This is a genomic window from Kitasatospora sp. NBC_00315 (assembly GCF_041435095.1).
Classification (GTDB): domain Bacteria; phylum Actinomycetota; class Actinomycetes; order Streptomycetales; family Streptomycetaceae; genus Kitasatospora.
Map to the genome: position 1 here is coordinate 172,050 of NZ_CP108025.1, position 115,343 is coordinate 287,392.

Sequence of the window (115,343 nt, forward strand, 5' to 3'; positions counted from 1 at the left end):
CGGTCGGGCTCGACCAGGCCGTCGACGTGCATCACGAACTGCATCTGGTACGGGTCGAGTTCGCGGCCGGACAGCATCGCGTGGAACAGCAGACCCGCCTGCATCGGGGTCAGTGACCAGACGTCCGCGACGTTCGGGTGCCGGGCCTCCAGGACGCTGATCTCCAGCTGGGACAGCGGCACCATCGGCAGGTCGGACGGGGTCAGGCCGCCCGCGTCGGGGCCGGCGGCGTGCCGGGCCAGGCCGGTGAGCGCCGCGGTCCAGCGGTCGGCCAGGTCCTGCACCTCGGCGCGGGTGAGCACGCCGGTGGCGAACGCGAACTGCGCGCTCAGCGAAGGGCCCTGATCGGAGTCGGTGACCGCGGCGGTGATGTCCAGGGTGTGCGCCAGCGGCATGTCGGCGTCGAACGGCGCGGCCACGCCCCGCACGGTGGTCACCGGTGTCCAGCCGAGGCCGCGGATCTCCTCCGGCAGCTCGGCGCCGGACAGCCGGCCCAGGTAGTTGAAGCCGATCTGGCCGGTCGGCAGCGCGGCGAGTTCGGCGGACGTCTCGGGGTTGAGGTGGCGCAGCAGGCCGTAGCCGACGCCCTTGTCGGGGACGGCGCGCAACTGTTCCTTGACCACCTTGACGGTGCGGCCGGCCCAGCTGCCGCCGGCGATCGAGCCCTCGACGTCCATGCCGGCGACGGAGATCCGCACCGGGTAGAGGGTGGTGAACCAGCCGAGGGTGCGGGACAGGTCCGCGCCCGGGATCACGTCCTCCTCGCGGCCGTGGCCCTCCATGTTCACCAGCACCGAGGACTGCCGGACGCCGCGGGACCGGCGCCAGGCGGCGACGGCGAGGGCGACGCCGGCGAGCAGGCCGTCGTCGGCGCCGCAGCGGAACACGTTCGGCAGCGTGGTCAGCAGGTGCTCGGTGACCTCGGCGGACAACCGGACCTCGACCCGCTCGACCGTCGAGACGAGGTCGACCGCCGAGTCCAGGGCCCGCGACCCGAGCAGCGGGTCGGGCTCGGACAGCGTCTCGCGCCACAGGTCCAGCTCCGCGACGCGGGCGGGCCTGCGGGCCTCCTCGGCCAGCGCGGCGCTCCAGCGGCGGACGGAGGTGCCGACGCGCGCGACCAGCGGTGGCTTGCCCTCCTGGATCGCGCCCCATGCCTGGATCAGGTCCGGGACGACGATGCGCCAGGACACGCCGTCGACGACCAGGTGGTGCGCGACCAGCAGCAGGCGGCCCGGGCCGGCGCCGGTCTCGAACCAGACGAACTGCAGCATCCGGCCGGCGGCCGGGTCCAGGCGGTCCAGCGCCCGGTCCAGCTCGGTGCTGATCAGCGCGCCCCAGGCCGGCTCGTCGGCCAGGCCGTGGGCCTCGACCCGGTGGACCAGGGCGTCCACGTCCACCGAACCGGGCTCGCCGACCAGCAGGCGCGGACCGCTCCCGCCGGTGACCAGGCGCGAGCGCCACAGGTCGTGCCGGTCGACCACGGCGGTGAGCGTGGCCGCCAGAGCGGCGCGGTCGATGCCAACGGGCAGGCCGAGCACGCTCCACTGCGCGTAGCGGCCGAAACCGCCACCGCGCCGCAGCATCCACTCGGCGACCGGCAGCAGGCCCACCTCGCCGACACCGCCGCCCGGCAGCTCCGCAAGCAGCGCCTCCTGCGCCGAACCGTTCTCCACCGCGACCCGGGCCAGCTCGGCGACGGTACGGGCCTCGAACACGTCACGCGCGCGGATCACCACGCCGACCTGCCGGGCCCGGGTCACCACCTGGATCGAACGGATGCTGTCACCGCCCAGCGCGAAGAAGTCGTCGTCCACACCGACCCGGTCCACACCGAGCACCTCGCCGAAGACCCCCGCCAGCAACTCCTCCTCCGCGGAGGACGGGGCCCGGTAGGCGCCCCCGGAGAACACCGGCGCGGGCAGCGCGGCCTTGTCCACCTTGCCGTTGACGGTCAGCGGCAGCCGCTCCAGGACCACGAACGCGGACGGCACCATGTAGTCGGGCAGCCGCTCCACCGCCCAACCGCGCAGCACACCGATGAGGTCCTCCGGGGTCTGCTCGGTCCGGTCGGGGACGAGGTAGGCGACCAGGCGCTTGCCGGTGTCGGTGACACCCGCCTGCGCGTCACCGTCCGAACGCGCCACCACCACGGCCTGCGCCACCGCCGGGTGCGCGATCAGCACCGACTCGATCTCACCCGGCTCCACCCGGAAACCACGCAACTGGACCTGATCGTCACTGCGGCCCAGATACAGCAACTCGCCCCCGACGGTCCACTTCGCCAGATCCCCCGTGCGATACAACCGACCACCCGACGTGAACGGGTCGGCAACGAAACGCGCCGCGGACAGACCCGCACGACCCCGGTAACCACGAGCCAGACCACTACCACCCACATACATCTCACCGACCACACCCGGCGGAACCGGCGACAGACCCCCGTCCAGGACATACACCCGCGTATTGGCCAACGGCACCCCCACCGGCGAGATCCCGCCCAACCCCTCACCCCGACCCAGCTCCAACCGGGTCACGTGCACCGTGGTCTCGGTGATCCCGTACATGTTGACCACCACCGGCGCGGCACCCCCCGACCACCAACCCTGCATCCGCGCCGGATCCACCGCCTCACCACCGAGGACCACCATCCGCAACGCGCAACGCTCCACCGCACCCTCGGGCCGCGCCTCGACCAACGCGTAGAACGCGGCCGGAGTCTGGCTGAGCACCGTGACACGCCGCTCCAGCAGAACGTCCCACAGGTCGGCGGGCGAACGCACCACCTCCCACGGCACCAACACCGTCGTACCGCCGTACAGCAACGCGCCCCACATCTCCCACACCGAGAAGTCGAACGCCTGCGAATGACACCACCCCCACACGTCCCCGGCACCGAACCCCGCCCACGAGTCCGTCCCCGCGAACAGCGAGAACACACTCCGAAACGACACCGCCACACCCTTCGGCGCACCCGTCGAACCCGACGTGTAGATCACATACGCCAGATGCTCCGACCGCAACCTGCCCAACCGGTCCGCATCCACCGGCGCCTTCGCCACCGGCGCACGCTCGTCGTCCAGATACAGCCGCGGCACGTCCACCGCCGGCAACACCCCGTCCGTCACCCGATCCGTCACGACCACCCGCGGCTTCGCGTCACCGAACACATACTCCATCCGACCGCCCGGATACCGCGGATCCACCGGCAGATACGTCCCACCCGCCTTCGTCACCGCCAGCAACGCCACCACCAGGTCCACCGAACGACCCGTCGCCACCGCCACCACCACATCCGGACCCACACCCCGCGCGATCAGCTCGAACGCCAACGCGTTCGCCCGACCGTCCAGCTCCGCATACGTCAGACTCCGCTCACCCGCCACCACCGCGACCGCATCCGGCCCCTCGGCCACCCGCGCCTCGAACACCTCCGCCAACAACGCGTCCGCGACCTCGACCCCGGCCCCGCTCCACACCCCCGTCACCGCCGACCGCTCCCACCCCGACAACACCTCCACCCGCCGCACCGACACACCCGGCTCCCCCACCAACCGACCCAGAACCGCGACAAACCGCTCCGCCAAACCCTCCACCGACGACCGATCGAACAGATCGAGGTCGTACTCGAGGAATCCCTGGAACTCGCCCTTCGCGCCGGGCGCCATGATCAGGCTCAGGTCGAACTTGGACACCTGGTTGACGGTCGGCTCCACCGACCACTCCAGGCCGGGCATCTCGACGGCCCGGTGCGCCGACACGAGGGTGCTCTGCCAGACGAACGCGGCCTGGAACAAAGGCTGGTAGGAGGTGGAGCGCTCCGGGTTCAGCAGCTCCACCAGCCGCTCGAACGGCAGGTCCTGGTGGTCGTAGGCGGCCAGCGCCTTGTCCCGGACCTGCGCGACCACCTCCTCGAAGGACCGGTCCCCGGACAGGTCGACCCGCAGCACCCAGTTGTTGATGAAGAACCCGATCAGGTCGTGCAGGTCCTCGTCGGTGCGGCCGGCGATCGGCGAGCCGGTGACGACGTCGTCACCGGCGCCGAGCCGGGACAGCAGCACCGAGTACGCGGCCTGCAGCACCATCGGCACGGTCGCGTTGTGCTTGCGGGCCAGCTCGTCGACGGCCGCGGCGACCTCGGGCGCGACGGTGAAGTCCACCGTCGCGCCGTGGTAGGCCCGGTGCGGCGGGCGCGGCCGGTCGGTCGGCAGGGTCAACGGCTGCGGGGCGCCGTCCAGTTCGCGGCGCCAGTAGTCAACCTGCTTGGCGGCGAGGCTGCCCGGGTCGTCCAGCTCGCCGAGCAGCTCCTGCTGCCACAGCGTGTAGTCCGCGTACTGGACCGGCAGCGGCTCCCAGTCCGGCGCGGAGCCCTCGGCGCGGCACACGTAGGCGGTGGTGAGGTCGCGGGCCAGCGGGGCCATCGAGGCGGCGTCGCCGGCGATGTGGTGCATCAGCACGACCAGGACGAACTCGGCCGGGCCGACCTCCAGCAGGCTGACCCGGATCGGGATCTCGGTCTCCAGCTCGAACTGGTGGGCGACCGCGTCCTCGATCGCCGCGGCCACCTGCTCGGGCTCGACGGTGCGGGTCGGGACCTCGATGACGACCTCGTCGGCGGACAGGATCCGCTGGAAGGCCACACCGCGCTCGTCCTGGCCGATCACGGTGCGCAGGCTCTCGTGGCGGCGCACCAGGTCGCGGACGGCCAGCGCCATCACGCCGGCGTCCACCTCGGCCTTCAGGCGCAGCACCACCGGCTGGTTGTAGGTGGCCGAAGGCCCTTCGAACCGGTACAGGAACCACAGCCGGCTCTGCGCGAACGACAACGGGATCATGCCATTACCTCTCGGAATCCGTGGGCGGGCGCAGGCGACTCGGGCCCGTGGTGTTGCCTGGTCGTGCGGGTCACTACTGGTCCGTGCGGGGTCACTACCGGTCGGCTCGGCCGACGTGCACGAGGTCACCGGTCCTGGTCCGCCGGACCAGCTCCCCGGTGCGGTACATCCGGCCACCGGCCGGGTCGAACGGGTTGGCCACGAAGCGGGACGCGGTCAGGCCCGCGTCGCCGGGGTAGCCGCGGCCGAGGCCGGGGCCGGCGAGGTAGAGCTCGCCGGTCACCCGCGGCGGGACCGGCGCGAGGCCGGGGCCGAGCACGAGCACCTGGACGTCCGGCAGCGGCCGGCCGAGCGCGGCGCCCGGTGTCCGGGACGCGGGACGGACGGTCGCGTGGCCGGTCTCCGGGCAGGTGTACCCGTCGAGGCCGGGTCCGTCCTCGTCCAGGGCGAGCACGGCGCCGACGCTCCAGGCGACGAACGCCTCGGCGACCGGCAGGCCGGTTCCCGGAGCGCCGCCCGGGCCCGCGGCGAGCCGCCCGCCCGGTACCACGTCGAACGCCGCCGCCAGCTGGGCGACCCGGCCGCCGATGCCGCGGTGGGACACGGCCGTGCCGCAGGCGTGCTGCGCGAGGTGCTGCGAGCGCAGCGGCCGGAGCCGGTCCGCGTCGGTCGGCGTTCGGTCGACACCGGCCGGCCAGGCGTCCGGCGCGAGCACCGGAACACCGGCGGCGTCCGCGGTGTCGGCGATGGCGGCGGTGTCGGCGGTGTCGGCCAGCACCAGCCGTACGCCCCCGTCCGGGGACGCGGCGCCCGGCAGGTACGCGCCGCCGGCCTTGAGCACGGCGAGCAGCGCCACCGCCGCGGCCAGCGGCTCGCGCACCGCCACGGCCACCGCGTCGTCGGGGCCGACGCCGCACGCGATCAGTTCGAACGCCAGGCCGTTGGCGCGGCGGTCCAGCTCGGCGTACGTCAGCGACCGGCCGTCGGCCGTCACCGCGGGCGCGTCCGGGACGGCCGCCGCCGTGGTCTCGAACAGACCGGGCAGCAGCGTCGGATCCTGGGGTGCGGCCCGCCGGGCGGGCCCGGGCCGCTTGTGCTCGACCAGCGACCGTTCCGCGACGGTGAGCACCTCGATCGCGCCGACCGCGGTGTGCGGGTCGTCGATGAGCTGCTCCAGGACGAGCCGGTACCGCTCCGCCATCTGCTCGACGGCCGGCGCCTCGAACAGCGAGCGCTGGTACTGCAGCATGATCCGGAGCGGGTCCGGGGCGGCCATCAGCGTCACCGGGTAGTGGGTACCGGTCGAGTAGCGCAGGCTGCTGATGGTGATCCCGGTCTCCGGCAGGGTGTGCCCGGCCTCCCAGGGGTAGGACTCGAACACCACCACGCTGTCGAACAGGGTGCGCAGCCCGGATGCCTCCTGGATGTCGGCCAGGCCGTGGTGGTGGTGTTCGGTCAGCGCGGCCTGCCGGTCCTGCAGGCCGGTCAGCGTCTCGGCCAGCGTCGCGCCGGGGCGCAGGCGCACCCGCACCGGCAGCGTGTTGATGAACAGGCCGATCATCTCGTCGGAGCCGGCCAGCTGCGGCGGGCGTCCGGAGACGGTCTGGCCGAACAGCACGTCCTCGCGGGCCGTCAGCCGGCCCAGCAGGATCGCCCAGGCGCCCTGGATGACGGTGTTGACGGTGACGCCCAGGTCGGCGGCGCGCCGCACCAGTTCGCGGGCCCGCTCGGGCGGCAGCCCGACGTCGATCCGGCCGATGCCTCCCTCGGTGTCGCCCTGGCGCGCGGCGGGGGCCAGCAGCGTCGGCTCGCCGATCCCGTCGAGTTCCTCCGCCCAGGCGCGGGCCGATTCGCCGGCGTCCTGCCGCCCGAGCCACCGCATGAACTCGCGGTAGCTGCGGGCCCGCGGGAGCTGCGAGGCGTCGCCGTCGGTCTCGTACAGGCCGAGCAGGTCCTGCAGGAGCAGCGGCAATGACCAGCCGTCGAACATCAGGTGGTGACTGGTGACGACGACCTCGAAGCTCTGCTCGCCGGTCCGGATCAGGGTGAGGCGGACCAGCGGCGCGACGGCCGGGTCGAAGTGCTTCTTGTGGTCGGCGGCCAGCAGCTCCTCGAGCCGCGCGGGCCGCGCGGCCTCGGGCAGACCGAGCAGGTCGTGCTGCTCCCACTGCGGCTCGGCCCGTTCCGGTACCACCTGCACGGCGGCGCCGTCCGTGGTGAAGGCGAACGCGGCCCGCAGGTTGGCGTGCCGGTCGAGCAGCGCCTGCCCGGCGCGGCGCATCCGGCGGGCGTCGACGGGGCCTTCCAGGTGCAGGGTGAACTGCATCTGGTACGGGTCGTACTCGCTGCCGGTGAGCATCACGTGGAACAGCAGGCCGGACTGCACGGGGGTCAGCGGCCAGACGTCGGCCAGGCCGGGGTGGCGGGCCTGGACGGCGTCGATCTCGGCCTGGGACAGCGGCACCATCGGCAGGTCGGACGGGGTCAGGCCGCCCGCGTCGGGGCCGGCGGCGTGCCGGGCCAGGCCGGTGAGTGCCGCGGTCCAGCGCTCGGCCAGGTCCTGCACCTCGGCGCGGGTGAGCACGCCGGTGGCGAACGCGAAGCGGGCGTTCAGCACCGGGCCCTGCTCGGTGTCGGTGACGACGGCGGTGACGTCCAGGGTGTGCGCCAGCGGCATGTCGGCGTCGAAGTCCGCGGCGAGCGACTCGACCATCGGCATCGGCGTCCACCCCGCGGCACCGGGCGCGTCGGGCGACTCCAGGAGGCGGCCGAGGTAGTTGAAGGCGATCTGGCCGGTCGGCAGCGCGGCGAGTTGGGGCGCGGTCTCGGGGTTGAGGTAGCGCAGCAGGCCGTAGCCGACGCCCTTGCCGGGGACGGCGCGCAGCTGTTCCTTGACCGCCTTGACCGCGCGGCCGGCGGCCGCTCCCCCGGCCAGGGCGTCGTCCAGGTCCAGGCCGGGGACGCCGACGCGCACCGGGTGGATGGTGGTGAACCAGCCGAGGGTGCGGGACAGGTCCGCGCCCGGGATCACGTCCTCCTCGCGGCCGTGGCCCTCGACGTCCACCAGCACCGAGGACTGCCGGACGCCGCGGGACCGGCGCCAGGCGGCGACGGCGAGGGCGACGCCGGCGAGCAGGCCGTCGTCGGCGCCGCAGCGGAACACGTTCGGCAGCGTGGTCAGCAGGTGCTCGGTGACCTCGGCGGACAGCCGGACCTCGACCCGGTCCACGGTCGCGGTGACGTCCTTCGCCGGGTCGAGCGGTCGCACGCCCAACAGCGGGTCGGGCTCGGACAGCGTCTCGCGCCACAGGTCCAGCTCCGCGACGCGGGCGGGCCTGCGGGCCTCCTCGGCCAGCGCGGCGCTCCAGCGGCGGACGGACGTTCCGGTCGGCGCCGGGGCCGGCGTGCGGCCGGCCTGGACAGCGGCCCAGGACTGGGCCAGGTCCGGGGCGACGATCTGCCAGGACACGCCGTCGACGACCAGGTGGTGCGCGACCAGCAGCAGGCGGCCCGCGCCGGCGCCGGTCTCGAACCAGACGAACTGCAGCATCCGGCCGGCGGCCGGGTCCAGGCGGTCCAGCGCCCGGTCCAGCTCGGTGCTGATCAGCGCGCCCCAGGCCGGCTCGTCGGCCAGGCCGTGGGCCTCGACCCGGTGGACCAGGGCGTCCACGTCCACCGAACCGGGCTCGCCGACCAGCAGGCGCGGACCGCTCTCCCCGGTGACCAGGCGCGAGCGCCACAGGTCGTGCCGGTCGACCACGGCGGTGAGCGTGGCCGCCAGAGCGGCGCGGTCAATGCCAACGGGCAGGCCGAGCACGCTCCACTGCGCGTAGCGGCCGAAACCGCCACCGCGCCGCAGCATCCACTCGGCGACCGGCAGCAGGCCCACCTCGCCGACACCGCCGCCCGGCAGCTCCGCAAGCAGCGCCTCCTGCGCCGAACCGTTCTCCACCGCGACCCGGGCCAGCTCGGCGACGGTACGGGCCTCGAACACGTCACGCGCGCGGATCACCACGCCGACCTGCCGGGCCCGGGTCACCACCTGGATCGAACGGATGCTGTCACCGCCCAGCGCGAAGAAGTCGTCGTCCACACCGACCCGGTCCACACCGAGCACCTCGCCGAAGACCCCCGCCAGCAACTCCTCCTCCGCGGAGGACGGGGCCCGGTAGGCGCCCCCGGAGAACACCGGCGCGGGCAGCGCGGCCTTGTCCACCTTGCCGTTGACGGTCAGCGGCAGCCGCTCCAGGACCACGAACGCGGACGGCACCATGTAGTCGGGCAGCCGCTCCACCGCCCAACCGCGCAGCACACCGATGATGTGCTCGGTCACGATGCCGTCGACCAGGACCGTGTCACCGGCGAAGCTCAGGACGCCGTCCAGCATGTCCCTGGGGGTGTCGTCGCCGCGGGAGGCTGCCTGCGGGGCCTCCTGGATCCGGTCGGGGACGAGGTAGGCGACCAGGCGCTTGCCGGTGTCGGTGACACCCGCCTGCGCGTCACCGTCCGAACGCGCCACCACCACGGCCTGCGCCACCGCCGGGTGCGCGATCAGCACCGACTCGATCTCACCCGGCTCCACCCGGAAACCACGCAACTGGACCTGATCGTCACTGCGGCCCAGATACAGCAACTCGCCCCCGACGGTCCACTTCGCCAGATCCCCCGTGCGATACAACCGACCACCCGACGAGAACGGGTCGGCAACGAAACGCGCCGCGGACAGACCCGCACGACCCCGGTAACCACGAGCCAGACCACTACCACCCACATACATCTCACCGACCACACCCGGCGGAACCGGCGACAGACCCCCGTCCAGGACATACACCCGCGTATTGGCCAACGGCACCCCCACCGGCGAGATCCCGCCCAACCCCTCACCCCGACCCAGCTCCAACCGGGTCACGTGCACCGTGGTCTCGGTGATCCCGTACATGTTGACCACCACCGGCGCGGCACCCCCCGACCACCAACCCTGCATCCGCGCCGGATCCACCGCCTCACCACCGAGGACCACCATCCGCAACGCGCAACGCTCCACCGCACCCTCGGGCCGCGCCTCGACCAACGCGTAGAACGCGGCCGGAGTCTGGCTGAGCACCGTGACACGCCGCTCCAGCAGAACGTCCCACAGGTCGGCGGGCGAACGCACCACCTCCCACGGCACCAACACCGTCGTACCGCCGTACAGCAACGCGCCCCACATCTCCCACACCGAGAAGTCGAACGCCTGCGAATGACACCACCCCCACACGTCCCCGGCACCGAACCCCGCCCACGAGTCCGTCCCCGCGAACAGCGAGAACACACTCCGAAACGACACCGCCACACCCTTCGGCGCACCCGTCGAACCCGACGTGTAGATCACATACGCCAGATGCTCCGACCGCAACCTGCCCAACCGGTCCGCATCCACCGGCGCCTTCGCCACCGGCGCACGCTCGTCGTCCAGATACAGCCGCGGCACGTCCACCGCCGGCAACACCCCGTCCGTCACCCGATCCGTCACAACCACCCGCGGCTTCGCGTCACCGAACACATACTCCATCCGACCGCCCGGATACCGCGGATCCACCGGCAGATACGTCCCACCCGCCTTCGTCACCGCCAGCAACGCCACCACCAGGTCCACCGAACGACCCGTCGCCACCGCCACCACCACATCCGGACCCACACCCCGCGCGATCAGCTCGAACGCCAACGCGTTCGCCCGACCGTCCAGCTCCGCATACGTCAGACTCCGCTCACCCGCCACCACCGCGACCGCATCCGGCCCCTCGGCCACCCGCGCCTCGAACACCTCCGCCAACAACGCGTCCGCGACCTCGACCCCGGCCCCGCTCCACACCCCGACGACCGCCGACCGCTCCCACCCCGACAACACCTCCACCCGCCGCACCGACACACCCGGCTCCCCCACCAACCGACCCAGAACCGCGACAAACCGCTCCGCCAAACCCTCCACCGACGACCGATCGAACAGATCGAGCGCGAATTCGAGGCTGCCGTGCAGGCCGCGGTCGTCCTCGGTGTCCTCGACCAGCCGCACGGTGAGGTCGAACTTGGCGGTGTCGTTCGGGATCGGCTCGATCTCGATGTGGAGGTCCGAGCCGGCGGCGGCGGGCAGGACGTCCTTGTTCCAGACGAAGGCGACCTGGAACAGCGGGTGGTAGGAGGTGGAGCGCTCCGGGTTCAGCAGCTCCACCAGCCGCTCGAACGGCAGGTCCTGGTGGTCGTAGGCGGCCAGCGCCTTGTCCCGGACCTGCGCGACCACCTCCTCGAAGGACCGGTCGCCGGACAGGTCGACCCGCAGCACCCAGTTGTTCGCGAAGTAGCCGATCAGGTCGTGCAGGTCCTCGTCGGCGCGGCCGGCGATCGGCGAGCCGAGAGACACGTCCTCGCCGGCGCCGAGCCGGGACAGCAGCACCGCCAGCGCCGCCTGCAGCACCATCGGCGGCGTCGCGCCGTGCTCGCGGGCCAGCCGCTCGACCCGGCCGACCAGCTCCGGTGCGATCCGGAACTCCACGGTGTCGCCGCGGTAGCCGACCCGCGCCGGGCGCGGCCGGTCGGTCGGCAGCGCGATCGGCTGCGGCGCATCAGTCAACTCTGCATGCCAGTAGGCGAGTTGGTGGGCAGCGATGCTCTCCGGGTCCTCCACGTCGCCGAGCAGCTCCTGCTGCCACAGCGTGTAGTCCGCGTACTGGACCGGCAGCGGCTCCCAGTCCGGCGCGGAGCCCTCGGCGCGGCACACGTAGGCGGTGGTGAGGTCGCGCACCAGGGGGGCGATCGAGGCGCCGTCGCCGGCGATGTGGTGCAGCAGGATGATCAGGACGTGCTCGTCCGGGCCACAGGCGAGCAGCGACACCCGGAGTGGGATCTCGGTCTCCAGCTCGAACTCGTGCGCCAGGGCCTGCGCGACCGCCCCGGCGACGGCGTCCTGCGTCACCGGGGCGACCGGGACCTCGATCGCGGCCTGCTCGACGGGCAGGATCCGCTGGAACGCCACACCGCGCTCGTCCTGGCCGATCAGGGTGCGCAGGCTCTCGTGGCGGCGGATCACGTCGCCGAACGCCTCGGCGAGGACCCGCGGGTCCAGCGCGCCGTGCATCCGCAGGACCACCGGCATGTTGTAGGTGACGGACGGGCCGTCGAACCGGTACAGGAAGAACAGCCGGCTCTGCGCGTACGACAGCGGCAGCCGCTCGGGGCGCTCCACCGCGCCCACCCGCGGCCGCTCCGGCGCGGCGGAGCCCGGCACCGCGGAGCCCTGCGGCCCGGCGCCCAGCAGCCCGGCCAGGCCGGCGACGGTCGGGTGGTCGAACACCGCGCGGATCGGCACCTCGGCACCCAGCGCACGGCGCACCCTGCCGACCAGCCGGGTGGCGCGCAGCGAGTGGCCGCCGAGCAGGAAGAAGTCGTCGTCGATGCCGACCCGGTCCACCTCCAGCACCTCGGCGAAGATCTCCGCGAGGCGCTGCTCCTGCTCCGTCCGCGGCGCCCGGTACTCGCCGGTGGCGGCGAACATCGGGTCCGGCAGGGCGGCCCGGTCGATCTTGCCGTTGACGGTCAGCGGCAGCCGGTCCAGCACCACGAAGGCCGCGGGCACCATGTACGCCGGCAGCTGCTCGCCGAGGGCGGAGCGCAGCGCGGCGGCGAGGTCCTCGCCGGGCTCCGCGGCGGTGTCGGGCACCACGTAGGCGACCAACTGCTTCGAGCCGTCGGCGGTGCCGGTCTCCCGGGCGAGGACGACGGACTGGGCGACCGCGGGGTGCGCGGTGAGCGCGGACTCGATCTCGCCGGGCTCGACGCGGAAGCCGCGCACCTTCACCTGGGTGTCGTTGCGGCCGACGTAGACGATCCGGCCGTCGCGGGTCCAGCGCGCCAGGTCGCCGGTGCGGTACAGGCGTTCGCCCGCGCCGCCGACCGCGGCGGCGACGAACCGGGAGGCGGTCAGCGCCGGGCGGTGCAGGTAACCGCGGGCCAGGCCCGCGCCGGCGAGGTAGAGCTCACCGACGACGCCCGGCGGGACGGGGGTCAGGTTGTCGTCGAGGACGTAGGCGCGCATGCCGTCCAGCGGCCGGCCGATCGGTGTGCCGGCGGACAGGTCCTCGGTGGGCGAGAAGGGGTGGGTGACGGCGAAGGTGGTGGTCTCGGTGGGGCCGTAGCCGTTGGTGACCCGGATGTCGGGGCAGTGCTCCCACAGCTGCCCGAGCGTCGCGACCGGCACGGCGTCGCCGCCGACCCACAGCCGTTCGAGGCCGGCCAGGCAGGCCGGGTCCTGGTCGATCACGGCGGCGAACAAACCGACCGGCAGCCACATCGCGTTCAGGCCGTGGGCCGCGATCAGGGCGTGCAGCTCGACCGCGTCGATCTCGCCGGGCGGGGCGACGACCGCCAGCCCGCCGGACAGCAGCGGCGCCCAGACCTCGAAGGTGCTGGCGTCGAAGGCCTGCGAGGAGTGCACCAGCACCCGGTCGGCGCCGGCGAACTGCCGGTCGGTGGCCAGGGCGACGATGTCGGCGTGGGTGACGGCGACGCCCTTGGGGGTGCCGGTCGAGCCGGAGGTGTACATCACGTACGCGAGGTTCGACACCGCGACCGGGCCGGCGGGCTTCGCCGCGGAGTCGGTGGCCTCCGCCTCCTGCAGCGTGCGCACCGGGACGCCCGCCTGCGGCACCAGGGCCGCGGCGTCCTCGGTGGCCAGCACCAGCACCGGCCGGGCGTCGGCGAGCACGAACTCGAGCCGCTCGCGCGGGTACTCCACGTCCAGCGGCAGGTAGCCGGCCCCGGCCTTGAGCACGGCGAGCTGCGCCACCAGCAGTTCGGCGGAGCGCCGCGCGGCGATCCCGACCAGGGTCTCGGGGCCGGCGCCCCAGGCGGTCAGCGCGGCGGCGAGCCGGTCGGAGCGGGCGTCCAGTTCGGCGTAGCTGAGGGTGGTGTCCCCGCAGGTCACGGCAGGCGCGTCGGGCGTCCGGGCGACCTGCGCGGCGAACAGTTCCGGCACCGGGACGGTCTGCGTGTCGCGGGCGGTGTCGTTCCAGTCGGTCAGGACCCGCCGCCGCTCGGCCGGGTCCAGCACCTCGACGCCGGCGACGGCCGCCTCGGGGGTGGCGGTGACCTGTTCGAGCACCCGGACGAACCGGGCCGCGAGCTGCTCGGCGGTGGACCGGTCGAAGAGGTCGAGGGCGTACTCCAGGAAGCCTTCGAAGCCGCTCTCGCCGTCCGCCTCGGACAGTGTCAGGGTGAGGTCGAACTTGGCGGTCCGGGCGCCCTCGGTCATGTCCATGTGCGGCGTGAGAGTGAGCCCGGGCAGTTCCATCCGGGGGAACAGGCCCTCGTTCCAGACGAACACGACCTGGAACAGCGGCTGGTAGGAGGAGGAGCGCTCCGGGTTCAGCAGCTCCACCAGGCGCTCGAACGGCAGGTCCTGGTGGGCATAGGCGGCCAGCGCCCGGTCCCGGACGTCGTCGACGAGCGCGGCGAAGGAGGTGTGCCCGGACAGGTCGGCGCGCAGCACCCAGTTGTTGACGAAGAAGCCGACCAGAGCGTCGAGGTCCTGGTCGGTGCGCCCGGCGATCGGCGAGCCGATCGCCACGTCCTCGCCCGCGCCGAGCCGGGACAGCAGCACCACCAGCGCCGACTGCAGCACGATCGGCGTGGTCGCGCCGTGCTCACGGGCCAGCCGGCGTACCGCGGCGGCCAGTTCGGCGGCCACGGCGAACCCGACGGTCGCGCCGCGGTGGCTGGCCCGCACGGGGCGCGGGCGGTCGGTCGGCAGCGCCAGCGGCTGCGGCACTCCTTCCAACTCACGCTGCCAGTGGTCGAGTTGGACGGCGGCCGGGCTCTCCGGGTCGTTCTCGTCGCCGAGCAGAGCGCGCTGCCACAGCGTGTAGTCCGCGTACTGCACCGGCAGCGGCGTGAACTCGGGGGCGCGTCCCGCCGCGCGGGCCGCGTACGCGGCCAGCAGGTCGCGGGCCAGCGGGGCCATCGAGGCGCCGTCGCCGGCGATGTGGTGCAGCACGAGGACCAGGACGCCGACCTCGGTGCCGTCGCGGAGCAGGCGACCGCGGATCGGGATCTCGGCACGCAGGTCGAAGCAGTACGCGAGTTCCTCGGCGATGGCCGCGTCGAGGCCGTCCGGCGCGAGGTCCAGCACGGGCAGCTCGGTCGCCACCCGGTCCGCGGGCAGGATCACCTGGTGGGCGGCGCCGTCCTCGTCCTCGGCGAACACCGTGTGCAGGCTCTCGTGGCGCAGCACCACGTCGTGGAAGGCGGCGGCCAGCGCGGCGGTGTCCACCTCGCCGCGCAGTTCGAACACCACCGGGAGGTTGTAGAGCGCCGACGGGCCCTCGAAGCGGTGCAGGAACCAGAGCCGGCTCTGCGCGTAGGACAGCGGCAGGCGCTCCGGGCGCTTCATCGGCTCGACCCGCGGGCGCACAGCGGGCGCGGTGGCGGTTCCCGCCCCGCTGACGGCGCCGGGCTCCAGGTGTTCGGCGAGCTGCGCGACGGTCGGGTGGTCGAACACGGCGCGGATCGGCACCTCGGTGCCCAGCGCGCGGCGCACCTTGCCGATCAGCCGGGTGGCGCGCAGCGAGTGGCCGCCGAGCAGGAAGAAGTCGTCGTCGATGCCGACCAGGTCGGCCTCCAGCACCTCGGCGAAGATGCCGGCCAGCAGCTGCTCGCGCGGCGAGCGCGGGGCGCGGTAGGCGCGTCCGGTGGTGAACACCGGTGCGGGAAGCGCGGCCCGGTCGATCTTTCCGCTGAGGGTCAGCGGCAGCTCGGGCAGCACCACGAACGCGGCCGGGACCATGAACTCGGGCAGCTGCTCGGCGACGAACCGGCGCAGCTCGCCGGCGAGCTCCTCCTGGTCGTCCTCGCCGGCGCCGTCGACGACCGCGTAGGCGACCAGTTGCCTGGTGACCTCGCCGAGGGCCCGTTCGCCCGCGCTCTCCCGCGCGATGACGGTGCAGCGCCGCACCAGCGGGTGTGCGGCGAGGGCCGACTCCACCTCGCCGGGCTCGATCCGGAAGCCGCGGATCTTGACCTGGCCGTCGGCGCGGCCGACGAAGCGCATCGCGCCGTCGCGGCCCCAGCGGACCAGGTCGCCGGTGCGGTACAGGCGGCCGCCGACCGGGCCGAAGGGGTCGGCGACGAACCGGGTCGCGGTCAGTCCCGGCCGTTCGAAGTAGCCGCGGGCCAGGCCGGCGCCGGCGATGTACAGCTCGCCGACGACGCCCGGCGGCACCGGCACCAGGCCGGGGCCGAGCACGTACACGCGGGTGTCGTCGAGCGGCACGCCGATCGGGACGCCGGCCGCCACGTCGGTGTCCGGCGTCAGCGTGTGGGTCAGGGCGGCCACGGTGATCTCGGACGGGCCGTAGGCGTTGACGATCTCGGTGTCGGGGGCGTGGATCCGCATCTGCTCGACCGTGGCGACCGGCAGCACGTCGCCGCCGGTCCACACGTACGGCATGGCGGCGAGGCAGGCCGGGTCCTGCTCGACGACCGCCGCGAACAGGCCGGTGGGCAGCAGCGTGCCGGACAGTCGGTGGCGTTCGGTCAGCGCGCGAACAACGTCGGCGTCGACCGTCCCGGACTCCACGACGACGCAGCCGCCGGACAGCAGCGGGACCCACAGCTCCCAGGTCGAGGCGTCGAAGGACAGCGAGGAGTGCAGCAGCACCCGGTCGAGACCGGCCGAGGAGCGGTCGGTGGCCAGTGCGACGACGCCCCCGTGGGTGATCATCACGCCCTTGGGGCCGCCGGTGGAGCCGGAGGTGTAGATGACGTGCGCGAGGCTGGACGGCGAGGCCGGGCCGGCGAGCCCGGTGTCTTCCGGCTCGATCTCCTCGAGTTCGGCGAAGGTCAGCACCTCGACGTCCTCCGCCAGGGCCGGGAGCGGCTCGCCGCCGGTCAGCACCACCACCGGCCGCACCGCGGCCACCATGGTCCCGAGCCGCTCGGCGGGGTACTCCGGGTCGAGCGGGAAGTACGCGGCGCCGACCTTCAACACGGCGAACGCCGCGACGACGAACTCGGCCGAGGGCCGGAACGCCAGGCCGACCAGCGACTCGCGGCGCACCCCGCGGCGCGCCAGGGCCCCGGCCAGCCGGGTCGACCGGGCGTCGAGCTCGGCGTACGTGAGGGTGCGGTCGCCGGCGACCACGGCCGGCGCGTCGGGGGTGCGCAGCGCCTGCGCGGCGAACACGTCGACGATGGTCGAGCGCGCCGGCTCGCGCGCGGTGTCGTTCCACTTCACCAGGACCTCGTGGGCCCGGTCCTCGTCCATCATCTCGACCAGGCCGACCGGGACATACGGGTCGTCGACCGCCGTGCGCACCAAGGCGAGCAGCTGCTCCAGGAACAGTTCGAGGTCGGCGTGGACGTACCGGGTCGCGTCGCCGTCCACGTGCACGGACATGCCGTGTCCGGGCCGTTCGTCGGCCAGCAGGGTGAACGCCAGGTCCGGCACCGCGCCGAACCGGATGTCGGTGATGTAGCCGCGCACGCCGTCCAGGTCGAGCGTCTGGGCCCACGGAATGAGGTTCAGGCTGGGGCCGAACACCGCGCCGCCGGAGTTCGAGGTGCCGACCGCGTTGCGGATGTCGGACATCTGGTACCGGCCGTGCAGGCCGGTGGTGCGGGTCTGCACGGCGACGTCCCGGGCGACGTCGACGAACGCCGCCTCGACCGGCACCCGGACCCGGGCCGGCACGATGCCGCGCAGCAGGCCCGGCGAGTTGGCGTCGGCCCCGGTGCGGTTGGAGCCGGCGACGGAGAACACGAACTCGCCGAGCCCGGTCATCCGGTTCAGGAACACCGCGGTCGCGCCGGCCAACAGTCCGCTGACCGTCATGCCCAGCGACTCGGCGACGGTCTCCCACTCGGTCAGTTCGGCGCGGGTGACGACCGCGGAGTGCCGCAGCTGGCCGGGGACCGCGTCGCGGCGACGCTCGCCGTGCAGGCGGGCGGGCTCGGGCAGGTCGGCCAGGTAGTCCCGCCAGAACGCCTCGTCGGCCGCGTACCGCTCGGAGGCCCGGTACCGGGCGTCCTGCTCCGCGATCACCCCGGCGTCGCCGAAGGTCGACGGTGCGGCCGGGCGGTCGCGGCGGGCGGCCGTGTACAGCTCGGCGACCCGGGCGACCAGCATCGCCATGCCGAAGCCGTCGGTCACCAGGTGGTGGGGGGCGAACAGCAGCCAGGAGCGCTCGGCGCCCAGCCGGATCGTCCCGGCGCGGACCAGGACGTCGCGCTCCAGGTCGAACGGCGTCGTCAGGACGGACTCGACCAGGGCCTGCGCCGCCGCCTCCGGGTCGGGCTCGGCGGACACGTCCGCGCGGAACGGCTCCCAGGCAGCGGCGTCGCCGACGACCTGGCGCAGCCCGTCCTCGAACTCGCGGACGTTCACCCGCAGGACCTCCGCCTCGGCCAGCAGGGTGCGCAGCGCCGACTCCAGCAGTTCCACGTCGAGCCCGCCGGCCACGTCGACGACGAGGCACGGGATGTTCGGGACCTCGGGGGCGAGTGCCTGCGCCAGCCACAGTTCTTTCTGCGCCGACGACATACCGAACGATCGCGAGGGATGCATGGCTGCCCTTTCGGAAGTCCCGCGGCATTTACGCGTTTCGGCCGCCGCAGCCGTAATCTACGGGGCCCGCAGACGGGCCTCAATGGCGGCCAACTCCCATGTCGACCAGCGGTTTTGAAGTAAGACGGGCCGGGTGCGGAAGTTCCGCACCCGGCCCCGGGAAAGGACGGGCTACCGCTCAGTTCGAGGCACCGGGGAGCAATTCCTGTTCGAGGAATTCCGCGAGGGCCCCGCACGTCGGATTGCCGTAGACGAGCACCGCGGGCACCAGGAGGTCGGTCGCGGCCCGCAACCGGTTGCGCAGCTGGACGCCGCCGAGCGAGTCCAGGCCGAGGTGCTGCAGCGGCGTCGCCGGGTCCACGTCCGCGGCCCCGCCGTACCCGAGCACGGCCGCCGCCTGGCCGGTGACGAGCTCGACCAGCAACCTGCGCCGATCGGCGGGCTCGGCGCTCCGCAGCCGCGTCAGGAGCTGGGACGCGGACTCGGCGGGCGCCGTCGCGGCGCTACGCCGCACCTTGGGCACCAGCCCGGTGAGCAGCGCCGGCAGCTCGTCGGCCCCGGCCCGGTCCCGCAGGGCGGCCTGGTCCCAACGCACGGCGACCACGTGCGGCGCGCCCGCGGCGACCGCGGCGTCGAACACCGTCAGCGCTTGCTCCGTGGCCATCGCCAGCACGCCGCCGGCGCCGCGGATCCGCTCGACGCCCCCGGTGCCGAGGTGGCCGGTCATCCCGCTCTCCAGTGCCCACAGGCCCCAGGACACCGACTGGCCGGCCAGGCCCCGCGCCCGCCGGTGCACCGCCAACGCGTCCAGGAACGCGTTCGCCGCCGCGTAGTTGCCCTGGCCGGGCGCGCCCAGCACACCGGACAGCGAGGACACCACCGAGAACAGCCCGAGGTCGTGCCGTTCGGTCGCCTCGTGCAGGAACCACGCCGCATCGGCCTTCGCCGCCAGGACGCGGTCGATCCGCTCCGGAGTCAACGAACCGATCACACCGTCGTCCAGCACACCCGCCGCGTGCACCACACCACGCAGCTCGAACCCCTCCGGCACCGAGGCCACCAACCCGGCCACCGCCGCACGGTCCGACACGTCGCAGGCCACGACACGCACCACCGCACCGGCCGACTCCAGATCCGCCACCAGCTCCGCGACACCCCCGGCCGCCGCACCACGCCGCGACGCCAACACCACCGCACCAGCCCCGTACACCTCCACCAACCGCCGCGCCAACACACCACCCACGCCACCCGTCCCACCGGTCACGATCACCGCACCACCGGTCACCCCCGCAAGTTCCGCAGACGACTCGGGGTCGGCGGAGCTCGCCGCCTCGGTCGCCGCCGCCCGCACCAGGCGGGCCGCGTGCGCCACGCCGCCGCGCACCACCAGCTGCGGCTCACCGGTGACGGCCAGCGCCGCCAGGTCCTCCGCGGTGAGGTCGGCGTCAGCTTCCGCGTCGACCAGCACGATCCGGCCCGGATGCTCCGACTGCGCCGAACGCACCAGACCCCACACCGCGGAAGCCGCCACGTCCGCGACATCCTCACCCGGCAACGCCACCGCGCCCCTGGTCAGCACCACCAGCACGGAATCCGGCTGCTCCGAGGCGTTCAGGTGCGCCTGCACCGCAGCCAGAGCCGCGTGCGAGGCCGCGTGCACCGACGCCACCACCTCGGCACCCAGCTCCGACCTCCACTCCCACACGACCGGCACCGCCGCGTCCTGGTCCGCCGCTGCCGGCACCGGCGACCACGACACCTCGAACAGACCGTCCGGGGCCGCACCCGCCGCGGCGGCGGCCAGCGTCTTGCCCGAGACGGTCCTGGTCGCCAGCGAGGCGACGGTCAGCACCGGGGCGCCGGTCGCGTCCGCCACCTGGATCGCCAGGGCCTCCTCACCGACCGGGCTGATCCGCACCCGCACCGCGCCGGCGCCGACCGCGTGCAGCGACACGCCCTCCCACACGAACGGCACCCGGATCCCGTCGTCGGAGCCGGCGCCGCGGCCGGTTCCGGCGATCACCACGGCGTGCACCACGGCGTCCAGCAGGGCCGGGTGAACACCGAAACCGTCCGTCTTCACATCGGGTGCCAGTTCCACCTCCGCGAACACCTCGGCTCCCCGGCGCCAGGCCGCGCGCACGCCCCGGAACGCCGGGCCGTAGCCGTAGCCCGCGTCGGCCAGCGAGGTGTAGGCCGCTTCGACGTCGACCGCCCGCGCGCCCACCGGCGGCCACTTCTTCATGCCGAACACCGGCGGCCGCTCCGGGCCCTGCTCGGCCATCAGCGCCTGGGCGTAGAGCGTCCAGGCGCCGGCCGGGTCATCGGTCCGGCGTCCGTGGAACGACACCACGCGGTCGCCGACGGCGTCCGGCCCGGCGACGGTGACGTTCAGCTGGACGCCGCCGGACTCCGGCACGACCAGCGGCTGCTGCGAGGTCAGCTCCTTGAGGACCGGTCGACCCGCGCGCTCGCCGGCGTACAGGGCCAGCTCCACGAATGCGGCGCCGGGCATCAGCACGTGGCCGAGGACGCGGTGGTCGGCCAGCCAGCGCTGGGACCGCACCGACTCGCGGCCGGTGAGCAACAGGCCGTCCAGAGCCGGCAGTTCGATCTCCGCGCCGAGCATCGGGTGCTCGGCGCGACCCAGACCCGCTCCCCTGACGTCGCCGGAGCGGCCGCTCGCCTCGATCCAGTAACGGCGGCGCTGGAAGGCATAGGTGGGCAGGCCGACCGGCCGACCACCCTGCTGCCAGCGATGCCAGGACACCTCGCCGCCGGCCGTGTAGAGCTCGGCCGCCGAGCGCAGGAACCGCTCCAGGCCGCCCTCACCGCGCCGCAGCGTGCCGACGATGGCCATCCGGCCCACCGTCTCGCAGGTCTCCTCGATGCCAACGGTCAGCACCGGGTGGGCGCTGACCTCGACGAACGCGGTACGGCCGTCGCGGAGGGCGGCGCGGGTGGCATCCTCGAAACGCACCGTCTCGCGCAGGTTCTCGAACCAGTACTTCGCCGTCAGGGCGGAGGTGTCGAGGACGTCACCGTTCAGCGTCGAGTAGAACGGGACCTTCGAGGACTGCGGCGTCACCTCGGCCAGGTCGGCCAGCAGGCGCTCGCGCAGCACCTCCATCTTCGGGCCGTGCGACGGGTAGTCCACCGCGATCCGCCGGTACTTCACGCTCGCGCCGTCGAGCACCGCGAGGAACTCGTCGATCTCCGCGTCGGAACCCGAAACCACTGTCGTCGTCGGGTTATTCACGGCGGCGACAGCGATGCTGTTCCAGCCGCCGATGCGCTCCCGGACCGCGTCGGCCGGCAGCATCACCGACACCATCGTGCCGGTCCCCGCCACCTCGGTCAGCGCCCGCGAACGCAGCAGCACCACACGCGCCGCGTCCCGCAGGCTCAACGCACCGGCCACGTACGCGGCGGCGATCTCGCCCTGTGAGTGACCGATCACCGCGTCCGGCACCACACCGGCCGTCCGCCACACCGGCACCAGCGACACCATGATCGCGAACAGTACCGGCTGGATGACGTCCACCCGATCGATCTCGGCCGCTCCCGGCTCGCCGCGCACCACGTCCAGCAGCGACCAGTCCACGAACTCCGCGAACGCCTCCGCGCACCGCCTCAGCTCCGCAGCGAACTCCGGCGATCTGTCCAGCAGTTCACGGCCCATCCCGAGCCACTGCGAACCCTGACCCGGGAACACGAACACCGTCCCGGTCCCCGTCATCTGCACGGCGCCGGCCACCAGGGCGGCGTTCTCGCGTCCGGCGGCCAGATCGGCCAGCGCGGCCGCCAACTCGGCCCGATCGGACCCGCGCAGTACCGCCCGGTGCTCGAACACCGAACGCCGCGCCAACGCACCCGCCACGTCCGCCACCGTCACCGACTCCGACTCGTCGGCCTCCAACCACTCCACAACCGCCTGCGCCTGCGCCGCCAACGCCTCACGCGTCCGACCCGACACCACCCACACCGAAGCGTCCGGGGCCTGCTGCGACTCCTGCCCGGCGGGCCCCGCAACCTCGACGTCGGGCGCCTGCTGCGGATCCTGCTCGACAGGCTCCGAAACCTCCGGGGCCTGCTCCATGATCACGTGCGCGTTGGTGCCCGACAGACCGAACGAGGACACCGCCGCCCGCCTCGGACGCCCCACCTGCGGCCACACACGCTGCTCCGCCAGCAACTCCACCCGACCCGCCGACCAATCCACATGCGAGGACGGCACATCCACACCCAAGGTCCGCGGCAACACACCACGCCGCAACGCCTCCACCATCTTGATCACACCACCGACACCAGCCGCCGCCTGCGTATGACCCACATTCGACTTCAACGAACCCAACCACAACGGCTCAACCCCCACCGGCCGCTGACCATACGTCGCCAACAACGCCTGCGCCTCGATCGGATCACCCAGCACCGTCCCCGTGCCATGACCCTCCACCACATCCACATCACCCACACCGAGCCCCGCCGACGCCAACGCCGCCCGAATCACCCGCTGCTGCGACGGACCGTTCGGCGCCGTCAAACCATTCGACGCACCATCCTGATTCACCGCCGAACCAGCAACCACCGCCAACACCGAATGCCCCAACCGCCGCGCATCCGACAACCGCTCCAACACCACCACACCCGCACCCTCACCCCAACCAGTACCATCAGCGCCCTCCCCGAACGCCTTGCACCGACCATCCAAAGCCAGACCCCGCTGCCGCGAAAACTCCACAAACGTGTCCGCCGTCGCCATCACCGTCACACCACCGGCCAACGCCAGATCACACTCACCACCACGCAACGCCTGCACAGCCAGATGCAACGTCACCAACGACGACGAACACGCCGTGTCCACCGACACCGCCGGCCCCTCCAAACCCAACACATACGACACCCGACCGGAAACCACCGACCCCATCACACCGGCGCCGAAACCGCCCGAGTCGCCGTCCGGTTCGGCCTCCAGCTGGCGGTACTCCTGGGACATCACGCCGGAGAAGACGCCGGTGCGCGAACCACGTAGGTCGGCCGGGTCGATCCCGGCCCGCTCGAACGCCTCCCAGGACACCTCCAGCATCAACCGCTGCTGCGGGTCCATCGCCACCGCCTCGCGCGGCGAGATCCCGAAGAACCCCGCATCGAACCCGGCCACATCGGAGAGGAACGAGCCGCGCCGCACATAGGACTTGCCCACGGCATCCGGATCCGGGTCGAACAGGTCGTCCACGTCCCAGCCACGGTCCGCCGGGAAGTCGCCGATCCCGGACCCACCCGACCGCACCAGCTCCCACAACGCCTCCGGCGAATCCACACCCCCGGGGTAACGGCACGCCATCCCGACGACCACGATCGGGTCGGATCCCCCGTGCGCCGTCATCGAAACCGGCACCCGGGGAACCACGGCGGCCGAAGCGCCGTTCGACATCAGCCGGTTCAGGAGGAGATCCGCCAGGGCGGTCGCGTTCGGGTAGTCGAACACCAGCGACGCCGGGAGGCTCAGACCGGTCGCCTGCTGCAGCCGGTTGCGGACGTTGACGCCGCCGAGCGAGTCCAGGCCCAGGTCCTTGAACGCCGTGTTCGGGCCGACGGCCGTCGCGCTCTCATGTCCGAGGACGGTCGCTGCGGTAGACGACACCAGCTCGGTCAGCAGCCTGCGCTGCCCGGCCTCGTCGAGCGCGCGCAGCCTGGACTCCAGCTGCGACACCGACTCGCCCGAGGCGGCTGTACGGCGCACCGCCGGAACGAGCTCGGCCAGCATCGGCGTCAGCTCGCCGACCCCGGCCTGACGCCGCAGCGCCGGCAGGTCCCAGCGCACGGCGACGAGGTGTGCCGGGCCTCCGGCGACCGCGGCGTCGAACAGCTCCACGGCCTGAGCGGTGGTCAGCGGCACCACGCCGCTCGCGCGGACCCGCGCCGCCGCGTCGTCCGACAGTCGGCCGCCCATGCCGCCGATCTCGCCCCACAGGCCCCAGGACACCGACTGGCCGGCCAGGCCCCGCGCCCGCCGGTGCACCGCCAACGCGTCCAGGAAGGCGTTCGCCGCCGCGTAGTTGGCCTGGCCGGGCGCACCCAGCACACCGGACAGCGAGGACACCACCGAGAACAACTCCAGCGGTGCGTCAGCGGTCGCCTCGTGCAGGAACCACGCCGCATCAGCCTTCGCCGCCAGGACACGGTCGATCCGCTCCGGAGTCAACGAACCGACCACACCGTCATCCAACACACCCGCCGCGTGCACCACACCACGCAGCTCGAACCCCTCCGGCACCGAAGCCACCAACCCGGCCACCGCCGCACGGTCCGACACATCGCAGGCCACGACACGCACCACCGCACCAGCCGACTCCAAATCCGCCACCAGCTCCGCGACACCCCCGGCCGCCGCACCACGCCGCGACGCCAACACCACCGCACCAGCCCCGTGCTCCGCCACCAACCGCCGCGCCAACACACCACCCACACCACCGGTCCCACCGGTCACGATCACCGCACCACCCGCCAGCCCAGGCGCCTGCGCCTGCGCCACCACGGCCCGCGCCAGCCGAGCGGCACGCACCACCCCGCCCCGCACCACCAACTGCGGCTCACCGGACGCCACCAGAAGCGCGACATCCACCTCGGCGTCGGCATCGGCGTCGACCAGGATGAACCGACCCGGATGCTCCGACTGGACCGAGCGCACCAGACCCCACACCGCCGAGGCCGCCACGTCGACGACGTCCTCACCCGGCAACGCCACCGCGCCCCTGGTCACCGCGACCAGCACGGCATCCGGCCGGTCCGCAGAAGCAAGGTGCGCCTGCACCGCAGCCAGCGCCGCGTGCGAGGCCGCGTGCACCGACGCCACCACCTCGGCACCCTGCTCCGACCTCCACTCCCACACGACCGGCACCGCCGCACCCTGGTCCGCCGCTGCCGGCACCGGCGACCACGACACCTCGAACAGACCGTCCGCCACCGCGCTCGCCGCCGCGCTCAGCGCCTGCTGCGACACCGGGCGGCTCACCAGCGCGTCCACCGTCAGCACCAGCGCGCCGGTCTCGTCCGCCACCTGGATCGCGACGCCGTCGCTCCCGGCGGGCACGATCCGCGCCCGCACCGTGGATGCGCCGACCGCGTGCAGCTCGACACCCTCCCACAGAAAGGGAACCTCCACCTCCGCGTAGTCCGCGGCTCCGACCCCGAACAGCGGCGCGTGCACCACCGCGTCCAGCAGCGCCGGATGGACACCGAACCCGGCGGCGTCCGCTCCGGCCGGGAGGCCGATCTCCGCGAAGACCTCCGCCCCGCGCCGCCACACCGCCCGCACGCCCCGGAACACCGGCCCGTAGCCGTAGCCCGCATCGGCCAGCGACGCGTAGGCCGCTTCGACGTCCACCGGCTGCGCGCCCACCGGCGGCCACACCGACTCCGACCATCCATCCGCGTCGGCCGCCCCGCCCTCTTCGGCATCGGCCAGCACGCCTTGCGCATGCAGGATCCACTCGCCGTCGTCGCCGTCCGGCCGCGAATGAACCTCGACGGTGCGCCCGCCCGGACCCCCGGAATCGAGCTCGCCGACCACGACGTGGATCCGCAGCCCACCACACTCGGGCACCAGCAACGGAGCCGTCATCGCCAACTCCCGCACCACCGGCGACCCGACCTCGTCGCCGGCCCGCACCGCGAGCTCCACCAGTGCGGAGGCCGGCACCATCACATGCCCGAGCACCTCGTGATCGAGCAGCCACGGCTGCGCCGAGCGCGACACCTGCCCGGTCAGCACCACACCCGAGGACCCCGGCATAGCCACGACCGCACCGAGAATCGGGTGCCCAACGGCCACCAGCCCGGCGGCACTCACATCACCCACAGCCCGGGACGAGGACAACCAGTAACCGCTCCGCTGGAAGGCGTAGGTAGGAAGATCGACACGGCGGCCACCGGACTGCCAATCCCCCCAGGAGACCGGCACACCCGCCACGAACAACCGCCCCAACCCCCCGATCAACGCGGCCGACTCGCAACCCTGCCGACTCAGCAGCGACGCCACCACGATGCCGTCGGAGTCCCCGACGGCCTGCTCGACCGTGGCCTCGACCGCGGAGACGAGCGCGCCGGGGCCCAGCTCCACGAACCGCCGCACACCCCTGCCCTCCAAAAACCGCACGGCGTCAGCGAACCGCACCACCTCCCGGGCCTGCCGCACCCAGTACTCCGCCGAACCGTACCCACCCGCGAAGTCGGCTGCCTCACCCGTGAGCGTCGACACCAACGTGCAGCCCGGAACGGGCGCCGACACCGCGACCCGCCCCGCGACCCGCCCGAACTCCTCCAACACCGGCTCCAACAGCGGCGAATGGAACGCATGCGACACCACCAGCGGCTTCACCCGGCACCCCGCCGCCTCCAACAACTCGGTAGCCCGCTCCACCGCCCCCTCGTGCCCGGAGATCACCACCGAGTCCGGAGCGTTGACCGCGGCCGTCACTACCCACCCATAACTCGACCCAACCTGCCCCAGAATCCGCTCGACCAACTCCGGCGAACCCGAGACCGCCGCCATCACCCCACCCACGGCCCGCTGCATCACCCGACCACGCGCCACCACCAACCGAGCCGCGTCCTCCAACGACAACACACCCGCCACATGCGCGGCCGCCAACTCACCCACCGAGTGACCCACCACGAAATCGGCAGTCACACCACACCGCTCCAACACCCGGAACAACGCCACACCAACCGCGAACAACGCCGGCTGCGCGAACTCGGTCCGCTCCAGCAGACCACCGTCCGCACCCCACACCACATCCAACAACCGGTGCTCCCAGCACCGGTCCACCACCTCCGCCACCACCGCCAACTCCCGCGCGAAACCCGCATGCGCCCGCGCCAGATCACGCCCCATCCCCAACCACTGCGAACCCTGACCCGGAAACACGAACACCGTCCCGGTCCCGGTCCCCGTCATCTGCACGGCGCCGGCCACCAGGCCGGCGTTCTCCCCGCCTGCCGCCAAGTCAGCCAGCAAGGAAGTCAGTTCGGCCCGATCGGACCCGCGCAGCACGGCCCGGTGCTCGAACACCGAACGCCGCGCCAACGCACCCGCCACATCCGCCACCGTCACCGACTCCCGACCCACCCCGCCGAGCCAACCACCCAGCGCCTCAGCCTGCGCCCGCAGCGCCTCACCCGTCCGACCCGACAACACCCACACCGAAGCGTCCCGCTCCTGCCGAGGCTCCACCTCGACGGGCACCACCTCGACAGGCTCCGAAACCTCGGGCGCCTGCTCGATGATCACGTGCGCGTTGGTGCCCGACAGACCGAACGAGGACACCGCCGCCCGCCTCGGACGCCCCACCTCCGGCCACACACGCTGCTCCGCCAGCAACTCCACCCGACCCGCCGACCAATCCACATGCGAGGACGGCACATCCACACCCAAGGTCCGCGGCAACACACCACGCCGCAACGCCTCCACCATCTTGATCACACCACCGACACCAGCCGCCGCCTGCGTATGACCCACATTCGACTTCAACGAACCCAACCACAACGGCTCAACCCCCACCGGCCGCTGACCATACGTCGCCAACAACGCCTGCGCCTCGATCGGATCACCCAGCACCGTCCCCGTGCCATGACCCTCCACCACATCCACATCACCCACACCGAGCCCCGCCGACGCCAACGCCGCCCGAATCACCCGCTGCTGCGACGGACCGTTCGGCGCCGTCAAACCATTCGACGCACCATCCTGATTCACCGCCGAACCAGCAACCACCGCCAACACCGAATGCCCCAACCGCCGCGCATCCGACAACCGCTCCAACACCACCACACCCGCACCCTCACCCCAACCAGTACCATCAGCGCCCTCCCCGAACGCCTTGCACCGACCATCCAGAGCCAGACCCCGCTGCCGCGAAAACTCCACAAACGTGTCCGCCGTCGCCATCACCGTCACACCACCGGCCAACGCCAGATCACACTCACCACCACGCAACGCCTGCACAGCCAGATGCAACGTCACCAACGACGACGAACACGCCGTGTCCACCGACACCGCCGGCCCCTCCAAACCCAACACATACGACACCCGACCGGAAACCACCGCCTCCATCACACCGGCGCCGAAACCATCCAGGGCATCGACCGCCGCATAACGGCCGTAGTCGTGGCCCATGACACCCGCGAACACACCGGTGCGCGAACCACGCAGAGCAACCGGGTCGATGCCCGCCCGCTCGAACGCCTCCCAGGACACCTCCAGCATCAACCGCTGCTGCGGGTCCATCGCCACCGCCTCGGCCGGCGAGATCCCGAAAAACCCGGCATCGAACCCCGCCACGTCCGCAAGGAAACCACCACGCCGCACATAGGACCTGCCCACGGCCTCCGGATCCGGGTCGAACAGGGACTCGACGTCCCAGCCACGGTCCGCCGGGAAGTCGCCGATCCCGTCCCCACCCGACCGCACCAACTCCCACAACGCCTCCGGCGACTCCACACCCCCCGGATAACGGCACGCCATCCCCACCACCACGACCGGGTCCGAGTTCTTCGCCAACAGGCGCTCGTTCTCGGCCCGAACGGTCTCGACCTCAAGCAGCGAGTTCCGCAGAGCCTCAACGAGCTTCTCTTCGCGAGTCGCCATCAGTTGTCACTCTTCCTGTCGTGAGAGATGCCGAGTCCCATGTCGATCAGTGCGTCGATGTCCAGTTCCTTGATGGACTCGCGCCGCTCCTGCGAGCCGGTCCCGTCGGCATCGGACGCGGCGTCCGGGCCGCCCGCGCCGTCGGACCAGTCTCGCTGTGCTTCGGCGAGCTTCGACAGGCGCTCGAGGAGCGCCGCGTCGCCGGGCCTGGTCGGCGTCACCGACCGCAGCAGCCGCCGGACCTCCGCCAGCTGGTCCCCCGCGGTCTCGGTCCCGGTGGCGGAGCCGTCCGACACGAGCTGCTCCAGCAGGAACCCGGCCAGGGCGGTCACATTGGGGTAGTCGAACACCAGCGACGCCGGGAGGCTCCGGCCGGTCGCGACCCGCAACCGGTCACGAACCCCGATGCCGCCCAGGGAATCCAGACCCAGGTCCTTGAAGGCCGCGTTCGGGCCGACGGCCGCAGCGTCGGCGTGGCCGAGCACCGAGGCGACGGTCGAGGCCACCAGGTCGATCAGCAGCTTGCGGCGGCCCGCGACGTCGAGCGCGCGTAGCCGGGACTCCAGCTGCGACACCGACTCGCCCGAGGCTGCTGTGCGGCGCACCGCCGGAACGAGCTCGGCCAGCATCGGCGTCAGCTCGCCGACCCCGGCCTGACGCCGCAGCGCCGGCAGGTCCCAGCGCACGGCGACGAGGTGCGCCTGGCCTCCGGCGACCGCGGCGTCGAACAGCTCCACGGCCTGAGCGGTGGTCAGCGGCACCACGCCGCTCGCGCGGACCCGCGCCGCGGCCACGTCCGACAGTCGGCCGCCCATGCCGCCGACCTCGCCCCACAGGCCCCAGGACACCGACTGGCCGGCCAGGCCCCGCGCCCGCCGGTGCACCGCCAACGCGTCCAGGAACGCGTTCGCCGCCGCGTAGTTGGCCTGGCCGGGCGCACCCAGCACACCGGACAGCGAGGACACCACCGAGAACAGCTCCAGCGGTGCGTCAGCGGTCGCCTCGTGCAGGAACCACGCCGCATCGGCCTTCGCCGCCAGGACGCGGTCGATCCGCTCCGGAGTCAGCGAACCGATCACACCGTCGTCCAGCACACCCGCCGCGTGCACCACACCACGCAGCTCGAACCCCTCCGGCACCGAGGCCACCAACCCGGCCACCGCCGCACGGTCCGACACGTCGCAGGCCACGACACGCACCACCGCACCAGCCGACTCCAGATCCGCCACCAGCTCCGCGACACCCCCGGCCGCCGCACCACGCCGCGACGCCAACACCACCGCACCAGCCCCGTGCTCCGCCACCAACCGCCGCGCCAACACACCACCCACGCCACCCGTCCCACCGGTCACGATCACCGCACCACCCGCCAGCCCAGACGCCTGCGCCTGCGCCTGCGCCACCACAGCCCGCACCAGCCGAGCGGCACGCACCACCCCGCCGCGCACCACCAACTGCGGCTCACCGGAAGCCACCAGAAGCGCAACGTCCACCTCGGCCTCGGCATCGGCGTCGACCAGGACGAACCGACCCGGATGCTCCGACTGGACCGAACGCACCAGACCCCACACCGCCGAAGCCGCCACGTCCGCGACATCCTCACCCGGCAACGCCACCGCACCCCTGGTCACCGCGACCAGCACGGCATCCGGCCGGTCCGCGGAGTCCAGGTGCGTCTGCACCGTCGCCAGCGCCTCCCGCGTCGCCGTGTGCAGCGAAGCGACCGGGTCCGCTCCCGGCTCGGAACGCCACTCCCACACCGTCACCTGCGGCGCCACGGCCGGCGTGGACTCCGCGGTCACCGGCGACCACGACACCTCGAACAGGCCGTCCGGCGCCGTGCTCGCCGCCGCGCTCAGCGCCTGCTGCGACACCGGGCGGGTCACCAGCGAGGCGACGGTCAGCACCGGCGCACCGGTCTCGTCGACGACCCGCACGGTCGCCGCGCCCGCCCCGACCGGGCTGATCCACACCCGCACGGTCGAGGCGCCGACCGCGTGCAAGGTGGCGTCCTCCCACAGGAAGGGGATCTGCGCGCCGTCCGAGCCTGAGTCCGGGCCCGGGTCGGTGTCGGAATCCACCGCGGCCAGCAGCGGCGCGTGCACCACCGCGTCCAGCAGCGCCGGATGGATCCCGAACGCCCCGCCGTCGAGCGCCGGGGCCAGGCCCACCTCCGCGAAGACGTCCTCCCCGCGCCGCCACACCGCACGGACGCCCCGGAACGCCGGGCCGTAGCCGTAGCCCGCATCGGCCAGCGACGCGTAGGCCGCTTCGACGTCCACCGGCTGCGCGCCCACCGGCGGCCACACCGACTCCGACCATCCATCCGCGTCGGCCGCCCCGCCCTCTTCGGCATCGGCCAGCACGCCTTGCGCATGCAGGATCCACTCGCCGTCGTCGCCGTCCGGCCGCGAATGAACCTCGACGGTGCGCCCGCCCGGACCCCCGGAATCGAGCTCGCCGACCACGACGTGGATCCGCAGCCCACCACGCTCGGGCACCAGCAACGGAGCCGTCATCGCCAACTCCCGCACCACCGGGGACCCGACCTCGTCGCCGGCCCGCACCGCGAGCTCCACCAGTGCGGAGGCCGGCACCATCACATGCCCGAGCACCTCGTGATCGAGCAGCCACGGCTGCGCCGAGCGCGACACCTGCCCGGTCAGCACCACACCCGAGGACCCCGGCATGGCCACGACCGCACCGAGAATCGGGTGCCCGACGGCCACCAGCCCGGCGGCACTCACATCACCCACGGCCCGGGACGAGGACAACCAGTAACCGCTCCGCTGGAAGGCGTAGGTGGGAAGATCGACACGGCGGCCACCGGACTGCCAATCCCCCCAGGAGACCGGCACACCCGCCACGAACAGGCGCCCCAACCCCCCGATCAACGCGGCCGACTCGCAACCCTGCCGACTCAGCAGCGACGCCACCACGATGCCGTCGGAGTCCCCGACGGCCTGCTCGACCGTGGCCTCGACCGCGGAGACGAGCGCGCCGGGGCCCAGCTCCACGAACCGCCGCACACCCCTGCCCTCCAAAAACCGCACGGCGTCAGCGAACCGCACCACCTCCCGGGCCTGCCGCACCCAGTACTCCGCCGAACCGTACCCACCCCCGAAATCCGCTGCCTCCCCGGTCAACGTCGACACCAACGTGCAACCCGCAACAGGCACCGACACCGCGACCCGCCCCGCGACCCGCCCGAACTCCTCCAACACCGGCTCCAGCAAAGGCGAATGGAACGCCTGCGACACCACCAGCGGCTTCACCCGGCACCCCGCCGCCTCCAACAGCCCCGACGCCGCCCCCACCGCCGCAACCGTCCCCGAGACCACCACCGACCCCGGCCCGTTCACCGCCGCGACCACCACCGGCCCCAACTCCGACGCGACCTGCCCGAGAACCTCCTCGACCAACTCCGGCGAACCCGAGACCGCCGCCATCACCCCACCCACGGCCCGCTGCATCACCCGACCACGCGCCACCACCAACCGAGCCGCGTCCTCCAACGACAACACACCCGCCACATGCGCGGCCGCCAACTCACCCACCGAGTGACCCACCACGAAATCGGCAGTCACACCACACCGCTCCAACACCCGGAACAACGCCACACCAACCGCGAACAACACCGGCTGCGCGAACTCGGTCCGCTCCAGCAGACCACCGTCCGCACCCCACACCACATCCAACAACCGGTGCCCCCAGCACCGGTCCACCACCTCCGCCACCACCGCCAACTCCCGCGCGAAACCCGCATGCGCCCGCGCCAGACCACGCCCCATCCCCAACCACTGCGACCCCTGACCCGGAAACACGAACACCGTCCCGGTCCCGGTCCCCGTCATCTGCACGGCGCCGTCCACCAGGGCGGCGTTCTCACGTCCGGCGGCCAGATCGGCCAGCGCGGCCGCCAACTCCCCACGGTCCGCGCCCTGGACGACAGCCCGGTGCTCGAACACCGAACGCCGCGCCAACGCACCCGCCACGTCCGCCACCGTCACCGACTCCGACTCGTCGGCCTCCAACCACTCCACAACCGCCTGCGCCTGCGCCGCCAACGCCTCACGCGTCCGACCCGACACCACCCACACCGAAGCGCCCGGGACCTGCTGCGACTCCTGCCCGGCGGGCCCCGCAACCTCGACGTCGGGCGCCTGCTGCGACTCCTGCTCGACAGGCTCCGCAACCTCGACGTCGGGAGCCTGCTCGATGATCACGTGCGCGTTGGTGCCCGACAGACCGAACGAGGACACCGCCGCCCGCCTCGGACGCCCCACCTCCGGCCACACACGCTGCTCCGCCAGCAACTCCACCCGACCCGCCGACCAATCCACATGCGAGGACGGCACATCCACACCCAAAGTCCGCGGCAACACACCACGCCGCAACGCCTCCACCATCTTGATCACACCACCGACACCAGCCGCCGCCTGCGTATGACCCACATTCGACTTCAACGAACCCAACCACAACGGCTCAACCCCCACCGGCCGCTGACCATACGTCGCCAACAACGCCTGCGCCTCGATCGGATCACCCAGCACCGTCCCCGTGCCATGACCCTCCACCACATCCACATCACCCACACCGAGCCCCGCCGACGCCAACGCCGCCCGAATCACCCGCTGCTGCGACGGACCGTTCGGCGCCGTCAAACCATTCGACGCACCATCCTGATTCACCGCCGAACCAGCAACCACCGCCAACACCGAATGCCCCAACCGCCGCGCATCCGACAACCGCTCCAACACCACCACACCCGCACCCTCACCCCAACCAGTACCATCAGCGCCCTCCCCGAACGCCTTGCACCGACCATCCAAAGCCAGACCCCGCTGCCGCGAAAACTCCACAAACGTGTCCGCCGTCGCCATCACCGTCACACCACCGGCCAACGCCAGATCACACTCACCACCACGCAACGCCTGCACAGCCAGATGCAACGTCACCAACGACGACGAACACGCCGTGTCCACCGACACCGCCGGCCCCTCCAAACCCAACACATACGACACCCGACCGGAAACCACCGCCTCCATCACACCGGCGCCGAAACCATCCAGGGCATCGACCGCCGCATAACGGCCGTAATCGTGACCCATGACACCCGCGAACACACCGGTGCGCGAACCACGCAGAGCAACCGGGTCGATGCCCGCCCGCTCGAACGCCTCCCAGGACACCTCCAGCATCAACCGCTGCTGCGGGTCCATCGCCACCGCCTCGGCCGGCGAGATCCCGAAAAACCCGGCATCGAACCCCGCCACGTCCGCAAGGAAACCACCACGCCGCACATAGGACTTGCCCACGGCCTCCGGATCCGGATCGAACAGGGACTCCACGTCCCAGCCGCGGTCCGCCGGGAAGTCACCGGTCCCGTCCCCACCCGACCGCACCAGCTCCCACAACGCCTCCGGCGAATCCACGCCCCCGGGATAACGGCACGCCATCCCCACCACCACGACCGGGTCCGTTCCCGTCAGGGCGGCGGCCGGCGCGGGTACGGTAGGGGCTGCGGCCTGCGTACGGCTGTCGGGCAGCAGCCGGTCGAGCAGGAGGTCGGCCAGTACGGCGGAGTTCGGGTAGTCGAAGACCAGCGACGCCGGGAGGGACAGCCCGGAGGCCGTCTGCAGGCGGTTGCGGACGTTGACGCCGCCGAGCGAGTCCAGGCCGAGGTCCTTGAACGCCGTGTCGGGGCCGATCGCGCGAGCGTCGGCGTGCCCCAGGACGGCGGCCACGTGGGAGGCCACGAGCTCGACCAGCAGCTTGCGGCGGCCGGCGACATCGAGCGCGCGCAGCCGGGACTCCAGCTGCGACACCGACTCGCCCGAGGCTGCCGAGCGGCGCACCGCCGGGACCAGGCCGCTCAGTACGGGAGGTAGCTCACCGACCCCGGCCTGACGCCGCAGCGCGGCCAGGTCCCAGCGCACGCCGACCAGGTGTGCGGCGCCGCCGGACAGCGCGGCGTCGAACAGTTCCACCGCCTGTTCACGGGACAGCGGCAGCACACCGCCGGCGCGGATCCGGGCCGCCTCCTCGGCGTCGAGCCGATCGCCCATGCCGCCGGTACCACCGGCGCCCCACAGGCCCCAGGACACCGACTGGCCGGCCAGGCCCCGCGCCCGCCGGTGCACCGCCAACGCGTCCAGGAACGCGTTCGCCGCCGCGTAGTTGGCCTGGCCGGGCGCACCCAGCACACCGGACAGCGAGGACACCACCGAGAACAGCTCCAGCGGTGCGTCAGCGGTCGCCTCGTGCAGGAACCACGCCGCATCGGCCTTCGCCGCCAGGACGCGGTCGATCCGCTCCGGAGTCAGCGAACCGATCACACCGTCGTCCAGCACACCCGCCGCGTGCACCACACCACGCAGCTCGAACCCCTCCGGCACCGAGGCCACCAACCCGGCCACCGCCGCACGGTCCGACACGTCGCAGGCCACGACACGCACCACCGCACCAGCCGACTCCAGATCCGCCACCAGCTCCGCGACACCCCCGGCCGCCGCACCACGCCGCGACGCCAACACCACCGCACCAGCCCCGTGCTCCGCCACCAACCGCCGCGCCAACACACCACCCACGCCACCCGTCCCACCGGTCACGATCACCGCACCACCGGTCACCCCCGCAAGTTCCGCAGACGACTCGGGGTCGGCGGAGTCCGCCGCCTCGGTCGCCGCCGCCCGCACCAGGCGGGCCGCGTGCGCCACGCCGCCGCGCACCACCAGCTGCGGCTCACCGGAAGCCACCAGAAGCGCAACGTCCACCTCGGCGCCAGCTTCCGCGTCCACCAGCACGATCCGGCCCGGATGCTCCGACTGCGCCGAGCGCACCAAGCCCCACACCGCGGAAGCCGCCACGTCCGCGACATCCTCACCCGGCAACGCCACCGCGCCCCTGGTCAGCACCGCCAGCACGGAATCCGGCTGCTCCGAGGCGTTCAGGTGCGCCTGCACCGCAGCCAGCGCCGCGTGCGAGGCCGCGTGCACCGACGCCACCACCTCGGCACCCAGCTCCGACCTCCACTCCCACACGACCGGCACCGCCGCACCCTGGTCCGCCGCTGCCGGCACCGGCCACCACGACACCTCGAACAGACCGTCCGGCACCGCGCTCGCCGCCGCGCTCAGCGCCTGCCGCGACACCGGGCGAGTCACCAGCGCGTCCACCGTCAGCACCAGCGCGCCGGTCTCGTCCGCCACCTGGATCGCGACGCCATCGCTCCCGGCGGGCACGATCCGCGCCCGCACCGTGGAGGCGCCGACCGCGTGCAGCTCGACACCCTCCCACAGAAAGGGAACCTGCACCTCCGCGCAGTCCGCGGCTCCGACCCCGAGCAGCGGCGCGTGCACCACCGCGTCCAGCAGCGCCGGATGGACACCGAACCCGGCGGCGTCCGCTCCGGCCGGGAGGCCGATCTCCGCGAAGACCTCCGCCCCGCGCCGCCACACCGCCCGCACGCCCCGGAAGACCGGCCCGTAGCCGTAGCCCGCATCGGCCAGCGACGCGTAGCCGCTCTCCACGTCGACGGACCGGGCGCCGGTCGGCGGCCACTCCGGCTCCGCCCACGCCGCGGCGCTCGTCCGAGCCTGGGCGAGGAAGCCCTGCGCGTGCAGCACCCACGAGCTCTGCGCACCGGGCCGCGAGTGGATCTCCACAGTCCGCAGGCCGGCCGCGTCGGGCTCGCCGACCTGGACCTGGACCGCCACCGGGCCCTGCTCGGGCACCAGCAACGGAGCCGTCATCGCCAACTCCCGCACCACCGGGGACCCGACCTCGTCGCCGGCCCGCACCGCGAGCTCCACCAGTGCGGAGGCCGGCACCATCACATGCCCGAGCACCTCGTGATCGAGCAGCCACGGCTGCGCCGAGCGCGACACCTGCCCGGTCAGCACCACACCCGAGGACCCCGGCATAGCCACGACCGCACCGAGAATCGGGTGCCCGACGGCCACCAACCCGGCGGCACTCACATCACCCACAGCCCGGGACGAGGACAACCAGTAACCGCTCCGCTGGAAGGCGTAGGTAGGAAGATCGACACGGCGGCCACCGACCTGCCAATCCCCCCAGGAGACCGGCACACCCGCCACGAACAACCGCCCCAACCCCCCGATCAACGCGGCCGACTCGCAACCCTGCCGACTCAGCAGCGACGCCACCACGATGCCGTCGGAATCCTCGACGGCCTGCTCAACCGTGGCCTCGACCGCGGAGACGAGCGCGCCGGGGCCCAGCTCCACGAACCGCCGCACACCCCTGCCCTCCAAAAACCGCACGGCGTCAGCGAACCGCACCACCTCCCGGGCCTGCCGCACCCAGTACTCCGCCGAACCGTACCCACCCCCGAAGTCGGCTGCCTCACCCGTCAACGTCGACACCAACGTGCAACCCGCAACAGGCACCGACACCGCGACCCGCCCCGCGATCCGCCCGAACTCCTCCAACACCGGCTCCAACAGCGGCGAATGGAACGCCTGCGACACCACCAGCGGCTTCACCCGGCACCCCGCCGCCTCCAACAGCCCCGACGCCGCCCCCACCGCCGCAACCGTCCCCGAGACCACCACCGACCCCGGCCCGTTCACCGCCGCGACCACCACCGGCCCCAACTCCGACGCGACCTGCCCGAGAACCTCCTCGACCAACTCCGGCGAACCCGAGACCGCCGCCATCACCCCACCCACGGCCCGCTGCATCACCCGACCACGCGCCACCACCAACCGAGCCGCGTCCTCCAACGACAACACACCCGCCACATGCGCGGCCGCCAACTCACCCACCGAGTGACCCACCACGAAATCGGCAGTCACACCACACCGCTCCAACACCCGGAACAACGCCACACCAACCGCGAACAACGCCGGCTGCGCGAACTCGGTCCGCTCCAACAGACCACCGTCCGCACCCCACACCACATCCAACAACCGGTGCTCCCAGCACCGGTCCACCACCTCCGCCACCACCGCCAACTCCCGCGCGAAACCCGCATGCGCCCGCGCCAGATCACGCCCCATCCCGAGCCACTGCGAACCCTGACCCGGAAACACGAACGCCGTCCCGCCCCCCGCGCTCCGCACCGCCCCGGCCACCAGGGCGGCGTTCTCACGTCCGGCGGCCAAATCGGCCAGCGCGGCCGCCAACTCCCCACGGTCCGCGCCCTGGACGACAGCCCGGTGCTCGAACACCGAACGCCGCGCCAGCGCACCCGCCACGTCCGCCACCGTCACCGACTCCGACTCGTCGGCCTCCAACCACTCCACAACCGCCTGCGCCTGCGCCGCCAGCGCCTCACGCGTCCGACCCGACACCACCCACACCGAAGCGCCCGGGACCTGCTGCGGCTCCTGCCCGGCGGGCTCCGCAACCTCGACGTCGGGCGCCTGCTCGATGATCACGTGCGCGTTGGTGCCCGACAGACCGAACGAGGACACCGCCGCCCGCCTCGGACGCCCCACCTCCGGCCACACACGCTGCTCCGCCAGCAACTCCACCCGACCCGCCGACCAATCCACATGCGAGGACGGCACATCCACACCCAAGGTCCGCGGCAACACACCACGCCGCAACGCCTCCACCATCTTGATCACACCACCGACACCGGCCGCCGCCTGCGTATGACCCACATTCGACTTCAACGAACCCAACCACAACGGCTCAACCCCCACCGGCCGCTGACCATACGTCGCCAACAACGCCTGCGCCTCGATCGGATCACCCAGCACCGTCCCCGTGCCATGACCCTCCACCACATCCACATCACCCACACCGAGCCCCGCCGACGCCAACGCCGCCCGAATCACCCGCTGCTGCGACGGACCGTTCGGCGCCGTCAAACCATTCGACGCACCATCCTGATTCACCGCCGAACCAGCAACCACCGCCAACACCGAATGCCCCAACCGCCGCGCATCCGACAACCGCTCCAACACCACCACACCCGCACCCTCACCCCAACCAGTACCATCAGCGCCCTCCCCGAACGCCTTGCACCGACCATCCAAAGCCAGACCCCGCTGCCGCGAGAACTCCACAAACGTGTCCGCCGTCGCCATCACCGTCACACCACCGGCCAACGCCAGATCACACTCACCACCACGCAACGCCTGCGCAGCCAGATGCAACGTCACCAACGACGACGAACACGCCGTGTCCACCGACACCGCCGGCCCCTCCAAACCCAACACATACGACACCCGACCGGAGACCACGGCCTCCATCACACCGGTGCCGAAGCCCTCGGCGCCGTCGCCGGACGCGCTGCGGCCGTAATCGTGGCCCATGACGCCCGCGAACACACCGGTGCGCGAGCCGCGCAGGCCCAGCGGATCGATCCCGGCCCGCTCGAACGCCTCCCAGGACACCTCCAGCATCAACCGCTGCTGCGGGTCCATCGCCACCGCCTCGGCCGGCGAGATCCCGAAGAACCCGGCATCGAACCCGGCCAGGTCGGGCAGGAACCCGCCGCGCCGGACGTACGTCTTGCCCAACGCCTCCGGGTCCGGGTCGAACAGGGACTCGACGTCCCAGCCGCGGTCCGCCGGGAAGTCACCGGTCCCGTCCCCACCCGACCGCACCAGCTCCCACAACGCCTCCGGCGAATCCACGCCCCCGGGATAACGGCACGCCATCCCCACCACCACGACCGGGTCGGAGTTCTTCGCGGTCAGCTCGGCGTTGCGCCGCCGCAGCGCCGCGACCTCCTTCGCCGCACGGCGAAGCGCGCCGACGAGGTCTTCGTTGGAGGCACCCACGGAAGCAGCCACAGCGAGCTCCATCTCCGAGATCAGGGGGGACAGGGGTTCGGGAAGTCAGGGACGAGGAGCGCCGGCACAGCCGAACGGCGGCTGCCCCGGCCGTGCCCGCGGGTGGTCCCGGGGCACGGTCGGAGCGGCCGCCGTCGCGGGTCAGGGCAGCTGGTTCGTCCACTCCGAGGAGGTGGGCAACTGCGCCACCACGTCGGGGGTGAAGAACTCGGTCTTGTCGATGAGTCCGGCGACCATCGCGAAGTAGCGGCCGGTCAGTTCCGGGGACCGCTCAACGACCCGCAGCAGCGCGACCCGGGAGTCGGTGATGCGCAGCCGGGCCAGGTCCAGGGTCGCCTGGTAGGGGGCCCTGAGCGTGTCGTACATCTCCTTGGAGTATCCGGCCAGGCAGGTGTCCACTCCGGCGGTGTCCTCCAGGTCCTGTCCGTACAGCGCGTCGGCGAGCAGCTGGACCTCGGTCAGCGCGTTGGTGATGCCGCGGGCCGTGATCGAGTCGCAGTGGTGCGCGGCGTCGCCGACCAGGGCCCAGCCGGGGCCGTCCGCGTGGCGGAAGAAGTTCTGCTGGTTGCCGGTGCCGATCAGGCCCTCGACCCGCTCGGCACCGGCCAGCATCTCGTGCAGGTCGGGGGCGTTGCGTTCGACGGTCGACAGGTGGGCGGCCAGCGGCTCCTGCCGGATCTGCGTGAAGCGGTCCTGCGGGAAGTACGTCGCCACCATCGTGACGCCGTCATGGGTGGGGATGCGGGCGATCCAGCTGTCCGGCCGCTCGTGGTAGCCGAAGCCGGTCTCCAGGCCCTGCCAGCAGGTGTAGTACACGCAGCTGGCCAGCCGGTCGGCCGACCGGAAGGGCGCGTCGACCAGGCTCGCCACGCGGGAGTTCTGGCCGTCGGCGCCGATCACCAGGCGGGCCGGGATCGACTCCGGCCCGTCGGGGCCGGTGACCTCGACGCCCGTCACCCGGTCGCCGTCGCGGAGCAGCGCCCGCACGTTCGTCCGGTCGCGGAACTGGGCGCCCGCCTCGACGGCCGCGCGCACGATCAGGCCGTCCAGCACCCGGCGGCGCGGCGCGTAGGCGAACGCGGAGTACGGCGTCGTCGGGGTCGGCGCGGTGATCCGCAGCCCGGCCACGTCGTAGGTCACCGTGTCCAGCGCCGGGCAGCCCGAGGCGACGATCGCGTCGAGCAGCCCCCACCGGGCGAGCAGCGCCACGCCCGGCGGCTGGATGTACAGGGTGGACATGATGTCCGACGGGAACTCCATGCGGTCGACGAGCAGCACCTTGCGGCCCTGGCGGGCCAACAGGAGCGCCGCGGACGCCCCGGCGGGGCGCGCGCCGACGATTACGACGTCATACACGGCGCGGCCTCCGCGCGTGGACACCGGCCTGGCCCATTACTGTTCCTTCCTCATGCGTCGCAGCTTCGGGCGGGCGGTCGCCGCCGAAGTCCGCAGGACGGGTTCGAGCTGCGCGACCGTCGGGTGCTCGAAGATGGTGCGCATCGTGACGGTGACGCCGACCACCGAGCGGACCCGGCTGATCAGCCAGGTGGCGCGCAGCGAGTGGCCGCCGAGTTCGAAGAAGTCGTCGTCCAGGCCGATCCGTTCCACGGCGAGCACCTCGGCGAACAGGTCGGCGAGCTGCTGCTCGCCGGGGGTGCTCGGGGCCCGGTACTCGCGCCGGGAGACGTCGGCGTCGCCGGCCCGGCCGACGTACTCCAGGCCGTCCGGCAGGCGGCGGACCAGCGCGCCGGTGCGGCGCAGGCGGGCGCCGGGGGCGCCCGACACCGGGTCGGCGACGAAGTGGGCCGCGGCCTCGGCCGGCGTGGCCTCGGCCGTCGGCTCACCGGCGAGGTACAGCTCGCCCACCGCTCCGACGGCCACCGGCCGCAGGCCGGGGCTGAGCACGACGACCGACGCGGTGGCACCGACCTCGCCCAGCGGCCCGACGTCGCCGGGGAGTGCCGGGAGCTTGGGCCGGACGGCCAGGTCGGCGAGGTGCAGGACGGCGTTCGCCCGCTCCTCGGCGCCGAGCAGGTCGATCGCGGCCAGCCGGGTCTGCGGGTCGTCGGCCAGGGCCTGGCAGATCCGCACCAACTGATCGGCGATGGACTGCGCGACCGGCGCGGGGAACAGGTCGGTGCGGAACTTGAGCAGCATCCGCGGGTCCGGGTCGGCTGCGGCGACCACCGCCATCGGGAAGTTGTTGCCGGCGATGGTGCGCATGCCCATGAGCTTGAGGCCGGTGTGCTCGTTGGCCTGGAACAGTCCTTCCTGGTCGCCCGGGTAGGAGTCGAAGCTCAGCAGGGTGTCGAACAGCGAGCGCAGCCCGGTGGCCTCGTAGATCTCGGTGAGGCCGACGTACTGGTGGTCGAGCAGCGCCGCCTGCCCGGCCTGCAGGTCGCGCAGGCAGTCGGCCAGGGTGCCGGCCGGGTCGGCGCTCACCCGGACCGGGATGGTGTTGATGAACAGGCCGAGCATGGTGTCGACGTCGGGGACGTCGGCGGGCCGACCGGAGACGGTCGCGCCGAACACCACGTCGGTGCGGCCGGTCATCGCGGCCAGGACCAGCGCCCAGGAGCCCTGCACGATCGTGTTCATCGTGACGCCGAGTTCGGCGGCGCGGGCGGTGAGCCGGCGCGCCGTCTCGGTCGGCAGCGGGACTTCGAGCTGGCCGATGTCCTCGACGGCGGTGTCGGCGGTGCCGGTGCGGTCCTGGTTGCCGGCCAGCAGCGTGGGCGAGCCGACGCCGCCGAGCGCGTCGCGCCAGACCCGGGTGGACGCCTCGGCGTCGCGGCCGGCGAGCCAGCTCAGGAAGCCGCGGTAGGCGGGCGCCGGGGGCAGCTCGGCGTCGCCGCCGGAGGCGTAGGCCCAGAGCAGTTCGCGCATCAGCAGCGGCACCGACCAGCCGTCGAACAGCACGTGGTGCGCGGTCAGGACGATCTCGTGCCGGTCCGCGGCGGTGGTGACCAGCCGGATCCGCAGCATCGGTGGGTCGGCGGGGTCGAATCCGGTGTCACGGTCGGCCGCCAGCAGGGCCTCGAACGCGGCCTCGCGTTCGGCCTCATCGGCCGCGCCGGTCAGGTTGTGGACCTGCCAGGGCACGGTGACGTGGTCGCGGATCACCGACAGCGTGGTGCCGTCGGGGCGGGTGACGAACCCGGCGCGCAGGTTGGCGTGCCGGTCCAGCAGGGTCTGGGCCGCGGCGCGCAGCCGCACCTGGTCGACCTCGCCCTGCACGTGCAGCACGTACTGCACCTGGTAGACGTCGCTGCCGGGCCCGGAGAGGCTGGCGTGGAACAGCAGGCCGGCCTGCATGGGCGTGATCGGCCACACGTCGGACAGGCCGGGGTGGGAGAGGGCGAGCTCGTCGAGGTCGGTCTGGGTGACGCGGGCCAGCGGCACGTCGGAGGGGGTCAGCCCGCCGGCGTCCGGTCCTGCCGCGTGCCGGGCCAGGCCCTCCAGGGCCTCGATCCACAGCTCGGCGAGTTCGGTGACCGCCTCGGCGGCGATCACGCCGGTCGGGAAGCCGAAGTCGGCGCGCAGCTCGGGCCCGTCGGCGCCGTCGGTGACCGCGGCGCCGATGTCGACGGTCGCGGAGACCGGCATGTCGGCGTCCAGGGCCGGGAGGTGGGCGTCGCCGCCGGGCATCGGCTGCCAGCCCGCGCCGGAGCCCTGCCGTCCCGCCCCGGCGCCGGCGACCCGGCCGAGGTAGTTGAAGGCGATCTGCGGGGCGGGGTGCGCGGCCAGCTGCGGGCCGGCCTCGGGGTTCAGGTAGCGCAGCAGTCCGTAGCCGATGCCCTTGTCGAGGACGGCCAGCAGCTGCTCCTTGACCAGCTTGACGGCGTGTCCGGCGGCCGGGCCGCCGCGCAGCGCCTCGTCGAGGTCGACGCCGGCCAGGTCGAGCCGGACCGGGAACAGCGTGGCGAACCAGCCGATGGTGCGCGACAGTTCGGCGCCGGGGACGACGCCCTCCTCGCGGCCGTGGCCCTCCAGGCGCAGCAGCGTCGAGGGTTCGCCGAGGCCGCGGCGCTCGCGCCACTTGGCGACGGCCAGGGCCAGCGCGGTCAGCAGCCCGTCGTGGGCGCCGGAGCGGAACCGGGCCGGGAGGGTGGTCAGGACCTGCTCGGTGGCCTCGGCGGGCAGCGCGACCCGGACGCGTTCCACGGTCGACACCACGTCGACCGCCGGGTCGAGCGGGCGCTCGCCGAGCAGCGGGTCGGGTCCCTGGACGGCGGCCAGCCAGCGCGGCAGTTCGGCGGCGCGCTCCGCGGTGAGCGCCTCCTCGCGCAGGGCGTGGGCCCAGCGCCGGGCGGAGGTGTTGACCGGTTCCAGGGACGGCGTGCGACCGATCCGGACCCGCTGCCAGGCGTTGTTCAGGTCGGTGAGCAGGATCTGCCAGGACACCGCGTCGACGGCGAGGTGGTGGACGACCAGGGCGAGGCGGCCGCGGTGGCGGTGGCCGAAGTCGAGCCAGATGGCGGCGAGCAGGCAGCCGGCGGCCGGGTCGAGCAGGTCGGCGGCGGCGTCGAACTCGGTGCGCAGGGTCGCCAGGGCGGCCTCGTCGTCGGGTGCGCCGGCCAGTTCGATCCGGCGGACCAGGTCGGTGGCCGTGACGGTGCGCACCGGGTCGATGTCGAGTTCGGTGTCGCCGCTGTCGCCGGTCACCAGGCGGGCCCGCAGGATCGCGTGCCGGTCGAGGACGGCGTCCAGGGTGGTGGCCAGGCCGATCGGGTCCGTGCCGGGCGGCAGGTCGAGCACCATCGCCTGGGTGTAGCGGCCGATGTTCGGGCCGGAGTCCACCAGGAACCGGCCGATCGGGAGGAGCGGCAGGCGTCCCGCGTCACCGCCCTCGAGCTCCTCCAGCACCGGCCGGTGGACGCTCTGCCCCGCGACGGCGGCGAGTTCGGCGACGCTGCCGTGGGCGAACACGTCCTGCGCGGTCAGGCTGAGGCCGGCCGAGCGGGCACGGGCGACGACCTGGATGGAGCGGATGCTGTCGCCGCCGACGGTGAAGAAGTCGTCGTCGATGCCGACCCGTTCCACGCAGAGGACGTCGGCGTAGATCTCGGCGAGCACGGCCTCGGTGGGCGTGCGGGGGGCCCGGAACCCGGCGCTCTCGAAGACCGGCGCGGGCAGGGCCGAGCGGTCCAGCTTCCCGTTCGGGGTCAGCGGCATGCGGTCCAGGACCACGATCGCGGCGGGCACCATGAACTCGGGCAGCCGGGCCGCGGCGTACTGGCGCAGGGCCCGCGGCTCGACCGGGACGACGTCGAAGGCCACTTCCATGCTGGCGCCGGAGGCGGAGTGGCCGGGGCCGGCCACCCGCAGCGGCACCACGTAGCCGACCAGGCGCTTGCCGCGCTCGGTGTCGACGACGACCACGGTGGCCGCGGACACGGTCGGGTGGGACAGCAGGACGGCCTCGACCTCGCCGGGCTCGATCCGGATGCCGCGGACCTTGGCCTGGACGTCGGCGCGGCCGACGTACTCCAGAACGGGGGTGCCGTCGCCGCCGGCCGGCCGGGTCCAGCGGACCAGGTCGCCGGTGCGGTACAGACGGGCCCCGGGCTGCTCGCCGAACGGGTCGGCGACGAAGCGGGCGACGGTCAGGTCCGGGCGGTCGCGGTAGCCGCGGCCGACGACGTCGCCGCCGACGTACAGCTCGCCGGTCACGCCGATCGGGCAGGGGACCAGGCCGGGGCCGAGCACGTGCATCCGGACGCCGTCGAGCGCGGTGCCGATCGGGACGGTGCCGTCCGTACGCGCCCCGTCCGCGAGTTCATGGGCGCAGTCGTAGAAGGTCTCGGACTGGCCGAAGGAGTTGACGACCCGCACGCCCGGCCAGACGGCGCGGGCCCGGTTCACCAGGGACATCGGCAGCGCCTCACCGGCGAACACCAGCGTCCGCACGCTGACCCGCTCGGCGATCTGGTCGAGAAGTTCGGCGAACACCGACGGGACGGTGGAGATCACCGTGCCTGACCAGGACTCGAGCTCGGCGAGGGCCAGCACGTCACGCACCACGTCGACACGGCCGCCGGTGGTCAGGGTCGAGAAGATCTCGAACACCGACACGTCGAAGGAGACCGAGGTGGCGGCCAAGGTCCGCGAGTCGGCGTCGATGCCGACCCGCGCCGCGAGCTCGCGCACGGCCGCGGCGACGTTGCCCTGGGTGATGCCGACACCCTTGGGCTCGCCGGTCGAACCCGAGGTGTACATCACGTAGGCGAGGTTCTCCGCGCGCGGACCGGCCGGCACCGCGTCCACGACCTCCTCGGACTCCACGTACAGTCGCGGCACCTCGGCCGGGATCACGTGCTCGGTCGAGGCGTGGACCAGCACCACCTGCGGCTTCGCACTGGCGAGCACCGCGTCCAGGCGGGCGCTCGGGTAGCGCGGGTCGACGGGCAGGTACGCGGCTCCGGCCCGCCAGACGGCGAGCATCGCCACCACCAGGTCGATGGTGCGCGGCAGCGCCAGACCGACCACGCTCTCCGGGCCCGCACCGGCCGCGGCCAGCCGCCGCGCCAGCCGGTCGGCCCGGGCGTCCAGCTCGCGGTAGGTCAGCTCGGTGCCGTCGCAGACCACGGCGACGGCACCCGGGGTCGCGGCGATCTGCCGCGCCACCAGCTCCACCACGGTGGTCTGCTCGGCGGCGGTCGTGGCGGTCTCGGGCAGCAGCGCGGCGCGCTCGGACGGCAGCAGCAGGTCTAGGACGGCGACCGGCAGCTCGGGGTCCCGGAGCGCCTGCTCCAGCACCCGCACGAACCGGGTGGTCAGTTCCTCGGCGGTCGCGCGGTCGAACAGGTCGAGCGCGAACTCGAGGTGTCCGGCCAGCGTCGGCTCGCCGTCGGCGGTCCTGGCCTCGTTCATGGTCATCATCAGGTCGAACTTGGCGGTGCCGGTGACGGCGTCCTCCGGCGCCCAGCCCGCCTGCTCGCCGGCCGGCTCCACCCAGGCGCCGTCCTGCAGCACGAACATCGTCTGGAACAGCGGGTGGTAGGCCCGCGAGCGGTCGGGGTTCAGCAGCTCGACCAGGCGCTCGAACGGCATGTCCTGGTTCTCGTAGGCGGCCAGGGCCTTGCTCCGGACCCGGGCCAGCACGCCGTTGAACGACGGGTTGCCGTCGAGGTCGACGCGCAGCACCCAGGTGTTGACGAAGAACCCGACCAGGTCGGCCAGCGCCTCGTCGGTCCGGCCGGCGATCGGCGTGCCGATCACCACGTCGGTGCCGGCCCCCATCCGGGACAGCAGCACCGCGAACGCGGACTGCAGCACCATCGAGGCGGTGGTGCCGGTGCGGGACGCGAACTTCTCCAGGGCGTCGAGCAACCGGGGCGGCAGTTCGAAGTCGACCATGTCGCCGCGGTAGCTGGCCACCGGCGGGCGCTGCCGGTCGGTGCGCAGCGCCATCGGCTGCACCAGGTCCGCCAACTCGGCCTGCCAGTAGGCCACCTGGCGGGCGACCAGGCTCTCCGGGTCGGACTCCTCGCCGAGCAGCTCGCGCTGCCACAGCGTGTAGTCCGCGTACTGCACCGGCAGCGGGGCCCAGGCCGGATCGGCGCCGGTGAGCCGGGCCTCGTAGGCGGTGGCGATGTCGCGCGAGAACGCGGCCATCGAACCGCCGTCGCCGGCGATGTGGTGCACGACCATCACCAGCACGTGGTGGCTCACGCCGCCGTCCGCGGTGATGCGCAGCAGGCTGCCGTGGACCGGGATGTCGTTCGCCAGGTCGAAGGCGTGCCGGATGACCGCGGCCACCGCGGCGTCGCGCTCCGGCACGGCGACCTCGACCAGCGGCAGCGCGAACCGGGCCGCGGCCTCGGCGGCGGGCAGGATCCGCTGGCAGGCGACGCCCAGGTCGTCCGCGACGAACAGGGTGCGCAGCGACTCGTGCCGGGCGATGACGTCGCCGACGGCGGCCTGCATCGCCGTGTGGTCGACCTCGGCGGGCAGCCGCACCGCGACCGGGATGTTGTAGGTGGCCGACGGGCCCTCGTACTGGTGGATGAACCACAGGCGCTGCTGGGCCGGCGAAAGCGGGACTGTCTCGGGGCGCTGCGCCGGGACGAGGGCGGGCCGCCGGGTGCCCTCGGACAGGCGGGTGGCCAGACCGGCGACGGTCGGCGACTCGAAGATCGCGGTGATCGGGAACTCGGCGTCCAGGGCGGCGCGCACCCGGGCCATCAGGCGGGTGGCGCGCAGCGACTGCCCGCCGAGCAGGAAGAAGTCGTCGTCGATGCCGACCCGCTCCACGCCCAGCACCTCGGCGAACAGCTCCGCGAGGAGCTGTTCCTTCGGAGTGCGCGGGGCGCGGTAGGGGCGGGTGGCGACCTCGGGCTGTGGCAGGGCCTTGCGGTCGAGCTTGCCGTTCGGGGCGAGCGGGAACCGCTCCAGCACCATGGTGACGGCCGGGACCATGAACTGCGGCAGCCGCTCGGCGGCGTGGGCGCGCAGCTCCTCCGGGTCGGGCGCGCTCGCGCCGGCGGCCGGGACCACATAGGCCACCAGCTGCTTGTCGGCCTCCGAGCCGTAGGCCGCCACGACGGCCTGGCCGACGGCCGGGTGGGCCAACAGCGCGGCCTCGACCTCGCCGGGCTCGATCCGGATACCGCGGACCTTCACCTGCGCGTCGGCGCGGCCGACGTACTCCAGAACGGGGGTGCCGTCGCCGCCGGCCGGCAGGGTCCAGCGGACCAGGTCGCCGGTGCGGTACAGGCGGGCCCCGGGCTGCTCGCCGAACGGGTCGGCGACGAAGCGGGCGGCGGTCAGGTCCGGGCGGTCGCGGTAGCCGCGGCCGACGACGTCGCCGCCGACGTACAGCTCGCCCGCGACGCCCACCGGGACGGGACGCAGGCTGGGGCCCAGGACGTACATCCCGACCCGGTCCAGGGGGCTGCCGATCGGGACGGTGCCGTCCGTACGCGCCCCGTCCGCGAGTTCATGGGCGCAGTCGTAGAAGGTCTCGGACTGGCCGAAGGAGTTGACGACCCGCACGCCCGGCCAGACGGCGCGGGCCCGGTTCACCAGGGACATCGGCAGCGCCTCACCGGCGAACACCAGCGTCCGCACGCTGACCCGCTCGGCGATCTGGTCGAGAAGTTCGGCGAACACCGACGGGACGGTGGAGATCACCGTGCCCGACCAGGACTCGAGCTCGGCGAGGGCCAGCACGTCACGCACCACGTCGACACGGCCGCCGGTGGTCAGGGTCGAGAAGATCTCGAACACCGACACGTCGAAGGAGACCGAGGTGGCGGCCAAGATCCGCGAGTCGGCGTCGATGCCGACCCGCGCCGCGAGCTCGCGCACGGCCGCGGCGACGTTGCCCTGGGTGATGCCGACACCCTTGGGCTCGCCGGTCGAACCCGAGGTGTACATCACGTAGGCGAGGTTCTCCGCGCGCGGACCGGCCGGCACCGCGTCCACGACCTCCTCGGACTCCACGTACAGTCGCGGCACCTCGGCCGGGATCACATGCTCGGTCGAGGCGTGGACCAGCACCACCTGCGGCCTCGCACTGGCAAGCACCGCGTCCAGGCGGGCGCTCGGGTAACGCGGGTCGACGGGCAGGTACGCGGCTCCGGCCCGCCAGACGGCGAGCATCGCCACCACCAGGTCGGCGGTACGCGGCAGCGCCAGACCGACCACGCTCTCCGGGCCCGCACCGGCCGCGGCCAGCCGCCGCGCCAGCCGGTCGGCCCGGGCGTCCAGCTCGCGGTAGGTCAGCTCGGTACCGTCGCAGACCACGGCGACGGCACCCGGGGTCGCGGCGATCTGCCGCGCCACCAGGTCCACCACGGTGGCCGAGGGGTCGAACCGGGCCGCGGCCGGAGCGGTCTGCGGCGGCTGCGCGGCGGCGACGGGCGCCAGCTGGTCCCGCTCGTACGGCAGCAGCACGTCGACCACGGTCACCGGCACGGCGGGGTCGGCGGTCACCTGCTCCAGCACCAGGGCGTAGCGCTCGGCCAGTTCCTCGGCGCTCTCGGGGTCGAACAGGTCGAGCGTGAACTCCAGGCGGCCGGTGAACGTCCGGTTGCCGGTGGCCGAACGGGCCGCGTCGAGGGTCAGCGACAGGTCGACGCCGGACCGCCTCGGCGCGGCGTCCTCATCGGCCCCGTCGGTGTCGTTCAGCGCGAACATCACCTGGAACAGTGGGTGGAAGCTGGCGGAGGGGGCGGGGTGCAGGGCCGCCGCCAGAGCCTCGACGCCGGTGCCCGCGTGCTCGGCCGCGGCGGCCGTCTTGGCCCGGACCTGCTCCAGCACCGCACCGAACGTGGGGTTGCCCGCCAGGTCGACCCGCAGCGCCCACGGGTCCCGCGCGCCACGCGGACCCGGCGTGCCGAGAACGACGTCCTGGCCGGCGCCCATCAGCGAAAGCAGTACCGCGAACGCGGCCTGCGCCACCGCCGCGGCCGGTGCGTCGAGCTTGGTGGCGACCGCGTCGAGCGCGTCGGCTGTGGCCGCCGGCAACTCGAACTCGTGGGTCTCCGTCCGCCCGCTCGGTACCGCCGGCCGCGGGTGGTCCACCGGCAGCTCCATCGGCTGCCGGAGCCCGGCCAGTTCGGCCCGCCAGTACGCCAGCTGTCGCGGCGGCAGGCTCTCGTCTTCAGAAGATGAGGTCACGACAACTGCTCCCGTCCTGATTGCACCGCTTTATCGCCATCACTCCGCAATTCCGTCGCATCGACCCGGTCCGTCCGGCTCCTGGGCTGCGGCACGCGCCAGCCGCCCCGGACGATCCCGGGGCCGTCCAAGAGCGGAAACGGCAGGGAGTGCGGCGACGCTCGCCGTCGAACGAATTCCTGCGACTCAGTGCTCGGACAACGTTTAGCAACGGACTGAAGCAGCTGTCCACCAAAGGTCGGTCCCGGCGCGACCACAAGGGGATAGCGCACGGCGAAAACGACTAAAGATTTGGTCAAATCATGCGGGTGGCTGCGGATGGTCCGCACCCGGCCGCGACCACCGCCACCAACCGTCTCGTACCCGAACAACACCGACGGCAGCCCGAAAACCCGCTCCGCGAATGGCACTTGACGATGTCCCCAAGACCTCAACCCGGACCCGGGACGACACGATACGATCCCAGACGGCACCACATGAGGTCGACAGCACACCAAGTACGTCGGGCAACGCCTCAACCAGGCGACACCCGTACGGGGAGCGAATCGAAATCGGGCACAGGTCGAGCAGTGCCCGGGAAGTGGGGTAACGAATGGTTGGGCATCATCGAATCAGCGCCGATGAACCGGGACCGCGCCCCCGGAACGACGCTCGAAGGTATCACCCCGATCCGAGCTGTTCACTCCCCTGCACCACATCGGACATGGACCCTGCATTTTGGGGTAATAGAATTCCGGTGCACGCCGCATGACCGGCGACCTCGACGGCGAAGAAATAGCACACAACCGGAACGAAGCCATCCGGGTCGCCCTGGTCGACGACCACCGACTTTTCCGGGACGGCCTACGGAGCATCCTGTCGGCCGAGGACGATTTCCGGGTCGTGGCGGAGGGCGTACCCGACGAAGCGGTCGACCTGGCGGCCCACTGTCGGCCCGACATCATCCTGATGGACGTGCACCGCACGTCCATCAGCCCGGTGGCCACGATCCGACGGATCCTCAGCGACACCCCGGAGACCCGGGTCGTGGTGCTGTCGGGAATGGCCGACAACGCGCTGATCCTCAGCCTGGCCAACGCCGGCGCCGCGGCCTACCTGACGAAGAACATCGGCGGCCGGGAGCTGTGCTCCGAGCTGCGCCAGGTCGCCAGCGACAGCCGAATGTTCGCGTTAAGGATGCCGCGGACCGCGGTCACCCCGCCGGGCTACGGCAGCGGGATGTTCCAAGCGGTCCTGACCGACCGGGAGTTGGAGATCCTACGGCTGGTCAGTGTGGCCATGACGAACTCACAGATCGCCACCAAGCTGTTCGTGAGTGAGGCGACCGTGAAACGGCACCTGACCAACATCTTCGCCAAACTGGCGGCCCGCTCCCGACTCGAGGCCGTCAACCGGGGCACGGCGCTGGGTCTGCTGCAACACCACGGCTGACAGGCCGTCCAGCACTGAGGCCACCGTCGAAGCCGCCGCGGGCCGCAGGGCCGCACCGGGACCGGCTGTCCCCGCCCCGGTGCGGCCCACCGGTGGACCGGAAAAGCTCCGGGACCTACCGGACGGTCTTCTTGCCGAACGTCCTCTTCGCCCACACGTAGCTCACCAGCGCGATCCCGCCGCACCAGACCACCGCCAGCCACAGGTGGTCGCCCACCGGCTGGTCCAGCAGCAGGGCGCGCAGTGAGTCGATGATGTGCGTCATCGGCTCGTTCGCGGAGAACGACTTCAACCAGCCCGGCATGGTCTCGATCGGGGCGAACGCCCCGGACAGGAACGGCAGCAGGGTGACCAGCGAGGCGTTGCTCGCCGCCGAGGAGGTGCCGTTCGCGGACAGTCCGATCCCGGTCGCCAGCCAGGACACCGCGAGCAGCGTCAGCACCACCACACCGGCCGCGGCCAGCCACCGGACCGCGCTGCCGTGGGCCCGGAAGCCCATCGCCATACCCACCCCGACCACCGCCAGCACGCCGACACCGGTGCGGATGATGTTGCCCACCACGTGCCCGGTCAGCACCGAGCCGCGGCTGATCGGCAGGGTGCGGAACCGGTCGATCACGCCCTCGCCCATGTCGGTGGCCACCGCCACCGCGGTGGCGCTGGTCGAGTACGAGGCGCCCATCAGGATGATGCCGGGGATCAGGTAGTCGACGTACTTGCCGCCGCCGACGTCCAGCGAGCCGCCGAACGCGTAGTTCATCAGGCAAAGCAGGATGAGCGGCAGTGTCACCGCCATCAGCAGCGTCGACGGGTTGCGCCGGGTGTGCGTGAGCACGCGGCGAACCATCGTGGCGGAGTCGGACACCGCGTAGCTGAGGGTGCTCATCAGATCGTCGCCTTCTCGGTCTCGGCCTGCTCGTCGGACTTCGGATCCGCCGACTCTTCTGCCTTCTCGGCGGCCGACTCTGCTGCCTTCTCGGTGGCCACCGCATCGGTCTGCTCGCCGGACCGCTCCGCGCTGCGGCCGGTGAGGGCGAAGAAGACGTCGTCGAGGTCCGGGGAGTGGATGGCGAGGTTGTCGACCTCGACCGAGGTGCCCTCGAAGCGGTCCAGCAGACCCTTGACGGCCGCCAGGCTGCCGTCGTTGGGAACGTCCACGCTCAGCTGCTCGCGGTCGCACTTGAGGTCGCCGAGGATCCCCAGGGCGGCGTCCAGGCTGTGCGGGTCGGCGAAGGACAGCGTCACGTAGCCGCCCGGCACCAGCTTCTTGAGGTCCGCCGGGGAGCCGGAGGCGACCAGCTTGCCGCCGTCCAGCAGCGCGATCCTGTCGGCGATGTGGTCGGCCTCGTCGAGCATCTGCGTGGTCAGGAAGATCGTGGTGCCCTCGTCGACCAGTTCCTTGACGATCTGCCACATCGTGCGCCGGCTGCGCGGGTCGAGGCCGGTGGTGGGCTCGTCGAGGAAGATGACCGCCGGGCGGCCCATCAGGCTCATCGCCAGGTCCAGGCGGCGCTTCATGCCGCCGGAGTAGGTCGCGGCGGGCTTGCCGGCGGCGTCGACCAGGTCGAAGCGTTCGAGCAGCTCGGAGGTCCGGGCCCGGCCCCCCTGCTTGCCCAGGTGTGCCAGGTCCGCCATCAGCTGCAGGTTCTCCCGGCCGGTGAGCAGCTTGTCGACCGCCGAGAACTGGCCGGTCACGCCGATCGCGGCGCGAACCGACTTCGCCTGCTTGACCGGGTCGAACCCGGCGATCCGGATCTGTCCGGCATCGGCCGGGATCAGGGTGGTGAGGATCTGAACGGTCGTGGTCTTGCCGGCGCCGTTCGGCCCCAGCAGGGAGAACACGGTGCCGGCCGGGACCTCGAACCCGATGCCGTCGAGCACCTTCTGCGGGCCGAAGGCCTTGCAGAGTCCGGTCACCTCTATCACGTTGCCCACGGGCGCGCTTGTCATGTAGTCCTCGTCTTCATCATCGACGGACAACCGGAGTCACCTGACACGCGCGGACGGAACGCCACGGACCGCAGCCAAGGGGGCCGACCTCACCGCACCGCCCTCCGGCACGGCCCGGCCACACGGTAAGGGGCCTGCCGGAAAGCAGCAACGACGGACAGGTGCGGTCCCGACCACCCGTTCCGGGTGCCTGCGGAACTTCCGCGACCGACCGGTCGTCGACAGGGCGTCGGCCAAGGAGCGATTCAGGGCCGGCGCCTTTCGTGTTTGACTGAACGGCCCCCCGGCGAGGAGTGGACGAGCACGGTGGCCCTCACGCTCCCACCGATCTGTCGACCCGTCAGGCCATGCCTGCGAGAGCACAGTTTGGTGCCCGGAGGTGCGGACACCCGGATCCGAAGTCGATCCGACGGAGCCATGACATGTCGGGGTGACCGGCGCAATACGACCAAAGTCGTATCGCCGTCTACGACCTACCGCTCGTCTCGTCCTTCCCCGGTCGTCTCCCCTCGCGGAACGACATCCGGTCCCTGTTAACTCGTCGGCGGCCAAGAGCACGGCATACGGGGACCGTGACAGGCCGCTCCACTCGAATGGGGACCGCGAAGTGGGAGTTACGTACGCCAGTTCATCGCCGAGAATCGGCTCCAACGAGGCGGTAAGACTCGTGGACGCTCCGGCACCGGCACCGCAGGAGGACGACACCGCGATGGTCTCGATCGCGGCACTCCTTCCGGCGAACTCGCCGCGGCTCACCGAAGTCGACGAGCACATACAGATGCTGTCGGAGACCGACGCCGAGCTACCGCCGATCCTGGTGCACCGGACCACCCTGCGGGTGATCGACGGAATGCACCGACTGCAGGCCGCACAGCGCCGCGGCGCCACCGCCATCACGGTGCGGTACTTCGACGGGGACGAGCGCGACGCGTTCGTCATGTCGGTGAAGCTCAACTGCTCGCACGGCCTGCCGCTGACGCTGGCCGACCGCAAGAACGCGGCACTGCGCATCATGCACTACCACCCGGAATGGTCCGACCGCGCGATCGCCGCCCTCGTCGGGATCTCCGACAAGACGGTCGGCGCGATCCGCCGCCGGGAGGGTGACAACCTGCCGCAGCTGGCCAACCGGGTCGGCCGCGACAACGAGAGCCACCCGCTCAACACCCGCGAAGGCCGGCTGCGCGCGAGCGAGTTGTTCCGGCAGAACCCGAACGCCACCACGCGCGAGGTGGCCCGGCTGGCGGAGATCTCGGCGACCACCGCCAAGGACGTCCGCAACCGGCTGCTGCGCGGCGAGAACCCGGTTCCGCCCAAGCAGCGCGAGCGCACCGGGATCGCCGAGCACCCGGTGCGTCCGGCCCCGGTCCGGCAGGTCCCTGCGGTCGAGTTGAGCCGGCTGCGCACCGACCCCTCGCTGCGGATGTCGCAAACCGGGCGTACGCTGCTGCGCTGGCTGGAGGCGCTGGGCGTCGACGAGAACGAATGGATCTCCGTCGTCGAATCAGTGCCGAGCCACTGCGCACCGGCCGTCGCCGAAATGGCGCGGCGGCGCGCCGACGACTGGCAGAGCTTCGCGGTCGCCCTCGACCGGCGAATCCGGCTGGTCTCCTGACCGGCGGCACCGACCCGGTACCGTCACACCGCCGTTGCAGCACCCCCCAACATCGCCATCGCACCGCTGCAGCACCCTCGCAGCAACGGCACACCACTTTGCGCGCACGATCCGAGCACTATCCGAGCACCTTCGTGACCTGATCCGGAGAGCACTATGAGCGTGAACCCCTTCGACGACGAGTCCGGCCGCTTCTTCGTCCTGGTCAACGGCGAGGACCAGCACTCACTGTGGCCTGTGTTCGCCGAGATCCCCGACGGCTGGCGTGTCGTGTTCGGCGAGGACGGCCGGGCCGAGTGCCTGGAGTACGTCGAGCGCGAGTGGAGCGACATGCGGCCCAAGAGCCTGCGCGACGCCATGACGGCCGACGCGGCGGTCTGACGATCGGCTCCCCGCCCGCCTGACACCACCACCGACCCATGCCTGGTTCGTGCCACACCCAGCCGTCGCGAACCAGGCATCAGTCGTACCTCCATACCGTCGCCCGGCGGCGCAGTGCTCCACGCAACGCGCTGATCCGCCACGACACGGGGGCTCCCGCGCACCCGCGCCGGGCGCCCGGGAGCACCTAGCCCCCTCTTCACCCTCCCGTCAGAAAGGGCCACCACGAGTGTCAGGCCTTTCCCGAACCGGACGGCGTCGGCATTACCTGCTGTGCGCGCCGACCCACTTCGACGTCCGCTACTCCATCAACCCGTGGATGGACCCCGGCCTGCCGACCGCCGCCGAGGTCGCCCTGTCGCAGTGGCAGCGGCTGCACGGCGTGCTCACCGACCTCGGGCACGACGTCGACCTGATCGACCCGCTCCCGGGCCTGCCCGACATGGTGTTCGCCGCCAACGGCGCGATCGTCGCCGACGGCCGCGCCCTGGTCGCCAGCTTCCGCCACGCCGAGCGGCAGGGCGAATCCCCCGCCTACCTGGACTGGTTCCGCTCCCGCGGCTACACCGAGGTGCGCCAGTCATCGGCCCTCAACGAGGGCGAGGGCGACTTCCTCACCACCGGCGACGTGATCCTGGCCGGCAGCGGCTTCCGCAGCGATGCCGAAGCCCGCGACGAGGTCCAGGAGTTCTTCGGCAAGAAGGTGCTGGGGCTGACCCTGGTCGACCCGCGCTTCTACCACCTGGACACCGCGATCGCCGTCCTGGACGAGCACGAGGTCATGTACCTGCCCCAGGCATTCGCCCCCGAGAGCCTCGACCTGCTCACCGAGCGCTACCCCGACGCCATCGCCGCGACCGAGGACGAGGCATGCCTGTTCGCCCTCAACGCGGTCAGCGACGGCAAGCACGTCATCCTGCCCACCGCGGCCACCCGGCTGGCCGCGCAGCTGCGTGAGCGCGGCTTCGAGCCGATCGGCGCCGACACCACCGAGCTGCTCAAGGCCGGCGGCGGCGCCAAGTGCTGCACCCTGGAGCTGCACGGCGTCCAGCCCGGCGACGCGGACTGACCACGGAGAGAGAACGAGGCCGGGCCGCGTGACGCGGTCCGGCCTCGCCGTTTCGCGCTGGTTCCTGCTGTTCAGTTCACGAGCCCGGCGGCGAGATCGGCCCGGCCCCGGATCCCGAGCTTGCGGTAGACCCTGGTGAGGTGCTGCTCGACGGTGCTCACCGTGACGGCCAGGACGCCGCTGATCTCCTGGTTCGTCAGACCCTGGACCGCGAGCGCCGCGACCCGCCGCTCGCCCTCGCTGATCGTTTCCACCCCGCCGGCCTCCGGCTCGGTCCTGGCGGTGGACGCCGGTCCTCCGGCCACGGCCCGGGAGGACGTCGTGGTCCGGGCGGCGACCGGGTGGATCGCCGGCCGCGCCGCGGGGACCCCCGCCGGCGGGCCCGGCCGGTCGGGCGGATCGACCGGATCGGACGGCGCGGCCGAGTCCGGCGGGCGGCCGCCCGGATCACGCCGTCCGGCCAGGCCGACCAGGCCACGCGGCCCGCGAAGGCCATGGTCCACGGAGGCGACGGCGGTCAACACCCCGCTCCGCTTTCCGGGCCCGGTCTCGTCCTGCCACGGCATCCGGTCCAGCATCCGCACCGTCCGCAGCGTCTCGGCCCGGTCACCGCACGCGGCGAGCAGCTCGACCGGCTCCCGCAGGCTCCGGTGCAGTTCCTCCGGCGGTCCGGCCAGTGCCAGCACCCGCAGGACCAGGGCGCGCGTGTGGCGGTCGGTGTCGACGGCCCGCGCGAGCTGATCGGTGGCCAGGTCACGGGCGGCGCACGCGTCCCCGAGGGCCAGGTGCGCCTCCGCCAGATCGGCCCGCCACGGGGCCAGGCCCGGCAGGTCGGTGCCGCGGGCGCCGAGGATCCGACCGATCCGGGTGAAGTCGCCGACGGCGGCCAGCGGGCGGCCGGTCGCCAGGTGGTAGTGCCCGCGGGCCCGGAGGAAGCGGATGCCGCCGACGGTGTGGTCGAGACCGTCCGGGATCCCACGGGCCACGACCTCCGCCGCCCGCTCGTACTCCCCCGCCGCCGTCCGCGCCGCCAGCAGCGTAGCCAGCGGGTCGGCGACCGCCCCACCCCAGTCCCGGTCGGGCAGCAGGCTGAGCGCGTGCCGGGCGAGGGCGGCCGCGTACGTCGCGTCACCGCCGCGCAGCACGACCGAGGACCACATGCCGGTGAGCACCGCCTGCCAGACGACCGCGCCGTGGCAGTCGGCCTCGGCCTTGAGGGTGCGCCACCACTCCTCGGCCTCCTCGGCCCGACCGGCCAGCACGAGCGCGAGCACCGCCGTCATCAGGGCCTCAAGGGTGCCGTCGGACAGCCGACAGCTGTCCAGCAGCCGCTCGGCGGCCGCGACCGAGGCGTCACCGCCGGGCTCGGACCAGATCCGCGACAAGTCCTCGGCGGCGGACAGCCACGGATCGGCGGCCCCGGTCGGCACCAGCGGCACGGCGTCCACCGGACCGAACCACCAACGGTGCGCCAACCGGCACAGCGCCTCAGCCTGAAAGTCCGGCGGCAAACCGGCCTGCCCGCCGGCCCAGGGAACGGCCGCACCCGAGCCGGACACGCCGGAGCCCACCGCCCCCGCGCCCAGTGCGCCGCAGTCGAACGGCAGGCTTCCGCGGTGGACGGCCTCGTCGCCCCACCACAGCGCCGCACGCGCGAACACCGCTGCCTGCTGCGGCGACTGCTCGGGGCTGTCGGACGGCAGGTCCGTGAGCGCGTCCAGATAACCCTGGCCGGCCGACGGGCTGCTGCGCCAGGCGCGGCGGGCCAGGTCGGCCAGGATCGCGCGCCGCTCCGCGTCCGAGCCGGCCGAGGCGACGGCGAGTTCGAGGCACTGGCGGGCGAAGTCGGCTTCCGGCACTGCGGTCTCGGGCGCGAGGTGGGCCTGCCCGCCGGCCTGGTCCGTCGCCTGCTCGGCCGCCCGGCGCAGCACCGGCGGTGCCCAGCCCGGTCCGGGCGAGCCGGCGGCGAGCAGGTGGGCGGCCACCTCGCGCGGCTCGGCGACCAGCCGCGTCTTGAGCTCGGCGGCCCGCAGGTGCGCCGCGGCGCGGGCTTCGGGTGTCAGGCCGCGGAGTACGGCCTCAGCGATCCCTGGGTGGCGGAACCAACCGTCGGCGAGCAGTCCGGACCGGTCCAGCGCCTCGGCGGCCACGGCCCCGACCAGCCCGACCGTCCCACCGGCTCCCGGCTCGGCCCGCGCGGGGAACGGCCCTCCGAAGGCCGCGAGCCGTCCGGCGGCCTCGCGCAGCGGCGGATCGCAGCGGTCCAGGTAGCGCCCGAGCGCCTCGACGTACTCCGCACCGCCGCCGTCCACCGCGCAGGCGGTCGAGCCGTCGGCGGTCGAGTCCTCGGCGAGCGCCGCGGTCAGCATCGGGATGCCGCAGCTGAGTTGCCGGGCGAGGAAGGGCGTCCCGTCGAACACCCGGTCGCCGAGGACCTCGCGGATCCGCTCCGCGGACCAGGGGGCGAGCCGGATCTCACGGTGCGCGCCCCAAGTGAACTGCCGGCCGCGGTCGCCGGCGACCGCGGTGTCCCGGACGCCGAGCACCATCGTCAACCGTACGGTCCGCAGCCGGCGTTGGAGCCGGCGCAGCACCAGCAGCGACGCGGCGTCCGCGAGATGCGCGTCGTCGACGACCAGGGCCAGCGGCTCCTCGCGGGCCAGTCGCCCGATCTTCGCCGCCCAGGACCGCGGCGAGTCCCCGCCGGCCTCGCTGTCTGGCACGCACTGCTCACCGAGCGAGCAGCACTCCACGCCGGCCAGCAGCTGCTCCAACACGGCCCCGGCGAATCCCTGTTCGTCGGCCGCGCCTACCGCGCTCAGCGTCCGCACGCCCTGCCGAACGCAGTGGTCGACGAACTCGTCGAGCAGCCAGGTCTTCCCGCTCGCGACGCCGCCGCTCACCAGGATCAGGCGTCCCGCCCCGGCTCGGCCCGGCACCGCCTGCTCGCTCAGGAAGGCCAGTGCCTCCTCCGGTTCCAGCTCCATCATCGCCCGACCCCCGAGTTCCGCTCCCCCCGGCGCACCCCCGACCTCTCACCACCAGGCAGGCCACACGACCTTGCCAGAGGACCCGCCGACCGACAACCTCCGCACCCGACCGCGGAGTCGGCGATGTTCAGGACGCGGCGCGCCAGACGCGCCTGTGCCTGCCCCCGCCCTCGCCATGGATCGTCTCGGCGGAGCCGATGCCCGGCTTCTCCGCGACGGCCCGTAGCGCGGCCGATTCGTTCGGGCAGTCACCGAGGACCTCGGCGACCATGCGCACCGCACGGCGGCGCGGCTCAGGCGGGCAGGAGGAGGGACGTGCCAGGACTCGATGAAAACAGACAGGTGTATAGGTTTTCAGCCTCTCGGGCACCGGGTGGAGGACGGCCCTGGCGGGCTCGGCCCCGTCGAGGGTGGCCAGGCGGCATCGCATCTCCTCCGAAGTCCGCCGGGCACGGGCCCTCCATTCGCGGCCGCCGCCCTTCGCAGGCGGGGCCGGCCACGGATCCAGGAGTTCCGCCGTACCGGCTGCCCGGACGAGCCGCGTGGATCCGCCGAGCAACCGCACGGCCGCTCCGGTAGGGCCGAGGACGTCACCCTCCAGCAGAAGCAGCGCCTCGTGTCCGAGGAGAACTCCCACGCCTCTCACCCCTTCGGAGGTGGACGGACCAGCAGCAGCGCGGGCCCGACCGCCTTCCCGGTCTCGCGCGCGGTGGACCTCCGCGCACACGACGGCAGTGCTCCTGCGCCGGGGCCGACGGGAGAGCATCAGTCGAGGATGCAGACCTCCAGGGTGCGGGGGCCGTGCACGCCCTCGACACGGTCGAGTTCGATGTCACTGGTGGCGGAGGGGCCGGAGATCCAGGTCTGCGGGCGGCCCGGGTCGAGCAGCGGGAGGGCCTGCGGCACGGAGGCGAGGACCTGATCGGCGCGCACGACGCAGATGTGGTGGTCCGGGACGAGGGTGAGCAGCCGGCGGCCCTGGCCGGGGCCGGTGTCGAGCACGATCGTGCCGGTCTCGGCGATGGCGAGGGCGCAGCCGGTGATCACGCTGTCGACGCTCTCCAGGGTGTGCGCGGTCAGGCTGCCGTCGTCGGGCAGCCGTTCGACGGTCGCCAGCGCGAGCCAGTCGGGCGGAAGGCCGGGTGGGGTGACGAGGACGCGGGTGCCGCGGTCGGCGAGCAGGCGGGCGAGCATAGCCGGCAGGGCGCCGGCGGTGGTGCGGTGGACGTGTGCACGGTAGTCGGCGAGGTTCTCCGCCAGGAGGTCCAGCAGGGCCGCCGGGCCGCCGGGGACGTGCGCCGCCAGGTAGCCGCGCGCGGGGGTGCCGGTCTCGGCGTGGCCGGGGATGTCGGTGAGCGCGGCACGGATGCGGGCCAGGACGGTGTCGCGGGCGGTGGTCATCGGCTTCCGTCCTTGCGGTTCTTCTTCCACCAGTCGCGGAAGGGTTCGGCGGGCAGAGCGGGCAGGTCGCGGGTGTCGGACCATGCCTTCGCCGGCCCCGGCAGGGGCAGGCGCTTCGGGTGGAGAGCGCGGGTCCTGGTGGCGGCGCGTTCGGCGGCGGTGAGCGCGGCGGGGTGGTCCAGCAGCCAGGTCGCGGCCTTCATCGCGGCCCGCTCGACGCGGTGCCCCTCCACCTGCTCGGCGACCTGTTCGCGCAGGTGGACGAGGACCTCCGGAATGTCGATCGCGACCGGGCAGACCTCGTAGCACGCCCCGCACAGCGTGGACGCGTACGGCAGCGACGCCTCCAGCTCGCTCTGCAGGCCGCGCAGCTGCGGGGTGAGGATCGCGCCGATCGGGCCGGGGTAGGGCGAGCCGTAGGCGTGGCCGCCGGCCCGCTCGTAGACCGGGCACACGTTCAGGCAGGCGGAGCAGCGGATGCAGCGCAGCGCCTGGCGGCCGACCTCGTCCGCCAAGGTCGCGGTGCGGCCGTTGTCGAGCAGGACCAGGTGGAACTCCTGCGGGCCGTCGCGGTCGGTGGTGCCGGTCCAGGTGGAGGTGTAGGGGTTCATCCGCTCGGCGGTGGAGGAGCGGGGCAGCAGCTGGAGGAAGACCTCCAGGTCGCGCCAGGTCGGGATGACCTTCTCGATGCCGACCACGGAGATCAGGGTCTCGGGCAGGGTCAGGCACATCCGGCCGTTGCCCTCCGACTCGACGACGACCAGGGTGCCCGTCTCGGCGATGAGGAAGTTCGCGCCGGAGACCGCCACCTTGGCGCGCAGGAACTTCTCCCGCAGGTGCAGCCGGGCGGCTTCGGCGAGGTCGGCGGGGCGGTCGGTGAGGCCGTCGGGGGCCGGGCGCCCCCAGCGGCCCATCGCCTCGGCGAAGATGTCCCGGATCTCGCCCCGGTTCTTGTGGATCGCGGGGACGAGGATGTGCGAGGGGAGGTCGTCGCCGAGCTGCACGATCAGTTCGGCGAGGTCGGTCTCGTAGGCGGTGATGCCCTCGGCGGCCAGCGCCTCGTTCAGCCCGATCTCCTGCGTCGCCATCGACTTGACCTTCACCACCTCGCTCTCGCCTTTCGCGTGGACCAGGTCGGCGACGATCCGGTTCGCCTCGGCCGCGTCCGTCGCCCAGTGCACGGTGCCGCCGGCCGCCTGCACGGCCGCTTCCGCCTGCAGCAGATAGTGGTCCAGTCGGGCGAGGGTGTTGTCCTTGATCTCCTTGCCCGCCTGTCGCAGCTGGGCCCAGTCGTCGAGCTCGCCCACCGCGGCGGCTCGTTTGTCGCGGATGGTGTGCGTGGCGTGGGTCAGGTTCGCGCGCAGCTGCTCGTTCTTCGTGGAGGTCTTGGCGGCCTCGGGGAAGGCCGGCATGCCCAGGTAGGCGCCGCTCATGCGAGGACCTCCGTCTCGGTCGAGGCCAGGATCTCGGCCAGGTGCACCGCCCGCATCGCGGCCCCCTGGCGGCGCAGGGTGCCGTCCAGGTGCAGCAGGCACGAGTTGTCCGCCCCGCACAGCACTCCCGCACCGGTGGACAGTGCGTTACGGACCTTGTCGGCCCCCATCGCCGCCGAGACGTCCGGGTTCTTCACCGCGAAGGTGCCACCGAAGCCGCAGCACTCCTCGGCTCCCGGCAGCTCCCGCAGTTCCAGCCCCTTCACGGCCTCCAGCAGCCTGCGCGGCCGCTCCCCCAGACCCAGCATCCGCAGCCCGTGACAGGACGGGTGGTAGGTGACCGTGTGCGGGAAGTACGCCCCCACGTCCGTCACCCCCAGCACGTCCACCAGGAACTCGGTGAGTTCGAACGTCCGGGCGGCGAGCGAGGCGGCGGCGTCCGCCAGCTCGCTGCCGCGCCCCTGCGCCAGCGCCTTGGCGCCGATCCGCGGGTAGTTGTCCCGGACCATCGCCGCGCACGAACCCGAGGGCGTGACGACGTAGTCGTAGCCTTCGAACGCGCGGGCGCTGCGCAGCACCAGCGGCTCGGTCTCGCGCCGGTAGCCGGTGTTGTACTGCGGCTGTCCGCAGCAGGTCTGCGCGGCCGGGAAGTCGACCTCCACGCCGAGCCGGTCGAGCAGGGTGACCACGGCACGGCCGGTGCCGGGGTAGAGCGCGTCGTTGACACAGGTGACGAACAGGGCGACTCGCATCGGGCCGTCCGCGGGGGTGGAGCGGTGGGGCGGGTGGTTCATCGGTTCTCGCTCTCGGGTCAGGACAGGCCGATTCGCGCGGCGGCGGAGTCCCAGGCTCTCGTGTCGCCACCGGGTGTGTAACGGCGAAGCTGCTGGGTGCCGGCGATCAGGCGGCGCATGCCGGCGCGGTCGTCGACCAGGCCGTGGGCGCGGGCCTGGACGAGGACGTTGCCCAGGGCGGTGGCCTCCGTGGGGCCGGCGACCACGGGCAGACCGGTGGCGTCGGCGGTGAACTGGCAGAGCAGTTCGTTGCGGCTGCCGCCGCCGACCAGGTGGACGACGCGGATGTCGCGTCCGGTCAGGGCCGCGGCCTGACGCAGCGTGTGCCGGTGGGCGAGGGCGAGGCTCTCCAGTATGCAGCGCACGGTCGCCCCTTGGTCCGCAGGTGCGTTCTGGCCGGTGCGGGCGCAGTGTTCCGCGATGCGGGCCGGGATGTCGCCGGGAGCAAGGAACTCGGGAGCGTCGGGGTTGACCAGGGCGGCGAAGGGGCGGGACCGGGCGGCCTGGTCGAGGAGCGCGGGCAGCCGGTGCGGCAGCCCTCGGGCCCGCCAGGTGCGCTGGCTCTCGCTGAGCAGCCACAGGCCCATGATGTTGCGCAGGTAGCGGGTGGTGTTGTCGATGCCGAGTTCGTTGGTGAAGTTGGCGGCCCGGGAGGCGTCGGTGAGGACGGGGCGTTCCAGTTCGAGGCCGGCCAGCGACCAGGTGCCGCACGAGACGTAGGCGAAGGCGGCGGTGGTGGCGGGGACGGCGGCCACCGCGGACGCGGTGTCGTGGGAGGCGACCGCGGTGACCGGGGTGTCCTCGGGCAGGCCGGTGGCGGCCACGACGTGCGGCAGGAGGGTGCCGGCCTGGTCACCGGGTCTGCGCAGCGGGGGCAGCAGGGCGGCGTCGAGGCCGAGGGCCGTGAGGACGGGCTGGGACCAGGTACCGGTGCGTGCGTCGTAGAGGCCGGTGGTGGAGGCGTTGGTGGCCTCCGTCCCGGTGCTTCCGGTGAGCCAGTGGGTGATGAGGTCGGGAATGAGCAGGATGTTCCGGGCACGGTCGAGCTGCTTCTCGGCCGCGAGCTGGAAGATCGTGTTGAAGGGAAGGTGCTGCAGGCCGGTGATGCGATAGAGGTCCCTGGCCGGGATACGGTTCCAGACCTCTGCGACGGCGGGGCCGGTGCGGGTGTCGCGGTAGTGGAAGGGCGTGGCGACGAGGGCGCCGTCGGCGTCGAGCAGACCGTAGTCGACGGCCCAGCTGTCGATGCCGACGGAGGCGATGTCCACCGTCCGGGCAGCTTCGCGCAGTCCGTCGAGAATCCCCTGGTACAGGCCGAGGACGTTCCAGTGGAGGCCGTCGGGCAGGTGGGCCGGGGTGTTGTCGAAGCGGTGGACCTCGGTGAGGTCGAGGGTGTCGCGGCCGACCCGGCCGATGACGACCCTTCCGCTGGTGGCGCCGAGGTCCGCCGCCGCGAAGGCGGTGGGCGAGGTGGAGGAGGTGGGTTTCACGGCAGGGTGGTCCTCGGTGGTGCGGGGGGGGCGAAGGGGTTGGTCGGGGTGGCCGCGACTGCGTCGGCGCGGCCACGCCGTGGTGCAGGGCCGGTCAGGCGGATCTTGCGCCCGGACGGGCGCCCGACCTCGCGCGTCGATCCGCCGAGATCCGTCGGACCGGCCCTGGACGGCCGGTGGTGCGCACCGGCCGCCACCCTCATCCCGCCTGACGGAGCGTTCGCGGCGGGGGCCCGGAGCGGTTCCGGGGGGAGCGATCAGCGCAGGAAAGCTGCGGCGACGCCGGCGTCCACGGGGATGTGCAGGCCCGTGGTGTGGGTGAGGTCACCGCCGGTGAGGGCGAAGACGGCGTTCGCGACGTGCTCGGGGAGGACCTCGCGCTTGAGGAGGGTGCGCTGGGCGTAGAACTCGCCGAGCTTGTCCTCCTCGATGCCGTAGGTGGCGGCGCGCTGGGCTCCCCAGCCGGCGGCGAAGATGCCGGAGCCGCGGACGACGCCGTCGGGGTTCACTCCGTTGACGCGGATGCCGTGCTCGCCGAGTTCGGCGGCGAGCAGGCGGACCTGGTGGGCCTGGTCGGCCTTGGTCGCGGAGTAGGCGATGTTGTCGGGGCCGGCGAAGACGGCGTTCTTGGAGGCGATGTAGACGATGTCGCCGTCCAGGTTCTGCTCGATCATGGTGCGGGCGGCCTCGCGGGAGACGAGGAAGGAGCCGCGGGCCATGATGTCGTGCTGGAGGTCCCAGTCCTTGGCCGTGGTCTCCAGCAGGGGCTTGGAGATGGAGATGCCGGCGTTGTTGACCACCAGGTCGACACCGCCGAAGGCCAGGGCGGCGGCCTTGAACGCCGCCGCGATCTGCTCCTCGTCGGTGACGTTCGCGGTGACGGCGACGGCCCGGTCGGGGCCGCCGAGCTCCTGGGCGACGGCGGCGGCGTTCTCGGCGTTCAGGTCGGCCACCACGACGCAGGCCCCCTCTGCGGCCAGGCGGTGGGCGATGGCCTTGCCGATGCCGGAGCCGGCGCCGGTGACCAGGGCGACGCGGGCCGCGAGCGGCTTGGGCTCGGGCATCCGCCGGAGCTTGGCCTCCTCCAGCGACCAGTACTCGATGCGGAACTTCTCGCTCTCCTCGATCGGGGCGTAGGAGGAGACGGCCTCGGCTCCGCGCATGACGTTGATGGCGTTGAGGTAGAACTCCCCGGCGACGCGGGCGGTCTGCTTGTCCCTGCCGAAGGAGAACATCCCGACGCCCGGGACGAGGACGATCGCCGGGTCGGCGCCACGGATGGCGGGCGAGTCGGCGGTGGCGTGCCGGTCGTAGTAGGCCTGGTAGTCACGCCGGTACTCGGCGTGGAGCTCCTTCAGCCGCGCCACGGCCTCGTCCAGAGGCGCGGCGGCGGGCAGGTCGAGGACCAGCGGGCGGACCTTGGTGCGCAGGAAGTGGTCGGGGCAGGAGGTACCGAGGGCGGCCAGGCGGGGGTGCTCGGCGTGGGCCAGGAAGTCCAGCACCGGGGCGGTGTCGGTGAAGTGGCCGACCTGGCGGGCGTCGGTGGAGGCCAGGCCGCGGACGACCGGGGCGAGGGCCGCGGCCCGCTCGCGCCGCTCGGCCTCGGGCAGCGGCCCGTAGCCGTCCAGCGCGGGGCCGAACGGCTGGGCCTTCCCCCGGTCGGCGAGGAAGACCTCGGCGGTGCGGATGATGTGCAGCGCGTTGGCCTCGCACTCCTCGCTGGTGGCGCCCCAGGCGGTGATGCCGTGGCCGCCGAGGACGCAGCCGACGGCCTGCGGGTTGGCCTCCTTGATCGCGGCGATGTCCAGCCCGAGCTGGAAGCCGGGGCGGCGCCAGGGCACCCACACCACGGCGTCGCCGAAGCACTCGGCGGTGAGCTTCTCGCCGTCGGCGGCGGTGGCCAGCGCGATGCCGGAGTCCGGGTGCAGGTGGTCGACGTGGGCGGCGTCCACCAGGCCGTGCATGGCGGTGTCGATGGACGGCGCCGCGCCGCCGCGTCCGTGCAGGCAGTAGTCGAACGCGGCGACCATCTCGTCCTCGCGCTCGACGCCGGGGTAGACGTCGACGAGGGAGCGCAGCCGGTCCAGGCGCAGTGCGGCCAGGCCGTTCTCGGTCAGGGTGCCCAGGTCGCCGCCCGAGCCCTTCACCCAGAGCAGTTCGACGGGCCGGCCGGTGGCGGGGTCGGTGTCGGTGCCCTGGGCGGAGGTGTTGCCGCCGGCGTAGTTGGTGTTGCGCGGGTCGGAGCCGAGTCGGTTGGAGCGCGCCAGCAGGGCGGCGACTTCGGGGTGCAGAGCCATGGTGGGAGGTCTTCCTGGTCGATCCGTGGGTGGCGCCGGCGGGGTGCGCGGGCCGGCCGGTGGGGTGAGCCGGAGTCCGGCCGGCCCGCGGGACGATGGCTGGGGAGCGGGTCAGGCTCCCCAGCCGGCCTGTTCGCCGCCGACGCGTTCGGCGGCGGTCTTCTCGGCCCAGCCGGTGGCCCGGTAGGCGGCGACGGGGTCGGTACGCAGGCCCATCTCCTCGCGGACCTCGGCCAGCAGGGGGCGGACGTCCGTACTGAAGGCGTCCATGAGAACGGCGTTCGCCGCCAGCACGTCGCCGCCGCGTTGGGCGGCGCCCAGCGCGTCCGCGTCGACCAGCAGGGCCTTGGCGGTGGCCTCCTGGACGTTCATCACCGAGCGGATGACGGCCGGGATCTTCGCCTCGATGTTGTGGCACTGGTCGAGCATGAACGCGACGCCGGCCTGCTCGTCCAGGCCGCCGTTCCTGACGACCTCGTGCATGATCCGGAACAGCTGGAACGGATCGGCCGCGCCGGCCATGAGGTCGTCGTCGGCGTAGAAGCGGGAGTTGAAGTCGAAGCCGCCGAGCTTCCCCTCGCGGAGCAGGAACGCGACGATGAACTCGATGTTGGTGCCCGGCGCGTGGTGCCCGGTGTCGACGACGACCTGGGCCTTCGGCCCGAGCCGGAGGCAGTGGGCGAAGGCGGTGCCCCAGTCAGGGACGTCCATCGTGTAGAAGGCGGGCTCGAAGAGCTTGTACTCCAGCAGGATCCGCCGGTCGTCGCCGAGCCGTGCGTACACCTCGCCGAGCGCCTGGGCCAGGCGGTCCTGGCGGGCGGCGATGTCGTCCTGGCCGGGGTAGTTGGTGCCGTCGGAGAACCACAGCTTCAGGTCGCGCGAGCCGGTGGCGTCCATGATGTCGACGCACTCCAGCAGGTGGTCGACGGCCTTGCGCCGCACCCGCGGGTCGGGGTTGGTGACCGAGCCGAGCTTGTAGTCGTCGTCCTGGAAGACGTTGGCGTTGATCGCGCCGAGCTCCAGCCCGAGGCTCCCGGCGTGGGCGGCGAGCTTGCCGTAGTCCTCGACGCGGTCCCAGGGGATGTGCAGCGAGACCTTGGGGGCGACGCCGGTGGCGGTATGCACCTGGGCGGCGTCCGCGAGCTTCTCGTACGGGTCGCGCGGCACGCCCGGCTGGGCGAACACCTTGAACCGCGTTCCCGAGTTTCCGTAGCCCCATGAGGGGGTCTCGATGCGCTGGTTCCTCAGCGCATCCTTCACTGCCGACGGCTCGGACACGGGCACCTCTTCGAAGCAGTTGAATCGTTTCAAGAGGACCGTAAGCCGGATCCCCTCCCCCGTCAAGGCGGTGCTGGTGTGAGGAAACGAGCTGGCGTAACTTGAGTTCGACGCCGCCCCAGGGGCCGGTGAGACTTTTCAACGGCCCGCACGGGGGAACACATGGCTGGTACGGCTGGCATCAAGGACGTGGCGCGACTGGCCGGGGTGTCCGTCGGCACGGTGTCGAACGTGATCAACCGCCCGGACATGGTCGGGGAGGACACCCGTCGCCGCGTCCGGAGCGCCATCGACCAGCTCGGCTACGTCCGCAGCGAATCCGCCCGCCAGCTCAGAGCCGGCCGCAGCCGGATCATGGGACTGCTGGTCCTCGACCTGGGCAACCCCTTCTTCGTCTCGGTGGCCAGGGGGGCGGAACAGGCCGCCCGCGCGGCGGGGCTGGGCGTGATGGTCTGCAACAGCGCCCAGAACCCCGCCGACGAGGCCGACTACCTGTCGCTCTTCGCCGAACAGCGGGTGCGCGGCGTACTCCTCACTCCGACGGACTCCACGGCGGCGGCCACCGCGGTGCTGCGCCGCAACAACGTCCCGTTCGTCCTCGTGGACCGCGTCCTGCCGGGCACCGACGCCTGCTCGGTGGCGGTGGACGACATCACGGGCGGCGCGATGGCCGCCCGGCACCTGCTGGAGAGTGGACACCACCTGATCGCCTATGTGGGAGGCGGCCATCCACTGCAGCAGGTGCGCGACAGGCGCGAAGGAGCCCTGGGAGCGGTGGCTCTGGCGGGGTACGGGCGGGAGTCCCTGGTGGACGTCCGGGTCGACCGACTCGATGTGGAAGCGGGCCGGGACGCCGGCGCGCGCCTCCTCGGCCTGACGCCCAGGCCGACCGCCGTGTTCTGTGCCAACGACCTGCTGGCCCTGGGAGTCCTGCAGACGGCCTACGCCGCCGGCCTGCGGGTACCCGAGGATCTCGCGATCGTCGGGTACGACGACATCGAGTTCGCCTCGGCGGCCGCGGTGCCACTGACATCGGTGCGCCAGCCGGCGGAGGCGATGGGCCGGACCGCGGCCGAGCTCCTGCTGGAGGAGACCGGTGAGGACGCGTCCGGACACCGGCACCAGCAGATCCTGTTCCAGCCCGAGATCGTGGTCCGGCGCTCCAGTCTCCGGGGCGCGTGACGTCCGCCCGTCCGGACGCTTTGAAACCGTTCAACCCGGCAGGTGCAGGCGCGCGAGGTGGCTCCGCTCAGCCCGCCTTCGGCGCCGCCGTACTACGGCGGACGACGAGGCGGGGAGTCATGGACGTCTGCACGGCCCGGGTCCGGTGACCTTCGACCCGTTCCAGGAGCATCCGGGCGGCGGTTGACCCCATGGTGTGCCCGGCCTGGTCGACGCTGGTCAGCTGGACGGGAGCGAGAGCGGCGACGGCGGTGTTGTTGTACCCGACCAGCGACACGTCCCCGGGGATGTCCAGTCCCAGCTCGTGGACCGCCCGGTAGACACCGAGCGCGGCCACGTCGGCGCCGGCCATGACGGCCGTCGGAGGGTTGGGACCGCCCAGCAGCTGGAGGCCGGCGCGGTAGCCGCCCTCGTCGGAGTAGTCCGTGGGGATCACCTGGGCGCGGTCCGCCAGTCCATGCCGCTCCATAGCCTCCCGGTAGCCGCCGGTCAGGACGATCTCCGGGGTGCGCTTCCACCGGCTCGCCCTGGTGCCGGGGGCCGCGAGCAGGGCGATCCTGCTGTGCCCGAGCGACACGAGGTGGTCCACCACCAGGCCGGCCCCCAGCTCGTCGGCGTCCACCACGGAGTCGTGGACGGCGGAGGCGTCATGGTGGCCGATGATCACGGTCGGCGTCGTCTCGGCGGTGGCCAGGACCTCGGTGCGCGGCGTCCCGGGAGCGATCAGGATCAGCCCGTCCATCTGGCGGTCCACCATCGCCCGCACGGTGCGGCCCTGGCCCTCGGCACCGAAGCCCGCGGCTCCGATCATGACGGTGTAGTCGCCGTCGCGGAGCTGTTCCTGGATGCCGTCGATGATGTCGGCGAAGAAGGTGTTGCGCATGTTGTCCAGCAGGACGCCTATCGTGTAGGTCCGACCGCGCATCCCACGCGCCGCCGCATGCGGACGGTAGTCCAGCTCGGCCATCGCGGCGCGGACCCGCTCCTGCATGGCGGCACTCACCCCGTAGGCGTTGCGCAGGACCTTGGACACAGCTGCCGTGGACACGCCGGCGTGCTGGGCCACGTCCGTGATGGTCACGCGCTTCGAGCGGCTTGCCGGCTCCATGCGGGGCGCCCTCCAGTCTCATTGGATGAATAACGTTCTACACGATTCTTCCAGGCCAGGAGCTCCCTTTGGAAGAGATGACCGCGACGTTACATCCTCGTGTCTTGACGCGAAAGCCGCATGCAGGCACTGTGGTGGCACTCCAGCGGAGAACGTTCTACACAGCCGGGACCCCATCTGAGCGCGTCCCGCCGTTCTCGCCGCGATGCCTCCTCCTCAATGACGCCAGGGAGCACAGCCGTGACCATCTCCTCCACCCGCCCCGGTAGAGCGCGCCTCGTCGGCCTCACCGCCAGCGCCGCCGCCGTGGTCCTCCTCGCCTCCGCCTGCGGCAGCACCGGCTCGGGCGCCTCCGCCGCGCCCAAGGACTTCAGCTACCTCTCGGTCGTGGAGAACACCACCGTCAAGACGACCCTCACCACCCTCTCCCAGGGCGCCTGCACCACCCAGAACACGGCGCTGCCCCTCAAGGTCGATACCGTGCCGCAGACCGGCCTGGACCAGAAGCTGCAGCTGCTGGCCGGCCAGGGCGCCCTCCCGGTACAGTTCGCCGCCGGCAGCGCCCCCGCCCTGACCAACCAGCTCTTCAAGTCCGGCAAGGTCGCCAACCTGGAGGACGAGCTCACCAAGCTCGGCGTGTACGACCAGCTCCAGCCGGCGGCCGTCTCCACCATCCAGGCGCTGTACGACGGCAAGGTCGCGGTCCTGCCGTACGAGTACAACATCGAGGGCATCTTCTTCAACAAGAAGCTGTTCGCCGAGCACGGTCTCTCGACCCCCAAGACCTGGGACGAGCTGGTCACCACCGCCGGCAAGCTGCAGGACGCCGGCGTGCAGCCCTTCGCCGCCTCCGGCCAGCAGGGCTGGCCGCTCACCCGGCTCATCAGCGGCTACCTCTACCGCAGCCTCGGCCCGTTCGCGATGGATCACATCGCCAGCGGCAAGGCCAAGCTGACCGACCCGGAGTACGTGGCCGCCGCCGCCAAGGTCGCGGACCTCGGCAAGAAGGGCTACTTCGGCCAGGGCGTCGGATCGATCGACTACGACACCGCGATGAACCAGTTCCTCAGCGGCAAGGCCGGCATGTTCTACATGGGCAGCTGGGCGCTGTCGAACATCGCCGACGCCAAGCAGGACACGGTGGGTGCGGAGAACATCGGCTTCATGCCCTTCCCCGCGGTGGCCGACGGCAAGGGCTCGATCGACCAGTACCCCTCGAACGTCGGGCTTCCGATCGCGCTGAACTCCAAGACCTTCGACGCCAAGACCGGCGACTGGGTGAAGTGCATCGCCCAGAACTACGGCAGCACGGCGCTGAAGGACCAGGGCACGATCTCCGGGTTCAAGGTGAACACCCCCGTTCCCGACAAGAACGCCGTCACCAAGCAGGTCCGGGAGACGATCGACGCCTCCAAGCAGAACGTCCTGTGGTTCGAGGCGCTGTTCAGCACGAAGGCCACGACCGTCAGCCAGTCCAACGCGGCCTCCCTGGTCACCGGCAGCACCAGCCCGGAGAAGTTCATGCAGCTGGTGCAGGACGCCCAGTCCGGCCAGTGAGCCCGCGCCGGCGGCCGGGGAGCGGACCGCAGTGGGTTGCGCCGCCGCTCCCGGGCCGCCGGACGTCCGGCCGCTCCATCTCCTACACACAACGAAGGACACGACCATGCACCGCGTACTCGGTGACCGCAGGGCCATCATGATTCTGGTGGGTCCAGCCCTGCTCGTGTACTCCCTCATCATGATCGTCCCGATGGTGTGGTCACTGGGCTACGCGTTCACCACGGGCAACGCCATCGACGGCTTCACCTGGAGCGGGCTGGAGAACTTCCGGCACCTGTTCTCGGACTCGGCCGTCCAGTCGTCCCTGTGGTTCACCGTCAAGTACGCGGTCGTCGTCACCATCGGCCAGGTCCTGGCCGGTTACGGTCTCGCCCTGCTGTACACCTTCTACCTGAAGCGGGCCTCGGCGTTCATCCGCACCCTGGTCTTCTTCCCCGTGGTGCTACCGACCGTGGCCGTCGGCCTGCTGTTCCAGAAGTTCTTCCAGGTCGCCCCGCAGACCGGCCCCGTCAACTCGCTGCTGAACATGGTCGGCATCGGTTCGATCGACTGGTTCGGCAGCTCCGGCAGCGCGTTCTGGGTCCTCGTCATCATGGACATCTGGCGCTCGATGGGCTTCTACGCCGTCCTGCTCTTCGCCGGCCTGCTGGACATCCCGGAGGAGGTCCTCGAATCGGCCCGTCTCGACGGCGCCTCCGGGCCGCGCCTGATCCGGCACATCATCCTGCCGCTGTCCTTCCCGGTCCTCATGTCCTCCGTGATCTTCAGCATCAACGGCACCCTGAAGGTCTTCGACTCCGTCGTGGCCCTCACCAACGGCGGTCCCGGCAATTCCACCACACCGCTGACCCTGTACATGTTCCAGACGTCCTTCACCTACAGCGAGTACGGCTACGGCAGCGCGATCGCCCTGCTGCTGACCGTGCTGTGCCTGCTGGTGACCCTGGTCGTCTTCCGCGTCTCGCGGCGCGACCTCACGAAGGGCTGACCCCATGTCCACCGACGCGCCGCCGCAGATCCGGGTCTCCCGGCCCTCCCACAGCTCCCGCCGCTCCCGGCCGCCGAGGCGCCTGCGCCTCGGGAAGCTCTGGGTGAAGGCAGTCATCGGGATCCTGCTCGTCATCGAGGTCTACCCGCTGGTCTGGATGTTCCTCACCTCGCTGAAGTCCAACAGCGACTACCTCAACAACTCCACCTGGAGCCTGCCCACCACCTGGGAGTGGGGCAACTACACCGAGGCCTGGACCACCGGCCACATCGGCCTGTACGTCCGCAACAGCCTGCTGGCGGTCGTTCCCTCGCTCGCCCTGATCCTCCTGATGGGCGCTGCCGCGGGCTTCGCGCTGCAGATCATGGTCTGGAAGGGCCGGAGCCTGACGCTGCTGATCTTCCTGGCCGGTGTCATGGTGCCCGCCCAGATGATCCTGCTCCCGTTGTTCTCCGTCTACTTCCGAACCGGCCTCTCCGGCACGCTGTGGCCGCTGGTCCTCACCTACACGGGTACGGGCCTGCCGCTGACGGTGTTCATGATGAGCACCTACTACAAGTCCCTGCCCCGTGAGGTCTTCGAGGCGTCCACCCTCGACGGCGCGAGCATCCTGCGCTCGTTCTGGACGATCAGCCTGCCGATGGTGCGCAACGCCATCCTCACCGTCGGCCTGGTCCAGTTCTTCTTCATCTGGAACGACCTGCTCGTCGCCCTGACCTTCACCAACAGCCAGGACCTGCGCACCGTTCAGGTCGGCCTGCTGAACTTCACCGGTGACTTCGGCTCCACCCAGTACGGCCCGCTGTTCGCCGCGATCTGCATCAACGTCGTCGGCACGCTGCTGATCTACCTCTTCCTCAACCAGAAGGTCATGAAGGGCCTCACGGGAGGCGCCGTCAAGGGCTGACGCCCGCACCGCTCCCCCACCCCCGCACACACGGGGGCCGTACCACCCACGTCACGGAAGGTCCCCTTTGTTGCACCTCCAGCCTGCCCCGGTGTCGTTCGAACAGCTGCCTGACGGCCTCGGCACGGGCGTCCCCGCGCCCCGGCTCTCCTGGGTACTGCCCGTCGGCGCCCCGGCCCAGGACGCGTACGAGATCGAGACCGTCCGCGCCGGCCGTGTCCACCGCACCGGCCGCACCTCCGGGGCCGACCAGGTCCTGGTGCCCTGGCCCGGCGATCCGCTGACCTCGCGGGAACAGGCCACCGTACGGGTCCGGGTGTGGGCTCCGAAGGAGGAGCGGCCCAGCTCGTGGAGCGAGCCGAGCAGTGTCGAGGCCGGCCTCTTGGACGCCGCCGACTGGGTCGCGGTGCCCGTCGGCGGCGCGTGGACGGAGGACCCGGACTCCGACCGGCGCCCCGCCCGCGTCCGCAAGGACTTCGCCCTCACCGCGCCCGTCGAGCGGGCCCGCGTGCACATCACCGCGCACGGCCTGTACGAGGCCGAGATCAACGGCCGGCGCGTCGGTGACGACATCCTCGCCCCCGGCTGGACCGTCTACCCGCAGCGGCTGCGCTACCGCACCTACGACGTCACCGACCACCTCCGGCCGGGCACCAACACCATCGGCGCGTGGCTCGGCGACGGCTGGTACCGCGGCCGCTTCGGCTTCGACGGCGGCACCCGCAACATCTACGGCGGCGACCTCTCGCTCGTCGCCCAGCTGGAGATCACCCACACCGACGGCAGCACCACCGTCGTCGCCACCGACGGCACCTGGAGCGCCGCCCGGGGCCCGATCCTCACCAGCGGCCTGTACGAGGGCGAGACCTTCGACGCCCGCCTCGACGACCCGCACTGGTCGACCCCCGAACGCACCGACTCCGAGCCCTGGACGGCCGTCTCCGTCGGCGCTCGCGACCCGCACACCCTCGTCGCGCCGCAGGGCCCGGCGGTGCGCTGCACTCAGGAGATCACCCCGGCCACCGTCACCCGCACGGCGGACGGACGGCATCTCCTGGACTTCGGCCAGAACCTCGTCGGCCGGCTGCGCGTCACCGCCGACGGGCCGCCCGGCACCCGGATCACCCTGCGCCACGCCGAGGTCCTGCAGGACGGCGAGCTGGCGACCGGCCCCCTGCGAGAGGCCCACGCCACCGACGTGCTCGTGCTGGCCGGCGACGGCCCCCGTACCTGGGAGCCCCGTTTCACCCTGCACGGCTTCCGCCACGCCGAGATCACCGGCTGGCCCGGGGAGCTCGCCGACGGCGCCGTCACCGCGCGGGTCTACCACACCGACATGCGCCGCACGGGCTGGTTCGAATGCAGCGACCCGCTGGTCAACCGCCTGCACGAGAACGTGGTGTGGAGCATGCGCGGCAACTTCGTCGACATACCCACCGACTGCCCCCAGCGCGACGAACGCCTCGGCTGGACCGGCGACATCCAGGTCTTCGCCCCCACCGCGAGCTACCTCTACGACTGCGCCGGCATGCTCGACTCCTGGCTCACCGACGTCGGCATCGAACAGCTCCCCGACGGCACCGTGCCCTGGTACGTCCCCGTCATCCCCGGCAACGACGTCTGGACCCCGATCCGGCCCGGTGCGGCCTGGGGCGACGTCGCCGCCCTCACCCCCTGGGTGCTGTACCAGCGCTTCGGCGACCTCGACCTGCTCCGCCGTCACTACCCCACCGGAAGGGCCTGGGTCGACCTCGTCGAGCGGCTCGCCGGCCCGACCCGGCTCTGGGACACCGGGTTCCAGCTCGGCGACTGGCTCGACCCCGCCGCACCGCCCGAGGACCCGGCAGCCGGCCGCACCGACCGCCACCTCGTCGCCACCGCCCACTTCGCCCGCTCCGCCCGCCACCTGGCCCGGTCCGCGCGGGAACTCGGCAACGACGACGACGCACGGCACTACGGCGCACTCGCGGACGACGTCGCCGCCGCGTTCCGCGACCGGTACGTCCTGCCCTCCGGCCGGATGACGAGCGACAGCCCCACCGCCTACTGCCTCGCCATCGCCTTCGACCTGCTCGACGACCCCGCCGCACGCACCCGCGCCGGCGACCGGCTCGCCGCCCTCGTCCTGCGCGACGACGCCCGCATCGCCACCGGCTTCGTCGGCACCCCGCTCATCTGCGACGCACTCACCGAGACCGGCCACCTCGACGTCGCGTACCGGCTGCTCACCCAGACCGAGTGCCCCTCCTGGCTCTACACCGTCACCCAGGGAGCCACCACCGTCTGGGAGCGCTGGGACAGCCTGCGCCCCGACGGCACCCTCAACCCCGGCGGCATGACCTCCTTCAACCACTACGCTCTCGGCGCCGTCGCCGACTGGCTGCACCGCACCGTCGGCGGCATCGCCCCCGCCGCCCCGGGCTACCGCGCCCTCACCTACCGGCCCCGCCCCGGCGGCGGCATCACCTGGGCCGACACCCGCCACGAAACCCCCTACGGCACGGCGGCTTTGTCCTGGAAGGTCACCGCGGACGGCATGAACGCCCGGATCACCGTGCCGGCGGGGTGCCTCGGCACGGTCGACCTCCCCGGCCGCGCGCCCTTCACCCTCGGGCCGGGCGAGCACGTGGTCGACAGTGCGGAACCCCGGAGTGCTGCGGGGCCGGTCGCCCTCGCGGCCATGGCACACCCCCGCCCGTAGCGCAGACGTGCGGGTGCCCCGGCGTCGTCGACGGCGGGGCACCGGTACGCACTGGCCGGACCTCCGGACGATGTCAGCACGAAGGAGAGTTCACGGGGAGTCCGACGGGCAGACCGACGTAGTTGTGGGCGAGTTCGGCGGCGGCGTGCGAGGAGGTCGCGATCCGGTCCAACTGCGAGAGCTGGAGACGGCGTTCGAATGGACCGTGACCCGGGTCGGTGTGCAGGGTCGTGGTCATGAACCAGGAGAAGTGCTCGGCCCGCCACACCCGCTTCAGGCAGGTGTCGGAGTAGGCGTCGAGCAGCTCGGTCGAGCCCGTGGCGTACCGAGCGGTCAGCGCGTGGGCCAGCACCAGGACGTCGGCGGCGGCGAGGTTGAGCCCCTTCGCGCCGGTCGGCGGCACGATGTGCGCGGCGTCGCCCGCGAGGAACACCCTTCCCCACCGCATCGGTTCGGTGACGTGACTTCGCATCGGCAGCACGGACCTGGCGGTGATCGGGCCGCGGTGGAGCGGGCGCGAGCCGTCCGCGGCGAGCCGGGCGTCGAGTTCGTCCCAGATCCGCCCGTCCGGCCAGTCGGCGAGGGCGGCGCCGTTCGGCACCTGGAGGTAGAGCCGGCTGACGACGGGCGAGCGCATGCTGGCCAGGGCGAAGCCGCGGTCGGAGTGGGCGTAGACCAGTTCATCGCCGGGCGGCGGCGCGTCCGCGAGCACCCCGAGCCACGCGTAGGGGTAGGTGCGTTCGTACGTGCGCCGCGCGGCCTCCGGTACGGCCTGCTTGGCGACGCCGTGGAACCCGTCGCAGCCCGCGACGTAGTCGCAGCTCAGGACCTGCTCCCGGCCGCCGTGCGAGTAGCGGATCACCGGGCGGCCGGTATCGGCTCCCTCGACGCCCGTCACCTCGGCCTCGAACAGCAGTGGTCCGCCCTCGCGCAGTTGCAGGGCGACGAGGTCCTTCACCACCTCGGTCTGGGCGTAGACCATGACGCTGCGCCCACCGGTGAGCCCGGGGAAGTCCAGGCGGTAGGCCCGGCCGTCGAAGCGCAGCTCGATGCCGTGGTGGACGAGGCCCTCCCGGTCCATCCGCTCACCGGCGCCGGCGGCGCGCAGCGCGTCGACGGTGGTCTGTTCCAGGATGCCGGCGCGCTGGCGCTGCTCGACGTAGGCACGGTCGCGGCTCTCCAGGACGACGCTGTCGATGCCTGCGACGTGGAGCAGACGGGCGAGGAGGAGACCGGCCGGGCCGCCGCCGATGATGCCGACAGTGGTGTGCATCAGGTGTCCTTGCGGTCGTTGAGGATGCGGTCGGCAACGGCGAAGGCGGCGTTGGCGGCGGGCACACCGCAGTACACGGCGGTCTGGAGCAGCACCTCCCCGATCTCCTCGGGGGTGAGTCCGTTGCGCCGTGCGGCGCGGACGTGCAGGGCGAGTTCCTCCTGGTGGCCGCCCGCGACGAGGGCGGTGAGGGTGATGCAGCTGCGGGTCCGGCGGTCGAGCCCCGGGCGGGTCCAGATCTCGCCCCAGGCGTATCGGGTGATGAAGTCCTGGAAGGGCGCGGTGAACGCGGTGGTGCGGGCGGTGGCGCGGTCGACGTGCTCGTCGCCGAGGACGGCCCGGCGCACCCGCTCCCCCGCTCCGGACGACGGGGGCCCGAGGTGGGCGAGGAGGGCGGCGAGGACGGCCTGCGGCCTCTCGACACCGGCGAGGTGGGCCGCACCGGGGATCTCCAGCAAGGTCGCGCCGGGGATGTGGTCGGCGAGTTCGCGGGCGTGTACGGGCGGGGTGGCGGGGTCGTCGCGGCCCGCGACGACGAGGACGGGGGCATCGATGCGATGCAGACCGGCGCGCAGGTCGAGGGCGGCCAGGACGTCGCAGCAGGCGGCGTAGCCGGCCGGGTCGGCGCCGCGGTGGTCGGCGACCAGAGTACGGGCGGCCGGGGTGTCCTGGAAGCCTGCGGTGAACCACCGGCCGGCGGCGGAGTCCGCGACGGGGCCGGCGCCGTGGTCGCGGACCGTGCGGGCGCGCTCCCGCCAGGCCTCGGGGTTGCCGAAGCGGGCCGAGGAGCAGATGAGCGCTAGGGAGGAGAGGCGTTCCGGGTGGTGGACGGCCAGGTGGGTGCCGATCGCCCCACCGAGGGAGATCCCGGCGTAGGCGAAGCGGTCGATGCCGAGGTGGTCGGCGAGGTCGAGGACGAGACGGGCGAGGTCGGCGACCCCGGCGCCGGCCGGGAGCAGGGCGGCGGGCGAACCGCCGTGGCCGGGCAGGTCGAAGCGGACGACGCGGTGGTGGCGGGCCAGTTCGGGCACCTGCGGGTCCCAGACGGCGAGCGAGGTGCCCAGGGAGGGTCCCAGAAGCAGGGCGGCGGCGTTGTCGGGGCCGTCGGTGCGGTGGTGGAGGAGGGTCACAGGTGTTCCTTGAGGGCGCGGTCGACCAGGACTGCGGCGGCGCCCAGGTAGTTGGCCGGGTCGGTCAGTTCGCGCAGCCGGCTCTCGGACAGCAGCCCCGCCACGGAGGGTTCGCCGTCGAGTGCCTCGTCGAGGTCGAGGGCTTCCTCGACGGCCCGGGCGGCGGCCCGGGCGAGGGCCTGCCGGGCCTCGGTGCGGCCGATGATCGGGGCGAGGGCCACGGCCAGGTGCTCGCTGACGATCAGCCCTCCGGTGTGGTGGAGGTTGTCGGCCATACGGTGCGGGTGGACCTGGAGGCCGGCCACGAGTTCGGCCGCCGCCCGGGCGGCCGCGCCGACCAGGCGCAGTGACTCCCTCAGCGGCTGCCACTCGGCGTGCCACGCGCCGGCCGGGCGTTCGTCCTCGGCGGCCACCGCTGCGAACAGGACGGCGGCCAGGGCGGGTACCTGGCGTGCGGCGGCGGCCATCAGGGTGGCCCGGACCGGGTTGGCCTTGTGCGGCATCGCGGAGGAACCGCCGCCGTCCCCTTCGGAGAGTTCGCCGATCTCGGTGCGGGAGAGGATCAGCACGTCCGCTGCGATCTTGCCGAGGGCGCCGGCGGTGAAGGCCAGGACTCCGGCGAGGTCGGCGACCGGGGTACGCAGGGTGTGCCAGGGCAGCAGCGGCTCGGCCAGGCCGGTGCGACTGGCGTACGCCGCGAGCAGGCGCAGGGCGACACCGGGATCGCGGGGTGTGCCGGCGGCCTCGGCCTGCGCCTGGAAGGCCGCCAGCGTGCCTGCGGCGCCGCCGAGTTGAGCGGGAAGCGTGGCGCGGACGACGGTCAGACGGCGATGGGCGGCGAGGACGAGGCTGCGCCAGCCGGCCGCCTTCAGGCCGAAAGTGGTGGGCACGGCGTGCTGGGTCAGGGTGCGGCCCGGCATCGGGGTGTCGCGGTGACGCTCCGCGAGCCGGGCCAGCTCGGCGGCGGTGCGCTCGAGATCGGTCAGGGTCAGGTCGAGGGCCTCGGCGGCGACCAGCATCAGGGCCGTGTCGAGGACGTCCTGGCTGGTGGCGCCGCAGTGCACATGGGCGCCCCCGCCGAGGCGGGCGGCCAGGTCCGCGACCAGCGGGACGACCGGGTTGCCGCTCGCACGGGCCCGCAGCGCGATGCTGCCCAGGTCGAGGTCGCCGGCGGCGGCGAGCAGGGCGTCGGCGGCCCCCGCGGGGGCGAGGCCCACGTCGCTCTGGGCTCTGACAAGGGCGACCTCGGCACGCACCATCGCGCCGAGGAGGGCCGCGTCTCCGGTGGCCACGGCCACGGCGGTGCCGGCCGTGAGAGGGGTGAGCAGCCCGATGTCGCCGGGGCAGGGATCAGTGGAAGGCAAGGAAGGTCGTCTCCTTCTCCCCCTGGAGTCGGATGTCGAAGCGGTGCAGGGCCGGCTGTTCGAGCCGGGTGTGCAGGCCGGCCCGCTGTTCCGGCGCGAGGGAGGCCAGCAGCCGGTCGACGCCCGACAGGGGATGGCCGGTGAGGTAGGCGCGGGTGTTCAGGTGGTGGAGCAGTCCGCGGGCGAAGACGCAGACCGCGAGGTAGGGGGCGCCGCCGGGCGGCAGGGTGCGCAGCGTCCAGTGGCCGTCGGCGTCGGTGGCGACGCGGGCGAAACCGGTGAAGTCGGTGCCGTTACGGCCGGCGAAGCCGCCGGTGACTGGGTCGCGGCGCATCGATCCGGGCCGGCCGCGGCGGTCGCCGTCCGGGGCGGGCTGCCAGAACTCCAGCAGGGCGTCGGGCACGGGCGCGCCCGCGCCGTCGAGGACATGGCCGTGCAGGGTGACCGCGTCGGGGTGACCGGGCGGGGCGAGGTCGCCACCGCCGGGAAAGGGCAGGGCGTAACCGTAGAAGGGGCCGACGGTCTGCGAGGGGGTGGGGAGCATCAGCGGCCTTCCTCGGTCCAGGTGGCGGCGGGGCCGTCGAGGACGACGTCCCAGCGGTAGCCGAGCGACCACTCGGGGGTGGAGAGGTCGTGGTCGTAGGCGGCGACCAGGCGGGCCCGGGCGTCCGGGTCGGTGACGGACTGCAGGATCGGGTCGTAGGGGAAGAGCGGGTCGCCGGGGAAGTACATCTGGGTGACCAGGCGCTGGGTGAGGGCGGTGCCGAACAGCGAGAAGTGGATGTGCGCGGGCCGCCAGGCACCGGTGTGGTTGCGCCACGGGTAGGCGCCGGGCTTGATCGTGGTGAAGGCGTAGCTGCCGTCGTCACCGGTGAGGCAGCGGCCGGCGCCGGTGAAGTTCGGGTCGAGCGGGGCGGGGTGCTGGTCGCGCCGGTGGGCGTAGCGGCCGGCGGCGTTGGCCTGCCAGATCTCGACGAGCTGGCCCCGCACGGGCCGCCCGTCGCGGTCCAGGACGCGGCCGGTGACGGTGATGCGTTCGCCGAGCGGTTCGCCGTGGTGGTGGCGGGTGAGGTCGGCGTCGAGGTCGGTGACGTCGGTGGTGCCGAAGGCCGGGCCCGACAGTTCGACGGCTTCGGGGTCGTCGACGGTGACCGGCAGCCGGTGGGGGTGGCGCAGAGCGGCGCTGCGGTACGGGACGTAGCCGCGATCGGGATGGTGCCGCGGCTCGCCCGTGCGGGTGCGGGCACGGGACTGCTGCGCGATCTCGTCGGAGATCTCCTGCTGGGTGGGGAGCACGGGCTCACCTTTCGGGGACGGGCATGACATCCCGGTACCGGCTCCGGTCCAGGGCGGCTGCCTGCGGGGTCAGCCGGTCGGTACGGGGACGTGCAGAGGTGCGGCGGTGGCGGAGACGACGTCCTCGGCGGTGACGCCGGGTGCGGTCTCGACCAGGGTGAGGCCGTCGGCGGTGACGTCGAGGACTGCGAGGTCGGTGATGACGCGGTGGACGCAGGCCCGGCCGGTCAGGGGGAGGGTGCACGCGTCGAGGATCTTGGGGGTGCCGTCCTTGGCGGTGTGCTCGGTCAGGACGATCACGCGGCGGGCGCCGTGGACGAGGTCCATCGCGCCGCCCATGCCCTTGACCATCCTGCCGGGGATCATCCAGTTGGCGAGGTCGCCGGTGGCGGAGACCTGCATGGCGCCCAGGACCGCGGTGTCGATGTGGCCGCCGCGGATCATGCCGAAGGACAGGGCGGAGTCGAAGAAGGCGGCGCCGGGCAGGGTGGTGACGGTCTCCTTGCCGGCGTTGATCAGGTCGGGGTCGACCTCGTCCTCGGTCGGGTAGGGGCCGGTGCCGAGGATGCCGTTCTCGGAGTGGAGGACGACGTGCACGCCGGCGGGCAGGTGGTTGGGGATCAGGGTCGGCAGGCCGATGCCCAGGTTGACGTAGCTGCCGGGGGTGAGTTCGCGGGCGGCACGGGCCGCCATCTGATCGCGGGTCCAGGCCATCAGGCGTGCACCGTCCTTCGTGCCGGGGGCGCGGAGATGGTGCGCCGTTCGATGTTCTTGTCGGTGGCCTGGGCGGGGGTGAGTTCGATGACGCGCTGAACGAACACGCCGGGCAGGTGGATCTCGTCGGGGTCGAGCACGCCGGGCTCGACGAGTTCCTCGACCTCGGCGATGGTGATCCGGCCGGCCATCGCGGCGAGCGGATTGAAGTTACGGGCCGCCTTGCGGAAGACGAGGTTGCCGTGCCGGTCGCCGCGCGCCGCGCGGACGAGGGCGTAGTCGCAGGTGATGCCGTGCTCCAGCACGTACGGGCGGCCGTCGAAGGTGCGGACCTCCTTGGCGGGCGAGGCGAGGGCCACGCCTCCTCCGCCGGCGACGTAACGCCAGGGCAGGCCGCCGTCGGCGACCTGGGTGCCGACGCCGGCGGGGGTGAAGAACGCGGGGATGCCGCAGCCTCCGGCTCGCAGCCGCTCCGCCAGGGTGCCCTGCGGGGTGAGTTCGACCTCCAGCTCGCCGCCGAGGTACTGGCGGGCGAACTCCTTGTTCTCGCCCACGTAGGAGGCGGTGACCCTGACGATCCGTCCGGCGGCGAGCAGGACGCCGAGCCCCGCGCCGTCGACACCGCAGTTGTTCGACACCACGCTCAGGCCGCTCGCGCCCCGCGCGAAGAGCGACTCGATGAGCGTGGCGGGGATGCCGCTGAGGCCGAAGCCGCCGACGGCCAGGGAGGCGCCGTCGGGGATGTCGGCGACGGCCTCAGCCGCACTCGGACTCACTTTGTCCATGGGATTTGCTTCCTCTCAGGAGGCAGGACCGGGCAGTGACGTGGGGCGGCAGCCGGGACGGGACGAGGCCGGCGTCGACCGGCGCCGACCATGACGCCGGAGAAGCGGCTCACGGCGTGCCGTCCGGGTCGCGCAGCGCGTCGGAGATCGACTTCGCGCCGCCGTGGGCGGTGTAACCCCCGTCGACGGGGATCTCGGCGCCGGTGATGAAGGAGGCGTCGTCGGAGAGGAGGAAGACCACCAGCGGGCTGATCTCGTCCACGGTGCCGGTGCGGCCGAGCGGGGTCTCGCTCAGGTTGGCCTCCCGGAAGGCCGGGGGCGCCGAGGCGGTCATCTCGGTCTCGATGAAGCCGGGGTGGATGGTGTTGACGCGGATGCCGCGCGGTCCGAGTTCCAGGCAGGCGGTCTTGGCGAGGCCGCGCAGCGCCCACTTGCTCGCCGTGTAGGCCACCGGGTAGTGCCCGGTGAGGGCGGCCGAGGAGCCCACGTTGACGATGGCGGAGCCCGGCGGCATCAGCGGGGTCAGGTGCTGGATGCCGAGCAGGGGGCCGGTGACGTTGACGGCGTGGACGCGGGCGAAGTCCTCGGCGGTGACCTCGCCGAGGCGGGCGCGCCAGGTGATGCCGGCGTTGTTGACCAGGCCGTGGACGGCCCCGTGGGTCTCGCGCAGCTCGGCGGCGAGCCCGGCCCACGCCGTGGCGTCGGTGACGTCGAGCGGGCGGCAACCGGCGGCGGCCTGTACGTCGGTGGCGATGACGACCGCGCCCTCCTGCGCCAGGGCGGCGGCCTGCGCCGCACCCTGGCCGCGGGCCGCTCCGGTGACGACGACGACCTTGCCTTGCAGGCGGTCCATGGGGATTCCTTGCCTCGTGGGTCAGGGGCGGGTGCGCGGGCGCGGCCGGGCGGGGTGGATCCGCACCGGCTCGGTCCCGTCGACGACGGTATTGGAGACGGTGCCGATGCCCTCGACGGTGAGGGTGACGGTGTCGCCGGGCCCCAGCGGCGCCGGGTCCTGGCGACCGGTGCGCCCCCAGAGTTCGGCGAGGCAGCCGCCGTTGCCGCAGGTGCCGGAGCCGAGGACGTCGCCGGGTCGTACGGTGGTGCCGCGTGAGGCGTAGGCGACGAGATCCTCGAAGGGCCAGCCCATGTTGGAGAGCAGGTCGCGGCCGACGACCTCGCCGTTGACCTCGGCGGTCAGCGCCAGGCGCAGGAATCCGTCGGCGTCGCGGCGGGGTTCCAGTTCGTCGGCCGTGACGAGGTACGGGCCCAGGGTGGTGGCGGTGTCCTTGCCCTTGCAGGGCCCGAGGCCGACCCGCATCTCACGGGACTGCAGATCGCGCGCCGACCAGTCGTTGAAGATCGTGTAGCCGATGATGTGCTCGCGGGCCTGTTCCGGGGTCAGGTCGCTGCCCCGGAGCCCGATGACGGCCGCCACCTCCAGCTCGAAGTCGAGCACGGACGAGCCCGGCGGCATCGGGACGTCGTCGTGGGCGCCGATGACGGCGTACGGGTTGCCGAAGTAGAAGGTCGGCGCCTCGTACCAGGCCTCGGGCACGCCCTCGGCGCCGCTGACACTGCGGCGTACCCCCTCGACGTGCTCCTCGAAGGCGACGAAGTCACGGACGGTGGGCGGCTGGAGGGGCGGCAGCAGTCGCACCTCGGCGACCTGCGGGCCGGGCTCGGCGGCCAGCGCCGTCCGGCCGGCGGCGTGCAGGGCTTGCCTGCCGGCCCGGACGAGGTCGAGCAGGTCGGCCCCGACGGGCAGCGGGTGCAGACGGGTGCCGGACACGACGGCGCAGCGGCGGTGCCCGTGATGCTCGTAGGTGGCGAAGCGCATGGTTCTCCTCCGATGGCCGGGGGTGTGGCGGGCGGCGTCAGGGCGGGACTCGCCCGCCGCACCCCCGGGGTCCTTGGACGGACTGGATCAGACGGGCGGGGCGGTGAAGCAGCCGCGGTCCACGTCGTTGAACGACTCCTTGGCGACGATCTCGCTCATCGCGTTGGCGGTGCCCCACTGGTCCGTGACCTCGGGCTGTGAGAAGTCGTAGACGTGCGGGTGCCAGGCGTCCTCGTCGAGCTGCTCCAGCTCGGTGGTGTACTCGACCGTGTTGCCGTGCGGGTCGAGGAAGTAGGAGAAGGTGTTGTTGCCGGCGAGGTGGCGGCCTGGGCCCCAGATCTTCCGCACGCCGGCGCGCAGCACCCGGCCGGTGCCGTACATGTACTCGTCCACACCGCGCAGTTCGAAGGAGATGTGGTGCAGTGAGGTGTGCGGACCCTTGGCGATGGCCATGGAGTGGTGCTGGTTGCTGATCCGCATGAAGTGCATGACCTCGCCCATGTGCGGGGAGGCGAGGGTGTCGGAGAGCGCGAAGCCGAGGTGCTGCTCGTACCAGGTGCGGGTGCGGTCCAGGTCGGGTGAGTTGACGACGACGTGGGAGAGGCGGACGGGGACGGACTCCTTCTCCTCGATGCGGCGGTGGGTGCGGGTGGCGACGTCGGCGCTGACCTCGATGGTGCGGCCGTCGACGTCGAAGAAGCGGAAGCCGTAGCCGCCGCCGGGGGTGTCGACGGCGGCGGGGCGGGTGATCAGCTGGACGCCGCCCGCGAGCAGCTGCTCGGCGAGGGTGTCGACGTCGGCGGGGGTGGCGGCTCCGTAGGAGATGAGGTCGAGGCGCTTCTCCTCGGCGCGGCGCAGGCGCACGATGTACTGCTCGGGTGAGCCTTCGGCGGCGAGGAAGGAGATGCCGCTGTCCTCGGCGACCTGGGTGAGGCCCCAGACGCCGGCGTAGAAGTCGAGCTGCTTCTCGTAGTCGGGCACGGCGAGGTCGACGTGCCGCAGGTGGGTGAGCAGGCGGGTCATGGTGGTCCTCCTCAGCCGAGGCCCAACAGGGCGACGGCGTTGCCGCCGCGGACGGCGTGGTGGTCGTGGTCGGGCAGCGCGGCGGCGGTGAGGGCGCCGAGCGGGTCCTGGTTGCCCATGTCGAACGGGAAGTCGGAGCCGAGGAGCACCCGGTCGGCGCCGGCGGCGCGGACGAGGTGGCGCAGTACGGCGGGGTCGTGGACGAGGGAGTCGAACCACAGGTCCTTGAGGTAGCTGCTGGGTTCGCGGGCGCAGCCTCGGGCGTCGGGGCGGGCGCGCCAGGAGTGGTCGGAGCGGCCGATGTGGGTGGGCAGGTAGCCGCCGCCGTGGGCGGCGATGATCTTCAGGCCGGCGTGGCGGTCGAGGACGCCGGAGAAGATCAGGTGGGAGAGGGCGACGGCGTTCTCGGTGGGCTGGCCGACGGTGTTGGAGAGGTACCAGGCGTCGAGGCGCTCGTCGAGGGTGCAGCCGAAGGGGTGAAGGAACAGAACGGCACCGGTCTCGACGGCACGGGCCCAGAGGGGTTCGAGGCGCGGGTCCGAGAGTTCGACGCCCGGGGTACCCGGGGCATGGCTGGAGATCTCGACGCCGAGCAGTCCGTGGTCGAGGGCGTCGTCGAGCGCCTCGACGGCGAGGTGCGGGTGTTGGAGGGGCACCAGGCCGAGGCCGCGCAGCCGTTCGGGGGCCTCGGCGCAGTGGTCCGCGGTGACACGGTTGGCGGTCTGCCACACCTGGCGGGCGGTCGCCTCGTCGGACCAGTAGTGGTAGTGCGAGGGCGACGGGCTGACCAGCTGGACGTCGACCCCCTGGGCGTCCATGCGCGCCAGGCGTGCGGCGACGTCGGTGAGCAGCGGGATGCGCTCGCGCACCATGGGACCGCTGACGGCCAGGGCCCTGGGCCCGTTGCGGCGGGCGTCCAGGGCCTTCGCCTCGGCCAGTCCGGGCCGGTCGGCGACGAGGGCTTCGACCTCGGGCAGCAGCAGGTGGGCGTGGACGTCGACGGTGGGCGTGGTCACGGCAGCTCCCTGAGCACGGTCATGGTGCGGCCCATCAGGCCGGGGACGTCGGCGTCGCGGACGCCGTCGATCAGCCACTGGCCGATCTGGCAGGAGTTGTCGACGACCATGCGCACGCGCGGAAGGCGACGGGCGTGGTAGTCGAGCAGCAGTTGCTCGTCGAACTCGTCCTTCGAAGTGAGGAGTTGGGCGAGTACCCAGGCGTCCTCCAGGGACATGGCGGCGCCCTGGGCGAGGGTGGGCGGGCAGGCGTGGGCGGCGTCGCCGACCAGGACGACGCGACCGCGGTGCCAGGGGCCCTCGACGAGGTGGCGGTCGAACCAGGTGTAGTTGACCTGCTTCGGGTCGGTGATGCTCGCGGCGATACCGGCCCAGTGGCCGCCGTAGCCCGCGGCGAGGCGGCGCATCTCGTCGGCGTAGGAGCCGGGGTCGATGGTGGCCCGGTCGCGCTTGGGTTCGACGAGGTAGGCGTAGACGGTGTCCGGGCCGGTGGGGCAGTAGCCGGCGATGTAGCAGGATCCGCCGTAGGCGAGGTCGGTGCGATCCACCCCGGCGGGGCGCGGCGCCGGGGTGCGCCAGATCGCCATGCCGGTGGGCTCGGGGCGCTCGGTGATGCCGATCATGGCGCGGGTGGCGGAGCTGATGCCGTCGGCGCCGACGACGAGGTCGTAGCGGCCGCCGGTGCCGTCGTCGAAGCGGACCCACACGCCGGTGTCGTCCGAGGCCAGGGACTCGACGGTGGTTCCGAGCCGGACCTTCGCGCCGGAGGCCTTCACGGCCTCGATCAGGATCCGCTGCAGCCGGGGGCGCTGCATGCCGAGGGTGGCGGGCAGGTCGTCGCCGCCGGTGCGGACGTCGCGGGCGACGTGCAGCACGGTGCCGTCGGGGGCGGTGATGCCGACCGAGCCGAAGCCGAAGCCGGCCTCGCGGACCTGGTCCCAGACGCCGATCTCGCGCAGCACGCGCAGGGCGTTGCCCTGGAGGGTGATGCCGGAGCCGGAGACGTTCCAGTCGGTCTTGGCCTCGACGAGGTCGACGTCGAGGCCGGCCTTGCGCAGGAGAACGGTGAGGCCGTTGCCTGCGGTGCCGCCGCCGATCACGAGGACGGTACGGACACTGGTCATGGTGCTCCCTGACGGGCGGGCCGCGCTTCGTCGCGCGGCGGACGGGAGGGGTGGGGGTGGTGGTGCGGGCCGGTCGGCGGACGGCTGTCCGGGTGCGTCCGCCGACCGGCCCGGTCGGTGGGACGGTTGCCGGTCGGTCTTACTTGACGGCGACCGGGTTGACCGGGGAGCCGACGGCGCCGGTGATCGGCAGCGGTGCGGCGGTGAGCCAGAACTCGTACACGCCGTCGACGGCGCAGTGCTCGGCGAGGGCGTCCGGGTCCCACATCTCGCCGATGAGCAGGCCCATGTTGGGAATGGCGACCTGGTGCAGGGGCTGGAAGGCCTGGTCGAACTCGTTGGGCCGCACCTCGAAGCCCCAGGTGTCGGTGGCGACGGCCGCGATCTCGGTGCGGTGCAGCCAGCCGGCGGTGGTGAAGGAGAGCCCGGGGGCGTCCCCGCCTGCGTAGTCGCCCCAGCCCTCGCGGCGGGCGCGGGTGAGCTGGCCCGTGCGGATCACCACGAGGTCGCCGCGTCCGACGGCCGAACTCGGGCCCTGGGCCTCGATGGTGGCGCGCAGGTGGTCCTCGGTGATCGCGAAGCCGTCGGGGAGTTCGCCGTCGGTGCCGAGCGCCCGGCCGACGTCGAGGAGGACGCCCCGTCCGGCGACGTCGGCGGCCATGTGCTCGATGCCGGTGACCTGGTCGCCCTCGGAGGTGACGGTGCTGGCGGCGTCACGGCCGTTCCACGCCCTGCCGTGGTCGAAGATGTGGCCGAGTCCGTCCCACTGGGTGGAGCACTGCAGTGGCATGGCGATCACGTCGTCGGCGCCGCCGATGCCGTGCGGGAACGGCTGGTGGCCGGCGGCGGCATCGGTGCCGGTGTCGAGCATGGTGTGCACCGGGTTGGTGCGCCGGCGCCAGCCCTTCTGCGGGCCGTTCATGTCGAACCGCTGCGAGAGCGAGAAACTGACGCCCTGCCGGACGAGGGCGGCGCCCTGCCGACGCTTCTCCTCGTCGAGGTGGTTCAGGGTGCCGAGCCGGTCGTCCGCTCCCCACCGGCCCCAGTTGGAGTACGCGGCGGCGGCCTTGGCGATCTCGCCCTCGGGGTCGGTGCGGTCGAGAGCGTCCCGGTCGAGGGTGGTCACCGCTCCTCCGCGACGCAGCGGGTGCGCTGGGCACCGAGGCCGGTGACGGTCCCGTCCATGACGTCGCCGTCGCGCAGCAGGCGGCCCCAGTGCATGCCGTTGCCGGCCGGGCTGCCGGTGAGGACGAGGTCGCCGGGCAGCAGGCGGGTGGTCTGCGAGGCGTAGGAGACCATCCGTGCCACGTCGAAGATCATGTCCTTGGTGGACTCGTCCTGCATGGTCTCGCCGTTGAGCTTGAGGGTGACCTGCAGGTCGGAGGGGTCGGTGACGAACGCGGCGGGCACCAGGTAGGGGCCGAGCGGGGTGAAGCCCGGGGCGTTCTTGCAGCGCAGCCAGTCGGTGCCGATCTCCGGCATGTCCTTGCGGAAGACGAGCTCGCGGGCGGTGAGGTCGTTGGCGATGGTGTAGGCGGCGACGTGGGCGAGCGCCTCCTCGGGGCCGACCCGGTAGGCCGGCCGGCCGATCACGGCCACGAGCTCCAGCTCCCAGTCGGGCTTGGTGCACCAGGCGGGCAGCACCACGTCGTCGTACGGCCCGGTGATGGAGGACGGCAGGCCGATGAACATGTACGGCTGGTCCTCGGCCGCGCGGCGGTCCATCATCGCGGCCACGTCCGCCCGGGCCTGCTCGACCGTCCGGGTGTCGTCCGGGGAGCGGTGGGCCACGGCGAGGTCGACGACGTGCTGACGATAGTTGGCGCCGGACTGCAGCAGTTGGCGGGGCTCAACGGGCGGCAGGGTCCGCAAGCCCTCCAGCGGACGCCAGGGCCGGTCCCCGTCCGCCGCCAGACGATGCAAGGCGGGCAGCGTCTCCTCCCAGCGTTCCAGCAGGTCACGGGTGGTGGACGGATTCCCGGCCTCGGGAGCCTGACCGAGGTCGAGCACGAGGTCGCCGGCCACCAGGCCGGGGAAGGGCGCGCCGTCAGCGTCGGCGAACATGCCGAGTGCGAAGGGGCCGGAGAGTTGCGCTTGCGTTGCCACGAGGTTTCCTCCTGATGCGATGCGACTAATGTGGCCCCGATCCGGCAATCACGGAAATCGATTCTCTGGATGCCGGCCATCCACCGAACAGATGCGACGGCGGACCCCGCGAATGAACCTTGCGACCCTCGACCTGAACCTCGTCCCCGCCTTGCGCGCCCTCCTGGAGGAACGCAACGTGACCCGGGCCGGCACCAAGGTCGGCCTCAGCCAGCCCGCCATGAGCGCCGCCCTCTCGCGATTGCGCAAGCACTTCGGCGACGAGCTCCTCGCCCGCTCCGGCAACAGCTACACCCTGACTCCGCTCGGCACCGTACTGCTCGAACTAACCTCCACCACATGCGAGTTGCTGGAACGCGTCTTCACCTGTCAGGCGTCCTTCGACCCCGCGATCGAGCGGCGTGAATTCACCCTGCTCGCCTCCGACTACGCCGTAGCCGTCTTCGGCGCCGAGCTGGCCCGGGTCGTGCACGACGAGGCACCCGGTGTGCGGCTGCGCTTCCTGCAGGTCGGGCCGGCCCTGGTCGAATCCATCGCCACCTCGCTCAGTTCCGTGGACGGGCTGCTGATGCCGCACGGTGTGATCAGCGGCTTCCCGTCCATGGACCTCTTCGCCGACCGGTGGGTGTGCCTGGTCGCCGACGGCCACCCCGAGATCGGCGACACCCTCACCCTGGGCGACCTGGCCCGCCTGCCCTGGGCCGTGTACCAGCGCACCCACGACGCGCCGGCCGCCCGGCAGCTCTCGCTGCTCGGCATCGACGCGCGGGTGGAGGTCTCCGTGGAGACCTTCCAACTGCTCCCGGCCATGGTCGCCGGCACCACCCGGGTCGCCCTCGTCCAGGAACGTCTGGCGGCACGGCTCGGCCCCCACAGCGGCGTCCGGACCCTGCCCTGCCCGTTCGACGCCGTCCCGCTCAACGAAGCCCTGTGGTGGCACCACGCACACACCCAGGACGCCGCCCACACCTGGCTCCGGGACACCGCGGCCCGGGTCGGCGCCGCCCTGTGAGGCAGCGTCATCCAGGCGGCGGATGGCAGGCATCCGCACAATCGATCGGCGCGACCGTTCCCCCCGGCGCCCGCGGCCCCCAGGATGGCTGCCACTGCGACCCGCCCGCACGGTGCCCGTCGCCGGCCCGGAGGGCCTCCCCCGACCGGCCGACCCCCGTCGCACCCGATTGCGGCGGCCGTGGTCCCCCAACCATCGATACGGAGCCGTCATGCCAATTCCTGCCCCCGGTCCCGCCACCGTGGCGAGCGCCGCACCGAACGGCAGCCCACCCCCGCGCCCGCGGTCGACGGCCGCCCTGCTGATGGCCGGCAGTTGTCTGCCGATCCTGGGGGCGGTCCTCATCGCCCCCGTCCTGCCACGGATGCAGGACCACTTCGCCACCACGCCGGGCGCCGAAGTCCTGGTGCCGGTCGTGCTCACAGTGCCCGCCCTCGCCCTCGCCCTACTGGCACCGTTCGCCGGGGTCCTCGTGGACAGGCTGGGCCGCAGGCGACTGCTGACGGTCTCCACCGTGGTGTACGCCCTCGTCGGTACGGCGCCGCTGTGGCTCGACTCACTGGGCGCCATCGTGGCCGGCCGGGTCCTGGTGGGCATCGCCGAAGCCGCGATCATGACGTGCTGCACCACCCTGATCGGCGACTACTGGTCGGGCCGCGAACGCGAGCGCTATCTCGCCCTTCAGGCCATGTGCGCCTCGCTGTCGGCGACCGCCTTCTTCGTGCTCGGCGGAGCGGCCGGCTCCGCCGGGTGGCGGGCGCCCTTCTGGGCCTACGCGGTCGGGCTCGTGCTGGCACCGCTGATGGCCACGCGTCTGCGGCCCGTCCATCCGGAGACGGCCTCGGAGACGCGCAGCGGGGAACGCCGCCCGTTCCCGCTGCGGAGCCTCGCCGCTCCCTGCGCACTGACCTTCTTCGGCGCGATCGTCTTCTACACCGTCCCGGTGGAGATGTCGTACCTGCTGGAGGACCTCGGGGTGACCTCGGCCGCCGCGGCCGGACTCGCAGCGGCGGCAGCCAGCGCGGCGACCGTGGCGGGCGCCGCGTCGTTCCCCCGACTGGCCCGGCGTGCCGAAGCACTGCTGCCGCTGGTGCTCGCCGTCTGCGCCGCCGGCTTCGCCGTCATGTGCTTCGCTCCCAGCACTCCGCTGCTGGTCCTGGGCGCGGTGGTCAACTGCCTGGCCACGGGGCTGCTGCTGCCCACGCTGGTGACCCGCACCCTGGCGCTGCTGCGCCACGAGGACCGTGGCCGTGGCACCGGCCTGTGGAACGCGGCCTTCTTCCTCGGCGAGTTCCTCTGCCCGCTCGCCCTGCTCGGGCTCGCCGGAGCCGTCGGCACCCTGGCCGGCGCCGTCGGCGTGCTCGCCGCGGTGACCGCCGTGGTGGCCCTGGGCCTGGCCGTCGCCCGTGCCCGGCGCGGCGCCACCCCGGCGACGGTGAAGGCCGCGGCTGTCTGACCTCAGCCGCGAACAGCGGACGAGCGGCGTCACCGGGAGGTGGCGCCGCTCCGCCATGGGCGCGACCTCTTCGTTCGCCCTGTACCGGGAGAAGTCGGCCCGAGCCAGAGCGGCGCCGGCCGAGCGCGTACCGGCCGGTGAAGGCGGGACACCGCTGTTCGACCTGATCGAGGGAGTCCCCCGGGAACAGGTTGCCGGTGTCATCCTGCCGTGACAGACGGCCGCCTCCCGGCAGCGGCGCCGGGGAGGAGCGTTCCGACTCCTTCGGACGGCGGTGCCCGGGTGTACCGCAGCGGGCAGTCGGCGCCACCTGCGAGCCCGCGAGAGGCCGCCCGCGCACCTCCGACAGTGACCGCGACGGCGTGGCCATCGCCGAGGACGGACGGGAGCCGCCCCGGTGACACGGACGAGGGACGCCCACGACAGCAGCCCTCCGGAACCGGCGGCCGCCGGTTCCGGAGGGCTTGCGAGTGCTCTGCCAGGTCAGCTGATCGTGAGTGTCCGCTGGGCGGCAAGGTCGCGGGAGGACCGGCCGGCGTGGACGGTGTAGAGGCCCGGGACGAGTGCCCAGGCACCGGACTGCCAGACGGACAGGTCCTCGGCGGGGACGGTGAAGCTCACCCGGGTGCTGGCCTTGGGTGCGAGCTGGAGCTTGCGGAACCCGACCAGCCGGCGGGGCTCCGCGTTGGCGGCCGCCGGAAGAGCCGCGTAGAGCTGGACGACGCTCCAGCCGGTCCGGGCACCGGAGTTGGTCACGTTGACGGTGGCGGTGAGCAGCTTGGCGGAGGCGTCGTAGGAGGTGGTGAGGTCCCCCAGGGCGAAGGTGGTGTAGGAGAGGCCGTGCCCGAAGGGGAACAGGGGGCTCTGGCCGTTGCGGTCGTAGTAGCGGTACCCGACCGCGATGTCCTCGCTGTAGGCGACGGTGACGCCGTCGCCGGGGTAGGTCGCGGGGGTACTGCCGGGCCCCTGGGCGGGTGCGGCAGGGAAGGTGACCGGCAGGCGGCCTGCGGGGTCACTGTCGCCGAAGAGGACCGCGGCCAGGGCCGTCCCCATGGCCTGTCCTCCGTACCAGCTCTGCACCACGGCCGCGACGCTGCCGAGCCACGGCATGGCGACCGGGCCGTCGGTGTTGAGCACCACCACGGTGCGCGGATTGGCCGCGGCGACGGCGGCGATCAGCTGGTTCTGGTCGCCGGGGAGGTCGAGGCCGCCGTGGTCCATGTCCTCGCCGGCGGTGCGGTTGGCGAGCACGACGACCGTGTCGGCGGCCCGCGCGGCGGCGACGGCCGCCGGGATCAGGGTATCCGGCTGCCAGCCGAGGGTGAGGCCGACCTGGCCGTACTGAGCCGTGGCGTTGGTGTAGACGACCTCGATGTCGACGGTGCTGCCGGCGGTGAGGGTCGTCGTGCCCTGGAGGGGGTAGTCGAAGGGGCCCAGGAAGAATCGCCGCATGTGGCGGGTCCCGGAGACCACCGTGGTCCCGTTGACCGTGAGGCCGGCGGTGCCGGAGGGCAGCAGCGAGAAGCGGTGCAGGCCGGTGCTGGTCGGGGTGAGCCTGCCCGTGTAGCGCGCCGACCAGACCGGGGGCAGGCTTGCGAGCGGCGCCTGCGCGAAGTCGATGCCGGCGACGGTCTCCGTGACGACGGGGGTCCCGCTGGCCTGGGCTCCGGCGTAGTAGCTGACGGTCAGGCCGGCCGCACCGGCGGCCGTGCGGAGAACTCCGGAGGGCACGGGCGTGAGGGGGATGTCGCCGAGGCTGCCCTGGGTGTGGGTGACCGACGTGCTGCCCGCCCGGTTCCTGATGGCCTGGAGAGGTGTGGTCCACGAACCGGGGTCGACGTAGGTGGAGCCGGAGACACCGGTGATGGCGTCGACACCCGCCGGGCCGATGACGGCGACTGACGCGGACCCGGCCAGCGGCAGGACGGAGTTGCGGTTCTGCAGTAGCACGGTGCCGTGGACGGCCAGGTCGTGGGCGAGATCCCGGTTCACCTGGGTGCTGACGTTCGCGGACGGGGTGGGAAGCGGGTTGTCGAACAGCCCGGCGGCGATCATGGTGGTCAGGATCCGACGGGCCGCGTCGTCCAGACGTGCGGCGCTGATACCTGAAGTGAGGCTGCCGGCGGGAATCTGCACGGCGCCGGGACCCAGGCCCGCGAGGTCCATACCGGCGCGGGCTGCGGCCACCTGGTCGTCCCCGGCCCAGAAGTCGGGAACCGTGTAGCCCTGGAGGCCGATGGTCGTCTTGAGGTCGGCGAACAGGGCGGCGTTCTGGACGGCGAAGGTGCCGTTGACCTTGGGGTACGACACCATCACCGAGGTGAGCGGCGTGGTGGCCACAACGCGGCGAACGGGCGCCTCGTAGATCTCGTGGAGGGCCCGGTCGGAGGCCGTGACGTTGACGGAGGTGCGGTCGGTCTCCTGCGTGTAAGCGCCGAAGTGCTTCACCGTGGCCACCACGCCCTGCTGCTGCATCCGTGCTGTGAGGTTGGCGGCCAGCGTGCCGGCGAGGTACGGGTCCTCGCCCATTCCCTCGGCCTGACGGCCCGAGCGCCAGTGCCGGGCGATGTCGACAGTGGGGGCGAGCAGGTTGTTGTAGCCCTTCGCGCGGCCTTCGGCGCCCAGGGCCGCACCCAGGCTTCCGGCCCGTCCGGCGTCGAAGGTGGCGGCCTGGGCGACGGGCACGGGGAACGCCGTCACACCCGTCTCGCCACGCAGGCCCGCCGAGGCGTCGGCCATGGTCAGGGCCGGAATGCCCAGGGAGGCCAGAGCGGCGAAGTCGCAGCGGACGAGCGCCTCCTTCTGTGCCGGCGTCATCACGGCGAGGAGCTGGGCAGCGCGGCTCTGCGGGGTCGAGGCTGACGCGACGGCACCGCGACCGGACGCCGCGACCGCGGGCACCACGGTGGTGGCCAACGAGGTCAGGACGGCTGTGGTGAGGAACGTGCGACGGTTCATGGGACTCTCCAGTCGAGTCTAGTGCCGGCCGGTGGCACGGCATGTGGGGGGGCGTTCCGGAGATGTGGGGCAGCACGGGACGGCGGGGCAGTGCCATGGCAGGGCGATGCCACGGCAGGGCCATGCCACGGCAGGGCGCCCATCGGGCACGGCGACGGTCTGCGGGCGCGAATCCACGCGGGCGATGACGCCGGGACGACAGGGACGGCGCGGCGGCGGGGACAGTGGGGCGTCGCCTCGTTCGGAGGGACGCCGGACTGAACGGCGACGGCCTTGGCGGGTGGGGGCAGGCGGCCGAGTGGTGGGGGCCGGCGCGCGGCAAACGGCAGAAGCCGTGCTCACGGCCGGATAATGAATCGTTTCATGCCATTCGGGAACCTAGGGTCTCCATATCCGGAGGTCAAGACCTCCGGCATTACCTCGCATATTTCGATGGACCGCTCTCGAAGCATCAGCGACACGAATACCCGCGCCACCCGAGCGAATGAACCGTTCCAGACGCGAACCCCTCCACTCACCTGGAGACGACCGGGCCATTGACCTCCAGGCCCCGCACCTCCTATCGTCCATGCATCAACGATTGATGTACTGATCATCTGCCTTGATGCGGATCCGTCGATCGTTCACCTTCCTCCACCCGCCTGCCCACCGAGGAGACCCCATGCCCTCGTCCCTCCGGTCCTGCCAACTCGCCGTAGTGGGCGGAGGCATCGGCGGACTGGCCGCGGCTCTCGCGGCCGCCCGCGCCGGCCGCACCGTCACCCTCGTCGAGCGCGCCACCCGGTTCGGCGAGATCGGCGCCGGCCTGCAGCTGGCCCCGAACGCCTCGCTCGCCCTGGACGAGCTCGGCATCCTGGCCGACGTGCAGCGCACGGCCGTCACCCCGCCCCGGCTGGTCATGATGGATGCCGTCAGCGGCGTCCAGATCACCGAACTCGACCTGCGCAGCGAGGCCTACCGGGAGCGCTTCCGCCATCCCTACCTCGTCACCCACCGCACGGACCTGCATGCCGCGTTGCTCGCCGCCTGCCAGACCCACCCGCGGGTCACCCTGCACACCGGCCATACGGTGACCCGCGCCGAGCAGGACGACTCCGGCGTACGGCTGCACTTCGAGGAGACGTCCGAGGTGCTGACGGCGGGCGCAGTCGTGGCCGCCGACGGCCTCCGCTCCAGGCTGCGTCAGGCGCTCGTCGGCGACGAGGATCCTGTCTGCTCCCGCTACGTCGCGTTCCGCGGGGCCCTGCCCGCCGAGCGGATGACGGGCCCCATGTCCCAGCACGCCGCGTCCGAAGCCGTGATGGTGTGGGCCGGCCCCCGGTCGCACCTGGTCCAGTACCCGGTCCGCCGAGGTGAGTTGTACAACCAGGTCGCGGTCTTCGAGAGCGACCACTACACGCCGGAATCCGACGACTGGGGCACCGAGGCCGAACTCGAGGAACGCTTCGCCGGCGCCTGCCGGGCAGTCCGCGACGCTCTGCCCCTGGTGTCACGCGAGCGGCGCTGGCCCCTGTACGACCGGCCGCCCCTCGACGCCTGGGTTCACGGGCGGATCGCGCTCCTCGGCGACGCGGCCCATCCCATGCTCCAGTACCTCGCCCAGGGCGCCTGCCAGGCCCTGGAGGACGCGACCGCCCTCGGCCGCGCCCTGGAGGAGTCGACCGACATCACGGACGCATTCGCCTCCTACGCCGGGCGGCGCCGTCGACGCGCGGGCCTGATCCAGACCAACGCGCGTCGCTTCGGCGAGATCTGCCACCTGGAAGGCACGGCGGCCACCCTCCGCAACACCCTGCTCGGCAGCCGTTCGGCGGACGGCTTCGACGACATCTCCTGGGTGTGGACACCGACCGGCGGCACCGTCACAGCCGCAGCCTGAGGAACGACCGAACGGAGACAAGCATGACCGACGACGCCTACAAGGCGCTCGAAGACCTCGGCGCAGCCCCACTGTGGCGCTTCTACGGCAACCTCTTCCCTACCGAGCCCCGCAGCCGGGCCACCCCCCACCGGTGGAGCTGGCAGGAACTGCGCCCGCACCTGATGCACTTCGCGCGGACGCTCTCCCTCGACGAGGCCGAACGCCGAGTGCTCATGCTGGTCAACCCGGGCCTCACAGACCCGCCGGCCACCGTCAACACCCTCTACGCCGGGCTCCAGATCATCCTCCCCGGTGAGACCGCCCAGGCGCACCGGCACACCTCCAACGCCTTCCGCTTCATCCTGGAGGGCAGCGGCGCCTGGACGACCGTCAACGGCGAACCGGTCCACATGGCCCCCGGTGACCTGCTCCTGACGCCCGGCTGGCACTGGCACGACCACACCCATCGGGGCGACGCCCCGATGATCTGGCTCGACGCCCTGGACTACCCCCTCGTCAACGCACTGGAGGCCGGCTTCTACGAGAAGTACCCGCAACGCCTGCAACCGGTCACCCGGCCGGACGACGCGGGCAGCCGGCAGTTCCTGCACGGCCGGCTCACCCCGGCCTGGCTGACCCCGGACGGCCCCAACTCGCCCGTGACCCGCTACACCTGGACCGAGACCGCCCGCGCCCTCGACGCCATCGCGGACACCGCCGAAGGCAGCGACGTCGACGGCATCGTGCTGGAGTACACCAACCCCTGGACCGGCGGCCCCGTCATGCCCACCATCGGCTGCCGGATCCACCGCCTGCGCCCCGGGTTCCAAGGAGCCGGCTCCCGCCACACGGCATCCACCATCTTCAACGTGGTCCGCGGCGAAGGCGCCACCGTGGTCGACGGCGTACGGCTCGACTGGTCGAAGCACGACACCTTCGCCGTCCCCGGCTGGAGCTCGTACCGGCACATCAACACCGCCTCCCAGGACGCCGTCCTGTTCTCCTACAGCGACGAACCCGTCATGCGCTCCCTCGGCCTCTACCGCGCCGAGCCGGCCGACCCCGGCGCCTGAACGACTCCTCGCCCAACCACCCAGCAAGGAACCCACATGCGCCTCGCCCTCTTCAACCACGGCAGACTCGGCATCGTCGACGGCGACGACCTGGTCGACGTCACCGAACAGCTCGCCGGACCGGGGCCCTACGGACCCGCGGGCCCGCTGCACCGCCACATCGAGCAGTTGGCCGCAGGCACGGTCCGGCTGCCCGACCTCGCCTCCGGTCTGCGCACGCCCCTGTCCGGAGCGGCGCTCGAAGCCCCGCTCCCCCTGCCCGGGAAGATCATCGGAGCGCCCGTCAACTACCTCGACCACAAGGCCGAGATGGAGTACACCACCTCGGTCGCCGACCTCGGCGTCTTCCTCAAGGCCAACTCCTCGGTGATCGGGCCCGGAGAGAACATCCTCCTGCCCTACAGCGACAAGCGGACCGACCAGGAGGGCGAGCTGGGCGTCGTCATCGGACGCACCGCCTCCCACGTCAGCGCCGAGGAGGCCCTTCAGCACGTCTTCGGCTACACCTGCCTCCTGGACATCACCGTCCGCTCCGACGAGGACCGGTCCACCCGCAAGTCCTTCGACACCTTCACCCCCATCGGCCCGTGGATCGTCACCGCCGACGAGATCCCCGAGCCCGACGCCCTGGACCTGCGCTGCGACGTGGGCGGCACGACCCGCCAGCGCACCAACACCGCCGACCTCATCTTCGGCGTCCGCGAACTGATCGCCTACACCAGCTCGGTCATGACCCTGCACCCCGGCGACGTCATCGCCACCGGCACACCGGCCGGCGTCGGTCCGCTCAGCCACGGCGAGCGTGTCGTGGTCGACATCGAACGCATCGGGCGCCTGGAGGTCGGCGTGGACGGGTCCAACGCCATCCCCTACGGACAGCGGCCCGGGCGACGCTCGGCGCCCGCCCCGTCGCACTGACGCGTTGTACAGCTCTTCGAGATGGCGCCGTCGACTTGTGGAATCATGAACGGAACCCGCCCGCGATCACGGCGGCGCCACCTCGGCAGCAGAGGACGAAGCATTGGCACGCGCGCTCGACCTGGAGAACTACGTCGGGCATCTGATCCGCCGAGCAGAGCAGGTCCACACCGCACTCTGGGCCACCCACGTCTCAAGGGACGTCACCTCCCAGCAGTTCGCCGTCCTCAACACCCTGGCCCGAACCCCCGGCATCGACCAGCGCACCCTGGCCTCCGCCACATCGCTGGACCGCTCGACGGTCAACCACATAGTCCGCCGGCTCACCGACCAGCACTACGTCACCCAGGTCCGGGACGAGGCCGACCGCCGGCGCACCCTGCTCGACCTCACGCCGGACGGTGACCGCCTCCTGAGCGGCCTCACTCCGGCCGCCGAACGTGTCAATGAGCAGCTCCTGGAGGCTCTGCCCTCTGCCGAGCGGGCGATGGCGGCCAGTGTCCTGCGGAAGATCGCCGGTATGGACAGCGACCTGTCGAACAGCCCGCGAGCGGAAGACGACGAGCGGTAGAGATCTGCTGCTGGTCGCCGTCGATCCGGCCGACCGCGGCGAATCTGCGGATTTGGTGGAAAGGCGCCGTCGAACGACGCCACTTCACTGAGGAACACCGGCCGGCGCTTGGACTCGACCCGGCGGCGGCCAGTTCACGGCCGAGCGCCTGCATCGCCATGCCCTGGAGCACGGTTCGTCCGGCCAGACCACGGTGTCGCCCTCGATGAAACCGACATTGGTGATCGAGCCCTCGGCGATCACAACCGCCCTGCCCCACCAGCAGCGCCTCGTGGTAACCCTCATCCATCGCGACCTGGCGGTGGTAGGTCTGGGCGAAGCCCCGCTGTGCTTGATGTGTGCGACGGGCCGCCGAACAGACTGTCGATAGCTTGATCTTTAACCTCGCGCGGCGAGGTGGGCTTGGAGTGTGGGTTCGCGTTTGACCGTCTTGCCGACGTGGTGGCGGGGTGCCGGCTTGCGGTTCTTCGAACCCGGTGGCCGTCCGGGGCCGGGCCGGAAGGGTTTCGGCACTCGGGCCGGGTGGGGACCTTCGCGCGGATGTTGCGGAACCCGCGGCGGACCCAGGCCGGGGTCAACTTCGCTGTGGGCAGGGGGCGTTCCCAGGGGCGGCGCAGGTCGGCGGCCAGCGGGCGGGCCAGGCGGAGCTGGGTGTGGGCGACGATGACCAGCCAGGTCCACAGGTCGGCGGTGTCCGGCGCGCGGAACTGCGGTGCGGTCCAGCCGAGGGTGCCCTTGAGCAGGCGAAAGATGTGCTCGAGGTCGAATCTGCGTAGGAAGGTGCGCCAGATCCGGTCCAGGTGCGCGGTGTCGATGCCGGTGGCCGAGGACCACAGCCACAGCGGCTTCGCCTCGCGGCGCTCGCCGGGCAGGTACTCGACCTTGAGGCGGACCACAGCGTGCTGGAAGCCCTCGCCCAGGCCCTGATGCTCGATGACACCGAGCGCATGTACCTGTACGACCTCGCCCGCGCCGCAGGACCGGCACCCGGCGCGCGGGCACGGCAGCGGGAGGTCCGACCGACGGTGCGGCCGAGCGTGGCCCGGATCGTCGAAGGAATGCCGGAGCTGCCGGCGTACGTGATGAACAATCGCCTCGACACGCTGGCCGCCAACCCGCTCGGCCGGGCCCTGTACGCGCCGATGTACGACGACCCGACCTGCCGGGCGAACGTCGCCCGGTTCGCGTTCTTCAACCCCGCGGCCAGGCGGTTCTACCCCGACTGGGAGCGCATGGCCCGCTTCGCGGTGGGCGCGCTGCGCATCGAGGCGGGGAGGAACCCCTACGACCGGGAAGTGTCGAACCTGGTCGGCGAACTGTCCACCCGCAGCGATGTCTTCCGCGTGATGTGGGGATCCCACGACGTGCATGTCTTCCGCCAGAGCACCAAACGCCTCAACCATCCGCTCGTCGGCCACCTGGAACTCGACCAGGAGACCATGAGCCTGCCGGACGGAAGCGGCCTGAGCGTGGTCGTCTACAGCGCGCCACCCGGAACCGCCACCGAAGACGGCTTGAAGCTGCTCGCCGGCTGGTCCGCCACGACCGGACAGGAGCGGGAAGAGCAATCCACGAGCGGACCGTCGACCCGGCAGCCCTGACGGCGGCGCCGGCCCACCAGCTCACCCATCCACATCGCAACGACGACCGGACCACAGGGGACGTACCGCTCTGGGTCCGGGGGCGCGCCGGTTGATGCAGGTAACCATCGGATCTGTTCGGGCGGTGAGCTACCTGCGAAGGGCCTCGTTCGCGGTTCCGATCTCGTTGGTCAACAGGCCGTAGGAAGCGACGAGTTCTCGGACTCCGTTGCAGTGGATCCGGAGTCGATCAACCTCACCGGGGCGCTGGGGTCCGATTCGGCGGACTCGCTGAATCCCCCTGGGCTGCTGATCGGCCTCGACAGCCGGCATCTGGAAGTGGTTACGTCGATCGGGGCGCCTCGTCGGGGAGTCGACAGGTCGTCGGGTTGATCATCGCAACGTGGACCATGGTTCCGAGCGGGCCGGCGGGACCCAGCGGTCGCGGGCCGGTCTCGGTGGTTCACGAGGCGGCCGAGGCTCCGCTCGACGACCCCAGCGCCGGGGCTGGACGACGAATCCCCTGGTTACGGGGGCGCAACGGGCGCTCGTGACCTCGATGCCCGCCGCGGCCCCGTGCTCGACGATGGCGTTTCACCTGTCGGCGAGGTGTTGAATGGTGGCGCTCAGCCAGGCCTGGAGATCGGCGGGGTCGCCGAGTTCGGAACGCAGGACCCGGCGGCGGGTCGAGACGCCGAGCACGAAGGCGTCGATCGCGGCGGCTCGGCTGCGGGCCTCCCCGTCGTCCAGGCCGCTGTCACGCAGGTAGCGGTGCAGTGGCTCCAGCGAGTTCGCGTCGAGGAATGCGGCCAGCGCCTCCGCTGCCTCCGGGCGCTCGCCGGACGCGCGTTGCAGCACGAGCAGCGGATCCTCCCCGGGTCCACCGAACCAACGCTGGACAATGCTCGCCGCGAGGCGCGACCCCAGCGCGGACCGGTCGCCGTCGAAGGAGTCCGAGACCGGAAGCTCCACCCGGGTCGCCGCCAGGAAGAGGCCGTCCTTGCCGCCGAAATAGCGCGTGATCAGGTTGGGCGACACACAGGCCGCGTCGGCCACGCCTTTGACCGTGATCGCCGCGTACCCGTGCTGGGCGAACTGGCGTTGAGCGTGCTCCAGGATCCGCTGCCTGGTGGCGGCCGCATTGCGCAAAGTCATGTGTACGAGCATACACATCGTGTGTACGCTGATACACATGATGGACGAACTGCGAGAGCGGATCCGGCGGACGCGGCGTGTCACGACCCCGTGGAGTGACGACGGGACGCACGGCATCAGCAGTACCCGCCTCGACGAACTGCTCGAACGCTGGGTGGACGGGTACGACTGGAGCGTGCACGAGCGCCGTATCAGGGAGCTCCCCTGGGTGACGGTGCAGGCAGGCGACACCGGCCTCCGGGTGATCCACCAGCGGTCCGCGAATCCCAACGCCCCTGTGGTCGTACTACTGCACGGCTGGCCGGACTCGGTGCTGCGGTTCGAGCGCGTCCTGCCCCTGCTCGCGGACATGCACGTGGTGGTTCCCGCGCTGCCGGGCTTCCCCTTCGCAGCCCCGCTCACCACTCCCGGCGTCTCGGTCAACAGGATCGCCGATATCGTCGCGGACGCTCTCGACGAGCTCGGCTACTCGCGGTACACGGTGTCCGGCGGCGACGTGGGTGGCACCGTCGCGGAAATCCTCGCGGCCGAACACCCGGACCGGGTGACTGCCCTGCACCTCACGAACATCGCCCCGCTGCGCGCGCTCACGGCGGACCCGGCGAAGCTCGCCCCCGACGCGGCCGCCTACCTCCGCCGGTCGGCGCAGTGGTTCCGAAGCGAAGGAGGGTACATCGCGGAGCAGTCGACGCGGCCGAACACGCTCGCCGTCGCCCTCGGCGACTCACCAGCCGGCCTCATGGCATGGATCGTCGAGAAACTGGAGTCCTGGTCCGACGAGTCGGCCTTCACTCCGGACGAGCTTCTCACCTGGGTCACCGCCTACTGGGTCACCGGCACGATCGCCACCTCATTCGCCACCTACGTCGAACCGGCCACCCTTCCTGACCGGATCGACACGCCGACCGTGCTCTCCGTGTTCCCACGCGACCTGAAACCGGAGCCGCGAAGCTACGCTGAGGCGTTCCTCAACCTCCACGACTACGTGGAACACCCTTCCGGCGGCCACTTCGCAGCCTGGGAACAGCCCGGGGCCTACGCCGACGACGTACGCCGTGCGGCCAAGCTGGGCGGCTGAACCGCGCTCCACGGAGACACTGTCAGGTTGAGTGGATGGCTCTTCTGACGGCATGTCGTGCGGTTGGCCGACCGCCACCCCTCTGCCTGAACAGCGCAAACGCACCCCTCTATCCCGGAAAGACACGGCCCACCGTCAAGTGCTGGCGGACCGGACCGGATTGTTCGCGGCGCTGCCTGATCGGCGGCCAGGCTGGTGTCCCGCGCACAACCTCTTGACGTCACCGTGCGCACAACCGGTCCAATGCCGACTGGCTCTCACCGTCCGCCGCGCGGCCGATCATCAACCGCTGGTCCGGATCTTGGAGTGGCACAAGCACTTCGAAGTACACGGCGATCACCCCGGCGCCCGGATGCCGCATCTCCTTGTGTCCGGGGCCGTTGACCTTCACGTCTCGCTCGGCCCACAATCGCGCGAATTCCTCGTTATGGCTGGTGCATTCGATGATGAGGTCGGTCAACGCCTGGTCCTCCGGGTGCGCGGCCCACGCTGCGCGCAGGTGGGCGATCCCCTCCCGCGCGACGCGCTCGCGGTCGACATAGAACTCGCGCATTTCCGGATGCAGCAGGCACAGCCACATCGCATTGCGCTGCGACGGCGGCAGGGTGTCGAAGTCCATCAGCAGCCTGGCCATTTCGGCGTTCCAGGCCAGGATGTCGTAGCGGTGGTTCATCAGCATGGCCGGCAGCGGCGACAGGTCGGTGACCAGCCGGGCCAGCGACGGCGCCGCAGTGGTGGCGGGTTTGGCGGCGTTGCGGGGGCGCTGCTGGGCCAGGTTGAAGAGGTAGGCGCGTTCGTCCGGGGCCAGGCGCAGCGCCCGTGCCAGTGCCTCCACCACGTTCGCTGAGGGCCGCAGCCCCCGGGCCTGTTCCAGCCGCACGATGTAGTCGATGCTGACCCCGGCCAGTTCGGCGACCTCTTCGCGACGCAATCCCGGGGTCCGCCGGGCCCGCTGGCGCGCCGGCAGATTGAAGTCGCGCGGATCCAGGCGTTCGCGCCGGGTCCGAAGGAACGCGGCCAGCTCCTGTGTCGTGTTCACGGTGCGGGTCATCATGTTCGATCGAACAGTCAGGGTAGGACTGGTGTTCCCAGGAACTTCCTTCCCTTATCCCCGGCTTGCGGCGGTCACAGACTTGTTCTCGACAACGGATCACACACGCAGGAGGACACGATGTCGCTCACCCTCGACACCTACCGGTTGCTGGGCCGCTCCGGACTGCGGGTCTCTTCGCTGGCGCTGGGCGCGGCGACCTTCGGCACCGAGTGGGGCTGGGGCACCGGGCAGGACGAGGCGCGTGAGCTGTTCGACCTCTACGTCGAACGCGGTGGAAACTTCATCGACACCGCCAACACCTACACCGATGGCAGCTCCGAGCGCCTGCTGGGCGAATTCACCCGCGACAACCGCGAAAGCCTGGTGCTGGCAACGAAATACACCACGCTGCGTCGTCCCGGCGACCCGAATTCCGGGGGCCCTCATCGTAAGAGCCTGTTCGCGTCAGTGGAAGCCAGTCTGCGGCAGCTGAATACGGACTACATCGATCTGCTCTACCTTCACGTGTGGGATTTCACGACACCGGTTGAAGAGATCCTGCGCGGCCTGGACGATCTGGTCCGGCAGGGCAAGGTCCTGTACGTGGCAATCTCCAACACCCCCGCCTGGCAGGTGTCGCACATGCAGGCGATCGCCGAGCTGCGCGGCTGGTCGCCGCTGGTCGCCCTGCAGATCGAATACAACCTGATCGAGCGTACCGGGGAACGTGACCTGATCCCCATGGCACGCGAGATGGGGTTGGGCGTGGTGCCGTACTCGCCACTGGCCGGCGGGGTGCTCACCGGCAAGTACAGCCGCGACGACCTGACCGCGACGAACACTGCCGTCGGCGACGGCACCCGTAAACATTTCAACATCGCCAACGGCGGGCTCACCGAACGCAACCTGGACATCGCTGATGTCGTGAAGGAGGTCGCCACGGAGCTGGGCCGCACAACCGCCCAGGTCGGGCTGGCCTGGACCCTGCAGAACCCGGACGTGACGGCACCGCTCATCGGCGCCCGCACCCTCGCGCAACTGGAGGACAATCTGGGCGCCCTGGATGTCGACTTCACGGCCTCCCAGCTGGCCCGGCTCGACAAGGCCAGCGCGATCGAACTCGGCTTCCCGCATGACATGCTCGCCGGCGACAGGATGCGCGCGGTGACCCACGGCGACCTGAAGATCGAACCCCGCGGCGCCGTCAAGGCGCGGAACGTAAGGTGATGTCCCTTTCGTCGGCGCCGGTCTCCGTCACCAGCGTGCTGAGACCGTCCGCGACCTCATTGAGAACGGCAACTCACGGCTCCGCAAAAAGGAGCAACCCCACTCCCGGTCCCTGCCGGTGCTCTGCTGTCCGGCAGTCGCAGTCATTCTGGTCTAATCGCCGCAAACGCGGGCAGGCGCTGAGTAGACCACCTCGAAAGGAGTTCGTATGTCAACCGACGCCATCGTCCTTCTCAAGGAGGACCACAAGGAGGTACGTCGGCTTTTCCGGGCCTTCGAAGCCACCGGTGACGATGCGAAGGCACAGAAGGCCGACCTGGTCAGCAAGATCGTGGAGGCGCTGACGGTCCACACCTACATCGAGAACGAGGTCATGTACCCCGAGGTCCGCAAGCTCGTCCCGGACCTCGAAAGCGACATCCTGGAGTCCTACGAGGAACATCACGTCGCGGACGTGCTCTGTGCGGAACTCGACGCCCTCGGACCCGATGACGAACGCTTCGACGCCAAGACCACCGTCCTCATCGAGTCGGTCGGCCACCACATCGAAGAGGAGGAAGGCGACTGGTTCCCCAAAGTCCGGGCCGCCCTCGGACGCAAGGAGCTTCAGGAGATCGGCGCCCGAATGCTCGAAGTCCGCGCCACCGCGCCCAAACGGCCCCAGCAGCCCAGCTCACTCAAGAAGGCCGCCGACGCCCTCCTCGCATAAGGCTGCCGTCCGCTCGTCACACTCACGGTCGTGGTCCCGTAGGCAACGATCGCCGACCCGGTGGGCCGCCGGCGGCGGCGGCCCACAGCCGGGGCGATGGGCACCACCGCACTGAGAGCGGGCCGTGCCGTCGGGTCGGCCGGGACCCGGCCGTCCGGATCGCCGGTGCGGCCCCGCCCCGAGATCCGCGTGGCGAGAAAGGGGAGGACGGAACAGCACGGAGGTCGTCGTGATCGTCCTCGGGGTCATCCTCGTCGTCGGTTTCCTCGACGGCATATCCATCCTGTGGACCATCGGCATCGCCCTCGTCGTCATCGGGCTCATCCTCTGGGTACCGGGGGCCGTCGGTCACGTCGCAGACCACAAGCCCTACCGGTGACAGCCCACCCCTGGCTGCACAGTAAGGCGGCGCGGCGACCGGCCGTGGCGACCGTCCTGTGCGGCGTAGGAAGCGGGCAGCCTGCTCATTCGGGGCGGGGGCAGCGGGGTGCGGCGCGTTTCCAGAACTTCCAGGACCTGCGGCCTGGACAGATGCCGGGACGAGGCGGCAGGGCTGCTCACCACCGCGATGACGAAGGCACCCGAAGAGCTGAACTGCGCCCGCAAGGCCCGCGGCCCGCGTTTCATCGTCAACCCTCACCGGCACTGACGGACAACCCGTGAACCGGTGACACACAAGGACCCGACTCCCGGTCACGGGAGAACTGCCTACATCTCGGGCCCGAACCGGCCCGGCAACGCAGCCCGGGCGATCCGGTGGGCCGCGCGCCGTTGAGACTGCGTCGGAGGGGCAGGCGAAGGTGTATGAGGATCATCAGCGAACGATCACAGCGCCCTACCCGCGGCCGCTGGCAGGTGTATGCGGCCACCACGTCGGCCGTGACGGCGACAGCGATCATCGGTGGGCGGGCAGTGGATGCCGACAGCGCCTGGTACCGGTCCTTGGCCAAGCCGCCGTGGCAGCCTCCCGGCTGGGCGTTCGGCGCGGTATGGACCCCGCTGTACGCGTCGATCGCCTGGGCCGGCGGCCGGGCCCTGCTCAAAACGCACGGCCAGGAGCGCCGAGCCCTCACTGCAAGCCTCGGCGTCAACCTCACCCTGAACACCGCGTGGAACTGGCTCTTCTTCCACGGCCGCAGCCCGACGGCCGGCGCGGCAGGCACCCTCGTACTGGACCTCAGCAACACCGACCTCATCCGACGCACCGCCCACGCCGACCGAACAGCAGCCACCGCCCTGATCCCGTACGCCGCATGGTCCGCCTTCGCAACCGCCCTCAACATCGACATCGCCCGCCGCGACCGCACGAACAGGCGGTGACCAGGTCATAGTTCGTCCGGAAGACTGCACGGAGGACGGTCACAGGGAGGATCGCCCCTCCACGAGCAAGCGGATGAGACTCAACCAGCCGACGGTTGCGGGCGGTTTCAGCATCGACGGCTTCCTCTGGTCCGGATGGCAGCGTGCGGGTGCGACAGGGCGGGGCAGCGGTCACGCTGAGGGGTATGGACATCGTCGTCGTGCTGGAGCTGGACATGCCGAGCAACGTGCGCGTCCTGGGCCCCGGCCGCACACCCGCGGACCCGCAGCACCCGGTGCGCCGCGCACATGCCGTGCCCGCCGGAGACTCGGGAACATGCGGCCCTCTCACGTTGTGCGGCCTGGACACCGGCGAGATGACGCTCGCCCCGCACAGAATCGCCGACCCCGACCAGACGTGGTGGCCGCCGCACTGGCACGCGTGCAGCTTCTGCCACGCCGCCCGGCAGACCACCGCGCCCCCCGCCCGGCCGGCCGTCGCGAACCTGCCCGAAGCAGTGGCGGCGGCGAACTGAAAACCTCGTCCCAGGCGCCCGGTGTCCCGGCCCCCCCACGACAGAGCCCCCGTCCTCATGGTCAGGCAGCGCCGGGATGGCTGCGGCCGGCCGCGCACTCACAGGCGCTCTACGACCGGACCGCGGCGTAGTGGGAGCGGACCGGGGCGACGGCAGATGGTGGGGCGGCGATCTGGGCAAGGGTGTCGTGCAGGAGTCGGACGGCATCCTCGGCCCATTGAGCCGACGGCGGCGGGCACGACGGTACGAAGCCGAGGCCGCCGTGGCTACGGGCGAGCCGGATGGTCACAATCGCGAGGGCCTCGCGCAGATTCGCCAGCCGTTCGACGGGTGGCAGAACGTCCTGTCGGCGAAGCGCGTGCCACAGCGAAGGCGCCATGGCGACCGGCCGCCGACGGGCCGCCTGCCCGCACCCTTCTTCGCGGCGGTTCACCGGCCTCGCGGGAACGCCGTGGCCTCGCGCGATGGTCGGCTTCGAGGCTCGTGAGCTCACGGGCCCAGACATCGGATCGAGTCGTCACCGGGCCAGGACGGAGGCCGCGCTGCCCAGCAGGTTGTCGATGACGGGGGCGAAGGCGGTGGAAGCGAGCAGGAACCCGAAGACGACGGCGACGCAGGCCGCGAAACCGGTCGCCTGACGGTTGCGGACGAGGACGCCGAGGACGACGCCGAAAAACAGTACTCCGGACATGGTGAAGGTCACCGGGCGACTCCCTTCCTCGGGCGGTGGAAGACGAAAGAGCGCTACCCGCAGCCGCAAGCGGCCGACGCGTTGGTCCCAGGCGGCCGCGAATTCGTCCTCGCTCGCGGGTAGGCCACGGAGGTGAGTGCCAGGCGACCGGGCCGGCCAGGCTGATGTCGGCGGCCGGGGGGGTATTCGAGCCGGCGCGCCGGAGTGCGGCCCGTCGCCGTTGTGGCCGGTCGCAGACAGTCGTCGGGCGACGTCCTGCTCGACCTGACGGCGAGTCGGCCCCGCGGCGTGCGTGGCGGTGCGCGGCCAGCAGGCTGCGTCGGGCCGTGTCCTCGGCCGCGCTCGCCGGCCCGGTTTCCGTCGGGCCCGGCTCTGTGAGTGGTGGCCGGTGCGGAGTGCAGGTGCCAGTCGTCGTCTCGGGCGCCTCGCACGGCTGTGGAGGACCGAACGTCGTGGGCGGGCCGCGCGGCCCCGGTTGGGTTCCGGGGCCGCGCGGGCGACGCCAAGGTGAGCGTCAGGCGTTGATCGCCTCGCGCCGGGAGTCGACTCCGGTCGGTTGGGGCTCCTGCGGGGGCCGCACGGCGGCGGGGGCGCCGCTCCGGGTGCGGCCTGTGATCTGGATCTTGCGGGGCTTGGCCTTCTCCGTCACCGGGATCTGCACGGTGAGCACGCCCTGGTCGTAGTCGGCCTCGATACGGTCGGTGTCCAGCGCATCGCCCAGGAACACCTGCCGGGTGAACGTCCCCAGGGTGCGCTCGTCGGCCAGCACCTGCGCACCCTCCGGCAGCCCGCCCCGGCGCTGTGCACGGACGGTCAGCACGTTGCGCTCAACGTCCAGGTCGATGGACGCCGGGTCGATGCCCGGCAGGTCCAGGCACAGGACGAAGCTCTGGCCGTCGCGGAAGGCGGTCAGCGGCATGCCGGCCGGCTTCGCCGGGGTACCGAGCAGCTGCTGCGCGAGACGGTCGAAGTCGCGGTAGGGGTCGGTACGCATCAGCACGGTGATTCAGCTCCTCACAATCGCAGCGGAACGAGCGTCGACAGCGGCAGAGCGGATACCGCCCTACCAGATAGTCTGCCGGGCTCATCGACAAGAAAGTTATAGCGCCAGGATAGGTTGATTGACAAGCAGGGACTCAACCTCGCGTGTCCGGCCGGCCGACGGGCAACCGGCCGGCGCGAGAACCGGCGAGCCAGGTGGCAGCGGCGGTGGACGATGGACCGGGATCACCCAGGGGGACCGTGCGGGCGGATCGCGGCGGGCACTACTCTCAGGCCCATGTCGAACCCTGATGGGCTGCTCGTCGACATCGCCGCGATGGTGGAGTCCGAGCACAACAACCAGATGCCCCTGACCGTCGTCGTCCCGGGAGCGGTCATCACCGGCCGCCTCGCACCGGAGAGCCTGTGGCACGCGCGGGTGGCCGAAGTCCTCGCCGCCTCCGAACACCTGAAGCCCTTCGCCACGCTGTTCACGGCGCCCGGCCCCGGCGACGGCGCGGACGGCGACGGCGCGACACCGGCCGCCGCAACGCCGACACATCTGCATCTGCACGTCGCCCGCATCCTGCAGGGCAGTCACGGGCTTCCGCACACCGGCGGCATGTACCGCATCGCCATCGCCGACATCAGCAGCTGGACCGTGGGAGACCTCAGCTACTCCGACCAGTGACACCACCACCCCGACACGGCCCCGCGCCGGGCCCGCTGTCGCGGTTACGGCGCGGGGCCGGTGCGACCGTGCCGGGCACTGGAGCCGCCGGAGCGGCCGGCCAGGGGGCGGTGACGGTTCGCGGGTCAGGGGCGGCAACAGGACGGGGCGCAGTCGAACCGGCGTGCATGACCCTTCGGGAGGGCCGTGAGGTGGCGGTGCGGGGGATGTCGTGGCCAGGACACCGCCGGCCGCCTCGGCGCAGGTGTTGCGCCGAGGCGGCCGGCGTGTGCTCCCCTCTGGCGGCGGCCAGAGGAGGACCGGGCGGGGCACGGGCACGGCGGCGACCTCCGCGGAGTGCTCATCGGCGTCCTCGGCGAGGAGCATCTGCTCACACGGCACGCCCAGGGTGCGCGCGGCCTGCAAACCGCGGTCGGGCAGGCCGGTCAACGTGTCGGCGGCCACCCGTTGACGGCGGGCGATGCCGGCCTTGCGAGGGGATGGCGGCGCCCGGGCGAGTTGACCGCCTATCAGCTCGATCGGCTCCGGTCGCGCGGGGCGGCACAGGGAGGGGTCGCGGTGCTCGGCGGCATCCGCGTCGATCTGCGTCTGCGGCGATGACAGTGCCGGGTGAAACCGTGGGGGGATCGATGGAAGGATGGGGGGATGGATGTCATGCGCAGGAACAACGTCAAGGTGACCGGGCGTGCTGACGGACCGGTCGTGGTACTTGCGCACGGGTTCGGCTGCGATCAGAACATGTGGAGGCTGATCGTTCCGGCGCTTTCCCGTGATCACCGCGTGGTGCTGTTCGACTACGTGGGCTCCGGCCGATCCGACGCCTCGGCGTGGAACGAGGCCCGCTACAGCTCGCTCCAGGGCTACGCCCGCGACGTGCTGGAGGTCTGTGAGGAGCTGGACCTGCGGGACGCGGTCTTCGTGGGCCACTCGGTCAGCGCCATGGTGGGAGTGCTCGCCGCGGCGTCCGCCCCGCAGCGGCTCTCCCGGCTGGTGATGGTCGCCCCGTCCCCCTGCTACATCGACGAGGACGGCTACCGGGGCGGCTTCAGCGCCGAGGACATCGATGAGCTGCTGGAGTCGCTGGAGTCGAACTATCTGGGCTGGTCGGCGGCGATGGCTCCGGTGATCATGGGCAACGCGGACCGGCCGGAGCTCGGCGAGGAGCTGACCGCCTCGTTCTGCGCCACCGACCCCGCCATGGCCCGGGTCTTCGCCCGTACCACGTTCCTGTCCGACAGCCGTGAGGATCTCAAGACGGTTGGGGTGCCGACGCTGGTGCTGGAGTGCGCGCAGGACGTGATCGCCCCACGCGAGGTCGGCGCCTATGTCCACGCCGCGATCCCCGCAAGCCGCCTGGTGACCCTGGACGCCACCGGGCACTGCCCGCAGCTGAGCGCACCGGAAGCCACCGCGCAGGCGATCATCGGCTTCGTCGGCGCCGCCCGGTGATGTGCCGCACCGGCCAGGACCCCGGCGAGCCCGACGGCATCGAGGACCTGGCCGCGGCCGACGCCGCGTTCACCGCGCTGCTCGAGGACAGCGCCGAGGAACTGTACGAACAGGCACCCTGCGGCTACCTGTCCACCCTGATGGACGGCACCATCGCCAAGATCAACACCACCCTGCTGGACTGGCTCGGCCTCTCCCGCGAACAGGTCGTGGGCCGGATGCGGTTCACCGACCTGCTGACCGTCGGCGGCAAGCTTTACCACGAGACGCACTTCGCGCCACTGCTGCGCATGACCGGCGAGATCAACGAAATCGCCCTGGCCATCAAAGCCACCGGCGGCCGCAGGCTACCGGTACTGGTCACCTCCCGAGTGAAGACCAGCGCCGACGGCGAGCCCATGCTGATCCGCACCACCGTCTTCGACGCCCGCGACCGCCGCTCCTACGAGACCGAGCTGCTACGCGCCCGCCAGGGCGCCGAAGAGGCCCGCGAAGCGGCGGAGGAAGCGCGTCGGCGCGCCGAGGCCGACCGCGAACGCCTGCAGGAAGCCCTGGAGGTACTGCAGCAGAGCCTGCTCCCCTCCACCCTGCCCGCAGTACCGGGGCTGGAAGCCGCCTCCTACTACCACACCGCCTCCCCGGACCTGCTCGGCGGAGACTTCTACGACCTGTTCCCGCTGAACGGCACCCGGTGGGCGTTCTTCCTCGGTGACGTGTGCGGCAAGGGCCCCAAAGCCGCCGCCGTGACCTCCCTGACCCGCCACACCCTGCGCGCGGCCGCCCTGCACGACTCCGACCCCGTCACGGTGCTCACCACACTCAACACCGTCCTGAACGAGCGGTACACCAGCGGCGACACCCGCTACTGCACCGCCGTCTTCGGCGTCCTGCATCCCCAGGGCGACACCTGCACGGTGCAGGTCGCCTCCGGCGGCCACCCCTCGGTGCTGATCCAGCGCGCCGACGGCACCGCCGAGTTCCTGCCCACCCCCGGCGGCATGCTCATCGGCGTCCTGCCGCAGGCGCAGTTCACACCCGCCCGCACCGTCCTCCACCCCGGAGACACCCTGCTGCTCTACACCGACGGCCTGACCGAAGCCCGCATCGGCCCCGAGCGGGAGCTGTACGGCGAGGACGCCCTGCGCACCTTCACCACCACCCAGAACCCGGCCGGCCCCCAGGCCCTCGTCACGGCCCTGACCGAACTTCTCGCCGGCTTCGGCCAAGGCCTCGACGACGACACCGCCCTGCTCGCCCTCGGCATCCCCTCTCCCCCGACCAACACTGCGAGTGAAGACCGGACATGCATCCGCTGACGATCACCACCCGAGACGCCGCGACCGGTCCCGTACTGGAGATCATCGGCGACCTTGACCACCACACCGCACCCGACCTGCGCAAAACCGTCGGTGCGCTCACCCTCACCACCGGCCGACAACTGGTCCTGGACCTGGCCCGACTGGACTTCTGCGACTCCAGCGGCATCACAGCCATGCTGGCCGCCCGCAACCTCGCCACCGAACACGGCGCCCACCTCACCCTGGCCGCCGTCCCCCCGAACGCCGCCCGCATCCTCAACATCGTCGGCCTGGACCGGGTCTTCACCATCCACCCCGACGTCGCCACCGCCACACTGCCCCTGCCCGCCACACCCCACGCCGAGAACACCGCACCCAGCGCCGGCCGGCACCCGAGCCACTGACCGAACCGGCCCGCCCGGGCGACCCGCAGCACCTTGAGAACGGCCCCTGGCAGACCCGGCCGATGCCGTCCCCGGCACACTCACCAACGCCACCCGCCAACTGGGACCACCTCGTAGAACGCCCTGCACGAGAGAAACGGGCACAAGCTGCTCCCCGCGCGAGGCCGGAAGCAGAAGGTGCAGCTGCGCGCCGTGGTGGACCAGGAGAGGGCCCTGCAGAGCTGCTCCTATGGGCACTCCTCACCGGGGAGCACCGCACGCGCGGGGGCCTGACGGTCAGTTGCACCCCCAGGACCAGCTACCGCTGGTTCCGGCAGGTCATCGCCGGTGACAACCTCATCCGCCGCCACGATCGCCGGCGAACGCCGGCCCGGTCGCCGGGGGTAACCGAGCAGTTCCGGGGGGTGCCTCGGCGGGCACGTCGTGGTCGACGGGGAAGACCCGGTCGGCGCCCGTGATCTGCAGGAGCCGGACGAGGGTTCGGGAGGGACGGGCGAGACGGACGGCCGCGCCGCGGCGTTCGGCTTCGATACGGGCACGAAGCAGGGCGTTGAGGCCGCAGGAGTCGCAGAACGTGACGGCGGCCAGGTCGATCACCAGGATCGGGGAGGCCGGGCTGGTGGTAAGGGCTCGGCGCAGTGCGGT

The 115,343-nt window shown here is 72.2% G+C and carries 63 protein-coding genes and 2 pseudogenes (2 of these 65 cut by a window edge); 28 read left to right on the forward strand and 37 right to left on the reverse strand.

The features are described from left to right. From OG823_RS00740 to OG823_RS00765, 6 genes and pseudogenes are all read right to left on the reverse strand, one after another. Positions 1 to 4,835, reverse strand: the beginning of a protein-coding gene (locus OG823_RS00740) for an amino acid adenylation domain-containing protein (protein ID WP_371476525.1). Its footprint begins 5,005 nt before the window's first position; the window shows 4,835 of its 9,840 coding nt (coding positions 1-4,835); its start codon is at positions 4,833 to 4,835; the stop codon falls past the left edge of the window. A 94-nt stretch (positions 4,836 to 4,929) separates the two neighbouring features. Then, on the reverse strand, positions 4,930 to 18,426 hold the full coding sequence (locus OG823_RS00745; RefSeq protein WP_371476527.1) for an amino acid adenylation domain-containing protein: 13,497 nt from the start codon (positions 18,424 to 18,426) through the stop codon (positions 4,930 to 4,932). A 178-nt stretch (positions 18,427 to 18,604) separates the two neighbouring features. Beyond that, positions 18,605 to 28,975, reverse strand: a pseudogene (locus tag OG823_RS00750) (type I polyketide synthase); the annotation flags it as partial. 98 nt (positions 28,976 to 29,073) lie between these two features. Then, a complete protein-coding gene (locus OG823_RS00755; protein WP_371476528.1) occupies positions 29,074 to 39,849 on the reverse strand; it encodes a type I polyketide synthase in 10,776 nt (3,591 codons plus the stop codon). A gap of 141 nt (positions 39,850 to 39,990) precedes the next feature. Continuing rightward, on the reverse strand, positions 39,991 to 41,205 hold the full coding sequence (locus OG823_RS00760) for an NAD(P)/FAD-dependent oxidoreductase (protein WP_371476530.1): 1,215 nt from the start codon (positions 41,203 to 41,205) through the stop codon (positions 39,991 to 39,993). A gap of 36 nt (positions 41,206 to 41,241) precedes the next feature. Then, entirely contained in the window at positions 41,242 to 50,475 is a 9,234-nt protein-coding gene (locus OG823_RS00765; RefSeq protein ID WP_371476532.1) for an amino acid adenylation domain-containing protein, read from the reverse strand. A gap of 747 nt (positions 50,476 to 51,222) precedes the next feature. Here OG823_RS00765 and OG823_RS00770 point away from each other — a divergent pair. Next, positions 51,223 to 51,906 carry a LuxR C-terminal-related transcriptional regulator gene (locus tag OG823_RS00770; RefSeq protein WP_371476533.1) on the forward strand — a complete coding sequence of 228 codons (684 nt, stop codon included), beginning with the start codon at positions 51,223 to 51,225 and terminating at the stop codon, positions 51,904 to 51,906. Positions 51,907 to 52,021: 115 nt separating this feature from the next. Here OG823_RS00770 and OG823_RS00775 read toward each other — a convergent pair whose 3' ends face one another. Together OG823_RS00775 and OG823_RS00780 are read right to left on the reverse strand one after the other, a co-directional pair. Next, the gene (locus OG823_RS00775; RefSeq protein ID WP_371476534.1) at positions 52,022 to 52,792 is read right to left on the reverse strand and encodes an ABC transporter permease; all 771 of its coding nucleotides are present in this window, start codon (positions 52,790 to 52,792) and stop codon (positions 52,022 to 52,024) included. Further along, the gene (locus OG823_RS00780; protein WP_371476536.1) at positions 52,792 to 53,856 is read right to left on the reverse strand and encodes an ATP-binding cassette domain-containing protein; all 1,065 of its coding nucleotides are present in this window, start codon (positions 53,854 to 53,856) and stop codon (positions 52,792 to 52,794) included. Before OG823_RS00780 ends, OG823_RS00775 begins: the two co-directional genes overlap by 1 nt. A gap of 667 nt (positions 53,857 to 54,523) precedes the next feature. Here OG823_RS00780 and OG823_RS00785 point away from each other — a divergent pair. From OG823_RS00785 to ddaH, 3 genes are all read left to right on the forward strand, one after another. Beyond that, on the forward strand, positions 54,524 to 55,471 hold the full coding sequence (locus tag OG823_RS00785; RefSeq protein ID WP_371476538.1) for a ParB N-terminal domain-containing protein: 948 nt from the start codon (positions 54,524 to 54,526) through the stop codon (positions 55,469 to 55,471). A gap of 156 nt (positions 55,472 to 55,627) precedes the next feature. Then, positions 55,628 to 55,852, forward strand: coding sequence for an MbtH family protein (locus tag OG823_RS00790; RefSeq protein WP_371476539.1), 225 nt, complete (start codon positions 55,628 to 55,630; stop codon positions 55,850 to 55,852). Positions 55,853 to 56,081: 229 nt separating this feature from the next. Further along, positions 56,082 to 56,921, forward strand: coding sequence for a dimethylargininase (gene ddaH / locus OG823_RS00795; protein ID WP_371476541.1), 840 nt, complete (start codon positions 56,082 to 56,084; stop codon positions 56,919 to 56,921). Between the two features lie 71 nt (positions 56,922 to 56,992). Here ddaH and OG823_RS00800 read toward each other — a convergent pair whose 3' ends face one another. The 7 genes from OG823_RS00800 to rhaI all read right to left on the reverse strand — a co-directional run bounded on the left by OG823_RS00800 (position 56,993) and on the right by rhaI (position 68,604). Further along, complete coding sequence (locus tag OG823_RS00800; RefSeq protein ID WP_371476542.1) at positions 56,993 to 59,911, reverse strand: LuxR C-terminal-related transcriptional regulator; 2,919 nt, start codon at positions 59,909 to 59,911, stop codon at positions 56,993 to 56,995. A 765-nt stretch (positions 59,912 to 60,676) separates the two neighbouring features. Further along, positions 60,677 to 61,312, reverse strand: a complete 636-nt coding sequence (locus tag OG823_RS00805; protein WP_371476543.1) for a lactate utilization protein C — start codon at positions 61,310 to 61,312, stop codon at positions 60,677 to 60,679. Further along, on the reverse strand, positions 61,309 to 62,745 hold the full coding sequence (locus tag OG823_RS00810; protein WP_371476544.1) for a lactate utilization protein B: 1,437 nt from the start codon (positions 62,743 to 62,745) through the stop codon (positions 61,309 to 61,311). Before OG823_RS00810 ends, OG823_RS00805 begins: the two co-directional genes overlap by 4 nt. Next, positions 62,742 to 63,497 carry a (Fe-S)-binding protein gene (locus tag OG823_RS00815; protein WP_371484261.1) on the reverse strand — a complete coding sequence of 252 codons (756 nt, stop codon included), beginning with the start codon at positions 63,495 to 63,497 and terminating at the stop codon, positions 62,742 to 62,744. Before OG823_RS00815 ends, OG823_RS00810 begins: the two co-directional genes overlap by 4 nt. Positions 63,498 to 63,556: 59 nt before the next feature. Further along, positions 63,557 to 65,029, reverse strand: coding sequence for a rhamnulokinase family protein (locus OG823_RS00820; protein WP_371476546.1), 1,473 nt, complete (start codon positions 65,027 to 65,029; stop codon positions 63,557 to 63,559). Between the two features lie 257 nt (positions 65,030 to 65,286). Next, complete coding sequence (locus tag OG823_RS00825; protein ID WP_371476548.1) at positions 65,287 to 67,326, reverse strand: bifunctional aldolase/short-chain dehydrogenase; 2,040 nt, start codon at positions 67,324 to 67,326, stop codon at positions 65,287 to 65,289. 111 nt (positions 67,327 to 67,437) lie between these two features. Continuing rightward, entirely contained in the window at positions 67,438 to 68,604 is a 1,167-nt protein-coding gene (gene rhaI, locus OG823_RS00830) for an L-rhamnose isomerase (protein WP_371476550.1), read from the reverse strand. A gap of 162 nt (positions 68,605 to 68,766) precedes the next feature. On the opposite strand from rhaI, the gene OG823_RS00835 reads away from it, so the two are divergent. Next, on the forward strand, positions 68,767 to 69,786 hold the full coding sequence (locus OG823_RS00835) for a LacI family DNA-binding transcriptional regulator (RefSeq protein ID WP_371476551.1): 1,020 nt from the start codon (positions 68,767 to 68,769) through the stop codon (positions 69,784 to 69,786). 67 nt (positions 69,787 to 69,853) lie between these two features. Here the strand turns inward: OG823_RS00835 and OG823_RS00840 are convergent, their stop codons facing one another. Further along, positions 69,854 to 70,852, reverse strand: coding sequence for a LacI family DNA-binding transcriptional regulator (locus OG823_RS00840; protein ID WP_371476553.1), 999 nt, complete (start codon positions 70,850 to 70,852; stop codon positions 69,854 to 69,856). Positions 70,853 to 71,134: 282 nt separating this feature from the next. Here OG823_RS00840 and OG823_RS00845 point away from each other — a divergent pair, with 282 nt between their 5' ends. From OG823_RS00845 to OG823_RS00860, 4 genes are all read left to right on the forward strand, one after another. Next, positions 71,135 to 72,451, forward strand: a complete 1,317-nt coding sequence (locus OG823_RS00845; RefSeq protein WP_371476554.1) for an ABC transporter substrate-binding protein — start codon at positions 71,135 to 71,137, stop codon at positions 72,449 to 72,451. 106 nt (positions 72,452 to 72,557) lie between these two features. Then, complete coding sequence (locus OG823_RS00850; protein ID WP_371476556.1) at positions 72,558 to 73,442, forward strand: carbohydrate ABC transporter permease; 885 nt, start codon at positions 72,558 to 72,560, stop codon at positions 73,440 to 73,442. Between the two features lie 4 nt (positions 73,443 to 73,446). After that, on the forward strand, positions 73,447 to 74,349 hold the full coding sequence (locus OG823_RS00855) for a carbohydrate ABC transporter permease (RefSeq protein ID WP_371476558.1): 903 nt from the start codon (positions 73,447 to 73,449) through the stop codon (positions 74,347 to 74,349). Between the two features lie 91 nt (positions 74,350 to 74,440). Next, positions 74,441 to 77,050, forward strand: a complete 2,610-nt coding sequence (locus OG823_RS00860) for a family 78 glycoside hydrolase catalytic domain (protein ID WP_371476560.1) — start codon at positions 74,441 to 74,443, stop codon at positions 77,048 to 77,050. A 73-nt stretch (positions 77,051 to 77,123) separates the two neighbouring features. Here the strand turns inward: OG823_RS00860 and OG823_RS00865 are convergent, their stop codons facing one another. From OG823_RS00865 to OG823_RS00930, 14 genes are all read right to left on the reverse strand, one after another. Continuing rightward, a complete protein-coding gene (locus OG823_RS00865; protein WP_371476561.1) occupies positions 77,124 to 78,323 on the reverse strand; it encodes a 4-hydroxybenzoate 3-monooxygenase in 1,200 nt (399 codons plus the stop codon). Next, the gene (gene pcaD / locus OG823_RS00870; RefSeq protein ID WP_371476563.1) at positions 78,323 to 79,453 is read right to left on the reverse strand and encodes a 3-oxoadipate enol-lactonase; all 1,131 of its coding nucleotides are present in this window, start codon (positions 79,451 to 79,453) and stop codon (positions 78,323 to 78,325) included. The genes OG823_RS00865 and pcaD overlap by 1 nt, the downstream gene beginning before the upstream one ends. Beyond that, positions 79,450 to 80,817, reverse strand: a complete 1,368-nt coding sequence (gene pcaB / locus OG823_RS00875; RefSeq protein ID WP_371476565.1) for a 3-carboxy-cis,cis-muconate cycloisomerase — start codon at positions 80,815 to 80,817, stop codon at positions 79,450 to 79,452. Before pcaB ends, pcaD begins: the two co-directional genes overlap by 4 nt. Continuing rightward, positions 80,804 to 81,361: a protocatechuate 3,4-dioxygenase subunit alpha gene (gene pcaG, locus OG823_RS00880; RefSeq protein WP_371476567.1), complete on the reverse strand. Its 558-nt coding sequence runs from the start codon at positions 81,359 to 81,361 to the stop codon at positions 80,804 to 80,806. The genes pcaB and pcaG overlap by 14 nt, the downstream gene beginning before the upstream one ends. After that, positions 81,361 to 82,143 (reverse strand): protocatechuate 3,4-dioxygenase subunit beta, encoded by a 783-nt coding sequence (gene pcaH / locus OG823_RS00885; RefSeq protein ID WP_371476569.1) that lies wholly within the window; start codon positions 82,141 to 82,143, stop codon positions 81,361 to 81,363. The genes pcaG and pcaH overlap by 1 nt, the downstream gene beginning before the upstream one ends. 39 nt (positions 82,144 to 82,182) lie before the next feature. Beyond that, on the reverse strand, positions 82,183 to 82,827 hold the full coding sequence (locus tag OG823_RS00890) for a CoA transferase subunit B (protein WP_371476570.1): 645 nt from the start codon (positions 82,825 to 82,827) through the stop codon (positions 82,183 to 82,185). Then, positions 82,827 to 83,612 (reverse strand): CoA transferase subunit A, encoded by a 786-nt coding sequence (locus tag OG823_RS00895; RefSeq protein ID WP_371476572.1) that lies wholly within the window; start codon positions 83,610 to 83,612, stop codon positions 82,827 to 82,829. The genes OG823_RS00890 and OG823_RS00895 overlap by 1 nt, the downstream gene beginning before the upstream one ends. A 109-nt stretch (positions 83,613 to 83,721) precedes the next feature. Further along, positions 83,722 to 84,465, reverse strand: coding sequence for an SDR family NAD(P)-dependent oxidoreductase (locus OG823_RS00900; protein ID WP_371476574.1), 744 nt, complete (start codon positions 84,463 to 84,465; stop codon positions 83,722 to 83,724). A 21-nt stretch (positions 84,466 to 84,486) separates the two neighbouring features. After that, positions 84,487 to 85,449, reverse strand: a complete 963-nt coding sequence (locus tag OG823_RS00905; RefSeq protein WP_371476575.1) for a fumarylacetoacetate hydrolase family protein — start codon at positions 85,447 to 85,449, stop codon at positions 84,487 to 84,489. Between the two features lie 87 nt (positions 85,450 to 85,536). Beyond that, the gene (locus OG823_RS00910; protein WP_371476577.1) at positions 85,537 to 86,472 is read right to left on the reverse strand and encodes a VOC family protein; all 936 of its coding nucleotides are present in this window, start codon (positions 86,470 to 86,472) and stop codon (positions 85,537 to 85,539) included. Between the two features lie 11 nt (positions 86,473 to 86,483). Further along, positions 86,484 to 87,488, reverse strand: a complete 1,005-nt coding sequence (locus tag OG823_RS00915) for an amidohydrolase family protein (RefSeq protein WP_371476578.1) — start codon at positions 87,486 to 87,488, stop codon at positions 86,484 to 86,486. Then, entirely contained in the window at positions 87,485 to 88,612 is a 1,128-nt protein-coding gene (locus OG823_RS00920) for an FAD-dependent oxidoreductase (protein WP_371476579.1), read from the reverse strand. Before OG823_RS00920 ends, OG823_RS00915 begins: the two co-directional genes overlap by 4 nt. 139 nt (positions 88,613 to 88,751) lie before the next feature. Then, a complete protein-coding gene (locus OG823_RS00925) occupies positions 88,752 to 89,738 on the reverse strand; it encodes a cyclase family protein (RefSeq protein ID WP_371476580.1) in 987 nt (328 codons plus the stop codon). Then, the gene (locus OG823_RS00930) at positions 89,735 to 90,676 is read right to left on the reverse strand and encodes a fumarylacetoacetate hydrolase family protein (RefSeq protein WP_371484262.1); all 942 of its coding nucleotides are present in this window, start codon (positions 90,674 to 90,676) and stop codon (positions 89,735 to 89,737) included. The genes OG823_RS00925 and OG823_RS00930 overlap by 4 nt, the downstream gene beginning before the upstream one ends. Positions 90,677 to 90,830: 154 nt before the next feature. Between OG823_RS00930 and OG823_RS00935 the strand changes: the two genes are divergently transcribed. The 3 genes from OG823_RS00935 to OG823_RS00945 all read left to right on the forward strand — a co-directional run bounded on the left by OG823_RS00935 (position 90,831) and on the right by OG823_RS00945 (position 93,400). Continuing rightward, complete coding sequence (locus OG823_RS00935) at positions 90,831 to 91,730, forward strand: LysR family transcriptional regulator (protein ID WP_371476581.1); 900 nt, start codon at positions 90,831 to 90,833, stop codon at positions 91,728 to 91,730. A 211-nt stretch (positions 91,731 to 91,941) separates the two neighbouring features. Further along, a complete protein-coding gene (locus OG823_RS00940) occupies positions 91,942 to 93,186 on the forward strand; it encodes an MFS transporter (protein WP_371476582.1) in 1,245 nt (414 codons plus the stop codon). A gap of 55 nt (positions 93,187 to 93,241) precedes the next feature. Continuing rightward, positions 93,242 to 93,400, forward strand: a complete 159-nt coding sequence (locus OG823_RS00945) for a hypothetical protein (RefSeq protein WP_371476583.1) — start codon at positions 93,242 to 93,244, stop codon at positions 93,398 to 93,400. A 269-nt stretch (positions 93,401 to 93,669) separates the two neighbouring features. Here OG823_RS00945 and OG823_RS00950 read toward each other — a convergent pair whose 3' ends face one another. Then, positions 93,670 to 96,144 carry a glycoside hydrolase family 3 protein gene (locus tag OG823_RS00950; protein WP_371476584.1) on the reverse strand — a complete coding sequence of 825 codons (2,475 nt, stop codon included), beginning with the start codon at positions 96,142 to 96,144 and terminating at the stop codon, positions 93,670 to 93,672. Between the two features lie 661 nt (positions 96,145 to 96,805). Between OG823_RS00950 and OG823_RS00955 the strand changes: the two genes are divergently transcribed. The 4 genes from OG823_RS00955 (at position 96,806) to OG823_RS00970 (ending at position 100,567) form a co-directional block, all read left to right on the forward strand. After that, positions 96,806 to 98,023, forward strand: a complete 1,218-nt coding sequence (locus OG823_RS00955; RefSeq protein ID WP_371476585.1) for an FAD-dependent monooxygenase — start codon at positions 96,806 to 96,808, stop codon at positions 98,021 to 98,023. 23 nt (positions 98,024 to 98,046) lie between these two features. Beyond that, entirely contained in the window at positions 98,047 to 99,078 is a 1,032-nt protein-coding gene (locus OG823_RS00960) for a cupin domain-containing protein (RefSeq protein WP_371476586.1), read from the forward strand. Between the two features lie 36 nt (positions 99,079 to 99,114). After that, positions 99,115 to 99,996, forward strand: coding sequence for a fumarylacetoacetate hydrolase family protein (locus tag OG823_RS00965; RefSeq protein WP_371476588.1), 882 nt, complete (start codon positions 99,115 to 99,117; stop codon positions 99,994 to 99,996). Between the two features lie 103 nt (positions 99,997 to 100,099). After that, positions 100,100 to 100,567, forward strand: a complete 468-nt coding sequence (locus tag OG823_RS00970) for a MarR family winged helix-turn-helix transcriptional regulator (protein WP_371476589.1) — start codon at positions 100,100 to 100,102, stop codon at positions 100,565 to 100,567. 378 nt (positions 100,568 to 100,945) lie between these two features. Here OG823_RS00970 and OG823_RS00975 read toward each other — a convergent pair. Then, positions 100,946 to 101,517, reverse strand: a pseudogene (locus tag OG823_RS00975) (transposase); the annotation flags it as partial. On the opposite strand from OG823_RS00975, the gene OG823_RS00980 reads away from it, so the two are divergent. Further along, a complete protein-coding gene (locus OG823_RS00980) occupies positions 101,515 to 102,168 on the forward strand; it encodes a transcriptional regulator (protein ID WP_371484263.1) in 654 nt (217 codons plus the stop codon). The pseudogene OG823_RS00975 and the gene OG823_RS00980 sit on opposite strands and share 3 nt — an antisense overlap. A 573-nt stretch (positions 102,169 to 102,741) precedes the next feature. Here OG823_RS00980 and OG823_RS00985 read toward each other — a convergent pair. Next, a complete protein-coding gene (locus OG823_RS00985) occupies positions 102,742 to 103,302 on the reverse strand; it encodes a TetR/AcrR family transcriptional regulator (protein WP_371476590.1) in 561 nt (186 codons plus the stop codon). Positions 103,303 to 103,339: 37 nt separating this feature from the next. On the opposite strand from OG823_RS00985, the gene OG823_RS00990 reads away from it, so the two are divergent. Continuing rightward, the gene (locus OG823_RS00990; protein WP_371476591.1) at positions 103,340 to 104,380 is read left to right on the forward strand and encodes an epoxide hydrolase family protein; all 1,041 of its coding nucleotides are present in this window, start codon (positions 103,340 to 103,342) and stop codon (positions 104,378 to 104,380) included. A 220-nt stretch (positions 104,381 to 104,600) separates the two neighbouring features. Here the strand turns inward: OG823_RS00990 and OG823_RS00995 are convergent, their stop codons facing one another. After that, complete coding sequence (locus OG823_RS00995; protein ID WP_371476592.1) at positions 104,601 to 105,419, reverse strand: helix-turn-helix transcriptional regulator; 819 nt, start codon at positions 105,417 to 105,419, stop codon at positions 104,601 to 104,603. Positions 105,420 to 105,551: 132 nt separating this feature from the next. Between OG823_RS00995 and OG823_RS01000 the strand changes: the two genes are divergently transcribed. The 5 genes from OG823_RS01000 to OG823_RS01020 all read left to right on the forward strand — a co-directional run bounded on the left by OG823_RS01000 (position 105,552) and on the right by OG823_RS01020 (position 109,184). Continuing rightward, on the forward strand, positions 105,552 to 106,640 hold the full coding sequence (locus OG823_RS01000) for an aldo/keto reductase (protein WP_371476593.1): 1,089 nt from the start codon (positions 105,552 to 105,554) through the stop codon (positions 106,638 to 106,640). 208 nt (positions 106,641 to 106,848) lie between these two features. Next, positions 106,849 to 107,349 (forward strand): hemerythrin domain-containing protein, encoded by a 501-nt coding sequence (locus tag OG823_RS01005; protein WP_371476595.1) that lies wholly within the window; start codon positions 106,849 to 106,851, stop codon positions 107,347 to 107,349. A 229-nt stretch (positions 107,350 to 107,578) separates the two neighbouring features. Further along, positions 107,579 to 107,728 (forward strand): hypothetical protein, encoded by a 150-nt coding sequence (locus OG823_RS01010; RefSeq protein ID WP_371476596.1) that lies wholly within the window; start codon positions 107,579 to 107,581, stop codon positions 107,726 to 107,728. A gap of 500 nt (positions 107,729 to 108,228) precedes the next feature. Then, complete coding sequence (locus OG823_RS01015) at positions 108,229 to 108,669, forward strand: TspO/MBR family protein (protein ID WP_371476598.1); 441 nt, start codon at positions 108,229 to 108,231, stop codon at positions 108,667 to 108,669. A 185-nt stretch (positions 108,670 to 108,854) separates the two neighbouring features. Then, entirely contained in the window at positions 108,855 to 109,184 is a 330-nt protein-coding gene (locus OG823_RS01020; protein WP_371476600.1) for a hypothetical protein, read from the forward strand. 517 nt (positions 109,185 to 109,701) lie between these two features. Here OG823_RS01020 and OG823_RS01025 read toward each other — a convergent pair. Both OG823_RS01025 and OG823_RS01030 read right to left on the reverse strand, forming a co-directional pair. Continuing rightward, complete coding sequence (locus OG823_RS01025; RefSeq protein WP_371476601.1) at positions 109,702 to 109,887, reverse strand: hypothetical protein; 186 nt, start codon at positions 109,885 to 109,887, stop codon at positions 109,702 to 109,704. A gap of 502 nt (positions 109,888 to 110,389) precedes the next feature. Further along, positions 110,390 to 110,875 (reverse strand): Hsp20/alpha crystallin family protein, encoded by a 486-nt coding sequence (locus tag OG823_RS01030; RefSeq protein WP_371476603.1) that lies wholly within the window; start codon positions 110,873 to 110,875, stop codon positions 110,390 to 110,392. 279 nt (positions 110,876 to 111,154) lie between these two features. On the opposite strand from OG823_RS01030, the gene OG823_RS01035 reads away from it, so the two are divergent. From OG823_RS01035 to OG823_RS01055, 5 genes are all read left to right on the forward strand, one after another. Beyond that, positions 111,155 to 111,547, forward strand: coding sequence for a hypothetical protein (locus OG823_RS01035; protein ID WP_371476605.1), 393 nt, complete (start codon positions 111,155 to 111,157; stop codon positions 111,545 to 111,547). Between the two features lie 336 nt (positions 111,548 to 111,883). Next, positions 111,884 to 112,147 carry a hypothetical protein gene (locus tag OG823_RS01040; RefSeq protein ID WP_371476607.1) on the forward strand — a complete coding sequence of 88 codons (264 nt, stop codon included), beginning with the start codon at positions 111,884 to 111,886 and terminating at the stop codon, positions 112,145 to 112,147. A gap of 45 nt (positions 112,148 to 112,192) precedes the next feature. Beyond that, positions 112,193 to 112,996, forward strand: coding sequence for an alpha/beta fold hydrolase (locus OG823_RS01045; RefSeq protein ID WP_371476609.1), 804 nt, complete (start codon positions 112,193 to 112,195; stop codon positions 112,994 to 112,996). After that, positions 112,993 to 114,312: a SpoIIE family protein phosphatase gene (locus tag OG823_RS01050; protein WP_371476610.1), complete on the forward strand. Its 1,320-nt coding sequence runs from the start codon at positions 112,993 to 112,995 to the stop codon at positions 114,310 to 114,312. Before OG823_RS01045 ends, OG823_RS01050 begins: the two co-directional genes overlap by 4 nt. Then, positions 114,300 to 114,698 (forward strand): STAS domain-containing protein, encoded by a 399-nt coding sequence (locus OG823_RS01055; RefSeq protein ID WP_371476611.1) that lies wholly within the window; start codon positions 114,300 to 114,302, stop codon positions 114,696 to 114,698. Before OG823_RS01050 ends, OG823_RS01055 begins: the two co-directional genes overlap by 13 nt. A gap of 336 nt (positions 114,699 to 115,034) precedes the next feature. Here the strand turns inward: OG823_RS01055 and OG823_RS01060 are convergent, their stop codons facing one another. After that, positions 115,035 to 115,343: the 3' portion of an STAS domain-containing protein gene (locus tag OG823_RS01060; protein WP_371476613.1), read on the reverse strand. 108 nt of this gene lie beyond the right edge of the window; the window shows 309 of its 417 coding nt (coding positions 109-417); its start codon lies off the right edge, out of view — the gene reads right to left on this strand; it ends in the stop codon at positions 115,035 to 115,037.

Excerpts from the sequence above, each read along its gene's own strand:
- OG823_RS00940 (WP_371476582.1), top strand. The coding sequence starts at position 91,942 with ATGCCAATTCCTGCCCCCGGTCCCGCCACCGTGGCGAGCGCCGCACCG.
- OG823_RS00805 (WP_371476543.1), bottom strand. The coding sequence starts at position 61,312 with ATGACCACCGCCCGCGACACCGTCCTGGCCCGCATCCGTGCCGCGCTC.
- OG823_RS00945 (WP_371476583.1), top strand. The coding sequence starts at position 93,242 with ATGGGCGCGACCTCTTCGTTCGCCCTGTACCGGGAGAAGTCGGCCCGA.
- OG823_RS00850 (WP_371476556.1), top strand. The coding sequence starts at position 72,558 with ATGCACCGCGTACTCGGTGACCGCAGGGCCATCATGATTCTGGTGGGT.
- OG823_RS00965 (WP_371476588.1), top strand. The coding sequence starts at position 99,115 with ATGCGCCTCGCCCTCTTCAACCACGGCAGACTCGGCATCGTCGACGGC.
- OG823_RS00825 (WP_371476548.1), bottom strand. The coding sequence starts at position 67,326 with ATGGCTCTGCACCCCGAAGTCGCCGCCCTGCTGGCGCGCTCCAACCGA.
- OG823_RS00960 (WP_371476586.1), top strand. The coding sequence starts at position 98,047 with ATGACCGACGACGCCTACAAGGCGCTCGAAGACCTCGGCGCAGCCCCA.
- OG823_RS00810 (WP_371476544.1), bottom strand. The coding sequence starts at position 62,745 with ATGAGCGGCGCCTACCTGGGCATGCCGGCCTTCCCCGAGGCCGCCAAG.
- OG823_RS00955 (WP_371476585.1), top strand. The coding sequence starts at position 96,806 with ATGCCCTCGTCCCTCCGGTCCTGCCAACTCGCCGTAGTGGGCGGAGGC.
- OG823_RS00745 (WP_371476527.1), bottom strand. The coding sequence starts at position 18,426 with ATGCATCCCTCGCGATCGTTCGGTATGTCGTCGGCGCAGAAAGAACTG.
- OG823_RS00900 (WP_371476574.1), bottom strand. The coding sequence starts at position 84,465 with ATGGACCGCCTGCAAGGCAAGGTCGTCGTCGTCACCGGAGCGGCCCGC.
- OG823_RS00770 (WP_371476533.1), top strand. The coding sequence starts at position 51,223 with ATGACCGGCGACCTCGACGGCGAAGAAATAGCACACAACCGGAACGAA.
- OG823_RS00800 (WP_371476542.1), bottom strand. The coding sequence starts at position 59,911 with ATGATGGAGCTGGAACCGGAGGAGGCACTGGCCTTCCTGAGCGAGCAG.
- pcaH (WP_371476569.1), bottom strand. The coding sequence starts at position 82,143 with ATGTCATGCCCGTCCCCGAAAGGTGAGCCCGTGCTCCCCACCCAGCAG.
- OG823_RS00990 (WP_371476591.1), top strand. The coding sequence starts at position 103,340 with ATGATGGACGAACTGCGAGAGCGGATCCGGCGGACGCGGCGTGTCACG.
- OG823_RS01020 (WP_371476600.1), top strand. The coding sequence starts at position 108,855 with ATGGACATCGTCGTCGTGCTGGAGCTGGACATGCCGAGCAACGTGCGC.
- OG823_RS01005 (WP_371476595.1), top strand. The coding sequence starts at position 106,849 with ATGTCAACCGACGCCATCGTCCTTCTCAAGGAGGACCACAAGGAGGTA.
- OG823_RS00920 (WP_371476579.1), bottom strand. The coding sequence starts at position 88,612 with ATGACCAGTGTCCGTACCGTCCTCGTGATCGGCGGCGGCACCGCAGGC.
- OG823_RS00780 (WP_371476536.1), bottom strand. The coding sequence starts at position 53,856 with ATGACAAGCGCGCCCGTGGGCAACGTGATAGAGGTGACCGGACTCTGC.
- OG823_RS01035 (WP_371476605.1), top strand. The coding sequence starts at position 111,155 with ATGTCGAACCCTGATGGGCTGCTCGTCGACATCGCCGCGATGGTGGAG.
- OG823_RS00815 (WP_371484261.1), bottom strand. The coding sequence starts at position 63,497 with ATGCGAGTCGCCCTGTTCGTCACCTGTGTCAACGACGCGCTCTACCCC.
- OG823_RS00980 (WP_371484263.1), top strand. The coding sequence starts at position 101,515 with ATGTACCTGTACGACCTCGCCCGCGCCGCAGGACCGGCACCCGGCGCG.
- OG823_RS00905 (WP_371476575.1), bottom strand. The coding sequence starts at position 85,449 with ATGCGCTTCGCCACCTACGAGCATCACGGGCACCGCCGCTGCGCCGTC.
- OG823_RS01000 (WP_371476593.1), top strand. The coding sequence starts at position 105,552 with ATGTCGCTCACCCTCGACACCTACCGGTTGCTGGGCCGCTCCGGACTG.
- OG823_RS00790 (WP_371476539.1), top strand. The coding sequence starts at position 55,628 with ATGAGCGTGAACCCCTTCGACGACGAGTCCGGCCGCTTCTTCGTCCTG.
- OG823_RS01045 (WP_371476609.1), top strand. The coding sequence starts at position 112,193 with ATGGATGTCATGCGCAGGAACAACGTCAAGGTGACCGGGCGTGCTGAC.
- OG823_RS00890 (WP_371476570.1), bottom strand. The coding sequence starts at position 82,827 with ATGGCCTGGACCCGCGATCAGATGGCGGCCCGTGCCGCCCGCGAACTC.
- OG823_RS00950 (WP_371476584.1), bottom strand. The coding sequence starts at position 96,144 with ATGAACCGTCGCACGTTCCTCACCACAGCCGTCCTGACCTCGTTGGCC.
- OG823_RS00910 (WP_371476577.1), bottom strand. The coding sequence starts at position 86,472 with ATGACCCGCCTGCTCACCCACCTGCGGCACGTCGACCTCGCCGTGCCC.
- OG823_RS00865 (WP_371476561.1), bottom strand. The coding sequence starts at position 78,323 with ATGCACACCACTGTCGGCATCATCGGCGGCGGCCCGGCCGGTCTCCTC.
- OG823_RS00985 (WP_371476590.1), bottom strand. The coding sequence starts at position 103,302 with ATGACTTTGCGCAATGCGGCCGCCACCAGGCAGCGGATCCTGGAGCAC.
- OG823_RS00775 (WP_371476534.1), bottom strand. The coding sequence starts at position 52,792 with ATGAGCACCCTCAGCTACGCGGTGTCCGACTCCGCCACGATGGTTCGC.
- pcaG (WP_371476567.1), bottom strand. The coding sequence starts at position 81,361 with ATGCTCCCCACCCCCTCGCAGACCGTCGGCCCCTTCTACGGTTACGCC.
- OG823_RS00855 (WP_371476558.1), top strand. The coding sequence starts at position 73,447 with ATGTCCACCGACGCGCCGCCGCAGATCCGGGTCTCCCGGCCCTCCCAC.
- OG823_RS00935 (WP_371476581.1), top strand. The coding sequence starts at position 90,831 with ATGAACCTTGCGACCCTCGACCTGAACCTCGTCCCCGCCTTGCGCGCC.
- OG823_RS00895 (WP_371476572.1), bottom strand. The coding sequence starts at position 83,612 with ATGGACAAAGTGAGTCCGAGTGCGGCTGAGGCCGTCGCCGACATCCCC.
- OG823_RS01055 (WP_371476611.1), top strand. The coding sequence starts at position 114,300 with ATGCATCCGCTGACGATCACCACCCGAGACGCCGCGACCGGTCCCGTA.
- OG823_RS00835 (WP_371476551.1), top strand. The coding sequence starts at position 68,767 with ATGGCTGGTACGGCTGGCATCAAGGACGTGGCGCGACTGGCCGGGGTG.
- OG823_RS00930 (WP_371484262.1), bottom strand. The coding sequence starts at position 90,676 with ATGTTCGCCGACGCTGACGGCGCGCCCTTCCCCGGCCTGGTGGCCGGC.